Source organism: Sphingobium herbicidovorans (assembly GCF_002080435.1).
Classification (GTDB): domain Bacteria; phylum Pseudomonadota; class Alphaproteobacteria; order Sphingomonadales; family Sphingomonadaceae; genus Sphingobium; species Sphingobium herbicidovorans.
Map to the genome: position 1 here is coordinate 1,535,126 of NZ_CP020538.1, position 113,270 is coordinate 1,648,395.

A 113,270-nucleotide genomic window follows, 5' to 3' on the forward strand; every position below is an offset into this window, starting at 1 on the left:
ATTTCGATGGTCATTCCCTCTCGCGTCAGCGCCGCTCGCGGCGCTACGATGCGGAACATAGCGTCGTTCGCGCTGAAATTGCGGGTAATTTCAAGATCGGATCGTTGCATCACCGCGTGCTGATAGGCGGCGATTTCGACCAGTTCGAATATGATAATTATTTCACCCGCTTCCGTCCGCCGGCCGTCGGCACGAACCCGAGCGATCAGGCCGGCTATGTCATCGACATCGACAATCCGGTCTATGGCCGATATCCGCTGCCCGCGACGCCGGTACTGACCGATCGCCTCGATACTCAGCGCAGCTTCGGCTTCTATGTGCAGGACCAAATCAAACTGACCGAACGGCTCCAGATCCGGGTCGGCGGTCGCTACGACAATTTGACGCTGAAGGTGGACAACCGCGTCCTTGCAGCGGCAAATCGGTTTAACAGGCGAAAATATGAGCGGTTCAGCCCGCAGGCCGGCATCGTTTATGAGCTAAGTGATCCGATCACCCTCTATGCTGCTTATGGCCAGGGATATCGGGCGAATGTCGGCGCCGATTTCTTCAACAATATCTTCGATCCCGAAACCAGCGAGTCCATTGAGGCCGGGATTAAGCTGAGTACGCTGGGCGGCGCGCTGACCGGAACCTTGTCCGTCTATCAGCTGACGAAGGACAATGTGCTGGCGAGCGACAATAATAATCCGGGCTTCTCCGTCGCTATAGGCAAGGCACGCAGCCGTGGCGTGGAACTGGACGTAAACGGCCATCTGCCGGGCGATATCGATATCCTGCTAAGCTACGCCTATACCGATGCCGAAGCACGCGAAGCGGTGAACGATCCCAATTTCGCCACCCGGATTCTGCCGGGCGACAAATTGATCAACATCCCTGACCACAATCTCAACATCCAGGTCGCAAAACATTTCGAACTGGCCGGGCGCGGGGCGCAACTTGGGGCGGGTATGCAATATGTCGGCGAGCGGCTGGGTGAGACGGGGACGAACTTCACCCTGCCCTCTCACACATTGTTCCGCCTGTTCGGCAGCGTCGATGTGATCGAGGATGTCGAACTGTTCGGCACCATCAGCAACCTGTTCGACAAGCAATGGTATGCCAGCAGCTACAGTTCGGTCTGGGTGCAGCCGGGAACGCCGCGCACCGCCACCATCGGCTTGCGCGCCCGCTTCTGAGCCGGGAAGATAGAGACATGAGCAAGACGATGTCACGCCTTCTGAGCGTAGCGGCGCTGTGCGCTGCTGGCACGGCTACCGCGCAGCAACCAACCCATACGCCTCTGCCGGGGCTGCCGGCGTCGGTGTTACCGCCAGCGCTGCCCTGGTCCGGCGCGAGCGAGAAGCTGATCGTCGCTAAGGACGATCCGTGGATCACGCCCGCCGAACAGGCAGGATTTGCCACCACGCCGCGGTACGCGGAGGTCGAGGCTTGGCTGAGGCGGTTGGACGCAGCCTCTCCTCTCATCAGCCTTGAGACCTTCGGTCGGACCGGCGAAGGGCGTGACATGGTGCTGGTCCGCGCCAGCAAGGGCGGGGCAGGCAAGCCGGTCGTGCTGGTGCAGGCGGGCATCCATGCGGGAGAGATCGATGGAAAGGATGCGGGCCTGATGCTGCTGCGCGACATCGCTATGCGTGGCAAGGACAGGCTGCTCGACAAGGTCGATCTGGTGTTCGTTCCTGTCTATAATATAGATGGCCATGAGAAGATGAGCCGCTGGAATTTCCCGGCGCTGCGCGGTCCGGCGGAAAAGGGCTATGTCGGCAACAGCCGTAACATCAACCTGAACCGCGACTATGCGAAAGCGGATGCGCCTGAAAGTCGCGCCATGATCGGTCTGCTGCGTCGGCTGGACCCGATCCTCTACATCGATTGCCATGTCAGCGACGGCTTCGACATGCAATATGACATCACCTTCACCTATGCCGGCTGGGGCCGCTATGCCTATCATCGCGCGACCGCGGACTGGTTGCAGCGCCGCTTTGGGCCTAACGTGACGGCGGCGCTGGAAAAGGCGGGCCATATCCCTACCATCTATCCGAGCCCGATCGACACCCGCGAACCGGCCAAGGGCATCCGCCAAGCACCCGAGGGACCGCGCTATTCGACCGGCTACGGCGATTTCATTGGCGTGCCCACGGTGCTGGTCGAAAACCACATGATGAAGCCCTATCGCCAGCGAGTGTTGGGCACCTATGTGCTGCTTGAGGCGGCGCTTAAACTGGCTGGGCAGGATGCCGCGCAGATCGCCGGCGCGAAAGCCGGCGACCGGGCATCGCGCCCGGCCGAGATGCTGACTCGCTGGAAGCCCGCTGCGGAGCCGGTCGGCTGGGTCGCACAGTTCAAGGGCATCGCCTTCGACACCTATGTGTCGCCAGCGAGCGGGCGTGAGGAGCAGAGATGGCTGGGTCGCCCGGTCAACTGGCGGATGCCGATAATGGGCCAAGAACCGGTCGAGACGGTGCGTCTGCCCAAGGCATGGTGGATACCGGCGGAGCAAGCCGATGTGATCGATCGGCTGACGGTGCACGGCATTCGCTATGAAGTGCTCGACGCCCCGCGCACCCTGACGCTCGATCGCGTGCGCCTGGTCGATCCGAAGTCGATGCCGGTGCGGGATGCGCGCATGCCGCTAGACACGAGATTACGGCACGAGGCTGTGACTGAAACGCTGCCAACCGGTACGGTGTACGTGCCGGCGGACCAGCCCCTTGGCCTGCTGGCAGCGGCCCTTCTCGAACCCGAGAGCCAGGACAGTTTCCTCGCCTGGGGCTTTTTCCCTGAAATTCTCGCTTCGCCCCCAGGCGCGGAGGATTTCGTGCGAGCGCCAATCGCCGATGCCCTACTGGCCGGCGATCCGCAGATCCGAGCCGAATTTGAGGGCAAGCTGGCCGCCGACGCCACATTCGCGGCGGATAGCAGCGCCCGGCTTGACTGGCTTACCGAGAGATTGCCCGATCGGAGCGATTACTACCATATTTACCCGATCAGGCGAGAGCGTAACTGACTGGTACAAGCAGCAGTTTGCGACCGGAACGACGGCTTACTGTCCGAATGTTGCCCCAGCCTCTTGCCTCGGAACGGCGGCTTTGTCCCAGCGACCGTGTCCGGCTCTACACCGGAAACGGACGCCAGTGGGCTTAGATCTCGGTACTCTCGGCGAGGGCAAGAGCATCCTCCACATCGATTCCAAGGTAGCGAACCGTGTTTTCGATCTTGCTATGGCCAAGCAGGATCTGAACGGCACGAAGGTTGCCGGTGGCCCTATAGATTATCGAAGCCTTCGTTCGGCGAAGTGAGTGCGTGCCATACTCGCTTCGCATCAGACCGACACCTGTTACCCATTCGTCAACAAGCCGCGCATACTGGCGGGTGCTGAGGTGCCCCTTATGATCAACCCTGCTGGGAAAGACATAATCGTCCACCGTGCCGCCGCGCCGATCCAGCCAAGCCAGCAGGCTCGCCCGAGCGTCCGGCAGCAGTTCGAACTGGATGGGCCGTCCCGTTTTCTGCTGCATCACGATTGCCCGCGTCCGGATCTGTCCGCCGCTGACAATGTCGCCGATCTTCATCTGCACCAGGTCGCAGCCCCGAAGCTTACTATCGATCGCCAGATCGAACAGCGCCCGATCTCGCAGTCGGCGGCGCTGATTGAGGTAAAAACGGATTTCCCAGATCTGCTTTGGTTTCAGAGCCCGCTTGGCACCGACGGTCCTTCCGGCATTCCAGACCGGGCGCTTGGTGGTGGTGAGTTCGGTTTCAGGCATCTCCATGGTCGTTCTCCTATGGCCACATTGGCCATCTGCAGAACGCTTGCCGGCGAGGTCGCGGGCGAAACACTTTTGGGCTTGTGCCGACCAGACCCGGTCACTCAAATCAGCCACCAGGAACGTCTGCTCCAAACAAAAGCTGCCGATCTGTCATTTCGAAGCGAACGGTCAGCGTTGGGCCCAAAAATGTGACCGGATGCTCGCTTATGGAGAAGCGAAATGCTCTCGCGATTTCCGACCGTATGAAGCGCCCATCCATCTGGCGTAGCTGGCTTCCTTTATGTATCCGGCAGGTATGTGCCGAGATGGGCGGCGTGACCATCGTCCATGGCGTGCTGCCTCGTGATCATGTCCATATGTTCGCCGAGATATCGCCGCACGTCTCCGTCAGCGAATTCGTTCGCCGCGCCAAGGGGCGGTCATCGCGCAAAATCCAGCAAGAGTTCGAACACATCCGCAAGCGCTACTGGGGGCAACGCTTCTGGCAGCGCGGATGCTTCTCGACGACATCCGGCAACATCACCGATGACACCATCCTGCGTATCTTGACAGACATGGCCACAAAAATGGCTTCAGCCCCTCGCCATGATCCTCCCGGCGTCAGCCGGTCAGTCATTCAGCTCCCACACCCTCTTTCGTCGCACCGTGAAAGCCTCAATCAGATTGAACTGCGGCTATTAGTGGGCCTGAGCCAAAGCGGGTGATCGCATCCCGATAGAAGCCAGCTATGAAAGCGGCTTTGGCTTCAATCTGCTGAACGGTAAGGGCTGGCACCACCCCGGTTGCAGCAACCTCCAGAAGTTCTTCAGAAACAGACCACAGGAGCATCGAAGCAACGCGTCCACAGTCGACGTTTTTGATGAGCCCACGCGCTCTGAGATGTTCAAGATAGTGCCTCAGCGGAGCAAGGAGGTTTTGCTCCCTCGACCTCAACATCTCATCTCGAAACTCAGGGAACTTCCTTCCTTCCCTGACGCTGATCATGACAATGCCGACAGCATTTTCGGAACGGAAGATGTTTATGAGACGGCGGACGCGCTCCAGCAAGCCCTCATAGAGTGGTAGATCATCTTCTGCGGCCAAGCTGGCGCTGGATGAATTTTCGGACGCTCGCTGAAGAACTGCACGCAACAGGCCCGGCTTGCCACCATACTTGGCATAGATTGTCTGCTTCGAGACTCCAGCCTCCTTCGCGATCACGTTCAAAGTGGTGCGTTCGTAACCAAGCTTGATCAGCAAAGCCTCTGTGGTCGCGAGCAATGCGTCAGTCCGTTCAGCAAGCTCCTCGACCTTGGGCCGTCCAGCCCGGCTCCTCGATTTTTGTGCGGCAATCATTGCGCTCTCTTGACCAACATCCCCAAGTGATGCAATCACGAACAAAATGGAACCAGCCGTTACTGATTAAGGCCGGCAAAAGCAAAAATCGGGCAGGTGATATGAGGGAGGATGACATGAACAGCTCAAGACCGATCGTAGGACTGCGCACCATGGCGGCTATGGCAGTTGTGTTGGCAAGCGCTCCAGCGGCGGCGCAAGTGACAGCCGATCAAGGGACTGCGCAGGCGGACGAGATCATCGTCACTGCGACGCGCCAGAGCGCGAATTTGCAGGATGTGCCGATGGCCGTCGACGTTGCTACTGGTGAAAAGATCGAGCGCCTGTCGATACTGACCGTCAGCGACATCCAGCAGCTTTCACCCGGTTTGCAAATCACCAATAATACGGGCCGAAATAATACCGCGACATTGCGGGGCATCTCCTTTGACCCAGACAGCGGCGCGTTCCCGGCAGTGGAGGTGTATCTCAACGAAGTGTCGGTCAATGCGCAGCAGGTTTTTAGCGCGTTGTACGATATAGAACAGATCGAAGTGCTCCGCGGTCCCCAAGGCGCAACGCGTGGCAAGACGGCTCCGGGCGGCGCCATCACCATTCGGACCCGAAGGCCAGACCTGACCAATTCGACCGGCTACCTGCAAGGAACATTGACTGACCGGGATGCCTTCAATGTTCAGGGAGCAGTTTCTCTTCCGATCAAGGCAGATGTCCTGGCCTTGCGCGCAGCTTTGCTGGTGGATGGCAACCGGGCAAATCATGTTCGCAACATCCCGACTGGTGAGCGGTCCTATTCTCACACGATGAGCGGCCGCTTCAGCCTTGCCTATCAACCGACGCCAGACCTGCGCGCAGACCTTGCCTACCAATATCTGAACGTCGACGCGCGGCAGTTTCAGCAGGTGGCGGGTCCTGGCAATCAGCCTAGCCTGCTGGACCCGACCTTGAGCGGGCCTGCCATCGATCCTAAGGACAGATATGGAGTTACCGAAGGCCCGGCTCGCTTCCGTAACGTATCCCACTTCGTCACGCTGAACGCTGGATGGGATATGGGATCGCACCGGCTTGATTTTTCAGGCGGCTATGTCAGCAGCAGGCTGCTCGCGTCGCGAGATCTTGACGTTACAAATGCCGTGCCCGGCTTCATCCAGGCGCAGGATACCGATACGCAATATGATGGGTTCACTGGCGAACTGAGACTGAGCTCGCAATTCGACGGCTTTTTCAACTATTCGCTGAGCGCCTACAGGTCGGCGATCAAGGGACCGACGCACGTCACACAGCAAAGCGCGACATTCTTCCCCAGTACAGTCTTGGGCCTGCCTGTTCCACCGACGCCGGTGCCGGCTTCAACCGGACTTTACCTGCCGCTAAATGTGGGTATCGACGTTCCAGTCAACAATGTCACGAAGTCGATCGCGGGCAGTGTTGCGCTGCAATTTACCGACAAGCTCCGAGCAGAAGTTGCAGCGCGCTACAATTGGTTCCGGACAAACTTCCAGACCTATCTTACCGTGGCGACACCCGGGCTCCCTCTGTTCGGAGTGCCAGCCGGTGTGCTGACCGGGCCAAATTTGGCATCCAATCCGCAGACGGCCTATCACTTCAAAGCTTTAACCGGCAGCGCCAACATCGTTTACGAGGCGTCGCCCGACGTAACAGCATATTTGTCCTACGGCCGCTCTTTCCGCTTGGGACCGATCGCGGTTGGACTGACCGACCCGCTGAGCGCTGAACTCACCCAAACCAAAAACGAAACTTCTGACTCGATCGAATTGGGCGTGAAGACCCGGCTGTTCGATCGGCGCGTGACATTCAATGCGGCCATCTTCTACCAGTGGATCAACGACTACATTTCGCGTGTGCCGGGCGTCTATTACTCGGTTCCCCAGAACGGTTCCATTACGCGGTCTTTTGACTTCAACTTTAATGGCGACGTCAGGTCGAAAGGTGCGGAAGTCTCCATCTCCGCCGCGCCTACGCCCAACTGGAACCTGGATGTAGCCGCCAGCTATGTTGATGCGCGCTATCAAAACGCAGTAGCGCCCTGTAACAGTTTCGATGCCGCTGGGAGGATCATCATCCCCATCGGCCAGGAAACGGCACAGTGCCTGCGCGATGACCGCATCGCGGAGATCCCTAGATTCAGCTTGAGCGCGAATACGGAATATCGCGTCCCCATCGGCGAAGGGAATGGCTTTGTACGTGCTTTGGTCACCTATCAGCCTGGCTTCCGTTCGGAACTGGCCCAGTTTGACTATCAAAGCCTCACCAACGTCAACCTGTTCCTGGGCTTCCGAAATGGGAAAGGCTGGGAGATTTCTGGGTTCGTGAAGAACCTCTTCAACCAGGAACGTATCCGCTCGATCAGCACCGCGACCGGGCAGGTAGGCACGACCGATCCAAACGTCGTTTTCAATTCGGGCTATCGGACCGTGACACTCACGCCGCCGCGTGAGTTCGGGATCATGTCCACCTTCAGTTTCTAAATAGGGGCGAAGGCACGTGGTGCGGGGCAATCCGCATCACGTGCCTGGTCCCTGCTTCCTTCCCTCCTTATAAAACAGGTGCTCAGATGAATCGCTTACAGGATAAGATTGCTATTGTTACCGGCGCTGGCCGCGTCGGAAATATCGGCGTTGCGATTTGCGATGCCTATCTGCGCGAAGGCGCGAAGGCTGTCGTGGGTACTGATCTGCGCACAGATGAAGCGGCTCAGATCATCAGTGAGATTGAAGCGAAGCATGGTGAAGGCCGTTTTCGGCTTCTGGCGCATGATACGACCAAGGAAGAAGATTGGCGGAAGGTCATTGATACTACGATCAGTGAATTTGGTGGGATCGATATTCTGGTGAATAATGCAGGCATCTCCGTCCATGGTGGCGTTGAGAGCACGCCGCTACATGAGATGAGCAAGGTGATGGCGGTCAATCATGACGCGCTGTTCCTCGGAATGAAGCTATGCATTCCGGCCCTGTCAGAATCCGCCCACCGGTTCCCGGGCGGCGGGTCAATCATCAACACGCTGTCCATGGCCTCCTACATGCCGAGCGCCAACAACCTCAGCTACCAGGTTTCCAAGGCGGCAGGACGGATGCTGACGCTTTGCGCAGCGGTGGAACTCGGCCCCAAGCGGATCCGGGTCAATTCGGTTCATCCAGGGCTTACAGTCACGCCCCTGCTCCGCGAGGCGTTCCAGGAATATGCCGACCAGGGGCTGTGGGAATCCTACGAGGCAGCGGAAGACGCCGTCGCTGCCATGGGACCGCTCGGCATCAAGAGCTATCCGGAAGATACTGCGCACGCATTCGTCTATCTGGCATCCGATGAATCGCGCTTCGTCACTGGCGCGTCATTGTACCATGACGGCGGCATCGGTCAGCGGTTCTAGGATCGACGCTTACGAGCAGCCTACGGAGGAGAAGGCGAAATGATCCGACTGCCCGAACCAGAAGTCATTGTTGAGGGGCTTACCTTGCCGGAATGTCCCCGCTGGCACGATGGATCGCTCATCTTCTCCGACATTGCCGCCGGTCGAATCTATCGCCTCGACGACGACGACAAAGCGGAGATCATCCACCAGGAAGCAGATGATTTCGTAGGTGGTTTGGGTGTCCTCGACGGTGGCGATCTGCTTGCTGTTCTGTCCAAGCAGCGCAAGTTGCTCCGGATCAGCGAAGACGGTGTGTCGGTTCATGCCGATCTTTCGGACCTGTGCCGCTTTGTGCTAAATGACATGTCGGTTCATGCCGGTCGCGCCTATGTCAGTCAGCCTGGCTTCGACATTTGGGCTGATGACGCGCATGGCATGCCGGATCCCACCGGCCTCATTCTTGTGCAGCCGGATGGCAGCGCCAGCATCGCCGCCTCCGACATGATGTCGCCGAATGGGATGGCGATCGCCCCTGACGGGAAAACGCTCTACGTTGCTGAATGTACTGCGATGCGCATCACGTGCTTCGACATTGATGCTGTGACAGGCGCCCTGTCGAACCGTCGCCTGTTCGGCATGCTGCCCGATGGCGGGATACCTGACGGCATTTGCCTGGACGGACAGGGGGCGATCTGGAGCGCGGTTCCCGTTGCCGTGGCTGGATCGTCAATCGTCGCGGGCCCTGGCGTCATTCGCATGACTGAGGGCGGCGCAGTTTCGCATCTTGTTCCTGTTGCTGCAGGCCGCCGCGCGCTCGCCTGCTGCCTCGGCGGCCAAAATGCCGAATATCTCTATGTCTGCACAGTGCCCGATTTCGAAGGTGCCGCAGCTTTCTCTGCTTCGGAAGGTTGTCTGGAGCGCGTGACGATCGGTTGAGTTCGGCGAACGGAGGGCAAGAGCTTGATCCAGGAAGGCGGCCTTCACAAGTAATACCGGAAAGCCCGCGTCCCCCGAATGGCTGGACGCCGACGACCGCGCCGATCATGTTGCGATTGATATAGAGATTGCCCGCCTTCACCCGCTCGGTGACATAATCCATGGTCGCGTCGAGGCGGGTGTGGAGACCGAAGGTCAGCCCATATCCTGTCGCATTGATCGCTTCGATCACATGCCCAAGCCGTTCTCGGTCATAGCGGATGACATGAAGCACCGGACCGAAAACCTCACGCTCAAGATCGGCGACGCTGTCGATCTCGATGATCGTCGGTGGCACGAAGCTGCCCCGCCCGATGTCGGTCGGCATTGCATGCTGCTCGATACGCCGCCCCTTTGCGCGCATCGCATCGATATGCTTTTCGATGCTGGCCCTGGCCTCCATGGTGATGACCGGACCAATATCGACCGACAGGCGATCAGGGCGTCCGATGCTGAGTTCCTTCAGAGCCCCCTTCAACATTGAAAGGACGCCATCGGCAATCTCGTGCTGCAGGCACAGCAGGCGAAGCGCCGAACATCGCTGGCCAGCACTGTCAAAGGCCGACGCGATCACATCGGCCACCACCTGTTCGGCAAGGGCGCTGCTATCCACGATCATGGCATTTTGACCGCCCGTTTCCGCAATCAGCGGGACCGGGCGGCCACCGGGCGACAGACGCGTGGCGAGCTGTTTCTGGATCAGGCGCGCAACCTCTGTCGAGCCGGTGAAGATCACGCCCGCGATTTCCGCAGCCCCGACCAGCGCGGCCCCGATCTCGCCCGCGCCCGGCAGCAGCTGGAGCACATCGGCCGGGACGCCTGCGGCATGAAGGATGCGCACCGCCTCGGCGGCGATCAGCGGGGTTTCTTCCGCCGGTTTGGCAAGGACCGGATTGCCCGCGACCAAAGCTGCAGCGATCTGGCCCGTGAATATCGCAAGCGGGAAATTCCAGGGGCTGATGCAGACTATGGGGCCGAGCGGCTGTTGCGTTGGCCCCAAGGTCGTTCGAGCCTGCGCGGCATAGTAGCGCAGGAAATCGATCGCCTCGCGAACCTCGGCGATCGCATTTGCCGCTGACTTGCCTGCCTCGCGGATGGCCAGCCCCATGAGCTGAGGCATGTGCGCCTGCATGGCGTCGGCTGCCCGCTTCAGCATGGCGGCGCGGTCGGCAACCGGCGTAGCGGCCCAGGCTGCTGCGGCATGGGCGGCTATCCGGCAGGCGTCGCGCGCGTCCTGCTCGACGCAGAAGGCCACCGTTCCCACCACATCGGTCGCATCCGCAGGATTGCACACCGGTCGTTCGCTGCGCACGACCGGGCGCCCGTAAATTGCGGGCGCGGCATGCCATTGCCTCGTCGCACTCTCTGCCAGGGCGCGCGACAGATGCGCCAGCGCGTCCTCATCGCTCAGGTCGATGCCCGCAGAGTTGCGGCGATCAGCGTAGAGGGCGGACGGCAAGGCGATCTGGTCGTGCGGGCGTCCGGGCAAGTCCATCGCGCGGACCTGCTCGACCGGATCCATGACGAGTTCGTCGATCGCTACGCTTGCATCAGCGACCCGGTTCACGAATGACGAATTGGCCCCGTTTTCAAGCAGGCGGCGGACAAGATAGGCCAGCAGCGTTTCGTGCGTCCCGACCGGCGCATATATGCGGCACGGCCGGTCGAGCTTCCCCTTTCCGACCACCTCGCCATAAAGCGGCTCGCCCATGCCGTGCAGGCATTGAAACTCATAGTCGCCGACCGTGAAATCCGGGCCGGCGATGTGAAAAATGGTCGCCAGCGTCTGGGCGTTATGGGTCGCGAATTGCGGGAATATGGCGTCGGGCGCGGCCAGCAGCTTTTTGGCGCAGGCTATGTAGGCGACATCGGTATGAACCTTGCGCGTATAGACGGGAAAGTCGGCCAGCCCATCGACTTGCGCGCGCTTGATTTCGGTATCCCAGTAAGCGCCCTTTACGAGCCGCACCATGATCCGCCGGTTCGCGCGGCGCGCAAGATCGACGGTCCAGTCGATCACAAAGGGGCATCGCTTGCCATAGGCCTGCACCGCCAAGCCCAGGCCGTCCCAGCCCGACAGATCGGGATCGAGCGCGAGGCTTTCCAGCAGGTCCAGCGACAATTCGAGGCGGTCCGCCTCCTCCGCATCGATATTGAGGCCGATATCATGGCGTTTCGCCAGCGCGGCCAGCGCCTTGACGCGGGGCAGAAGTTCGTCGGTCACGCGACCGGCCTGGGCGCGGCTGTATCGCGGGTGAAGGGCGGAGAGCTTGATGGAGACGCCGGGGCCGACATAAATGCCGCGGCCGGCCGATGCCTTGCCTATCGCATGAATGGCCTGCTCATAATCCCGATAATAGCGGGCGGCGTCCGCGGCTGTCATCGCCGCCTCGCCCAGCATGTCGTAGCTATATGTGAAACCCTTTGCCTCCAGAGAGCGCGCGCGCTTCAGCGCCTGGCCGATCGTTTCACCGGTAACGAACTGCTCCCCCATCAATCGCATCGCGATATCGACGGCGCGCCGGATCACAGGTTCCCCCGCCCGCGCAAGCAAATGCGAAAGTGCGGCGGCCAGCCCCCGGTCATTCACGCTGTCGAGAAGCTTGCCGGTGACGACCAGCCCCCAGGACGCTGCATTGACGAACAGGGGCTTGCCGCTACCCACATGCGACATCCAGTCGCCCTTTGCGATCTTGTCACGGATCAACGCGTCGCGGGTCTGGTCATCCGGGATGCGCAACAGGGCCTCGGCCAGGCACATCAACGCCACGCCCTCCTGGCTGGACAGGGCAAATTCCTGAACCAGGGTTTCGACGCCGCTGCGGGTCCGCTTTTCCCTGATCGCCGAGACAAGCGTGAACGCGGTGTCGCGGGCGTCCGACCGGAGCTTGCGGGGCAAGGCGGCCAGATCCAGCAAGGGCTGGACACATTCTGCTTCGGGTCGGCGATAGGCCGCCGTGATCTCCTTGCGCAGCGGTGATGGCTTGCGGACCGGCGGCGCGAAAGCCGCGAAGGGAGGCGGTTGCGTCACCGCGAAAGGACCCCGCAAGGATCCGTCCACATGCCGTCAGGATGCGTGTGCATACACACATATTCTTCGACATTGCCCGGCTTCAGCGCGGGTTTGAGCCGCTCCTTTGCCTCAAGAGAGCGCAGGAATACCACCCGAAATGGCTGGATATTCATCGAGGTCGGTCCCCATTTGGCGATATCATATGCCTCCTGAAGTTCCGCATCCGTTACCACCTGGTCGGTCCAGCCATTCTGAGAACGTGCCTCTGTGAAGAGGATTTCCAGGGTTTTCTCGTCAGCAACCGTCATTGGCAGCCCTTCCGTTTGTTTGATTTCTGATTCCGGTCAGCCAAGGCCGACCATGACGTTCTTGCGATAGGCGTGCCGTTCCGCGAGACGGTCGGCCCACCTACGAAGATTGGGCTGCTCCGAATCCCTGGCGAACCCGAGAGCTATCCAGCGATAGACCATGATTCCGCAGGGAATATCGGCGAGCGAAAATGCATCGCCAGCAAGGTAGGAATTTTGTGCAAGGGCATCGTCTAGTAGCGCAAAGCAGCGCTGCGACTCCATGCGCGCCCGGTCTAAAGCCTGCAGGTCTCTCTCGGCTTCCGGAGTTTTGACGATGCCGATATAAAGCTGTGACATGAACTTGTTCAAGGCGGCAAGATGCCAGTCCATCCAGCGCTCGACCATTGCCCGGTCGATCGGGTCCTGGGGATAAAGCGAGGTGGGTCCGCGCGAATTGCACAAATAGCGGAGAATGGTGTTGGATTCCCAGATCGCGTTGCCTTCGTCTATCAACGTCGGCACGACGCCATTGGGATTCACGGCAAGATATTCCGGGTCGCGGTTCCCGCCAAATTCGCCGCCGAAATTTTCCTGGCTGAACGGTATATCCAACTCGTCCAGGAGCCAGAGGACCTTCTGGACATTGGAGGAGCTGCGCCTTCCTAAAACTCGAAGCATGACTCTCTCAACCTGCTTCCGGTATGTTCATTCCGCGTTGCACGGCGGGGCGTGCACCAACGTGATCGTACCAGCGCTTGAGATTTGGTACCTTTTCAAGATCGATGTTGTGAAGCGGGTTGCGCGCGAGCCAGGGATAGGTGGCGATATCGGCGATAGTATACCCGTCCCCCGCGATATAAGCTGAATCTTGCAGCCGCTTGTTAAGCACGCCGTAGATTCGCTCCACCTCTTTCTGGTAGCGCCCGAGCGAATATTCCTGGTCTTGAGCATATCTGCGAAAGTGATGGAGTTGCCCAAGCATCGGGCCCACGCCGCCCATCTGGAACATCAGCCATTGCAAGGTTATTGCCTGCGCGCGTGGATCGGACGGCAGTAGCTCGCTTCGGTATTTCTGTGCCAGATAAACCAGAATGGCGCCGGACTCAAAGAGCACCAGTTCCTCACCTCCGGGGCCATCGGGATCGACGATCACAGGGATCTTGTTGTTGGGGTTCTTCGCTAGAAAGTCCGGCGAGAATTGCTCATCCTTTAGGATGTTGATCGGCCGCAGTTCATAACCCAGCCCCAGCTCTTCGAGCATGATGGAAATCTTGCGCCCGTTCGGCGTCTGCCAGGTAAAAAGCTGCAAGGTCATATCAGTTCCTCCGGTCGGGGTTGCCGCGGGTCCAGCGCCACGGCAAGATCAAGATCGCACCGACAAGCCCGGCCTTTCGGTAGGGATCATTTCGGGAGAATTCCTCGACATCGTGCCGATTCGTAGCTTCAACCACGATGAGCGAGCCGACCTCCTTCTCCTCCGCCTCGTCCATCAATGGCCCGGAAAGGATGACCCGAACCGGAAGTTCGCCGCCCGACATATAAGCCACGTGGCGCTCGCGCGTTTGCGCGCGAATATCACCCGCGTCCGGGCGGTCCATCGCCTGAAGAACGAAGTACATGTGTCAAGCCACCGGGTGCAGGTTAAACCGATAGTCGAGCGTGTAGAACCTGCATTCCCCAAGTGGCGTGTCGTTTGAGGTGAAGATCGCCTGTATCCGAGCGCTAGACAAGGATTTTCTGCCGCAAGCGGCACCTGCGGTCGCGCAGACTGCTGGATCTGGACGGATCAGACCGCGAAGCCGCTGTTTCCTTGCCCAGGGGCGGCGTTTTTCAGCGCAGCGGACAGATCTGTCCAGCCGCTTTCGTTCAGTTTGAGCGTGGATCGCGATCATGCGCATAGCGGTGGCGCTCGCAATCGGCGGATAGCGGCGAGGATGGCGCGTACCATCGTGCCGGTGACAGCGACCTCGGCCAGCTGGAAGGTGATGGTGCGGGCGTGACGGACCACACGTGCCCCGATCTTGATCAGCTTCAGTTGCAGGCTGGTCAACGACCAGTCGGCCATGGCCTCGGGCAGCTCGATGCAGCGCAAGAAGGTGGCCAGGTTGTACGCCAGGGCGTGCAGTTGCAGCCGCACCTCATTGTCGCGGAACTTCCGGCACGACAGCCGCGTCCAGCGAAAGGCGTATTTGCCCTCTTTGATGTGCTGCTCGGCGGTGCCGCGCTGGTTGTAGAACCGCACCACCCAGTCCGGCTCCATCGGCAGGTTGGTGACGATGAAGCCGACACGCGGGAACAGTTCGCCCGGATGCCATTCGATCTTGGCGATCACCCGGCGTTCCTTGTCCCAGGACGCCGCCTGATACTCGAATTCCTCGAAGAACCGCTTGACCTTGGTCAGTGACGGCCGCCCGACAGGGCGCGTTAGCCGATGCGCGATCTTGTCCTTGAGGACCGCGTTTGCGGGCAGCCGGATGGCGTAGAAGAACCGCGCTTCTTCCAATCGCTCATAGATCGCCGGGATCGCGTAGGCAGCATCGGCCCGGAAGAACCTGCCACCAAGGTCGCGCTCCGCGTAGCGCGCAATGACGGGGTCGAGAACATCACGCCAGCCATCGGCGCTGTGGACGTTGCCATGGCGCAGGGCGCAGCGTTCCAGCATCCCGAACTGGTTGAACAGAAAGTTGGGGTGATAGCAGCTACAGTCGAAATGGCCATTCCAGGCGGACCCTTCCTGGTCGCCATGGGTCGGGCTGACCGAGCTGTCCATGTCCAGAACGATGTACTTCAGCCCGTTACGGTCATGGAACCGGTCGATCCATTGCCCGTTCAGGTCGGCCAGCGCGGCACGGTTCCCGGCCAGAGCCAGCGTCTCGGTCTCGAACCGTCCCATCTGCGATGCCGAGGCCGCTTGTGCATCGACCGCTCTGCCGCCGACAACTTGGCGCATGACCGGATCGCAGGCGAGACGGTTGGCGTCGTTGACATCCTCGTATCCGGCCAGCCGCCCAAAGACTGATTGCCGGAACAGGCCGTCGAGCCGATGGACCGTGTTCTTGCCAGAGCGAGTATCGCGCAGCGCCGCTGACGCCAAATCGGACAACCCGAGCGCGTCATCAAGCTCGCGCATCACCAGAAGGCCGCCGTCGGAACTGAGCTGCGTGCCGCGAAATTCCAGCCGCACGCGAGGGTCGAAATCCACCCGATCTGCCCGTTGCAAGCCCGCACCCTCTGGGTGATCCATGAAACGCGCCCCTCGCAGCCTTCAACACCATGTTTTATATAGGAAATATAATGGTCAGGACAGCGAAATCAGCGCCTTACTTGGGAAATGTGGGGTAATTGGACCTGACTGCCGGAGCGAAGACTCGCTTACTTTGACCTATCCTCGTTGAAGGGGGAGTTCGAATCGTCGATTGCTTGGCAGCATTGTCGTTGGACTGGGTAACCCAAAGCAGCCGAAGAGCCCAATGTCGGTTTTTGTCGGAGGCCGCCATTAGCGAGCCGGACGGGAGCGATTGCTTTGTCACAAGCGCCTGTGTCTGGCTCTCCACCGGAAAACGGGCGCCATCGGATTCAGATCTCGGTATTTTCGGCGGCAAGAGCATCCTCCACGTCGATTCCAAGGTAGCGGACCATATTCTCGATCTTCCTGTAGCCGAGCAGGATCTGAACGGCGCGAAGGTTGCCGGTGGCCCCATAGACAATCGATGCCTTCGTTCGGCGAGCTATGTCGCCACGACCGGAGGGATAACCGCCGAAGATGTGCGCGATCTGATGGTGGCCACGGTCGAACATCGCTTCGGCCAGGTGAATGCGTTGCTGCACGCCATCGAATGGCTGACGACAATGGCAGCTGAAGGTCCACTTTAAATGTCAATCAGCGAGACTGGTCGAGCGCTGGGTTGGTGCCCAACCCCAATCCAATTAGCCGAAGGATAAGTTCCTGTACCTCGCTTTCGGCCGTATGCCAGCGAAGACCGGCAGAATTGCGGGCGACGCCATTAAGGACGTTCAGGATCAGGCCGGGCGCGAGGGCGGCATCGAGACGTTGCTCATTCAGTGCGTTGCCAAGTGCCTGCTTATTGTGCTCCCTGCGTTGCCTTCCCTCTTCCTCAAGTTGCGCCGCCAAATTGGATCGAACGCTAGGTTCGCAGCGGGAGAGGCTTTCCCATGCTAGCCAAATCGGATCGGAATAGAGGGCCGCTAGGCTGTTGTAAAACCGGCTCAGATCACGAACAGCATTTCCTTCGTCTACGTACGTCAATTCACGGGGGCGAGAGAGAATGCCCTCTACAACGGCGTCGAAGGGCTTCGACCATCGCCGATAGAAGGTCGTCTTTGGCACGCCAGCCAGCGCGCATACGCGCTCAACGGTCAGCCCGGTGATCCCGTTCGTCGCCAGAACGTCAAGTGCGGACGAAATAAGCCTGTCCTGAAGTTCAGCCTGTCGCGGACGGCCCCGACTGCGGGCGTGCTCCATACTCGCCTCCACTATATGACCCTCCTCACGGAATATCGATACGCTACCGTTGACAAAATTACTTCCGCATAGCAACTCAAGTGAAAAGGATTTTGCATGATCGGCCTCCGCTCAAAAGGCGTGCGTCCGTAGATGGGAGTGGATTGTCTTGATGCTGCAAGAGACAGAGGCTGACGATCAAGGCGAGGTGATTTCTCGTCGAATGGTGTTGCTGGGCCTGCTGTCCACCAGCAGCTTAACCTTGGTGGGCGCTCAGCGGCCGAGGGCTGGATCGTCCGTCCGGCCTAACGTGGTCCTGATCGTTCTGGATGACGTGGGCTTTTCTGACTTTGGTTGTTTCGGCGGCGAGATACGTACGCCGTCGATTGACGCGCTGGCTGCCCGCGGTCTCCGGTATAATAGGTTCGAGACACGCGCGATCTGCTCACCCACCCGCGCGTCCTTGCTGACCGGACGCAACAGCCAGTCGATTGGTATGGCTGACATTCCCGACATCGCCGCAGGTCCGAATGCGCAGTGGGCAAAGAATAGCGGATATATCCCCGCGACGGCTGAGATGCTTCCGGCCGCTCTGAAGCGAAGTGGCTATGCCACCTGGGCAATCGGCAAATGGCACTTGTCGCCAAACACCGAGTTGGAACCCGGTGGCCCTCGCACGACTTGGCCGCGCAATCGCGGTTTTGATTATTTTTACGGCTTCATGTCCGGATGGACGGACCAATACCGCCCCAAGCTCACGGAGAACGAACAAGACGTTCCTGTGCCGCAAAAGCCCGATTATCACCTTTCATCAGACCTGGTCGATAAGTCGATCGACCTGATCAAACGTCAGCGCGCCGATGCGCCAAAGCAGCCGTTCTTTCTATACCTAGCTTTCGGAGCCGCGCATGCCCCGATCCAGGTGCCGAAATCCCACAGCGATAATTACGCCAACGTCTATGAGAAGGGGTGGGATGAGATAAGGGCTGAGCGGTTCGCGCGCATGAAGCGGATGGGCGTCATTCCAGAAAATACCATTCTGCCCCCACCTAATCCGGGCGACCGCAAGTGGGCCCAGCTCAGCCAGGACGAGCAAACGCTCTTTGCCCGGTTTATGGCCGTCTATGCAGGCTTTTTGGAGCATGCGGATGCACAGATCGGCAGGCTTATGGATGCTCTGAAGGCGGAGGGTGTTGATGAGGACACCTTGGTGGTGGTGCTGTCCGACAACGGGGCGGCGGGCGAAGGCGGTGCTACAGGATCGTTCGATGGCCTTTATCGTCCCAACAGGCTGAGCCTCAAGGATCAGCTTGCACGCATCGAGGATATTGGAACGGCAAAGACGCAAGCCGAATATCAGCGTCCATGGGCGATGGCGAGCGTGTCTCCCTTTCGGCGCTACAAGCTGTGGCCTTATCTAGGAGGTGTTCGAACGCCGTTAGTCATATCATGGCCCAGACAGATCAAAGGCAAAGGAGCGATCCGTCCGCAATTTGTCGAGGCGATCGATATCGCTCCTACTATCATCGAAGCAGCGAAGGGCAGCTTCGCGCACAAGATCAACGGCGTTCAGCAAATCCCCGTAGCTGGCAAATCCATCTTGGCATCCTTCAAGAGCGCACGCGCGCCTTCCGCTCGCACGGTCCAGTTCTTCGAACTTCGCGGAAATCGCGCGATCGTTGAAGGTGACTGGCGTGCGGTCGGTATGCACCCATGCGGCGGGTCCGAAGATCAGGATCGATGGATGCTGTTCAATGTAAGGCAGGACTTTTCTGAAAGTACTGACCTAGCTTCCAAATATCCCACCCGGCTTGAGCATATGAAGCGGCTGTGGTGGAGCGAGGCGAAGAAGTATAGCGAACCGCCCCTTACGCCAGTTTCCAAAGGCATGTGCACGTTCAGCGGCTATGGAGAGGATTTCTCCGATCGGCCTTCGGGCGCCGACCTTCAGGGCCACAGATAAACCGGACTACTGCCAGTCTAAGTTGCCGAGGATGGGGAAGCGGACCGGCCGCACCTGAGCACCTGAATTATGCTGCTCAGCGTCCGGCATCGGTCGACTGCTGCTGGGCAGCTCTCTCCAGTGGGCCAAGGCAGCTTTCCTGAGCCGACCGCTGCGAAGCTGCCATTCCGAAATCGGCCCAGCTTTCTCCTTCCCGAGAGGGAGGTTGCCGACCTTCGCATGACGGCTCGCACCAAGAAGCCGACGTTCGCCACCGCGCCCGTTAACGACGGCTTTGTCCCAGATGGCAACTTACCGCGGCGACCCAGAAGGCAAGATTCGGGAGTACTTCTCCGCTCCCTCAAAGCGACTTCTGTTCGTGCAAGCGTGGCAGCCCTCCAGAATTGTCGAGCCAAACCTGGGCAAAACACACCAAATCAAGTCGGCGGATCGGCGTAAGCCCTTAACTCACATCCCGCGCACACTGCTTGGAACCTTGCAAATCATTGACAGCTGCAGCTGCATGAACGGGAGCCCCGTTGCGTCTCTTGAACCATCGGCGAAATGATTGCGGTTCAGAAAAACCAAGGCGTTCCGAGAGCTTCGTTATGTTCATACCATCGAGTGTGAGCATTGAGGAGAGAAGATCACCGATAACATCGTCCCTCACCGATCTGAACGACGTTCCTTCCCTTGCTAGGTCTCGACGCAAGGATGCACAGCTCCTGCCAAGAACTTGGCAGGCCCGGCGCTGCCCTAGCAGCGTTCCCCGTGACATTATTTCTGCCCGCATCAACTCGCTTAGGCGTTCTCGATAGCTTTCACTGTGAGGCATACCACATGCAGAGACCTCACCCATCCTGTGCAAGATCTCGTTGCATTCCTCTTCCCTTCGCACGGTCGGCAGCGAAAGCGTCTCAATTGGCAAGGACAAGCACGAGCGTGAGCCTCCGAAGCTCATTGGATACGGAAAGAAGAACGGTAGCCACGATGGACAGCCGATCGGTTCCGCCGCAAAATGCCCGCGGGCAGCAGGCTTGGTCCGCGTGAGCCACGCAAGGGTCGCGACCATCATCGATAGCGCGTCCATTTCGTCGCTCTGGACCTCAAAGGTGCGCGGAACCTCAAAGGTGCGCGGACGCGCGGTGCTGTACCAGAAATGCACCTGGTTCCCCGATCGCTCGATCTCGAGCACCGCTCCTTGCGGGAACATGGAAGTCATGAACGACAGAAACAGTTCCAATGAATGTTCGACCGTTCTTCCCCTAGTCATTTCTCGAAGTGCAAAGAGAACGGGCGCGAGATTTACCTGCGGACTGAGTCCATAGAGCCTGTTGCGGATCGCCCAGATGAAGTCCCACCGAAGCTCCGCAAATGTCTGCATGTCGACTGACGTTTCGCTATTGTCGAGCCGCCCCCTGAGTTCCTCAGCACGGCCATGATCTGGATGCCGGTGTAGCAGCTCACGAGCCAGTTCCATCGGTGCAACGGCGCCCAAGCCGAGCGGAATAGTGGAACAAGCCTGCATGTCCATCTGGCACCCCTCCATTTAGCTCTGTGCTCTGCGCGGCACCTTCCGCAATAATAAACGTGCGGCGGCATGAAGACAAGATCGCCGTCAGCAGGGGCCTGAGCGAATTGGCTCCGGTCGTCTGAGCGAACCGGTCCTTCCTTCCATCGCCACCTGCGTTATCTCGGTGGAAATCGAACTACGGAGACGGAGAGCGTCATGATAATAGACATGGACAGTCACATGTATGAGCAGCGGGACATGTGGTCGCGCTACATGGTGAACAAGGATCGTGAGAACGCCATGGCGATTGTGGACGACGAGCTCGGCTATCCAATGCTGCGCTACAAAGGGAGGTCGCCGCGCGGAACCTATTGCTGGATGGGGAAGCCCGGATTTGACGAAAACCTTCTTAACCTGGATGCCTTCATGGGGCAGCCACAGCGCGACCAGCGCGATGGTATTCCCGCGAAAATGCGATACGAGGATCTGCCTCTATCCTACACCGATGCCGGCGCTCGCGTGGTGGAAATGGACCGTCAGGGTGTGGGCGAGTCGTTTGTCTTCCCCCAATGGGGACTTGAGACCGAAGGCACCTTTTTTCGCGATGATCTTGAAGGGTTTCGCCTCAATTTAGAGTCGTGGAATCGCTACTGCGCCGATATGGTCATCGACAGCGGCGGCCGCCTGCACCCCGTCGCACACCTGTCACTCCAAGGCGATCAATCGTGGGTGGTAGATCAGATCCGCGCAGTGGCGCGCGCTGGGATGAAGCTCGCCTTCTTCAGCGCTGACCTCATCAACGGCAAGCGCCTGTCGCATCCGGAGAACGCTCCCATTTGGCAGGCCTTCATCGAGAATGACGTAACAGCGACGTTCCACATAAACATTGGGTCCAAGTTCATCCCGTTCGCGTGGATCGACAATGATCATGAGACTTTCTCGGCGATCGGAATGTCGTGGCTCAACATGCCGCCCATGCTGGCCCTTTCAGATCTCACGCTCAACGGAACGCTGGAGGACTTCCCAGATCTGCGTGTCTGTGTAGTGGAGTTGCGCGCGCCCACTTGGCTCGGCGATTGGATGGCGGGGATGGACCGCGTCTATCGCTCGCAGCCGAAGATGGCGGGCTGGAACGTCCGGACCCTTAAGAACCTCCCAAGCGACTACATCAAACGGCAGGTCCGCTTCGGCGCGTTGGTTGAAGATCCGGTAGCGAATGCAATCACCACCTGCGGCAACCTGTTCGGCTTCGGGGGCGACTGGCCCCATCCGGAGGGGGTCGACAATCCTCTTAAGGATTTCGCCGAGATTGTGCAGTTCGGAGAGGATAGTGAAGCGGCCACTGCCTTTTGGGGCGGGAATGCAGCCTGGGCGCTAGGGCGCACGCAAGCTCATCCTTCCCAGCCCGCCGCGGCACGCCCAATGGAGCGCGTGTGATGGAAGAGTTCACCCTGACAACCATCGCCCGTTCGCGCCTGGCAGAAGAGACGGACCCCAGGCATCACGCGATGCTCGAGACGATCATACGGCACCTGACAGCTGCGTGGAACAAGGACGTCGCCGGGCGGGTCGCGACGCTGTCCGAGGACTATTCATATTTTCTGTGGGAGAACGGCATTAATCTCGGGCCGACGAGCAAGGAGGCTTGCTACCAATTCTACGAATATGTCTTCGGAACCGGCGTTACTTCCGATTACGTTCCGGATGTCTTCATCATGGCGGACAATTACATCATCTGCGAAGGAACCGAGATCGCCGAATGCGACGGTGCTGACGCGGGTCGGCTCGGCGCCGTCGGCGCCAAGGCTGGGGAGCATTGGCGCAATGCGGTGCAAGCATGCGTGCTTTGGAAGTTCGCGCCGGACGGCATGAGCCTGAAGTCAGTGTCGGCCTACATGACACCCTCGCTGTCCGATCCGGCGAATTGGAAACGGATCGCCGATGAGCCGGCAGAACCCGTGCTCGCAAGCCACTAGGGACATATCGGCTCAACGATTTCGATCCCATGGCAAGGCTTACTGTAGGAATGCGAAAGGCGAGCCTGCGCTGGCCAGCGTCGACGCGCAATCTTGAAGGACGTTAGGTTCCGTGAGTTGAGTGGCCGTCGGAATGACGAAAACACTGTGTAAGGGAGAGATTGGATGGCGATTACACGCGGGGTGCTCCTGTTGGGAACCGCTCTTGTTGCGGGGCGCGCATTTCCCACAAGTGCACATGATGCTCCTGCGCAGGCCGTAACGCCGCCGCAGGTGGCTCCGGTCGCCGCTCATGATGACAGGAGCCTAGTGTCCGACATCATCGTCACTGCGCAGCGCCGCGCTGAGCGTGCGCAGGACGTGCCAATCGTAGTCACCGCGTTTTCAGGGGAGAGGTTACGGCAGCTAAATGTCACCGAGCCGCAGAACCTTTATGGCAGTGTGCCGTCGCTCGTTTCCGGCACGCAGGGACAGGCAACCCGCGACGTCCAGTCCTACTCAATCCGCGGCCAATCGACCGGCTACCTCTCGTCGCCGGGCGTGGCTGTCTACATGAGCGAAGTGCCTCTGCCATCGGCGGTGACACTCAACCTCCAAGGCGCGCCTGGTCAATTCGTCGATCTCGAGGACGTCCAGGTTTTGTCGGGTCCGCAGGGCACCCTCTTCGGTCGGAACACAACCGGCGGCGCGGTTCTCCTTCGGCCCCGTCGACCGACGAACAATGCCGGCGGCTATGTCGAGGCTAGCATCGGAAACTACGACCTTCGCGCCGCTGAAGGTGCGGTCAACTTGCCGATTGTGGACGACAAGCTCATGGTGCGGGTCGCCGGAGCCTATCAGGACCGACGCGGCTACACCAAGGACTTGGTCTGGAACAAGTGGCGCGACGATCAGCATTGGTACACGGGCCGCATTGGGATCCTCATGCGTCCCAGCGAGCGGTTTGAGAATTATCTTCTCGCCTACGGCACCCGTTCGTCCAATAACGGCTCCGGCAACGTTCATCGCGGCTTTAACATCGCGGGCCTGCAGACGTTCGGATTCTGCGTCGAGCCTCCGTTCACACCCCCTGGTCCGTCCGGCATCGCGGTAAGCTGCGACGTCTACCGGCGGCAGACGGAGATTGCAGATCAGATCGGGCCTCGCCGGACGCGAGGAAATGTCGACAGCTATAGCGAGATTGAAAGCTGGGGGGTGATCAACACGTCCTCCTTTGAACTCACCGACGGGCTGACGCTACGCAACATCGTCAGCTACCAGAAGCTCAAGGACGATTATGGCGCGGACCTCGATGCCACGCCGATCCAGCAATTCGAAGGTGCGAACAGTGCACGGCAGCCAGACTTTCCAATCGCAGGATTCACGGATGATTTCGGACTTCCGCTGACGGGCGCGTACAGGGACGATGGCGGGTTTGATCTTCCTCAGGACTATATCAAGCAGTTCACCGAGGAGCTGCAGATGCAAGGAGTCCTCCTCGACAATGACCTCAACTTCGTCATCGGTGGCTTCTACTACGACGCTAAGCCTGCCGGCCAGTGGGGCATCAACAGCGTTGTCTTCTGCCCCGCCGCCTTCACCGGCCTTTGCGCACCGCAGGAGACCCGCAATGGCGTCAGCAACAAGTCGAAAGCGCTCTACGCCCAAGCGACGCTTGATCTCGGGGCGTTCTCGCCGGCGCTGGAAAACATCCGTCTTACGGCGGGATATCGCTACACTTGGGACACGATCGAAGGATCCAACTTGTCTTACGCCCGCAACGCCGATGGCCTCACCGCTACCTGCGTGTTCAACGGCGCACCGAGGACGGATGTGCCGATTGCCCAGATTGCGAGTTGCGGATATTCGGCGCGGCTGAAGAGTAGCGCGCCGACGTGGACATTAGGCGCCGACTATCGGCCGATTAAAGACCTTCTCGTCTATGCAAAGATCAGCCGCGGGTACAAGGCCGGCGGGTTCAACACTCAAGCGGTGCGCCCGGAAACGCGAACTTTCCTCCCCGAGAAGGTCACCGTTTATGAAGTGGGTTTCAAATCCGACTGGCGGTTTGCGGACATGCCCGTGCGGATTAACGCGGGATACTATTATTCAAGTTATTCAAATATCCAGCGTCCAGGCGGAGACGTGAACCCGGTCACCAACGTCGCAGGCGCGGCGATCTACGCGGCTGAGGCGCGGATCCAGGGCATCGAGGCGGATGTGTCGATCCGTCCAGCCCGGGGGCTCGAGATTGGCAGCACCATCAGCCACACTGATGCCAAATATAAGCGGTACATGGTTCCAGCTTTTAACGTGGCGGCCGGTTGTCAGGGGCCGGTTTTTCCGTCCGGTAATCCTGCCGCGCCGAATTTCGCCGACCTGAGCTGTGCGCCATTCCAATTCGTCACCCCTTGGATCTACAGCGTTCACGCCTCGATCGACTTGCCGATCCCGAGCAGGATGGGCGAATTGTCGCTGTATACCACCTACAATCGCGTGAGCTCACAATATACCGCGCCTGGTCCGTTCGAGCCCGGCGCGTTGCTCAAGGGATACGGGCTGCTCAACGCTTCGCTCACTTGGAGAAACATTGGCGGCGGCCTATTGGATGCAACCTTATTCGCCAACAACATCACCAATAAACTTTATCGGGTGAGCAACACAAACAGCCTGAACAGCCTGCTAGTGATCAGCAGTCTCTACGGCGAGCCGAGGATGTTGGGTTTCAGACTGCGCTATCGGTTTGGTCAATAGCCGAATGCTAGTCGACAGCCTTAAACTCCGTTTCCCTCGGGTGGACAAGTACAGGTTGAGGTCGGTCGTCTCGATGGAGACCTCAACCAGAATTTTCGATCCGTGACCATTGTTCTGAGCGCAAGGTCTCGATCAGAAGGAAAAAGGAACATGGCGCTAATCAACCCTGCGAAAAACACGGTTCCACTTATTGCACGCTTGAAGGCCGAAGATGACCCGATCCGGCGACGCAACCTGCTGAACATGATTGATCACTCCCGTGCCGAGCTCGCGCTAAACTTCGATGCCACGCTCGCAGGATTGTCTGAGAACGCCCAGCACCGCAGCTACAATTCAAACGACCCTGAGCAGAATCCCAAAGGTAAGGTCGAAATAAGACGATATTATGAGCGCTTGCGAGACCTAAACCTGCTGCGAATAGAATGCGAAACGGATCGACTGGTGGTAGACAGGCACTGCGTCTTCAGAGAGGGGCCGCTTCGTATCGCCTATCCAGGCAAGGTCCTCGCGATGATGGGCATCGCCGTCGATCAAGAGGATGCTGACTACCTGTTCGAGGCTCGCATCGCGACGCTGTGGCCCTATGACGACGACGGACTTTGCCTCGGGGAGCACAGCTACATGGCGGGCGACGGCTTTGACGCGATTGCCGATCGAAAGCTGCGTTGGGAGGATATCCTTCCCGCCGACCCCTACCTGCCCGTGACCCAGGATCTTGCGTGGGCTTATCAGTAGTCCTTCCGTACCGGGCCTTCCGGATCCCACCGACATCATTCTCGTGCAGCTGGATGGCAGCGCCAGCATTGCCGCCTCCGATATGAGGTTTCCCACTGGCATGTCGATCAGCCCTGAGATTCCGAAGTGCCGTTATATCGCCGCCGCGGGAATTCGGCGCCACGCCGCAGGTTAATTTTTAGCTGCTGCCGATCGCAACAAGCCCGCGAACTACAGGCGTGTCATTGTACCATGACCGCGGCATCGGCCGGCGGTTCTAGGGTCAACGGCGGTGTCGGACTCCTACGAGGCGACGAACGATGCCGTCACTGCCATGGGACCGCTCGGCATCAAGACTTATTCTTCCATCTGGCATCCGATGAATCGCCCTCAGTTACCAGTGGATGACGATCGGTTGAGGCCGGCGGAGGGATGGCAAGAGATTGACTAAAGAAGGCGGCCTTTACAAGTGACTTGACCTGACTCCCAGAGCGGAGACTCGCTTACTTTGATCTATCCTTGCTGAAGGGTTAGCTGGAATCGTCGACTGCTTGGCAGCGTTGTCGTTCGACTGAGTAAACTGACGCTGCCGAAGCGCCCAATGTCGGCTTTTGTCGGAGGTCGCCACTGTCGGGCTGGACAGGAGCGACTGCTTTGTCCCAGCCCCAGTCGTTCATACTCCGCCGTCCCGATGAATGGACTGCGGACAAGGGGTTTCGAACGGCTTGATCATTAAGCCATAGCCTTGCAACGATTGCGCTTGCCAAACAACGGCGAATGCCGAAAGAATCTTGGCAATGCGCACCGACATCGACCATCTTCCTGCGGCCAAGCAGCGCGAGCTTGAGCGCATTGTCGAGATCATTTTCGAGGAATTTCGTGACGCGATCGGGAATGCCACCGGGCCTCGCAAGGGCGCGCGCATCCTCAAGATCGTGCTGTTTGGCAGCCACGCGCGGGGCGACTGGGTCGATGCGCCGCTGTCGGCAAACCAGTACAAGTCCGACTACGATATCCTCATCATCGTCAGCCAGAAGGAACTGACCGAGCGGGCGGCTTACTGGGCCAAGGCCGAGGAGCGGCTGATCCGGGCCTACACGATCGAGAAGACGCTGCGCACGCCGGTCAATTTCATCGTCCATTCGCTGCACGAGGTGAATGACGGCCTCGCCCATGGCCGCGTCTTCTTCATGGAAGTCGCCAAGGATGGGATCGCGCTTTACGAGGCGGACGATCGTGAGCTGACAACGCCGAAGCCGAAAACACCGCAGCAAGCGCTACACGCCGCGAGGGAGTATTTCGAGGACTGGATGCCGCAAGCCGCCAGTGCGCAAAAGGGCTTCTTGTTTTTTCTTTCTCAACATGAGCATCGGGATGCAGCCTTCATGCTGCACCAAGCCACTGAACGTCTCTATTCTGGCTTGCTGCTCACGTTGACTTTTTACGCCCCCCACAACCACAACATCACCTTCCTGCGGTCGCTGGCCGAAGGGCTGGATCGCCGCCTCTACGGAATCTGGCCAGAAACCACGCGCCGCGAACGCGCCATGTTCCAGAAGCTGAAGGAAGCCTACACCAAGGCCCGCTATTCCCGGCACTACCGGATCAGCGCCGAAGAACTGGCGTGGCTCGGTGAACGCGTCGAGGAACTGGGCCGCGTCGTCCATCAGGTCTGTTCGGAACGGATCGCCGAACTGGAAGCTGCCGCCGGGAAATAGTGATCCCGCCTGACAGCTTGCCCGGATTCCCCATGTCTGGCATATTCGGCGGCACGGGATGGAAGAACTGGCGGCCATCCCGGGGATAACCCTGCCAGGCATCATGTAGGTCCGGCCACTCCGGTCGGGCAGTTGCTGGAAGCCGCGATGGCGGCGCACAGTGGACACCGCTTGCACCATCCGCGCCCAGACGCGCGGACCGCTGGTGTGCGAGCTGCAAATGACACCCCCTACCGACGTTTACGCGCGCGAAGTGGTGATGGCGCGCGTCAATCATCTGATCCGGCGCAAACAGAATGAGATCGAACGCATCGCGCGTATCATTCGCGCCTGCTTCGAGCCCGAGACGGTCCAGGCACCCCAACCGGGGAAGATCAGGCGGATCATCCTGATCGGTCCCTATGCGCGCCGGTCATGGTATGAGGACCGGCACACGATCCAGTTCTCCGATTATGAATTCTGGATCGTCGTCAACCATCCCGCCTTCAAGCATGAGCGCTGCTGGCAGCGGGTGCGCGATGTCATCGACAGCGAGCTAGGCAACCGGTGCGCGGTCGATATCAACATATTCTCAAAGGCCGACATCCGTATCGCCAGGATCGAGCGCGACACCTTCATCCTTGATCGCATCGAAGCCGGCATCACGCTCTATCGCGCCTCTCGCGATGCACCGTTGAAAAACCGCGAACGTCGGGAGGCACGGCGATGAGCCCCTCCCGTTCTACGGCAGCCTTCGAGGCACTTTACCGGGCAGAATATGCGCGGGTTCTGCGCTTCCTCCGAAAGCGGATGGGCGGAGACGATGCCTCCGACCTCGCGCAGGAGGTTTTCGTGAAGCTGTTCGCTGCGGGCGTTGTCGAACATATCGAAAATCCGCCGGCCTATCTCACCCGATGCGCGCGCAACCTTCTTATCAGCCGTGCGCGTCGCAGGGCGTCGGCACACATCGTCACCTGTCCCATCGACGACGGCCGGGATGCACCGGCGCCTCCCGAGCAGACGTGGGAAATCGAGGAGGGAGACGTCCGGAGAATCTATCGACGGACACTGCTGGCCATGCCCCGCAAAACCCGCCGCATCTTCCTGATGCACCGGCTGAAATGCATGACCTAGGCGGAGATTTCCGAGCAGGTCGGCATCGGCTACGCTGGCGTCGAATATCATATGACGCGCGCCCTGGCACGGTGCCGCAGGACGGCTTCTGTGCATCGATTGTAGAATGGCTTCCTAGGCTGGCTATTGAGCGCCGCCAGCGGCGCAATCTTGCCACAGTTCTTGAGGGAGAAAGAGGCTCTGCCTCTCTCTCCCTACAAGGTGCCGCTTTGGGGCCGTGGCTCGCTGTGCTGCGCCCGCACCACCCCCGGCACCGGACCTTGCCCCCCTCTCTCCGCCCCTCGCCGGGTCGGCAGGGGTCATGCGCGGCATGACCCGCTGCGCGGATTGGAAGGGAGTAACAGCAATGACCCAGAGCACCGGCAAGCAAGACCCTCACAGCTGTATCACAGACCGCATCTTGGCCGAGCTCGAACAAGGCACCCGCCCCTGGCTGAAACCGTGGAGCGGCGGCGACATGGCCACGTCCCGGCAGGCTCGCCCCTTGCGGGCCACCGGCCAGCCCTACCGTGGGATCAACGTGCTTCTTTTGTGGATCGAGGCGCAGGCATCCGGCTTTGTCAGCCCTTCGTGGATGACCTATAAGCAGGCGCAAGCCTTAGGCGCGCAGGTGCGCAAGGGGGAGCATGGTGCGACCGTGGTCTATTATGGCGACAGCACCAAGACCGTGCATGACGATACCAGTGGGGAGGATCGGGAACAGGGCTTCCGTTTTCTGAAGACCTATACCGTGTTCAACGTGGCGCAGATCGACGGCTTGCCCGAACGATTCCATATCATACCGGAGCCCGCGCCGGAGATGGAGCGCATCGAAGCCGCCGAGACATTCTTTGCCAGCATCCCCGCAACCGTGAACCATGGCGGCAACAAGGCCTATTATATCCCGTCAGCCGACCGCATCCAGCTACCGCCCTTCCCAGCCTTCCATGATGCCCACGGATATTACGCCACGAGGGGCCATGAGACCGTGCACTGGACTCGCCATGAGAGCCGCCTTGATCGCAGCTTTGGCCGCGAGAAATGGGGCGATGAAGGATATGCCCGTGAGGATTTAGTGGCGTTATCTGGACAGTCTGCACCGCATGGCACTTTGCAGTAGGATGTGGTGATGGACGCCGACGGTAGGCAGTTATCAGGCTGGCCGTAGCGCTGACCCAAGAGCTGGCGGAGGCCAGCCTGATAACTGACGGGCCATAGGGCGCAACGGTGCGAGGTCAGCTTCCGGGTGGGGGGTCCGGGGGAGGGTTTCGCGCTGATGTCGATCATCTCTGTCTGCGAGCGTCGCGAGGCCAAGGGTCTCGATGCGCATGTGCCGCTGATCTTGCGCGACGACGCGCTTTACGATCCCGATCTGGATCGCTTCTTTCTCGACCTGCCGCTGTCGGGCGTCCGCTCGCGGCACTCGCTTCGCGCCTGTGCCTACGATGTCGCGGTCTGGCTTCGCTTTCTCGATGCCTTTGGCAAGACCGTGTGGACTGCGACCCGCGACGATGTGGTCGCCTATCATCGTGAGCGACGCCGCGACGAGGCTGATAACCGGATCACGGCGGCAAGCTGGAACCGGGCCGTCGCCAGTCTCGATCGCCTCTACCGCTGGGGCGAGCAGCAAGGGCTGATCGCCGAGGCGCCGTTCAGCCGCCGTGCCGTGTGGCGACCGGCGCAGGGCGGCCGTCGCGGCATGATCGCGGCGCGCAACGACGCCTATGAACGTGTCGCGAGGCGGTCGGATGTTCGGTTCGTCCCGATGGACGACTACCGCATTTTCCGTGAGGTCGGCCTGCGCGGTCTCGCCCCTGACGGCACCGAGCGCCCTGGCGCGCGCGATCGGAACGGGCTGCGCAACGCGCTGTTCGCCGATCTTCTCGTCACCACCGGCCTGCGCCTCGAAGAGGCGTCGTGCCTGCTCGCTGCCGAGCTCACGGCGATCGACCGCGAAGACGGTGATGGACAACAACTTTGGCTGCCTCTCCCGCCGCCGCTCACCAAGGGCGACCGAGGACGCAGCGTTCTGGTCCCGCGCCGGCTGCTTCGTCAGATCGCCGCCTATGTCGCCGTCGAACGGGCCGCAGGCGTTGCCAAGTTTGCCGCGCGCGATGGCGCGGCCAGTTTTGAGCGACCGATCCCTGTCACTCGCGCCGGTCTCGACCGCATGCGGGATATCTGCACCCCGGAGGAACGATGCCGCCTGATCCTGTGTGATGAGGATGGAACGCTCCGGGAGCCGGCGGCGCTATGGCTGACCGAGGTCGGGCAACCTGTCCGTCCCAACTCGTGGGAGGTGATCTTCACTCGGGCCTGCAAGCGGTGCGCGGAGAACGGTTTTCCGCTGTCGATCAGCCCGCACCAGCTTCGCCACACCTTCGCAGTCCATATGCTCGCGTTGCTGATCCAGCAGCGACTACGCGAAGCCGCATTGCCGGCGGGGGCGGTAGAGAGCTACCGGCTGATCTTGGGCGACCCGCTGCAACAGGTGCAACGCCTGCTCGGCCACGCGAGCCTTACGACCACCTATATCTACCTCGACCATATCGCGACCCGCGCCGATACGGTCGACGCAGCCGTAGAGGAGCTACTCGCGCTGCTGCCGGGACCGCAGGGCGCATGAGCGGGCGTCCCCGCAGGGGCCGGCCTGTCGCTTTCGCTCCGATCACCCCGGAGGCTGTGCAGCCCGATCCGGTGCTCGGCCTCAAGTTCACCATCGAGGCGCGGCATGGCGGGACCGTCCTGGTCGATATGACCGGGCTCGAGCCTCGTCCGCTCGCCATTGCCTTTGCCGGCGCGCTCCATCGGTCAGCGGCACTCGGCGGATCAATCGGTGCGGCCAGCGTCATCAAGCAGTATCTCCAGGTCTATCGTCACTTCTTCGCCTGGCTTGCCGACGAAGCGCCGAAGGTGGCCGGCATCAGTGATCTCCACGCGGCCCATATCGATGGTTTTTCCTCCACGCTCGAGCGACTCGGGAAGAGCGCGATCCACCGGCACATAATCGTGGGCAAGGTGATCAACACATTGCGCATGATGGAGGCAGATCGGCCCGACCGGATCGCGCCCGACCTGCATGAGCGGCTTCGTTACACGTTGGCCACTTCGGCAGGTCGCTCGACCCCGCGCGATGCCTACAGTCCGTTCGTCGCTCGCGCACTGCGCGACGCCGCAAGGGCCGATATCGAAGCGATGTTCCGCCGTTTCGGCGCCGATGACGACCACACCGATGAGGGCGATCCGATCATCGCCAGGGCGCGCGCTGAAGTCGAAGCGGTCATCGCGCGGCAGGGCTTTATCGTCGCAGACCATCCCGCGCTGAAGAGCCTCTATTTCATGCGCGCACGGCGCGGCCTGCCGATCAGCACGCTGGTCGATGACCTGCATCGCCGCCATCATCTTCACGTCACCGATATCCCCCATTGTTCGTGCTACTTTCGCTCGATACTGGCCTGGAGCCCGAGTGCTTGAAGGCGTTGACGGTTGATTGCCTGGCCAACCCATCCGCTGGCACTGTCGAGTTGCGTTACCTGAAGCGACGCGCCCGCGCTGCCGAGCACAAGAGTATGCGCGTGCGCGACGGCGGCATCGGCACGCCAGGTGGCCTTATCCGCCGGCTGATCGAGGTCACGGCAGTTGCGCGCCAACATCTGTCCGCTGATTGTCTCTGGGTCTACCACAACGCTGGCGGGCTGCACGCCGGTATTCGTCATCCGCGCGAACGTCTCGATGCGTGGGTGGCTCGGCACCGGATTGTCGATGACGACGGCAAGCCGCTCTACCTTCTGCTTTCCCGCCTTCGCAAGACCCACAAGGCGCTGTGGTACACCAAGACCGAAGGGCATATGGCTCGGTTCGCGGTCGGGCATAGCCGTGAGGTCGCCGCGCGCCATTACGCGGATCTACCCTCGCTCCGGCCCCTGCACGAGGCCGCGGTCGCCGATGCCTTCCGCGAGGCGGTCGCCGCTGCGATGCCGACCATACTCCCGCCCACTGCGGAGCAGGCACTGCGCGAAGGGCCCGAACAGGCCGCGCCGCTGATGCCGCCAGATACGGTCGATCCGCTGCTCGACGGCGAACAGGATGTCTGGCTCGCCGCTTGTGCGGGCTTCCATCGCAGTCCCTTCGCCGAGGTTGGTTCGCCCTGTTCTCAGCCTTTCTGGGGGTGTCTCCATTGCCCCAACGCTGTCATCACCGCGCGCAAGCTGCCCGCGATCCTGGCCTTCCTCGCATTCGTCGAAGATCAACGGCAGGGCCTGCCTGGTTCTGACTGGATGGCCAAGTTCGGGCAGGTTCATGCCCGGATAGTCAACCAGATTCTGCCAGCATTTTCCGATGCGGTCGTCGCCGAAGCGCGGCTGCGCGCAACCGACGAGCATCTCTATCTCCCGCCCGAGACGCGCGCATGACGGCCCCCGCCTATGTCCCGGCGCTCGCGTTCGATGATCGGCCCGTGTTGACGATTGTGCCGCTCAAGCCGGGCCATTCCCGTGAGGCACTGTCGCGTGTCGGTGACCCGAGCTGGGATCTTGGACCCGCTGTTTTCCGCGAGAACGCCCGGCGCTGCCATGTCACCGTGCATTTCGACGTGCTTGAACATGCCGATGTGCAGGCGACGATGCGCGCCTATCTCTATGCCCGTCTCAACGTCGATCTCCCCGGCTACCGTCCGAAGCTATTGCCCGCCTGTATCCGGCAAGCGTTCAATCGGGCGCGGCGCTTCTTCGGTTTTGCGCGCGGACGACTGGGTGTGCTCGACCTTAGCCGCATCGATCCCGCGCTGATCGATGCTTATGCCCGCCATCTGCGTGATGATCCCGCAAGGAGGCCCGTCATCGTTGGCCACCTTCTCGAGGTGATCATCGATCTATACCATTACCGCGACCATCTTCCCGGTGGCGGCCTGTCGTTTGAGCCTTGGGAAGGACGGGCTCCTGCGCGCGTCGCTGGCTATCGGCATGTCCGGGAGAACCGCACACCGCGTATGCCCGAGGGGATCATCACCCCGCTGCTGGCCTGGTCGCTGCGCTATGTCACCGTCTTCGCGCAGGATATTTTCGCGGCCCGGCGTGAGCTTGATCGCCTCGAAGCCCAACGTGACCGCTGGTTTGCTGCCGAACGGGGACTGGCACACGCCGAGCGTCGTCAACGGCAGCGGATGCGATTGCAGCGCTATTTCCGGTCGCGCGCGCGGCAAGGCCGAGGCGTACCGGTCTGGGTAAGCCCACCCAACGGATCTGCCTCCATCGATCCGGCCAGCGGGACGACCATGCCAGTCGTCAACGTGCAGCTTCTCCATCTCCACGTCGGGGTCGACGCCGCCGCAGAACCGGCGATGCACCTTACTCTCGCTGGCGGTGCTTCCGATCTCATTGAAGCTGCCATCGCGGATATGGGCGTCGAACCTGGCGGTATGGATACGCCGATCTCGATTGATCCCGATCGTGGTTTACCATGGCGGCCCCGTTTCGATGCCAAGTCCCTTATCCTCGAAGAGCGCATGCTGCAGGCGGCAGCCTATGTGGTCTGCGCTTATCTGACCGGGATGCGCGATTGCGAGGTGCAGGCGATGCGTCGGGGATGCCTGACCCTCAAGCGGAGTGAGGATGGCGTCGTGTCACGGCACCGCGTGCGTTCCACCGCCTACAAGGGCAAGGGTAGCGGGGGAGCGCCGGCCGAGTGGGTGACCATTGCTCCTGTCGCTGATGCGATCAGTGTGCTCGAGCTATTGTGCAAGCGTGCGGCCGACGCTCGCGGCCTTGATACACTCTGGCCCGTGCTGTCACTGACGCGGAGCCGCAAGTCGCACGTTTCCGCGGAGATCGTCCGTCAGATCAACGCCTACCGTGACCATCTCAACACGCTGTTCGGTTCGGACGAGGCGCCCGCTATTCCGCCAGGACCGGACGGCAAGCCCTGGCGGATTACGACCCGCCAGTTTCGCCGCACCATTGCATGGCATATCGCCAACCGCCCCTTCGGAACGGTGGCTGGCATGATCCAGTACAAGCATGCCTCCGTTGCCGCCTTCGAGGGCTACGCAGGAAGCAGCGCCTCCGGGTTCCGCGCCGAGGTGGAGACGCAGCGCGGACTCGGCCAGCTCGACGACTTGCTCGATTATTTCGACAGGCGGCGAGGTGGGGCCTCCCTTTCCGGACCAGCGGGCCGGCGCATCGAGCGCGTCCTCGATGAGACGGCCACGCAACTCAGCCCATTGCCAGCGATGATCGCCGACCGGTCCCGTCTGCGCACCATGCTCGCCAGCCTTGCCCGCACCCTGCATGTCGGCACGCTGGCCGATTGCTTCTTCGATCCGGCAACAGCCTTGTGCCTCAAGCGTGCGACAGATTCCTCGGCGAACCGGCCGTTGACAGCACTTTGCGAACCGACCCGCTGTCCGAACGCCTGCATCGCCGAACGTCACCGGCCCATCTGGGAGCGGAGCGCCACCGAGGCGCGGATGTTGCTGCGCGAGAAGCGCCTGCCTGGATTGCAACGAGCAGCGCTCCAGCACGAGGTTGACCGGATCGAGGGCGTGCTGGCCCAGATCGCGCCTGAAGGCGCGACGCCGCCCTTTCGGGCGGCGGTAGAGGGAGAGGAGGGCCTGGAGATGGGGTGACGGGATGAGGAGCGGGAGAGGCCTGCTTCGCCCGTCGTGGAGATCGAACATGTCCCGCTCATCAGCGCCGGCCGAGCGCGCCGACGTTTATACCCGCATCACCACCGAGATCATTGCCGCCATCGAGGCGGGCGCGGGCACCTGGCGCATGCCCTGGCATCATGATGGCGCCGCCGTCACGCGGCCCGAGAACTTCTCATCCCATAAGCGCTACCGGGGCGTGAACGTGCTCGCGTTGTGGGCGGCCGCACAGGTGAGCGGCTATGCCAGCGGCCTGTGGGGCACCTATCGGCAGTGGCAGGCGGTCGACGCCCAGGTTCGCAAGGGCGAACGCGGCACGACAGTCGTTTTCTGGAAGCAGGCTGCGTCCAACGTCGATCAAGACCATGACGATGGCGATCAGCGGCCCGGTCGTATGTTCGCTCGCGCTTTCACCGTGTTCAACCTCGCGCAGGTCGAAGGTTATGAGCCTGCGCCGGTCACCCTATTGCCGGAGACCGAACGCCTCGCCCATGCCGAAGCATTCGTCGCGGCGCTGAACATTCCGATCACCGAAGGCGCCTACGATGCCCATTATCGCATCGATCTCGACCAGATCTTCATGCCGCCTTTCTCGGCGTTTCACGATGCAGCCGCTCACATGGGCACCCTGCTGCACGAGTCCGGCCACGCCACAGGGGCAAAGCATCGGCTCGACCGCAACTTCCAGGACCGGTTCAAGCGCGATTGGCTGCCGATCGAAGAAGCCTGCGCCGAACTCACCGCATCGTTCGTCCTGGCGGACCTCGGCATTGCCCATCATCCGCGCCCCGATCACGCCGCCTATGTGGCATCGTGGCTCAGTGCTCTGAAGAAAGATCCACGGGCGATCTTCACCGCCGCCAGCAAGGCCCAGCAAGCCGCCGACTGGATGTGGGCGCAGCAGCCCCAGCGCGAGGAGTTGGCAGCATGACCAGCACCTCCGCTCGACCCCCAAAAATTCAAATTAGGGCTGGACTGTCAGGATATGTGGCTGAACTAGGCGCCGCCTTTCTTGCGGCCGATCTTGGGCTTTGTATCGAGCCGCGCCCCGATCACGCCAGCTATATCGCAAGCTGGATCAAGGTGCTTCAAAACGACACCCGCGCCATCGTGCAAGCGGCCGCCCATGCCGAACGCGCCGTTGCCTATCTTCACCAACTGGCGGCCCCCGAAACGATCCAGCAAGCGGCGTAGACTAATTATGATGAGGCTGCCCCAAGCAGGGCGGCCCCGTCGTTTGTCGCACCCACCGGCCCCATGTGCGGGCCGCTCCCTTCGATCGCGGCTGATCCGTTTCAGGCAGCGAGCGGCGAAACCGAAGTTTGCTTTCCGCCCACACGCGGCGCGACGGAAATCTTCACCCGAACGTCCCGGTTGAGCCGGTCGAGAATCCGCAACAGCCGGTCGATGGTGAAACGCTCCAGTTTGACCTGACGGATACGCGAAAAATCGGCGGCCGATATGCCAGTGCGCGCTTCCGCATCGCGCACCGTCAGCCGCTCGGCATCAAGCGTTTTAACGATTTCAGCAGCAAGGATCGCACGGAACTGGCGAATGCTGGCATCGGGCTGATCGAAGTCGGCAAAGACATTGCCAGAACCACGGATCAGTTCGAAATCGTTATCTTGGTCAGCCATCGAGCATCTCCTTCAGCCGCTTGATCCGCTCGCGCACGAGATCGATCTCGTGGCGTGGCGTCGCAATTCCCTTGGTCGATTTCTTCTGGAAGGCATGAACCACCCAGATGTCATCGCCCAGTTGCAGCGCATAGACGACCCGATAGGCGTCGCCGCGCTCCTTGATCGCCAGTTCCCACACACCGGCACCCAGCCCGGCAAGCGGCTTGGCAATGTCCGGCGTTCCGCCATCGGCGACCACGGTCAGGGCATCCAATGCCCGATCCATGGCACGCGCAGGGAACGCCTCGAAATCCTTACGCGCCGCCTTGATCCAAGAGACAGTGCGGAGCGTGTTACGTGATTTCATCATATGTAGTCAAATTTGCCAACGATGTCAATCCGCTTGCAGCATCATGCCGCCGCTGCAAATGGCGAGGTGCTGACCAGCACTTCCACGGCTTTCAGCTTATGCTCGGGCGCGAGATGGGCATAGCGCAGCGTCATCGCATAATCGCTATGCCCAAGCAGTTCGCGCACGGTGTTGAGATCGACCCCGCCCATTACCAGCCGCGAGGCGAAATGGTGGCGCATGTCATGCCAGCGGAACGCGGTGATGCCCGCATCCTTGAGCAAATGCCGCCACGAGAAATTGACGCGATCAAACCGCTGGCCCGCGTCGTTCACAAAAACCAGCCCATCGGTGCTTTCCGCTTGCGCCCGCCAGCCCTGCAAAACGAACATGGCCTCCCGGTTGAGCGGGATATGGCGCGTTCGCCGCGACTTCGCGGTCGCACCCGTCACGGTCAGAATACGCCGGTCGAGATCGACATTCGACCAGGTGAGATCGAAAAGTTCACCGCGACGGCAGCCCGTGTTGATCGAGAGCAGGATTAGCGGCTTTACATGGTCGGTAAAGGCCAACTGCCGCAGGCTCGGCAGCAATTCATACCCGCGTTCGCTCCGCCAACGGTTAGCCGAATCGCGCTCGGCGCGGCGGCGCTCCTCGCGAACATCGAGCGCCGCCCGCAAGCGGGCCTCTTCGTCGTAGGAGAGATAGCGAACTTTGGGGCAATTGTCGGTACGCGATTTCTTGACCTTGGCGAGAGGATTGGTCCCGAGCAATTCCCATTCCACCGCGCGGTTGAATGTGGCCTTGATTGAGGAAATATCCCGGTTGATGGTTTCGAGGCTCAGCCCGCGTTCGACCTCGCCTGCACGCCAGCGTTCGACATCTAGAGCCGTGATTGCATCGAGGCGCTTATCCAACAGCACTTTGAACGCGGTCGCCAGCCGGTTGAGGTTTTGCTTATGCGCTTTTTGATTGGCCTTGGCCCAAAGCCCATAGTCGCCATCGAGAAAGGCGCGGAAGGTCGGCACCTCCCGCTTGGGCTTGCGCGCTTCGATGGGATCAATGCCGCGATAGACTTCGGAAAGAATGACGCGGGCGCTCTCGCGCGCCTCGGACAAACCCACCGCATCAGCCCTGCCCAGCCACACCCGCTTGCCCCGCGCATATTCGCAATAGAAGGACTTCACCCCGGCGGGCGTTATGCGCAGGATCAAGCCTTTCAGTCGGGCATCCCTATAATCTTTGACTTTAACCGATATGGGAAACTTATCGACCATGGATTGTGTCAAAGCAGTCCGCATTATTCCGGCCTCGCATGCCAAAATCAAATCCCGAATCGCATCGTTCTGGTGGTGCGCTGGTGGTGCAACCTGCTGCAACAGAGCGGAACATAACGGGACAATCTGCACCACCAGACATGTCGGCAGACTGGCAGAAAAGACCATATTTTTCAAGGTTTATCGTTTAACTTCGGTGCATTAGGAGCCATCAAAAAGGCGGGCTGGGGGTGTGGGGGTCGGAGGTTCGAATCCTCTCGTCCCGACCAAAATTCATGAATGAAGTGGTGAAATAAACGCGGTTTCGCGAGCGCCCTTCCTGGCTGACCAAAATCCTATTTTTCCTATTTTGGCGCAAGGCGGCGATTTTCGCTGTCCTACAGCGAACCATATGGGATAAATGCTTCGCCTCATTCGGATAGAGGAGGCGGTTTCATGGATGTTGCGGCGCTGATTGATGAAGTGATCGCGCGCGAGGGGGGCTATAGCAACCATCCCGCGGATCGGGGCGGCCCCACCAATTTCGGCATTACCCAGGCAGTGGCGCGGGCCAATGGCTATGCTGGCGACATGCGGCAGTTGCCACGCAGGATGGCCGAAGCAATTTACCGGCGGCTTTACTGGGAACGGCCAGGCTATGCCTTCGTCGCGCAGGCCGCGCCGCACATAGCGGCGGAACTGTTCGACAGCGCCGTCAACATGGGTCCGGGAACCGCGACAGGGTTCCTGCAAAGAGCGCTCAACGCCCTCAATCGCAACCAGAAGGATTATCCCGACCTGAAGGTCGATCGCGCGATCGGGGCGAAGACGCTGGCGGCGCTGCGCGCCTTCATGATGCTGCGCGGCAAGGCCGGGGAGAAGGTGCTGCTCAAGGCGATCGAGGCGTTGCAGGGCGAACGCTATGTAGCGCTGGCCGAGAGCAGGCCCGCCAATGAGGCGTTTCTCTACGGCTGGCTTGCAAACCGGATCGGCAATTGATGAGCGTGTCCCGCGCCAGGCGGACACCGGCGGATCCCTGGACGGTGCGCGCGAGACCCGCGTTCCTCTACGTCATGTACGGGCTGCTGTTATGGTCCGTACCGCTGGGGCTGGTCGGAGGCGCGCGGCCGGAGATGGCCGAAGCGATCATCCGGACGATGCGCGCCTATTTCGAAGCGCTGCCCGAACCGCTCTATGCGCTGTTTGGAACAGGCTATCTCGGCTACACGGCAGCGCGCACATGGGGAAAGGTGAAAGGCGCTGAACGGTAGCAACGCGCGCCCCGCTTTTCGCCAACCATAATGAGAGGGGCCGCTGGGCAGATAAATCCCAGCGGCCCATCATTGACATGGTCAGCGGCCGGAAGCGCCGCCCAAGGGAAACGTGGATCGCGCTATCTTCGCAAGCGGAGGACCATCACGCCACGGATCGCGGCGCAGATGCCTCAAAATGCTCTTGAAAATCGACGCCGACGGCGTCGCTCAGCGGCGCGTTTCCCGAAGGGACTTGACCGACCTCACTGCTGAACCATGAGACATCGGATCACCTCCTTTCGCTTGTTGAAGCCCGGCGTGGCCTGCCTTGGAAATCATCTCGTGCTTGGCCACGAACCGGACTGTGAATCAGACGGAAGACATGATCAAGACTTGTAATATTCTTTTTTCGAATCATACTTGCGCGTCCGCTTGAAAAGCCGATCTGGTGCGTCACGAGGCAACCGGCCCACAAGATATGGCGAAATTCGTGCCGACAGCAGCGCGGTTAGCGGCGGCAATCCTCGATCACGCGTCCCACCTCTGCCCAGGCGGGAACGATCAGCGTTTCCAATCCCTGGACTTCCACCGCGAACCGGCCCCGGCTGTAGGCAATCTGGTCAAGCGTCGCGTCGCTGGCGGCGCGGATGGCGAGCGTGCCCGTAGTGGCGGCCGTAGCAGGCCAGCTGACCGCACCATAGGTCGTGCGCAGCGTCATCGACCCCTGCCCCGCTCCCGCGCGCAGAAAGCTGATCCGGCCCGCCGCAGGATCGCAGCGCACTGTCAGCATAGCGCCGGCGCCGGGCGTGGAGAAGGCAGCCATCGACCCCGCGCCTTCGGCACGATACGCCCAGTTGCCGGGCGTGGCGGGGCGATATTGCCAGTCCAGCGGCGCCGGAACGGGCGCAGGCGCCGGGGCTGGCGCGGGAGGCGGCGATGACGGCCGGGGCGCTGGCGCTGGCGCCCGCTCCGGCGCGCCCACGCAGGAGGGTAAAAGGAACAGCATGGGCGCGAGCGCGACGGAGATGGGATAAAGACGCATGCCGCTTCATGCCCGAGGCAGGGGGAAGGCTTCAACCGGAAAAGGGCCGGGCAGCCCGAAAGGCGAGCCAGCGGACCGGCGCGCCCGCCATGGCCTGTCCCTCAACAATGCGCGCGCGTGGCCGCAGGCAGGCGGAAAGGCCCCTCAACGCCAGCTGCCGATTGACAGTTTCCCGCCGAATCGCTAGGGGCTGGCTCATCCCGGACATGCTGGTGAGCGGCAGTGCATGGCACTGGCCGTCTTTTTTGCGTCCCGGGGGCTATCGAATCGGCTGAAGTCCTTCTAGGGCTTTGGCCCGGACGCTTTGAGATGGGATGGCGCCAACCGTCCCGTGGAGCAGGAGTACAGATTACCATGGCACGTATTGCGGGTGTTAACATCCCGACCAACAAGCGCGTAATCATCGCGCTCACCTACATCCACGGCATCGGCCGCAAGACCGCCGTCGACATCGCCACGAAGCTGGGCATCGACCAGAGCCGCCGCGTTCAGGACCTGTCGGACGCCGAAGTCCTGCAGATCCGCGAAGCCATCGACGCCGACCTCACCGTTGAAGGTGACCTGCGCCGTGAAACCGCGATGAACATCAAGCGCCTGATGGATCTGGCCTGCTATCGCGGCCTGCGTCATCGCAAGGGCCTGCCGGTCCGCGGTCAGCGCACGCATACCAATGCGCGCACCCGCAAGGGCAAGGCCAAGCCGATCGCCGGCAAGAAGAAGTAAGAAACAGTCCGGGGGACTATTTCGTCTTCTTCTCCGCCGGAGGCAGTTCTCCCCAAAGCGAGACGCCTCCAGCAACACAAGTTTCGAGTAGGATTTGAGCAACATGGCACGCGAACCCCAGCGCATCAAGCGGCGCGAGCGCAAGAACATCTCGGCCGGCGTCGCGCACGTCAACGCCAGCTTCAACAACACCATGGTCACCATCACCGACGCCCAGGGCAATGCGATCAGCTGGTCCTCGGCAGGCATGATGGGCTTCAAGGGCAGCCGCAAATCGACCCCGTACGCCGCGCAGGTTTGCGCCGAGGACGCGGGCCGCAAAGCCGCCGAGCATGGCGTGCGCACGCTGGAAGTCGAAGTGAAGGGCCCCGGTTCGGGCCGTGAATCGGCCCTGCGCGCTCTGCAGGCCGTCGGCTTCCACATCACTTCTATCCGCGACGTGACGCCGATCCCGCACAATGGCGTGCGTCCTTCCAAGCGTCGCCGCGTCTAACAGCGGCACAAGGCTTGCCGGGCGGCGGACGCGTCGCCCGTTTACCCATCTGCATCGCCGCAACGTCCTGCCGGGTTCAGGATTTCAGCGTTCCGGCCTTATCCCCAGGGGAAATACATGACTGTCAACATGAAGAACTGGCAGGAATTGAAGAAGCCCAACAGCCTTGAGATCAAGGCCGCGGGCGACGGCAAGCGCAAGGCGACCTTCGTCGCCGAGCCGCTGGAGCGCGGCTTTGGCCTGACGCTTGGCAACGCGCTGCGCCGGGTTCTTCTGTCCTCGCTCCAGGGCGCGGCGGTCACCTCGATCAAGATCGAGAACGTCCTGCATGAATTCTCGTCGCTGGCCGGCGTGCGTGAAGATGTCACGGACATCGTCCTCAACATCAAGCAGGTCGCGCTGCGCATGGAAGGCGACGGACCCCGCCGCCTGCAACTGTCCGCGACCGGGCCCGGCGAAGTCCGCGCTGGCGACATCACGACCGTTGGCGACATCGAAGTGATGAACCCCGAACTGGTGATCTGTCACCTGGACCAGGGCGCGACGCTGAACATGGAACTGACCGCTGACGTCGGCAAGGGCTATGTCCCCGCCGTCGCCAACCGTCCGGCCGATGCGCCGATCGGCCTGATCCCGATCGACGCGCTTTACTCGCCGGTCCGTCAGGTCGCCTACAAGGTGGACAACACCCGCGTCGGCCAGGAACTGGACTATGACAAGCTGTCGCTGACCGTCGAAACCGACGGCACCGTCACGCCGGAAGACGCGGTGGCCTATGCCGCCCGTATCCTGCAGGACCAGCTCCAGCTGTTCGTCCACTTCGAAGACGCGCTGCCCGTCGCCGCTCCGGCCGCTGGCGCATCTGCCTCGGCCGCTTCGGAAGGCGAAAGCGACACCAACCAGATCAACCGCTACCTGCTCAAGAAGGTGGACGAACTGGAACTGTCGGTCCGCAGCGCAAACTGCCTCAAGAACGACAACATCATCTATATCGGCGATCTGGTCCAGAAGACCGAAGCCGAGATGCTGCGCACCCCCAATTTCGGTCGCAAGTCGCTGAACGAAATCAAGGAAGTGCTGTCGTCCATGGGCCTGCGCCTGGGCATGGACATCCCCGGCTGGCCGCCGGAAAATATCGAGGAAATGGCCAAGAAGCTCGAACAGGAGCTGCTGGGCTGATCCAGTCCCGTCACTCCGGCGCCTGCCGGGGTTTCAGGCCCCAAGGGCAACCTTGGGGCACGAGATCCCAGCTTCCGCTGGGATGACGACATCAAGGTGATAGGCACGACCTCAACTGTGCCGGGTCTGGGCTACCTCACACGGGCCCTTAACGAACGAAGGAAGATATCATGCGTCACAAGATCGGTCATCGTAAGCTGCAGCGCAGCACCGGGCATCGTAACTCGCTGCTCCGCAACCTCGCAGCCTCGCTCATCAAGCATGAGCAGATCCAGACCACCACGCCCAAGGCGAAGGAACTGCGTCCCTACGTCGAAAAGCTGATCACCCTCGCCAAGAAGGGTGGCCTGTCGAACCGTCGTCTGGCCCATGCCCGTCTTCAGGACGACACGCAGCTGACCAAGCTGTTCGAAGTTCTGGCCGAGCGTTACAAGGATCGCAACGGCGGCTACACCCGCGTCATCAAGGCCGGTTTCCGCGCTTCGGACGCAGCGCCGATCGCGATCATCGAACTGGTCGATCGCGACGTCGATGCGAAGGGCCAGGATTCGGGCCCGGTGCAGAACGCCGATGCGGACGAGCTGGAAGCAGCCTGATCGGGCAAACCGCTTTTACAAAGGCGGATCAGTAGATTAGAAACAGGCCATGGCTCAACCGAGCCATGGCCTGTTTCATTTTTAGCGGTACGAACAGGAGAGGATGCGCGCTTTTCAGCTGTTATTGGCGGCGCTGATCCTGCTGGCGGCGACGCCCGCCGCCCTGGCCGGACCCGATGCGGGCGGCATTCGCCATGACGCCCCCGCCGCGCTGCGCTATCCCGACGCCAGGCGGCTCGACCTGATCGACGAGCGTTTCGGCATCAAGGTGGCCGACCCCTATCGCTGGCTGGAAAATGACATTCGCACGGACTCGAATGTGCGCGATTGGGTGGACAGGCAGAACGCCCTCACCCGCCGCACCATCGATCGCCTGCCCGGGCGCACCATCCTGCGCAAACGGATGGAAGCGCTGCTTGGCCAGGGCCGCTTCACGCTGCCGCGCAAAGCCGGGAACCGCTATTTCTACGGCTATAACAGCGGGCTTGAACGGCACACCCCGCTCTATGTCCGGGAGGGGTTGAGCGGGACGCAGCGGCTGCTGCTGGACCCCAACAGCTGGGCCGAGGATGGCGGCGTGGCGCTGGCCGAATGGGCGCCCTCCCCCGACGGCCGACGGCTGCTCTATGCGGTTCAGGTGGCGGGCAGCGACTGGCGCACGCTGAAGATACTGGACGTCGATAGCGGCCGGGTGCTGGACGACCGGGTCGATTGGGTGAAATTCTCCCAGCTGGCGTGGGACGGGCGAGGCGAGGGATTTTTCTACGCGCGTTTTCCAGACCCGCAGGATGGGGAAGCCTTCCGCTCCGCGACGCTGGGGCAGCAGATATTCTATCACCGGCTGGGCCAGCATCAGGCGCAGGATCAGTTGGTCCATGCGACGCCCAAGCGCCCCAGGCTGGGCCATATGGCGCAGGTGACGAGCGATGGCCGCTGGCTGCTGGTCAGTTCCTTTGAGGGCGCCGACCCGCGCCGCGAGCTGCGCGTGGCGGAGTTGACAGGCGGGCGGCTGAAGCTGCGCATGCTGGTGCGCGGGATCAGCAATGACTGGCGACTGATCGGCAGCCGGGGGTCGATGCTTTATTTCATCACCGACCTTGGCGCGCCCAACCTGCGCGTGGTGGCGATCGATGCGCGCAACCGGCGGCGGGGCGTGCAGCAGGTGGTGGCGGAACGCACGGACAGCCTGGCGGGCGGATCGCTCATCGGCAGCCGCCTGATCCTCGCCTATGCCGCCGGTGCGCAGACGGTCGCGGAGCTGGTCGAACTGGACGGACGGCGGGTGGGCGACGTGCCGCTGCCGGGCGTCGGCGCTGCGGCGGGCTTTTCGGGGCGGGACGGCGATCCGGAAACTTTCTTCAGCTTTTCCGGCTTCACCAATCCGCCCAGCATCTACCGCTTCGACACGGCGACGCTGCGTTTCGACCTGTTCGCCCGGCCCGACCTGTCATTTGACCCGGATCAGTTCGGGATCGAGCAGGTCAGCTATCCGTCGAAGGACGGCACGCTGATCCCGATGACGGTCATCCGCAAGAAGGCGCTGGCGGCCAGCGGAAAGCCCGCGCCCACGATCCTCTATGGCTATGGCGGGTTCAACATATCCCTGACGCCGGGCTATTCGGCCACGCGGCTCGCATGGCTGGAACAGGGCGGGGTCTATGCCGTCGCCAACCTGCGCGGCGGCGGCGAATATGGCCGCGCCTGGTATGATGCCGGGCGGGCGGCGAACAAGCAGAATGTGTTCGACGACTTCATCGCGGCGGGCGAATGGCTGAAAGCGCAGGGCTATACCACGAAGGACGGGCTGGCGATCGAGGGGCGATCCAACGGAGGACTGCTGGTGGGCGCGGTCGTCAACCAGCGGCCCGACCTGTTCGCCGCAGCACTGCCGGCCGTGGGCGTGATGGACATGCTGCGTTTCGACCGCTTCACCGCCGGGCGCTACTGGATCAAGGATTATGGTTCGCCGGACAGGGAAGAAGATTTCCGGCTGCTCCATTCCTATTCGCCCTATCATAATATCCGGGTGGGACGGGATTACCCCGCAATCCTGGTGAAGACCGCCGACACCGACGACCGCGTGGTGCCCGCGCACAGCTTCAAATATGCCGCAGCGTTGCAGGCGGCGGACCTAGGCCCCAGGCCGCGCCTGCTGCGCGTCGATACCCGCGCGGGGCATGGGTCGGGAAAGCCTGTCGACAAGCTGATCGACGAATATGCCGACAGCTATGCCTTTGCCGCTTATTATACGGGGCTGAGCATCCGCGACGAACCGTGACGCGTGTTCAGCCGTGCGACAGCCGATTGGGTCTAGAGCGCCGCCGGTCTGAAGGAGCGATGGCGATGATCGGCAAGGCAGGTTGGATAACAGGATCGGCATTTGGCGCGGCTTTGCTGGTGACCGGCGCGGCAATGGCCCAGACGCAGCCCGATTATGACTATCCCGGCCCCAATGATCGGCAGGCGCAGGAAGAGAGCGCCGCCGATGAATATAGCTATAGCGACGAGGATGATGTGGCGCAGGGCCGGCAGGAGCCAGCGGACGAAGAAGATTTCTCCGATGTGGTCGGATCCGGGCAGGCGCAGCCGCCTTCCGCCCGCCCCGATGAAAACAGCCGCCGCTTCGGATCGCGCGACGACCAATATGCGCCCGGTGCGCAGGACGCCGACGAGCGGGAGGAAAGCGCGATGACCAATGCCTGCGCGCTGGCTGCGCGGGATGAGGCGGAGCGCGACGGCGGTTATGCCGAAGTCCGTCAGATGGAGGCCCCGCGCGACAGCCGCGACGGCTTCAGCATAGATGGCGACGTCGAGATACGCAGCGGATGGCGTGCGCAGGACGGACGCCTGCGCCATTTCACCTGCACGATCGCGAACGGGCGCATCCGGGATGTCTATTTCCCGCGGGATCGGGCCGCCCGCTAGGCGGTATCGGCATTCAGCCCCGGCGGCCTGCAAACGGCGATTTTGGCGCATCCCGACCGCGCCCTTTCGAATGGCCGCTTCCGCTTTCTCGCCGGTCCGGCAATCGGCTGTTTCCAGAGAGCGCGCAAATGCTCTAGGCGACCGGCATGCGTCCCCCGTCCTCCCCCCATCGCACAGGCGCAATCGCGTTCATCCTGGTGACGGCGCTGCTCGACGTCATGTCGATGGGGATCATCATCCCGGTGCTGCCGCAACTGATAGAGCAGCTGTCGGGGTCCACCAGCGCCGCTGGCCTGTGGAACGGTCTGTTCGTGGCGCTGTGGGCGGCCATGCAATTTCTCTGCTCGCCAGTGATCGGGTCCCTTTCCGACCGTTTCGGACGGCGGCCGGTGATCCTGGTGTCGGTGGCGGGACTGGCGCTGGATTTCATGCTGATGGCTTTGGCCCCCAACCTCTGGTGGCTGGCGCTGGGGCGGATATTGGCGGGCGTCACATCGTCCAGCTTTACATCGACCTTTGCCTATATGGCCGACATCACGCCGCCGGACAAAAGGGCGCGTGGCTATGGGCTGATCGGTGCGGCGTTCAGCGGCGGCTTTGTCGCGGGACCTCTGCTCGGCGGGGTGCTGGGCGAAATTTCGTTGCGGGCGCCCTTCTGGGCGGCGGCGGCGCTTTCCGCCCTCGCTTTCGTCTACGGCCTGTTCGTGCTGCCTGAATCGCTGCCGGTGGAACGGCGCATGGCCTTTTCCTGGCGGCGGGCCAACCCCTTTGGCGCGTTGAAGCTGCTGCGGTCGCACCCCGAATTGTCGAGCCTGGCCATCGTCAATTTTCTGCTTTATTTCGCGCACCACCTCTTTTCGGCGGTGTTCGTCCTCTATGCGGGCGACCGCTATGGCTGGGGCGCGTGGCAGGTAGGGACGCTGCTGGCGCTGGTGGGCGTGATGGACATGGGCGTGCAGGGGCTGCTCGTGGGGCCTGTGGTCAAGCGGCTGGGCGATCGCACGACGATGGTGACCGGCCTGGCGTTCGGCGCGGTCGGCATCATGGCGATGGGACTGGCGCCCACCGGCTGGCTGTTCGTCGCGGCGATGCTGCCCAACGCGCTATGGGGTCTGGCGATGCCCACCATCCAGTCGCTGATGACGCAGCGGGTGTCGGAATCGGAACAGGGGCAGTTGCAGGGCGCCAACAACAGCGTCGGATCGATCGCGGGGATATTGTCGCCCATCTTCTTCGGCGGCATCTATTCGCTGTCGGTGGGCGCGAAACCGATGCTGCCCTTCATCGGCAGCGCCTTCCTGATCGCAGCGGCCGTTCTGGGCGCCGCGGCTCTGCTGGGATGGGCGGCGGGACGGCAGGGGCAGGCTGAAGCGCTGTCCTAGACCTGCGCAGGGAAGCGGGAGTAAACTGGACATATCGAAGCGGGCGGACTAACCGCGCCCCATCCCTCTTCTTCTGGCTGACAAAGGCGATTCGATGACGCTGCCCCTTCAGGATTCCATCCTTATCGTGGACTTCGGCAGCCAAGTGACGCAGCTGATCGCGCGGCGCGTACGCGAGGCGGGCGTCTATTCCGAAATCGCGCCCTTCAACAGCGCCGCCGAAGCGTTCAAGCGGCTCCAGCCAAAGGGCATCATCCTGTCGGGCGGCCCATCGTCCGTCATGTGGGAGGACAGCCCACGCGCGCCGCAGGCCTTCTTTGACGCGGGCATCCCGATCCTGGGCATCTGCTATGGCCAGCAGACGATGATGCAGCAAATGGGCGGCAATGTCGAAGGCGGCGAAAGCGGCGAGTTCGGCCGCGCCTTCATCGAGGTGAAGAAGCGGTGCGCCCTGTTCGACGGCCTGTGGGCCGAAGGCGAGCGGCATCAGGTGTGGATGAGCCACGGCGACAAGGTGACGAAGCTCGCCCCCGGTTTCGAAGTGGTCGCGGTGAGCGAGGGCGCGCCCTTCGCCATGACCGCGAATGAAGAAAAGCGTTTCTACGCCACGCAATTCCACCCCGAGGTGGTGCATACGCCGGACGGCGGCAAGCTGATCGCCAATTTCGCGCGGCATGTCTGCGGCCTGAAGGGCGACTGGACCATGGCCGAGTTCCGCGCGACCAAGATCGCGGAAATCCGTGAGCAGGTGGGCGACGGCAAGGTGATCTGCGGCCTGTCGGGCGGGGTCGATAGCGCGGTCGCCGCCGTACTGATCCACGAGGCGATCGGCGACCAGCTGACCTGCGTGTTCGTCGATCATGGCCTGATGCGCAGCGGCGAGGCGGAGCAGGTGGTGAGCCTGTTCCGGGGCAGCTACAATATTCCGCTGGTGCATGTGAACGCCGAAACGCTGTTCATGAAGGGGCTGGAGGGCGTCACCGACCCCGAAGCCAAGCGCAAGTTCATCGGCAAGACCTTCATCGACGTGTTCGAGGATGAGGCGAAGAAGATCGGTGGCGCGGCGTTCCTGGCGCAGGGCACGCTGTATCCCGATGTGATCGAGAGCGTCAGCTTCACCGGCGGGCCTTCGGTGACGATCAAGAGCCATCATAATGTGGGCGGCCTGCCCGAGCGCATGAACATGAAGCTGGTCGAGCCGCTGCGCGAACTGTTCAAGGACGAAGTGCGCGAACTGGGCCGCGAACTGGGCCTGCCGGACGTGTTCGTGGGCCGCCACCCCTTCCCCGGTCCCGGCCTTGCCATCCGCATTCCGGGCGAAGTGAACAAGGAACGCTGCGACATACTGCGCAAGGCGGACCTGATCTATCTGGAGGAAATCCGCAACGCAGGGCTATACGACGCGATCTGGCAAGCCTTCGCCGTCCTGCTGCCGGTGCGCACCGTAGGCGTGATGGGCGACCACCGCACCTATGACAATGTGTGCGCCTTGCGGGCCGTCACATCGACCGACGGGATGACGGCGGACATATACCCCTTCGACGCATCCTTCCTCAGCCGGGTGGCCACGCGGATCATCAATGAGGTCAAGGGCATCAACCGGGTCTGCTACGACTTCACGTCCAAGCCCCCCGGCACGATCGAGTGGGAATGATTTTGTCCCCTGCCAGCATGGCGGTCATGCACCGAATGGGATGTTGGCGACAGGCTGACTGAAACCGCCTGCGGTCACCCTATCGTCATCAGGCTCGCATTCCCCCCGGCTGCTGTCGTGTTGATCGAAATCGACACCTCTTCGAGCAGCCATTCGAGCGGGTAGGGCTGGCCAGCGATACAGCGAGCAGAGGATGCGGCATGGACCGGCACAATGGGTCCGGGCCGGTTCGCCATCGCTTCCGACAGGCTGATGATGTCGGCATCGTCGCCTTCGACAAGAACCCCCGCAAGGACGCCGTCGGTGTCATGCGAAAGTCTCGCCGCGACGCTGGCGGGCAAGTCCGAAGGAAGTTTCGCTGCATCGATAACGCCTTCACAGCCTGTTGCGAGCACCGCCGCGATTTGCGTCAACAGGCCGGGTTCGGTTTTCGCATGCAGCCATATGCGGCCGCGTGGGCGGATCGTGTAGAGATTGCGCTCACCGACCGGCCCCGGCAGCTCTGTCGTCTGGCCGAGCCTGGATTGCGCCGCGCAGGTCCGGGCCGACGCGAGCACCGCTGTTTCGCCGCGCTGCGCCAGCCATTGGATGAATACCGCCAGCGCCTCGTCAACAGGCGTCGCCGTGCCCCGGCTGGCCGCTGGCGGTTCCCGGACCAGACGGGCGAGATAGAGAGGCCCGCCTGCCTTGGGGCCCGTACCGGAAAGCCCGCGTCCCCCGAATGGCTGGACGCCGACGACCGCGCCGATCATGTTGCGATTGATATAGAGATTGCCCGCCTTCACCCGCTCGGTGACATAATCCATGGTCGCGTCGAGGCGGGTGTGGAGACCGAAGGTCAGCCCATATCCTGTCGCATTGATCGCTTCGATCACATGCCCAAGCCGTTCTCGGTCATAGCGGATGACATGAAGCACCGGACCGAAAACCTCACGCTCAAGATCGGCGACGCTGTCGATCTCGATGATCGTCGGTGGCACGAAGCTGCCCCGCCCGATGTCGGTCGGCATTGCATGCTGCTCGATACGCCGCCCCTTTGCGCGCATCGCATCGATATGCTTTTCGATGCTGGCCCTGGCCTCCATGGTGATGACCGGACCAATATCGACCGACAGGCGATCAGGGCGTCCGATGCTGAGTTCCTTCAGAGCCCCCTTCAACATTGAAAGGACGCCATCGGCAATCTCGTGCTGCAGGCACAGCAGGCGAAGCGCCGAACATCGCTGGCCAGCACTGTCAAAGGCCGACGCGATCACATCGGCCACCACCTGTTCGGCAAGGGCGCTGCTATCCACGATCATGGCATTTTGACCGCCCGTTTCCGCAATCAGCGGGACCGGGCGGCCACCGGGCGACAGACGCGTGGCGAGCTGTTTCTGGATCAGGCGCGCAACCTCTGTCGAGCCGGTGAAGATCACGCCCGCGATTTCCGCAGCCCCGACCAGCGCGGCCCCGATCTCGCCCGCGCCCGGCAGCAGCTGGAGCACATCGGCCGGGACGCCTGCGGCATGAAGGATGCGCACCGCCTCGGCGGCGATCAGCGGGGTTTCTTCCGCCGGTTTGGCAAGGACCGGATTGCCCGCGACCAAAGCTGCAGCGATCTGGCCCGTGAATATCGCAAGCGGGAAATTCCAGGGGCTGATGCAGACTATGGGGCCGAGCGGCTGTTGCGTTGGCCCCAAGGTCGTTCGAGCCTGCGCGGCATAGTAGCGCAGGAAATCGATCGCCTCGCGAACCTCGGCGATCGCATTTGCCGCTGACTTGCCTGCCTCGCGGATGGCCAGCCCCATGAGCTGAGGCATGTGCGCCTGCATGGCGTCGGCTGCCCGCTTCAGCATGGCGGCGCGGTCGGCAACCGGCGTAGCGGCCCAGGCTGCTGCGGCATGGGCGGCTATCCGGCAGGCGTCGCGCGCGTCCTGCTCGACGCAGAAGGCCACCGTTCCCACCACATCGGTCGCATCCGCAGGATTGCACACCGGTCGTTCGCTGCGCACGACCGGGCGCCCGTAAATTGCGGGCGCGGCATGCCATTGCCTCGTCGCACTCTCTGCCAGGGCGCGCGACAGATGCGCCAGCGCGTCCTCATCGCTCAGGTCGATGCCCGCAGAGTTGCGGCGATCAGCGTAGAGGGCGGACGGCAAGGCGATCTGGTCGTGCGGGCGTCCGGGCAAGTCCATCGCGCGGACCTGCTCGACCGGATCCATGACGAGTTCGTCGATCGCTACGCTTGCATCAGCGACCCGGTTCACGAATGACGAATTGGCCCCGTTTTCAAGCAGGCGGCGGACAAGATAGGCCAGCAGCGTTTCGTGCGTCCCGACCGGCGCATATATGCGGCACGGCCGGTCGAGCTTCCCCTTTCCGACCACCTCGCCATAAAGCGGCTCGCCCATGCCGTGCAGGCATTGAAACTCATAGTCGCCGACCGTGAAATCCGGGCCGGCGATGTGAAAAATGGTCGCCAGCGTCTGGGCGTTATGGGTCGCGAATTGCGGGAATATGGCGTCGGGCGCGGCCAGCAGCTTTTTGGCGCAGGCTATGTAGGCGACATCGGTATGAACCTTGCGCGTATAGACGGGAAAGTCGGCCAGCCCATCGACTTGCGCGCGCTTGATTTCGGTATCCCAGTAAGCGCCCTTTACGAGCCGCACCATGATCCGCCGGTTCGCGCGGCGCGCAAGATCGACGGTCCAGTCGATCACAAAGGGGCATCGCTTGCCATAGGCCTGCACCGCCAAGCCCAGGCCGTCCCAGCCCGACAGATCGGGATCGAGCGCGAGGCTTTCCAGCAGGTCCAGCGACAATTCGAGGCGGTCCGCCTCCTCCGCATCGATATTGAGGCCGATATCATGGCGTTTCGCCAGCGCGGCCAGCGCCTTGACGCGGGGCAGAAGTTCGTCGGTCACGCGACCGGCCTGGGCGCGGCTGTATCGCGGGTGAAGGGCGGAGAGCTTGATGGAGACGCCGGGGCCGACATAAATGCCGCGGCCGGCCGATGCCTTGCCTATCGCATGAATGGCCTGCTCATAATCCCGATAATAGCGGGCGGCGTCCGCGGCTGTCATCGCCGCCTCGCCCAGCATGTCGTAGCTATATGTGAAACCCTTTGCCTCCAGAGAGCGCGCGCGCTTCAGCGCCTGGCCGATCGTTTCACCGGTAACGAACTGCTCCCCCATCAATCGCATCGCGATATCGACGGCGCGCCGGATCACAGGTTCCCCCGCCCGCGCAAGCAAATGCGAAAGTGCGGCGGCCAGCCCCCGGTCATTCACGCTGTCGAGAAGCTTGCCGGTGACGACCAGCCCCCAGGACGCTGCATTGACGAACAGGGGCTTGCCGCTACCCACATGCGACATCCAGTCGCCCTTTGCGATCTTGTCACGGATCAACGCGTCGCGGGTCTGGTCATCCGGGATGCGCAACAGGGCCTCGGCCAGGCACATCAACGCCACGCCCTCCTGGCTGGACAGGGCAAATTCCTGAACCAGGGTTTCGACGCCGCTGCGGGTCCGCTTTTCCCTGATCGCCGAGACAAGCGTGAACGCGGTGTCGCGGGCGTCCGACCGGAGCTTGCGGGGCAAGGCGGCCAGATCCAGCAAGGGCTGGACACATTCTGCTTCGGGTCGGCGATAGGCCGCCGTGATCTCCTTGCGCAGCGGTGATGGCTTGCGGACCGGCGGCGCGAAAGCCGCGAAGGGAGGCGGTTGCGTCACCGCGAAAGGACCCCGCAAGGATCCGTCCACATGCCGTCAGGATGCGTGTGCATACACACATATTCTTCGACATTGCCCGGCTTCAGCGCGGGTTTGAGCCGCTCCTTTGCCTCAAGAGAGCGCAGGAATACCACCCGAAATGGCTGGATATTCATCGAGGTCGGTCCCCATTTGGCGATATCATATGCCTCCTGAAGTTCCGCATCCGTTACCACCTGGTCGGTCCAGCCATTCTGAGAACGTGCCTCTGTGAAGAGGATTTCCAGGGTTTTCTCGTCAGCAACCGTCATTGGCAGCCCTTCCGTTTGTTTGATTTCTGATTCCGGTCAGCCAAGGCCGACCATGACGTTCTTGCGATAGGCGTGCCGTTCCGCGAGACGGTCGGCCCACCTACGAAGATTGGGCTGCTCCGAATCCCTGGCGAACCCGAGAGCTATCCAGCGATAGACCATGATTCCGCAGGGAATATCGGCGAGCGAAAATGCATCGCCAGCAAGGTAGGAATTTTGTGCAAGGGCATCGTCTAGTAGCGCAAAGCAGCGCTGCGACTCCATGCGCGCCCGGTCTAAAGCCTGCAGGTCTCTCTCGGCTTCCGGAGTTTTGACGATGCCGATATAAAGCTGTGACATGAACTTGTTCAAGGCGGCAAGATGCCAGTCCATCCAGCGCTCGACCATTGCCCGGTCGATCGGGTCCTGGGGATAAAGCGAGGTGGGTCCGCGCGAATTGCACAAATAGCGGAGAATGGTGTTGGATTCCCAGATCGCGTTGCCTTCGTCTATCAACGTCGGCACGACGCCATTGGGATTCACGGCAAGATATTCCGGGTCGCGGTTCCCGCCAAATTCGCCGCCGAAATTTTCCTGGCTGAACGGTATATCCAACTCGTCCAGGAGCCAGAGGACCTTCTGGACATTGGAGGAGCTGCGCCTTCCTAAAACTCGAAGCATGACTCTCTCAACCTGCTTCCGGTATGTTCATTCCGCGTTGCACGGCGGGGCGTGCACCAACGTGATCGTACCAGCGCTTGAGATTTGGTACCTTTTCAAGATCGATGTTGTGAAGCGGGTTGCGCGCGAGCCAGGGATAGGTGGCGATATCGGCGATAGTATACCCGTCCCCCGCGATATAAGCTGAATCTTGCAGCCGCTTGTTAAGCACGCCGTAGATTCGCTCCACCTCTTTCTGGTAGCGCCCGAGCGAATATTCCTGGTCTTGAGCATATCTGCGAAAGTGATGGAGTTGCCCAAGCATCGGGCCCACGCCGCCCATCTGGAACATCAGCCATTGCAAGGTTATTGCCTGCGCGCGTGGATCGGACGGCAGTAGCTCGCTTCGGTATTTCTGTGCCAGATAAACCAGAATGGCGCCGGACTCAAAGAGCACCAGTTCCTCACCTCCGGGGCCATCGGGATCGACGATCACAGGGATCTTGTTGTTGGGGTTCTTCGCTAGAAAGTCCGGCGAGAATTGCTCATCCTTTAGGATGTTGATCGGCCGCAGTTCATAACCCAGCCCCAGCTCTTCGAGCATGATGGAAATCTTGCGCCCGTTCGGCGTCTGCCAGGTAAAAAGCTGCAAGGTCATATCAGTTCCTCCGGTCGGGGTTGCCGCGGGTCCAGCGCCACGGCAAGATCAAGATCGCACCGACAAGCCCGGCCTTTCGGTAGGGATCATTTCGGGAGAATTCCTCGACATCGTGCCGATTCGTAGCTTCAACCACGATGAGCGAGCCGACCTCCTTCTCCTCCGCCTCGTCCATCAATGGCCCGGAAAGGATGACCCGAACCGGAAGTTCGCCGCCCGACATATAAGCCACGTGGCGCTCGCGCGTTTGCGCGCGAATATCACCCGCGTCCGGGCGGTCCATCGCCTGAAGAACGAAGTACATGTGTCAAGCCACCGGGTGCAGGTTAAACCGATAGTCGAGCGTGTAGAACCTGCATTCCCCAAGTGGCGTGTCGTTTGAGGTGAAGATCGCCTGTATCCGAGCGCTAGACAAGGATTTTCTGCCGCAAGCGGCACCTGCGGTCGCGCAGACTGCTGGATCTGGACGGATCAGACCGCGAAGCCGCTGTTTCCTTGCCCAGGGGCGGCGTTTTTCAGCGCAGCGGACAGATCTGTCCAGCCGCTTTCGTTCAGTTTGAGCGTGGATCGCGATCATGCGCATAGCGGTGGCGCTCGCAATCGGCGGATAGCGGCGAGGATGGCGCGTACCATCGTGCCGGTGACAGCGACCTCGGCCAGCTGGAAGGTGATGGTGCGGGCGTGACGGACCACACGTGCCCCGATCTTGATCAGCTTCAGTTGCAGGCTGGTCAACGACCAGTCGGCCATGGCCTCGGGCAGCTCGATGCAGCGCAAGAAGGTGGCCAGGTTGTACGCCAGGGCGTGCAGTTGCAGCCGCACCTCATTGTCGCGGAACTTCCGGCACGACAGCCGCGTCCAGCGAAAGGCGTATTTGCCCTCTTTGATGTGCTGCTCGGCGGTGCCGCGCTGGTTGTAGAACCGCACCACCCAGTCCGGCTCCATCGGCAGGTTGGTGACGATGAAGCCGACACGCGGGAACAGTTCGCCCGGATGCCATTCGATCTTGGCGATCACCCGGCGTTCCTTGTCCCAGGACGCCGCCTGATACTCGAATTCCTCGAAGAACCGCTTGACCTTGGTCAGTGACGGCCGCCCGACAGGGCGCGTTAGCCGATGCGCGATCTTGTCCTTGAGGACCGCGTTTGCGGGCAGCCGGATGGCGTAGAAGAACCGCGCTTCTTCCAATCGCTCATAGATCGCCGGGATCGCGTAGGCAGCATCGGCCCGGAAGAACCTGCCACCAAGGTCGCGCTCCGCGTAGCGCGCAATGACGGGGTCGAGAACATCACGCCAGCCATCGGCGCTGTGGACGTTGCCATGGCGCAGGGCGCAGCGTTCCAGCATCCCGAACTGGTTGAACAGAAAGTTGGGGTGATAGCAGCTACAGTCGAAATGGCCATTCCAGGCGGACCCTTCCTGGTCGCCATGGGTCGGGCTGACCGAGCTGTCCATGTCCAGAACGATGTACTTCAGCCCGTTACGGTCATGGAACCGGTCGATCCATTGCCCGTTCAGGTCGGCCAGCGCGGCACGGTTCCCGGCCAGAGCCAGCGTCTCGGTCTCGAACCGTCCCATCTGCGATGCCGAGGCCGCTTGTGCATCGACCGCTCTGCCGCCGACAACTTGGCGCATGACCGGATCGCAGGCGAGACGGTTGGCGTCGTTGACATCCTCGTATCCGGCCAGCCGCCCAAAGACTGATTGCCGGAACAGGCCGTCGAGCCGATGGACCGTGTTCTTGCCAGAGCGAGTATCGCGCAGCGCCGCTGACGCCAAATCGGACAACCCGAGCGCGTCATCAAGCTCGCGCATCACCAGAAGGCCGCCGTCGGAACTGAGCTGCGTGCCGCGAAATTCCAGCCGCACGCGAGGGTCGAAATCCACCCGATCTGCCCGTTGCAAGCCCGCACCCTCTGGGTGATCCATGAAACGCGCCCCTCGCAGCCTTCAACACCATGTTTTATATAGGAAATATAATGGTCAGGACAGCGAAATCAGCGCCTTACTTGGGAAATGTGGGATTCTTATTCATCGCGGCTCAGACAAGTGCGATCATCGGTTCGGGCTTCGCAAGGCGGGCCCCGGCAAGGTCGCTATACTCGCCGCGCAACAGGCTTTATCCCGGTCGCCATGACCATCAGGCTACCGCTCGGCCATCCCGTTTACCGGGACATGCCCGCCACCATCTTTGAGAAAATGTCCGCCCGCGCGCGGGAAACGGGCGCGATCAATCTCGGCCAGGGCTTTCCCGATGCGCAGGGACCCGACGACATTCTCCGCGCGGCGGCCGAGGCGTTGCTCCACCGGTCGAACCAGTATCCGCCAAGCGGAGGCCTGCCCGAACTGCGGCAGGCGGTAGCCGCGCATTATGAGCGGCATCAGGGGCTGGACCTGCGCGCGGAAGAAGTAATCGTCACTTCGGGCGCGACCGAAGCGATCGCGGCGAGCCTGTTCGCGCTGATCCAGCCGGGCGATGAAGTGCTGCTGCTCGCGCCGCTATATGACGCCTATCTGCCGCTGGTCGAACGGGCTGGCGGGGTTGCCCGCATCGCAAGACTGACGCCGCCCGACTGGCGGATCACGCGCGAAGCGCTTGACACGATGATCGGGCCGCGCACGCGCCTGCTGATCCTCAACAACCCGCTCAATCCCAGCGGCAGCGTGATGGCGCGGGAGGATCTGGCGATGCTGGCGTCCTTCTGCTTGGATCACGACCTGATCGCGATCTGCGACGAGGTATGGGAGCATGTGACCTTTGACGGCGTCCGTCACCAGCCGCTGATGGCTTTTCCCGGCATGCGGGACCGGACGGTGAAGATCGGGTCGGCGGGCAAGATATTCTCGCTGACCGGCTGGAAGCTGGGCTGGATGTGCGCGGCCCCGCCAATCGCGACGCTGCTTGGGCGGGCGCACCAGTTCCTGACCTTCACCAGTCCGCCCAACCTGCAATGGGCCGTCGCCGAAGGGCTGGGGAAACCGGACGACTGGTTCACGGCGATGCGTGCGGGCTACCAGGCTTCGCGTGACCGGCTGGTGCGTGGGCTGGGTGATGCGGGATATGCGGTTCAGCAGAGCGCGGGCACATGGTTCGTGACCGTTGACCTGGCCGCATCGGGCATGGCGCTGAACGATGTGGACTTTTGCGAGCGGATCATCGGCGAGGCGGGCGTTGCCGCCATCCCGATATCCGCATTCTATCCCGACGCGGCCGTCACGCATCTGGTGCGTCTCTGCTTTTCCAAGAGCGACGCGGTGATCGACGAAGCCGTCGCGCGGCTGGGCGCATTTCGCGCGTCGCTCGGCTGAACGCAACGAGGGTTGCCGGGACCGGGCCGGGCCGCTAGGTTCCCCTTTCGTTCCATAAGGGGGATCATCATGGACAGCCTGGCCGTCATCTTAAGCCTTATCGCCCTGGTTGCGGGGTTGGGGCTTGGCTGGCTGCTGCGCGGCAAGGCGGCAGCGTCGCTGGCCGCGGAAAAGGCGGAGCTTGCGGCAAGGCTGGATCAGGCGGAGGCGCAGCGTAACGGCGCGCTACGGGAACTGGTCGTGGCGCAGGATCGCGCGGTCCAGGCCGGTGAGCTTGCGCGGCGGCTGGAGGAAGAGCGTAACGCGCGCGGTCTGGTCGAGCAGGAGATCGCCGCGCTGCGATCCGACACACAGGCGCGGGCCGAGGCTTTCGAGGCGCAGATCGCGGCGCTGAAGGACGCCAAGGAGCAGTTGTCGGCGCAGTTCAGCGAGATTGGCGGCAAGCTGCTGCATCAGGCGCAGAGCCATTTCCTGGAGCGGGCGGACCAGCGGCTGGCGCAGGCGCATGAAAAGAGCGAGGCGCAGCTGAAGCAACTGCTGCACCCGGTCAACGAGACGATCCAGCGCTACGACCAGAAGATCAGCCAGATCGAACAGCAGCGCACGGAAGCCTATGGCATCCTGCGCGGTGAAATAGAATCGATGAAGTCGGGACAGGAAGCCGTGCGGGCCGAAGCGCAGCGGCTGGTCGATTCGCTGCGCCATGCGCCCAAGGCGCGCGGGCGCTGGGGCGAACAGCAGCTGCGCAATGTGCTGGAGACATGCGGGCTTTCCGAACATGTCGATTTCCGCACCGAGGTAAGCGTCGAGGGCGAGGATGGCCGGTTGCGTCCCGACGCCATCTTGCGCGTGCCGGGCGGACGAGCGCTGGTGATCGACGCGAAAGTGTCGCTCAATAGCTATCAGGACGCCTATGGCGCGGATGGCGAGGATGAACGCAAGCGCCTGCTCTCGGCTCATGCGGCGGCGATGCGGGCGCATGTCGATGCGCTGGGGCGGAAAAGCTATGCCGACCAGTTCGAGGAAGCGCCCGATTATGTCATCATGTTCGTGCCGGGCGAGCATTTCCTGTCCGCCGCGCTGGAGCACGATCCACAGCTATGGGACCATGCGTTCGGCAAGCGCGTGCTGCTGGCGACGCCGACCAACCTCATCGCTATCGCCCGGACCGTCGCGGCGGTGTGGCGGCAGGAGAAGATGGCGGACGAAGCCAAGCGGATCGGCGCGCTGGGCAAGGAGCTTTATGAACGGCTGGCCGGGGCGGCGGGATCGCTCAAGAAGCTGGGCAACCGGCTGACCGGCGCGGTAAGCGATTATAACAGCTTCGTGGGCAGCTTCGAAGGACGGGTGCTGGTGACGGGGCGCAAGCTGCGCGACCTCAATATCGAAACGGGCGGGCGTGAACTGGACACGCTGGAGCCGGTGGACGCACTGGTGCGCGAGCCGGTTTCGGCCGAGGCCGTGCGCGCATTGCCAGAGGCAGTGGCCGACGCGGCGGAGTGAAGGGCGGGTCCGGCATGGCCCACCCTTGCATCGTCCGCGCGCCACGTTCGTCGCAGCGGGGCGGTTACCCAATTGCCTCCGCGCGCAATATTCCCTAAACGCGCCCGGTCATCTGGGGAGTAGCCAGCCATTCGCGCGATCGAATGGGCCGTATGTCAACATATTTGGCCGAGAGGTCATGGCATGCGGGATGCGGGGAAGTCGGGCAAGCGCCCGGACCACCGCATCGGGCGAGACCAATGGCATCGGCTGTTCCCTGTCCGGCCGGGCGGGAGGAGGCGATGGCATTGCGTCTTCAACCCTTCGCCCGGCCCCGGATATTATCTATGGACGCTCTTCTCACCTCCACCGCGCTGGTCGCCTTCGCCGAGATGGGCGACAAGACCCAGTTGCTCGCCATGCTGCTCGCCACCCGCTTTCGAAAGCCGGTGCCGATCGTCATGGGCATATTGTTCGCCACGCTGGCCAATCATTTCCTCGCCGCGCTGGTCGGTCATTCGATCGCAGGCATCCTGACGCAGGACTGGTTCCGCTACGCCGTGGCCGCCAGCTTCATCGCCATGGCCGCCTGGACACTGATCCCCGACAAGATTGACGAGGATGAGCCGCTGAAGGCGCCGTCGAAGGCGGGCGTATTCCTGACCACGCTGATCGCCTTTTTCCTGGTAGAGATGGGGGACAAGACGCAGGTCGCGACCGTGGCGCTCGGCGCGCAGTTCGAGAATGTCTTTGCGGTGACGGCGGGCACCACGCTGGGCATGATGATCGCGAATGTTCCGGCGGTGATATTTGGCGAGGCGCTGGCGAAGAAAGTGCCGATGCGCGCGCTGCAGGTCGGCGCGGCGCTGTTGTTCCTGGTCCTGGGCCTGTGGATGATCGCGGACCTTCTGGGCTGGATCGGCTAAAAAAGGAACCTGCGCCCTCGCCCGCCTGTTGTCAGCGGGCGGCGGCTGTTGCAAGGGAAACGCTTGCAGTCATTTCCCCAAGCAGGACAGGCATGGAACGCGTGATGAAGGACAGTCTGGTTACGGTGTTCGGCGGCGGCGGCTTCCTCGGCCGGCAGGTAGCGCAAGCGCTGATGGAACGCGGCGCGCGGGTTCGCGTGGCGCAGCGGGACCTGGCGAGCGCGCTGCGCGTGAAGCCGCTCGGCGGGCTGGGCCAGACCCAGTTCGTCGCAGCAGACATCCGCAAGCCGCAAAGCGTAGCGCGCGCCATTGCGGGCAGCGACGTCGTCATCAATCTGGTCGGCGTGCTGAGCGGCGATATGGAAGGATCGCATCATGACGGCGCGGCCAATGTCGCAAAGGCGGCCGCGCAAGCGGGCGTACAGGCGCTGGTCCATGTGTCGGCGATCGGCGCGGACCCGAAAAGCCCGTCCGCCTATGGCCGGTCAAAGGCGGCAGGCGAGGCGGCGGTGAAGGCCGCTTTCCCCCACGCAACCATCATCCGTCCGTCGATCATCTTCGGTCCCGAGGATCAGTTCCTCAACCGCTTTGCCGAGCTGATCAGCCGGCTGCCGGTTGTTCCGGTCATTGGCGCCGATACGAAGTTCCAGCCGGTTTATGTCGCCGATGTCGCGCAGGCGATTGCCAACGCGGCGGCTGACCCCGATCGTCACGGCGGCAAGACGTTCGAACTGGGCGGACCCAGCCAGATCAGCATGATCGACCTCAACCGCTGGATCGCCAAGGCCATTGGCCGTGAACGCAGCCTGGTTCCGGTGCCCCCTTCGATCGCGTCGGCAATCGCAAGCCTTGGCTGGTTGCCGGGCGCACCGATCACGCGGGACCAATATGCGATGCTGCAGAAGGACAATATCGTGTCGCCCGGCGCTGCTGGTCTCGTGGAACTGGGCGTGTCGCCCACCCCGATGGAGGCCGTCGCGGACAAGTGGCTGGTCCGCTATCGACGCCACGGCCGCTTCGCCGGTCGCGCAAAGGCTTGAACGAGCGCGCCGACCGGCTGACTTGACGAGTCTCGGCGGAACGCCCGGATGGCGCGGTCGGACAACAGGCGCGGCATTGCGCGCGCCCTTCGCTTCTGCACAATAGGCTCTCCAACGCCGCGCCCGACCCGTCCGGGCCGGTTTTCCTTCTCTGTTCGAGGACCTTGGCCGCCTGATGGATCTGCATTATCTGACGGTCATCCTGCTGGGCATAGTCGAGGGCCTGACCGAATTTCTGCCGGTATCATCGACCGGTCACCTCATTCTGGCGAGCGAACTGCTGGGATATGACGCGTCGGTCTGGGCGATGTTCAATGTGGTCATCCAACTGGGAGCGATCCTGGCGGTGGTCGTCCTCTACTGGCGCACTTTCTGGGCGGTGGGCATGGGGCTACTGCGCCGCGATGCCACCAGCTGGCGCTTCCTGCGCAATCTGGTGATCGCTTTCATCCCGTCGGCCATTATCGGCCTGGCGCTGCACGATTATATCGAAATACTGCTGGGCGCGCCGCATGTGGTGGCATGGGCGCTGATCGCGGGCGGCGTGGCGATCCTGCTGATTGAGCGGACGATCAAGGCTGGCCGTTTTCACGGCATCGCCGACATTCCCATGGTGCGCGTGGTGGGCATCGGCCTGATCCAGTGCATTTCGATGATTCCGGGCGTCAGCCGATCTGGCGCGACGATCATGGGCGCGCTGGCCCTGGGGGTCGAGCGGCGGACCGCCGCCGAGTTCAGCTTTTTCCTCGCCATTCCCACCATGCTGGGGGCCACCACCCTGGAGTTGCTGAAAAAGGGCGATCAGATCACGTCGTCCGCGGTTGGATGGGACAGTATTTTCCTGGGCTTTGCGGTCTCGTTCGTTGTCGCTGTGCTGGTGATCCGCTGGTTTGTCGGCCTGGTATCGCGTCACGGCTTCGCGCCATTTGCCTGGTATCGCATCCTCGCCGGAGTCGGTGCGCTGGCATGGCTATGGGCACGTTAGGTCCGAATAGGGACTAAATTGAGCCAAAGCCATTGGTTCAACGACGAAGCGGGCGGGAAATCCTGTATAATTAGGTCACATTAGCTGTCTTAAATGTCAGAATCCACGTGACTCTGCGGGTTTTTCTGCTATGTGAGCCCTGAATTCATTTTAGGGACTCATCATGGCTGACAATCCGATGCTGAAATTCGTGGGAACGGGCCAGGCCTATCCCGAGAAGCGTTCGGCGGATGATCGCGCGGACGATTTCATGGAAATCAGCCGCAGCTTCCTGCTGGAACGAGCGGAAGAACAGTCTGCGCGCTGTTCGCAGTGCGGCGTCCCCTATTGTTCAACGCATTGCCCGCTGCACAACCATATTCCCGACTGGCTGCGCCTGACGGCGGAGGGGCGGTTGCGCGAAGCCTATGAGCTGTCGAACCTGACCAGCACCATGCCGGAAATCTGCGGTCGCATCTGCCCGCAGGATCGCCTGTGCGAAGGCAATTGCGTCATCGAATTTTCCGGCCACGGAGCCGTCACCATCGGCAGCGTGGAAAAGTTCATCACCGACACCGCCTGGAAGGAAGGCTGGGTCGAGCCGCTGGTTCCCGGCAAGCCGATCGGTCAGTCGGTCGGCGTCATCGGCGCGGGTCCGGCGGGGTTGACCACCGCGGAATATCTGCGCGTCGCAGGCTATGAAGTGCATATCTATGACCGGCATGACCGCGCGGGCGGGCTGCTTACCTATGGCATCCCCGGCTTCAAGCTGGAAAAGGACGTGGTCATGCGTCGCGTCCAGCGCCTGAAGGATGGCGGCATCGTCTTCCATGAAGGGTTCGAGGTCGGGCGCGACGCTTCGCTCGAAGAGTTGCGGACCCGCCATGACGCGATCCTGATCGCGACCGGCGTGTACAAGCCGCGCGACATCAAGGCGCCCGGCGTCGGCGCTGCCGGTGTCGTCAAGGCGCTCGATTTCCTGACCGCGTCGAACAAGGCCGGATTTGGCGACGCAGTGCCCGAACATGATGACGGCACGCTGCACGCGAACGGCAAGAAGGTCGTCGTGATCGGCGGCGGCGACACGGCGATGGACTGCGTCCGCACCGCCATTCGCCAGGGCGCGACTTCGGTGAAGTGCCTCTATCGCCGCGACCGCGACAATATGCCCGGTTCGCAGCGCGAAGTGCAGAATGCGGAAGAAGAAGGCGTCGAGTTCGTCTGGCTCTCCGCCCCCATCGCGTTCGAAGGCACGGAACATGTGTCGGGCGTGAAGGTGACGAAGATGCGGCTGGGCCAGCCCGACGCGTCCGGCCGCCGCGCGCCTGAAGCCGATCCGGGCACCGAATATACGCTGGAAGCAGACATGGTCATCAAGGCGCTGGGCTATGACCCCGAAGAACTGCCCAGGATGTTCGGCGCGGAAGACCTGTCGGTCACGCGCTGGGGCACGCTGCGCGTCGATCACAAGACGATGATGACGTCGATGGACGGCGTGTTCGCCGCTGGCGACATCGTGCGCGGCGCGTCGCTGGTCGTGTGGGCGATCCGCGACGGACGCGACGTGACCGAGCATATGCACCGCTATCTGCGCGCGAAGGCGAAGGCGGCGGCGGGTCAGAAAGTCGCGGCCTAAAAACGACCCATTCAGCCCGTTCGGTTCGAGCTTGTCGAGAACGTGGCACAGCAAATCGAGACAGGCTCGAACCGACGGATTTGACGAGGAGGCATTCATGGCCAACACCCCCTATATGGCGAGCGCCGAAGAGCGCGCGCGCCTTGCCGCCGAGGGCATGTATCATCCCGAAATGGAAGGCGACGCCTGTGGCGTGGGCCTGGTCGCCGCGACGGATGGCCGCCCGAGCCGCCGTGTCGTCGCCAGCGCCATCGATGCGCTGAAGGCGGTATGGCACCGTGGCGCGGTCGATGCCGATGGCAAGACGGGCGACGGCGCGGGCATCCATGTCGACCTGCCGGTGCGTTTCTTTGACGACGCGATTGCCGATTCGGGCCACAAGCCCCTGCCCAACCGCCTTGCCGTCGGCATGATCTTCCTGCCGCGCACGGACCTGTCGGCGCAGGAGAATTGCCGCACCATCGTCGAAAGCGAGATCATCGACGCGGGCTACACCATCTATGGCTGGCGTCAGGTGCCCGTCGATGTCTCCGTCATCGGCGAGAAGGCGCAGCGCACCCGTCCCGAGATCGAACAGATCATGATCGCCGGGCCGATGCCCGAAGAACGCGACATCGCCGAGTTCGAAAAGGACCTGTACCTCATCCGCCGCCGGATCGAGAAGAAGGTCATCGCAGCGCAGATCCAGGATTTCTACATCTGTTCACTGAGCTGCCGGTCGATCATCTACAAGGGCCTGTTCCTCGCAGAGTCGCTGTCGGTCTTTTACCCCGATCTTCAGGACGATCGGTTCGAAAGCCGCGTGGCGATATTCCACCAGCGTTATTCGACCAACACCTTCCCGCAATGGTGGCTGGCCCAGCCGTTCCGTACGCTGGCGCATAATGGTGAGATCAACACGATCCGCGGCAATAAGAACTGGATGAAGAGCCACGAGATCAAGATGGCCAGCCTCGCGTTCGGCGAGCAGTCGGAAGATATCAAGCCCGTCATCCCCGCCGGTGCGTCCGACACCGCCGCGCTGGACGCCGTGTTCGAGGCCATCTGCCGCTCGGGCCGCGACGCGCCTACGGCAAAGCTGATGCTGGTGCCTGAGGCATGGCAGGCGGCGGCGAATGAAACGCCGCAGTCGCATGTCGACATGTACGAATATCTCGCGTCCGTGATGGAGCCGTGGGACGGCCCCGCCGCGCTGGCGATGACTGATGGCCGCTGGGTGGTTGCTGGCGTCGACCGTAACGCGCTGCGTCCGCTGCGCTACACGTTGACGGGCGACAATCTGCTGATCGTGGGTTCGGAAACCGGCATGGTCGTCGTGCCCGAAACCACCATCGTCAAGAAGGGCCGCATGGGCCCCGGCCAGATGATCGCCATCGATTTGCAGGAAGGCGAAATCTATGATGACCGCGCGATCAAGGATCAGATTGCGGGTGAGCGGCCCTATGCCGAACTGATCAAGGACTTCATGACGGTCGGCGACCTTCCGCAGGCGGATAGCGCCCTGCCCGCATGGGACAAGGCGGAACTGACGCGCCGTCAGGTCGCGGCGAACCTGACGCTGGAGGACATGGAACTGATCCTCGCCCCCATGGTCGAGGATGCCAAGGAAGCCATCGGATCGATGGGCGACGACACGCCGCTGGCCGTCATTTCCGACAAGCCGCGCACGGTCAGCCACTTCTTCCGCCAGAATTTCAGCCAGGTCACCAACCCGCCGATCGACAGCTTGCGCGAACGGCATGTGATGAGCCTGCGCACACGGTTTTCGAACCTGCACAACATCCTGGAACAGGATACGCAGAACAGCCATGTGCTGGTGCTGAGCTCTCCGGTGCTCATATCGTCCGAATGGGCGCGGCTGAAGGCGCATTTCGGCCCGGCAGTGGCCGAGATCGACTGCACATTCCCGGCAGAGGGCGGGCAGGAGCAATTGCGCGCGGCAATCGCCCGCATTCGCGAGGAAGCCGAGCAGGCCGTGCGCGAAGGGCGGACCGAAATCTTCCTGACCGACGAGCATGTCGATGCCGACCGGATCGCCATTGCAGGCGTGCTGGCGGCGGCGGCGGTGCATACGCATCTCGTCCGCAAGGGGCTGCGCAGCTATGCGTCGATCAACGTGCGCTGCGCCGAAGCGCTGGACACCCATTATTTCGCGGTGCTGATCGGCGTGGGCGCAACCACGGTCAACGCCTATCTCGCCGAAGCAAGCATCGCGGACCGCCATGCGCGCGGTCTGTTCGGCGATCTGTCGCTGGACGAGTGTTTCGAACGGTTCCGCATCGCCATCAACGAAGGCCTGCTGAAGATCATGTCCAAGATGGGCATTGCGGTCATCAGCAGCTATCGCGGCGGTTACAATTTCGAAGCCGTCGGCCTGTCCCGCGCACTCGTCAACGATCTCTTCCCCGGCATGCCCGCGAAGATTTCGGGCGAAGGCTATGCGTCACTCCACTACAGCGCGAAGCTGCGCCATGAGGCGGCTTATGACAGCGCGGCCGTGCGTTTGCCGATCGGCGGCTTTTATCGCCAGCGCAATGGCGGGGAAAGCCACGCCTATTCCGCGCAGCTGATGCACCTTCTCCAAACGGCGGTGGGCACGGACAGCTATTCGACCTATCTGCAATTCGCGCGCGGCGTGCGCGATTTGCCGCCGGTCTATCTGCGCGACCTGCTGGAGTTCAACTTCGCCCGCGAAGCGGTGCCGATCGACGAGGTCGAAGCCACGACCGAAATCCGCAAGCGTTTCGTGACGCCGGGCATGTCGCTGGGCGCGCTGTCGCCCGAAGCGCATGAGACGCTGGCGATTGCGATGAACCGCATCGGCGCGAAGGCCGTGTCGGGTGAGGGCGGCGAGGATGCTAACCGCTTCAAGCCGTATGAAAATGGCGACAATGCCAACAGCGTGATCAAGCAGATCGCGTCCGGCCGCTTTGGCGTTCATGCCGAATATCTGGGCAGCGCCGAGGAAATCGAGATCAAGGTCGCGCAGGGCGCAAAGCCCGGCGAAGGCGGCCAGCTGCCCGGTTTCAAGGTGACAGAGTTCATCGCCAAGCTGCGCCATTCGACGCCCGGCGTGACGCTGATCTCGCCGCCCCCGCACCATGACATCTATTCGATCGAGGATCTCGCGCAGCTCATCTACGACTGCAAGATGATCAACCCGCGTGCGCGCGTCTGCGTAAAGCTCGTCAGCCAGGCGGGCATCGGCACAGTCGCGGCGGGCGTGGCGAAGGCGCATGCCGACGTCATCCTGATCGCGGGCCATGTCGGCGGCACTGGCGCGTCGCCGCAGACGTCGATCAAATATGCCGGCACGCCATGGGAAATGGGCCTGTCCGAAGCCAATCAGGTGCTGACCCTCAACGGCCTGCGCCATCGGGTGAAGCTGCGCACCGATGGCGGCCTCAAGACCGGGCGCGACATCGTGATCGCCGCGATCCTGGGTGCGGAGGAATATGGCATCGGCACGCTGTCGCTGGTGGCCATGGGCTGCATCATGGTGCGCCAGTGCCACAGCAACACCTGCCCGGTCGGCGTCTGCGTGCAGGATGAAAAGCTGCGCCAGAAGTTCACCGGCACGCCGGAAAAGGTCATCAACCTGATGACCTTCATCGCCGAGGAAGTCCGCGAAATCCTGGCACGGCTGGGCTATCGCAGCCTGGACGAGGTGATCGGGCGCACCGAACTGCTCAAGCAGGTCAATCGCGGCGCGGAACATCTGGACGATCTCGACCTCAACCCCATCCTGGCCAAGGTCGATGCGCCCGACGATCAGCGCCGCTTCTCCTTGACCGAATGGCGCAACGAGGTGCCCGACAGCCTGGACGCGCAGATGATGCGCGACGCCAAGGCGGTGTTCGAACGTGGCGAGAAGATGCAGCTGACCTATACGGTGCGCAACACGCATCGCGCGGTCGGCACCCGGCTGTCCGCCGCCGTGACCGAACGGTTCGGCATGTCCACGCTGGCGGACGGGCATCTGACCGTGCGTCTGCGGGGCAGTGCTGGCCAGTCGCTGGGCGCGTTCCTGTGCAAGGGCATCACGCTGGAAGTCTTTGGCGATGCCAACGACTATGTGGGCAAGGGCCTGTCGGGCGGCACCATCGTCGTGCGTACGACCGTGTCATCGCCGCTGTCGAGCAAGGACAACACGATCATCGGCAACACCGTCCTGTACGGCGCAACGGCGGGCAAGCTGTTCGCGGCGGGTCAGGCCGGGGAGCGCTTCGCCGTCCGCAATTCGGGCGCGCAGGTGGTCGTGGAGGGCTGCGGCGCGAATGGCTGCGAATATATGACCGGCGGCACGGCAGTCATCCTGGGCAAGACTGGCGCCAACTTCGGCGCGGGCATGACCGGCGGCATGGCCTTCATCCTGGACGAGGATGGCAGCTTTGAACGGCGCGCGAACCCGGAAAGCATCGTCTGGCAGCGGCTGGAAAGCGCCCATTGGGAAGCCCAGCTCAGGGCCCTGATCGCCGAACATGCGGTGACGACCGACAGCAAGTGGTCGAACACCATCCTGGACGATTGGGATCGCTGGCGCCGTTACTTCTGGCAGGTCTGCCCGAAGGAAATGATCAACCGCCTGGCCCACCCGCTAAGCGATGCGGCTGCGGAAGTCGTTGCGGCGGAATAAGATGTCAGGATGGGAGCGGGGCAGATGGCTCGCTCCCATTTTGCCATGGGGTTGACGAGACCGCTTTCCGATAGCCGCTCCCTACAGCGTCAGTAAGGCCCGCCGTTGAGCGGCGCTGCATGTTCGGCAAGGCTGTGCTGAACCATCTGCACCGGCACGTGCACCTCGCCAGCTGCGAAGCGTTCGATATTGGGCGGCAACTGCCGAACGGGCGTGGGCCGCGCTTCCTCGGCCACAACCGGCGCGACTTCGCTTATTGCATAATCCTGCGCCATATAGTCGCGCACGACAGGATCGTCATAACCGCTCCACCCACCGCCCGTCATCGCCGCCATCTGCCGATCCGCCAGCGTGGGGCCACAGCCTTTGCATGTGATTTCGACGGGACCGTTCAAAGCGGCCGGTTCAGGTTCCTCCACCACATTCTCCTGATAGTCGGAATAGGACGTGGCGGCGTCGGTAAACGCGACACGGGGCGGAGTCGTCGCGTACAGGCCAAGCCCCAGCCCGCCTGCCAGGGCGGCCCCTGCACTTGCCATGCTGAACAACCAGAAACGGGGAGACATGCGACCTGCTCCTTCTTTCACGCGCCCTGTTGATTTTCGTCCTCGGCAAAAGAAACGCGCATGAAGATCGGTTGTTGCATGGGTCCGAACCCTTTGCTAAGGGCCGGCTCCTACCAAGGCACCGGCCCCGCCGGTTCCCGGAAATGTGCGGTCGTGGCGGAATTGGTAGACGCGCAACGTTGAGGTCGTTGTGGGCGAAAGCCCGTGGAAGTTCGAGTCTTCTCGACCGCACCAAATCCTTTGAAAATAAGGATAATCTCGGGGGTCTGGCACGCTGCCAACCCTCAACTATGCTGTGAGCGGTGCAAGAATCCCCCGTCAGGCGGAAGCAACACTCACGCGGACATCCATATCGATAAAATCTTCGGCCGCACCGATAAAGCCGCCCGCGACCGGCATGATCTGCTTGTTGCACCGGCCGGCCGCCACGGCGATGAGGTTGGCCGAACCAACGCGCCGGTGCGTCGGATCAAACGCGATCCAGCCCGCCGAAGGAAGATAGACCTCCGCCCAAGCATGGGTCGATCCCGGATCGGACGCGGGCTGATCGGGATCATATAGATAGCCCGACACCGCGCGGGCGCCAAAGCCCAGATGACGAACCGCATCGATGAACAGGGCCGCCATGTCCCTGCATGAGCCGCTCCCAAGGGACAGGGTTTCCAGTGGCGCCTGCGTTCCGGCCTCGTCCCGAACCCGGTAGGCGATAGCATCCCCTATCCCTGTGTTGACGTCCTTGAGCAGAGACAGGGTGTCGGTGCCCGTCCCGTACACAAAGCCCTGGACCCATTGATCGAATTTCCCGCCGTCGTCGGGATAGTGGGTTTTCATGTGCGCGCCGAGATCGGCGATTTCTTCGTCCGAATATCGGAATGGATAGGAATGAGCGACCGGGGCGATCCGGAATACTGGCCAGGCCGGCGCATGTTGCTCGACCAGGATATCGGTGGAAATGCAAAGCTGGCTCGTACGCTCCGAAAAGTGGGCGGAGGCGACCAGATTGCCGAAAACGTCCTGCGTCCATTCCACCTCTGCATGCGGGGCGATACGAACCGAGTTCGACAAAATCCGCAGATCATGGGAATTGCGCGGCATGAGCATGAGCCGATGCGTTTCCAGTTCAACCGGGTTCCGGTAGCGATAAGTCGTGTCATGACGGATGCGAAGTTTCATGACCGCCTAACGCACCATCACGGCGGGCGGGGGCAATGTTGGTCGTATCGCATGATAATCGGCTGCGCGGTGGCCCGGCGGTTTAAACCCCCACAGTCAAATCTTGCCCAGTTCATTGCGCAGGAACAGCCGCTCGACACTCTCGCGCCGGGGCAGGCCCGCGCCTGCCATGGGGCCTGCCCTGCCCTGCCGTCGCGCCGCGCGTCTCGCTGAAAGATAACAGGGGTCCAGCAACGACAGCAGCGTCAGAAATGGCGCCATTCCCGGCCATCTCAGCTGGATCAGCCGCCGTCGATATTGCAGCCGTGGCCGGACGCCGCGCGTCATCGTTCGGGGCACGGTCATGCCCAGCAATCTGGATGCCGTCAGCAGTTGGGTGCGCATCGCGTTGCGCGCATAGGCCGATGCGAACAGGCGGTTGAGTTCCGCCCAGTCCGCTTCCCCAAAGCCGGCGGCGAACGATTTGATGTCGACAAGATGGCGCAGGTCGATCCGGCCCCGCAGATAATCACGGCCCTTGAGCTGGTCATGGAGCAGCAGGATCGCGGTGCAAGCGACCGGAGACGGCAGCAAGACCCTGCTGCCGGGCAGTGCCACTTCGGTCGCGCTCTCCGCCAGGTCATCGAAAAGATAGAATAGCGTGCTGACGCTGCCATATTCGCAATGAAGGTCGATCGTCGCCGCATCCTGCGGTCGCGACAGGACTGCCGGAACGCCCGGCTGAACGACTGGCGCTTCAAGGCGATAGCCTATGCTGCACAACTGGTCGATCACATCGCCGAAGCGGTCGGCCGCGACCATCAGGTCGATGTCGGCCAGCATCCGCGCCGATCGATCCTGCGGCGGCGCATGGGCGAGCCATGCCGTGCCCTTCAACAATAACGGACGAACGTCATGGGCGTTCATGACGCCCGCCGCCTCATCGAGCTGGCTCAGCAGGCGCTCGTTACGCTCGGCATTGCGCCTTTCCATCTCGGTGAGGAATATGCGGACGTCGGCGGGCAGTTCGGCCAGCCGCCCGGCATTGTTCAACCGGGCAGAGACAGTGGGGCTGCACAGCGACTTGTTGGCCAGTCCGATGATGGCCGACCAATCAGCGGCAGCAGGCAAGTCTCCGCGCAGGCAGGCGAGCAGGCCATGAAGAGGATCAAGCCGGGCCACAAAATGTACCCAGCAACGCCGCCGCCTCGTCCAGATCGTCATAATGCAGTTCGCAGCTTCGCGCCGCGCTGACGGCGCCCATCAACGCGTCCAGCGCCGAGCGATCCGCCTCGCCGCTGGCCGACGCCGCTTCGGACAGAAGATGCCTGATAATCGCCATCGGTTGCTGGGCCGTCAGTTGCGCGCGCGCGCCCTTCCTCCGCCGCAGCTTGACGATCCAGCCGACCGGCAGCGGCCTCTGGTCCACGGGGGTCGACAAGCCAAGGTAGCGCACCCGCCGACCGTCGGGACGCCAATGGATCATGGGTTGAAGACGCCCCGGATAGCGCGATGCCATCATCGGCCACGCGCCCGACTTCACCGTGGGCAGGAAGGGCAGGCCCTGGACCCGGCCGTCGCGGTCCAGCATGGCGATGTCGTCGCCATGATAGACGAAATCGCCTTTCAGCAGCCAGGATGTCAGCGTCGTCTTGCCCGCGCCCGGATGGCCCGTCAGCAGCAGCATTTGGCCGTTGCGGCTCACGCAGCCCGCATGAAGCGCCAGGCTCCAGCGCCTGTCCTGGATGACGTCCTGGATGATCTGCGCCTTGACGATCGTTCCGGCCTGGTTGAGTTGCAGCACGGACGCATGGCCTGCATCGCGGCTGAACAGGCACAGGCCGTGGGTGGACCAGAGATGATAGACATTATCGACCGGCTCATGCGGCCGCTCCGCTTGCAGATGCGTGAAAAGCGGGGCGACATGATCGACCAACGCCTGATCATGGTAGCGCAGCGCGACGCTCCGCCCACCGATTGACACGGACTGGAGCAGGATAGGATCGGAGGCAGGCGGCCGGTCGGTGGCATGCACCAGTCCCGATTGGGACCAGTCCGCCAATACAGCCTGGAGCATCGCCGAGGCGGGGGTGAAACCGCGCTCGACAACCTCCTGCGCAAGCTGGGGCAGGCTGACGCCATCTTCCAGGCGGCATCCGATATAGCCGGCGATCTGGTTCAACTCGAAAAGGGCATGACGGGACCGGGAGATGATCACCGGCTGATCGTCGATGAACGTCATCGAGGTGCCAGGCGTCAGACGCAACATCGGACAAGCCCCGTTACGAGAGCCGCGCACGCTTCCGCTTCGCCGTTGAAGCCCAGCTTAGTTCACCCGCCCTTGTTGCCGGGACTGCCGGGGCCAGTGCCGGGTCCGTCATTGATCGGGGGGTTGCCGGGAGGCTGCGGGTCCAGCCCGTTGCCTACCCCGTTATTGCCCTTGGGCCCGCCGCCACCGCCGCCGGCCGACGCCGCGATCGCTGCGGAGGACAGGGACGTGGACAGCATGATCGTCATCGCGGGCGGAACAGTCGCAGCGAAACGGCCGCAGCTTTTCAGGAAGCGACGCCGGTCTTCGACCGCGGACAGAATGGCAGGTTCCTCAGACAAGGGTAGCCTCCTCTTTTCAGGGTTGGCTCAAGCTACCACCGACTCCGCTACCAGCGCATTGCTATGGGGGAGTATATCACAAGGTATAAGAGGGAAACGGGCCAGCATCAGCGTCACCGCCGCGCCGGCCCGTCGCCTTGTCAGCGGTCAATCATGCTCACGGTCGCCAGCGCCCATGTAAAGTTCGCTGCCCGTCTGGCGGAAGATTTCGCTCATCTGCGCCATCCCCTTTTCCGCATCCTCCGCCGCGATGAAGCTGTCGGCTGGCTGGTTCTGCTTGGCGGCAAAATCGCGCACTTCCTGCGTGATCTTCATCGAGCAGAATTTGGGCCCGCACATGGAGCAGAAATGCGCCGACTTCGCCCCTTCCGCAGGCAGCGTCTGGTCGTGATATTTCTCCGCCGTGTCGGGATCGAGCGACAGGTTGAACTGGTCGCGCCAACGGAATTCGAAGCGCGCGCGGCTCAATGCATCGTCGCGAACCTTCGCCGCCGGATGCCCCTTGGCAAGGTCGGCGGCATGGGCGGCGAGCTTGTAGGTGACGACGCCGACCTTCACATCGTCGCGATCGGGCAGGCCCAGATGCTCCTTGGGCGTGACGTAGCAAAGCATCGCCGTGCCGTACCAGCCGATCATCGCCGCGCCGATCCCGCTGGTGATATGGTCATAGCCCGGCGCGATGTCGGTGGTGAGCGGCCCAAGCGTATAGAAGGGCGCCTCGCCGCAGGCCTCAAGCTGCTTGTCCATATTCTGCTTGATCTTGTGCATGGGCACATGGCCCGGCCCTTCGATCATCACCTGCACATCCTGTTCCCAGGCGCGCTTGGTCAGTTCGCCCAGCGTGTAGAGTTCGGCGAACTGCGCTTCGTCATTGGCGTCCGCGATCGATCCGGGACGCAGGCCGTCGCCCAGAGAATAGGCGATGTCATAGGCCTTCATGATCTCGGTAATCTCGTCGAAATGTTCGTAGAGGAACGATTCCTTATGATGGGCGAGGCACCATTTCGCCATGATCGACCCGCCGCGCGAGACGATGCCGGTGACGCGTTTGGCGGTCATCGGAATATAGGGCAGGCGCACGCCCGCATGGATGGTGAAATAATCGACGCCCTGTTCGGCCTGTTCGATCAGCGTGTCGCGGAAAATGTCCCAGGTCAGTTCCTCGGCGATGCCGCCGACCTTTTCCAGCGCCTGATAGATGGGCACGGTGCCGATCGGGACCGGCGAGTTGCGCATGATCCATTCGCGGGTGTCATGGATGTTGCGGCCCGTCGACAGGTCCATCACCGTGTCCGCGCCCCAGCGGATCGACCAGACCAGCTTGTCCACTTCGCTCGCCACATCGGAGGCGACGGCGCTGTTGCCGATATTGGCGTTGATCTTCACCAGGAAATTGCGGCCGATCGCCATCGGCTCGGATTCGGGGTGGTTGATGTTGGACGGGATGATGGCGCGGCCACGGGCGACCTCGTCACGGACGAATTCCGGCGTCACATAATCGGGGATCGACGCCCCCCAGTCCTGCCCATCGCGGACATATTCGGCGAGGCGGGCGCGGCCGAGATTCTCGCGCTCGGCGACATATTCCATCTCGGGCGTGATGATGCCGCGGCGGGCGTAGTGCATCTGGGACACGTTCATGCCCGGCTTGGCGCGCAGGGGACGCTGGACGGTATGAGGAAAGGGCTGGACGCCGCCGCTGCGATCCGGGCCTTTGAGGCCGTTATCCTCAGGCTTCGTCGCCCGTGCGTCATATTCCTCCACATCGCCCCGGCCTATGATCCAGTCGCGACGCAGCGTGGGCAGCCCGGCCATGATGTCGATGCGGGCGTCTGGATCGGTATAGGGGCCGGACGTGTCATAAACGCGGACCGGCGCTTCGCCGCTGCCCGGTTCCAGGTCGATCTCGCGCATGGCGACCTTCAACGGACCGACATGGATCTTGCGCGATCCGCGAATGGGACCAGTGGTGACGCGCATTTCGGTGCGGGCTGGCCGCTGGTTTCCATCGGAAGCCAGTTCAATCTTCGAATCAACGTCGGCCATGGGTGTTCCTTTCAGGCAATGACGGTCGCGCGGCCCGTAAGACCGGCGAGAAACAGGAGGATGCCGAGCAGGATCGAAACGATCGCCCATGCACGGGTGAATGACAGCGACCAGTGGCCGATCCTGATGAGCGGACCGGGAACCGCCAACAGCAGCGCGCCCTTGGCCAGCGCGACATAACCGATCAACGTCACGACGATGGCAAGCGGGTCGGTCCAGATATCGTGGACAAGCACCAACGCCGCGCCGACCGCAAACAGCGGGAAGGCCAGCGCCATCACGATTCCCGGCGATCGCTCCAGATCGTCCATCATGGCGCGCCAGCGCTGCGGCGCGGCAAGGCCGCCCACGCCCACCACGATCATGTAAAGGCCGATTGCTTCGGCGAGACGCAGGGTAAGGACGGAAATCGTTTCCATCGGCAGTTCCGTCCTCCTCTTCATCGCACGTGGCGCGGGATAGTCGGACTGCCTCTGACAAGCCGTCCCTCCCTACGCCGGTTTTAGCCGGATCAGGTTCAGCGGGTCGCAGCCACATCAGCCGCCTCTCAACCGCCTGTGCGCGGTCCCCCGGGGATGCCACTCGATAGCCCAAATGCGAAGGCCGCGCCACCCCGTTGTGGCGCTGGACAGGCAAGGCGCTTTTCCGCTTTATGGCGGCGATGAAGCATCATGACCTGTCCACGAAAGAGGGGCGCAAGGCGCATCGCCACGAAATGCGCATGGTCGCGGTACGTCCCCGCCGCTGGGGGCTGTGGCTGTTGACGGCAGGATTCCTGCTGCTGCTGACGCCATCGGCGCTGGATGTGCACAGCCTGTTTGGATTGTGGCCTCCGATGCTGGGCGCGCTGTGCATCATGGTTGGCGCGCCGCTGCTGGTCGCGAGCGTGGTGCTGAAGCGCCGCTACCTCCAACAACGGATGGCCGGACAGCAGTTGGTAGACCGCATCAGGGGCTAACACGATCCGGTCCCGCCGGTTCAGCACCGGTCGCGCGCCGTCATGCGATATGCTATTTTCCCCGCCGCGAACGGCCCGTCATGGAGTCGGGCGTCTGACGAGAGGAGCGCAGCCATGTCCGCACCGATCGACGAAGTAAAACTGCACCTGTTTGTGGGAAAGATGCTGGGCGACCTTGGGGGCGCGATGAGCGTGCCCACCGTAAGACTGGGCGTCAGGCTGGGGCTGTTCGATGCGCTGGCGAATGCACCGGCCACCGCAGCCGATCTGGCGCAGCGCGCCGGCGGCCTGCATGAACGCTATGTGCGGGAATGGGCGCTGGCGCAGGCGGCGAACGGCTATATCGATTTCGACCCCGCCGCCGACCGGTTCAGCCTCTCGCCCGAACAGGCCATGGTGTTCCACAATGCGGATAGCCCGGTCTATCTGGTCGCGGCCTTTGAAATGGTGGCGGCGATGATCGAAGCCGAAGCCAAGGTCGAGGAATGTTTTCGCCATGGAACGGGCGTGCGCTGGGGGGATCATGCGGGTTGCCTGTTCTGCGCGACGGGGGCCTTCTTCCGCCCCGGCTATGTCAATAACATCGTCCAGAACTGGATCCCGGCGCTGGAAGGCGTGGAGGCGAAGCTTCGGTCGGGCGCGGAGGTTGCCGACATAGGGTGCGGCGTCGGTTTTTCGACCCTGCTGATGGCCGAGGCTTATCCGGCAAGCCGGTTCACCGGCTACGACTTCCACGAGCCGTCGATCGAGGAAGCGAGGCGTCATGCCCGGGCGCATGGACTTGAAGATCGGCTTCAGTTCGAAGTGGCGACCGCAAAGGAAGTTCCGGGCCGGAATTTCGACCTGGTCACCATGTATGACTGCTTGCACGACATGGGCGATCCGCGCGGATGCGCCAGGCATATGCGGGAGATCCTGGCGCCCGGCGGGTCCTGGATGATCGTCGAACCGATCGCCGGAAACAGGCCGGAGGAAAATTTCAATCCCGTCGGACGGCTCTATTACAACGCATCGACGATGATCTGCGTGCCCACTTCGCTGGATCAGGAAGTAGGCGAAGGGCTAGGCGCGCAGGCTGGCGAAGAGAAGCTGACCGCCGTGGTGCTCGACGGCGGGTTCGATCGCGTGAGACGCGCGGCGGAAGGGCCTTTCAACATGGTGCTGGAGGCGCGCTAGATTCCTCGAACATCAGCTTCATGCCCGTCCTCGGCCGGATCGTCAGGCGGCTGATCGGTTCCGGCTTGAACCCGTCAGGCACGGACAGCCGGTAGCGGCGCACCACGCTTGCGATCACCGTCATCACCTCCTGCTGGGCAAAGCCCGCGCCCACGCAGACGCGCGGGCCCCGACCGAAGGGAAACCAGGCCTGCTTCACCATCTCCGCATTGGCGGGGTCATCGAAGCGGTCCGGGTCGAAGCTGTGCGGGCACGCCCAATTATCCTTGTTCCGCTGCGTCAGCCAGGGCGCAACCACCAGCATCGCGCCTTCTTCGAGATTCTTGTCGCGCATCGGCATCGGGCAGGTGACTTCGCGCGGGAAGAAGGCGACGGGCGGATAGAGGCGCAACGTCTCGCGGAAGATGTTGCGGATCGCTCCCATGTCCTTGAGCATCGACGCCGCAAGCGGGGCGTCACCCGCAATCCCGGCAACTTCGGCGCGGGCGGCGGTCTGGATGTGGGGGCATTCCGCCAGCATGTAGAGCGCCCAGGTCATCGTGCTGGCGGACGTTTCATGGCCCGCGAGGAATATGGTCGAAACCTGATCCATCACCTGTTGCAGGGTGAAGGGTTCGCCGCTGTCGGGATGCTTCGCCTCGATGAGCGACTGGAGGATGTCGCGATGGGGCGCTTCGCCGCGCGCGTGATATCCTTCGTAGCGGGCCTCCACGATGGGACGGAACACATCATGGATCGCCTTTGCGGGTTTCAGCGACCGCGCTTCGAACCAGCGCGCCGGCGCGCCATAGAGGCGCAGCATGGAGGCGCTGTGGGCGAAGCGCTGGAACTTGCCGAATGCATTGTGGATGATGTTGGAGCGGCGCTCGTCCAGCGCTTCGGAGAAGAGCGTGCGGAATATGATGTCGGCCGCGACATGGGTCATCATCGGGTCGATATCGACCGGTTTGCGGCGATCCGCAGCGTCGATGCGGGCGAGCAGGTCGTCCGCCGCCGCGACCATCAGCGGCATGGAACGACTGAGCGCCGTATGCGCAAATGCGGGGTTCACCATCGCGCGCTGGCTTTCCCAATCCTCGCCATTGGCGGAAAAGACGCTGTTGCCGATCAGGGGCGAGAGGTTGCGGACCAGTTCGCGGTGCTTGGGGTACGCCGTGCCGCCGCGCAAAATCCTGTCCACCAGCGGCAGTTCGTTGGCGATATACATGATCTGGCCGGGCATGCGGATTTCGCCCAGCTTCATCGTGTAGCTTTTTTCAAACAGCACATGGATCCAGCTGTGCCAGCCGCGCAGAAAGCGTTTCATCAGGCCGCGCTTGGTGCGGGGCGGCTGGGGATAGGGCGGAGTGAAGGGTTCGGTCACGCTATGGCCCTGAACTGCGCCAAGGCTTCATCGATCGTGCGGCGGCCAGCGGTCAGGCTGACATAGTCCACAGGCGACAGGCGGTCACCCACCCGCAGATAATCGAAATGCGCCTCATATTTGTTCGACCAGCCGCTATTATAATTTTCCGGGTCGTAAAAGACGTGGAAGCGTGGCGAAAGCAGATCGACCCGCGCCACGCAATGGTCTGAAACCAGCCGTACCGGATGCACGCCATGATAGGCCGCGCCATCGGCGGGAGCGGAAAAGTCGATCAAGCGAAACGCCTTGTCGTCCAGCGCCTTCAAATCCTCATGATACCAGCGGGCGTCCTTGCGCAACGCGATGACGGGCACGACCTGCCCCAGCGTCAGCACGATGAACCTGTCGGGCAGGGGAGCTCCCCCACGCAACGCGAACAGGCGGCGCAGCACGCTCATCGCATAGATGGTGCCGTTGCTGTGGGACGCAAAGACGACTTCGTCATAGGGGCCGTCCATCTCTTCGGCGATGCGGGCGGCGAACTGGTCGAGCCGGGCATCCATTTCCGCGCCCGGCCCGCGCGCCGCGACGCTATGATTATAATACATGAAGCGCAGCAGCCAGGGCACGATCAGCTTGTTGAGCAGACGGCCGGAAAACAACGCGCTGACCCCGATGCCAACGAGCGCGGCAATCCAGACGGGCAGCAGCAGCGACAGCAGCAGCGCCGGAAACAGCGCCAACGCCAGCGGGATCAGCACGGCCAGCAGCGGCGGGTAAAGGATGGTGATGACCGGCCCCGGCCGCAGCTTGCGCATCCGCAGGAACTGCATGTGCCGCGCGTGAGCGGTGTAGGTGGCGATGGAGCGCCATGCGAGCGCCAGCGGATTGCGAATCCACACCTTGCCGACCAGATCCTCCCAGCGGAGGAATTCATAATCCGTTTCGACCCCGGCGCTGTGGTTGGCGACGGTCCAGCACGCGGACGAGGCAGGGCCGGAACGGCGCGCGCTCACCTCGACCTGCTCACCCGAAAGGCGCGCATATTTCTCCGCCTGCTCCCGGTACAGCTGGTGGTAGAAACGCACCCCGCGCGGATCGAAACCGCCAAGGTAGAAGACTTTACGCTTGAACTTTTCCATGGCCCCTGTCCACATCGGGCCATGACGACACCCGAACGCGATTACTGCTATTTCATAGACCACCGCAAATACAACCGAAACATCGGCTGTCGGCGCCATGACAATGCCTATGGCATCAATGGCGGCGGCAGCGAGCGGGATCGGTGGCGGGCGGACTTCGCCTTTTACCGGCACATGCGGGACAATGGCGATCCGATGGCGTTGCCCTCGCTGCTCGCCTGCCTGGCCTTTGGCTGGTTCTGCTGGAACTATCACCCCGGCAAGGGGCTGTGGCGCGGGCAACTCTTGCGCCGTTTTGCAAAAGCGCCGAAGTGAGCGCGATGAGCAAACATGTTTCCATCGGCCCGGTCACGATCGGCAACGATCTGCCCTTCGTCCTGATTTCCGGCCCCTGCCAGATCGAAAGCCGCGATCATGTGATGAGGATGGCGGAAAATCTGTCTGACGCCGCCGCAGAGGCTGGCGTGCCTTTCATCTTCAAATCCTCGTTCGACAAGGCGAACCGGACGTCCGTTTCGGGGCAGCGGGGCGTCGGCATTGATGCGGGGCTGGCGATCCTGGCTGAGGTGAAGGCGCAGTTCGGCTGTCCGGTACTGACCGACGTGCATGAGGCCGGGCAGGTCGAGGCCGCGGCAGAGGCGGTCGATATCCTCCAGATCCCGGCCTTTCTCTGCCGCCAGACCGACCTGCTGCTCGCAGCCGGGCGAACGGGCGCGGTCATCAATGTGAAGAAGGGCCAGTTCCTCGCACCCTGGGACATGGCGGCGGTTGCGCAGAAGGTCGCCTCCACCGGGAACGAGCGCATTTTGCTCACCGAACGCGGCGCGAGTTTCGGCTACAACACGCTGGTCAGCGACATGCGTTCGCTGCCGGTGATGGCGCAAACCGGTTATCCGGTCGTGTTCGACGCCACCCATTCGGTGCAGCAGCCAGGCGGGCTGGGATCGGCGTCGGGCGGCCAGCGCGAATTTGCCCCCGTCCTCGCCCGTAGCGCCGTGGCCGCCGGGGTCGCTGCCATCTTCGCCGAAGCGCATGACGATCCCGACCTTGCCCCGTCGGACGGCCCGGTCATGCTTCCCATCGAATGGGTCGGGCCGATGCTGAACAAGCTGAAGGCGATTGATGCGGCGGTGAAGCGCTGACTTCCGGCCCATTCGGGCTGAAAGCCTTGCCGAAGGCTTCCGGTCGCTCAGCCGCGCCCTTCGACAAGCTCAGGGCGAACGGAGTATATGTTCCCGACAACCAGAGTGAGCTTACCCGAGGACAAACCGCTAACAGACCGCAAATCCCCTCCGCGCCCCCGCGCCTCCGCGTGAACCAGATGTCCCCGACCTTAGGGCCGCGTCTGCCCCGTCCCGCGCACCAGCCATTTATAGGTCGTCAGCCCCTCAAGAGCCACCGGTCCGCGCGCATGCAGACGGCCTGTCGAAATGCCGATTTCCGCGCCCAGCCCGAATTCGCCGCCATCGGCAAACTGGGTCGATGCGTTCCACATCACGATTGCGCTATCCACCGCGTTCAGGAAGCGCTCGGCCTTGCCCGCATCTTCCGTAATGATCGCATCGGTATGATGGCTGGCATGGGCCGCGATATGGTCCAGCGCCTCGTCCATCCCGTCGACGATACGAACCGACACGATAGCGTCGAGATATTCGGTATCCCAATCCTCGTCCGCAGCGGCCGTCACGCGGCTGTCCATCGCCTGCACGGCTTCGTCGCCGCGCACTTCGCATTTGGCGTCGAGCAACGCCTTCACGATGGCGGGCGCCTGAGGATAAGCCTTGTCGATCAGCACCGTCTCGGTCGCGCCGCAAATGCCGGTGCGGCGCATCTTGGCGTTGACCACCAGCTTGACCGCCATGTCGGGGTCGGCCGCGCCATCGACATAGCTGTGGTTGATGCCGTCGAGATGCGCGAGCACCGGCACGCGCGCCTCTTCCTGCACGCGAGCGACCAGGCTCTTGCCCCCGCGCGGCACGATCAGGTCGATGAACTCGGCGGCTTTCAGCAGCGCGCCCACCGCCGCACGGTCGGTCGTAGGGACCAGCTGCACCGCGTCTGCGGGCAGGCCAGCGGCGGCGATGCCCTCCGCCATGGCGGCGTGGATCGCCCGGTTGCTTTCCTTCGCTTCGCTTCCGCCGCGCAGGATCACCGCGTTGCCCGCGCGCAGGCAGAGCGCAGCGGCATCGGCGGTCACATTGGGGCGGCTTTCATAAATGATGCCGATCACGCCCAGAGGCACGCGGACCCGGCTCAATTCCATGCCATTGGGACGTACCTGCGTGTCGATCACGCTGCCCAGCGGATTGACGAGGCTGGCCACCTGATCGACGCCAGCAGCCGTCGCCAGAACCCTGTCCTCGTCCAGACGCAACCGGTCCAGCAGCGCTGGCGACAGCCCGTTGGCGACCGCATTGTCCATGTCACGCGCATTGGCGGCGATGATCTGCGGCGCCTGATCGCGCAGCGCTTGAGCGGCACGGCGCAGTGCATCGATCTTCTGCGCGTCGCTCGCGCTGACCAGCGTCGCGGCGGCGGCGCGGGCGCGCGCGCCCATGGTCGCAATCAGCATTTCGGGAGTCTGGGTGAGGTCGTTCATGATAGTCAGGCCTTTCGCCCGCGCCCTTAGCATGAAAGCCGGGCCATGCGAACCCGTGCGGGCGACAGGATCACGGGCCTGCCGCCACGCCGATCACGCCGCCTGGGCGAGGCTTTCCGACTTCATCGCCCTGAACATGCGGCAGGGCGGGATGTTGCGCCATTCAACCCGCTCGACAACCTCGCTGAACTGCCCTGTGAGCAGCCGCCGAACATAGGCCGAATATTGATAGACCAGAAACTCACCCCCCGGCCGGATCGCGCGCTGCGTCTCTGCGCAGATAAATTCCCCCACCCCGTCCGGCAGGGTGGAGAAGGGAATGCCCGACAGGATGTAATCGGCCTGCAGATGCCCGGATTCGGCGATGAAGCGGCGCACATCGGCTGCCGACCCATTGACGACGCGCAGCCGGGGGTCGTCGATCTGCGCCTCCAGCCAGGCGACGAAATCCAGGTTGAGGTCTATGGCCAGCAGCGTCGCATCGGGATGCATCCGTTCCAGGATCGGCCGGGTGAATGTGCCCACGCCCGGGCCATATTCAACAAACAGCCGCGTTCGCTGCCAATCGACGCGATCCAGCATGCTGTTCACCAGCGCTGGCGAAGAGGGAATGACCGAACCGATCATGCCGGGATGCTTCACGAACTGGCGGAAGAACATGCTCCACTGACCCAGGAACGATGCGGGATCTGCTTTTTTCTTCAGGGGAATGGAGGCCATCAATACTCGCCTGTTTGCCATCTCGTCAGGGCGTTGCAAATATCGGCAGGTCTTGCAAGCCGCTTTGCACGCAGGCCGGGCACCCGCCCGGCCTGGGGTAACGAACGCGCGGATATGCAGACCGGTTCAATCCGCAATCCACTAGCCCTTGTTAAGATGGCCGTTCCCGTGATCGCAGCATGTCCGGAGACACGAAACCGATAGGTTCGACACGCATCGCGCTCTGCTTCAGCTGGGTCTTGATCTGCTCATATTCCCGCTCCATTTCCGGCGTAACGGACGCACGGGTTTCCTCCATCGCGGCTTCGAAATGCGCATGCTCGACCTTCTCGACCGATAGCGATTGGCGCAGCGCGACCAGACCGGCGCGACGCACCAGATCTTCCAGGTCAGCGCCGGTGAACCGTTCCGTCCGCTCGGCCAGATCGTCCAGATCGACATCATCGGCCAGCGGCATCTTGCCGGTATGGATCGCCAATATGCGCCTGCGCCCCGCCTTGTCCGGCACGGGGACGTAGATCAGCTCATCGAAGCGCCCCGGCCGCAACAGCGCCGGGTCGATCAGGGTCGGCCGGTTGGTCGCGCCGATGACGACCACCGACTGCAACTCTTCCAGGCCATCCATTTCCGCAAGGATGGTGTTCACCACCCGCTCCGTCACGGCCGGTTCACCCAGTCCACCGCCACGCACGGGGACCAGACTGTCCAGTTCGTCGATGAAGAGGACCGTTGGCGCAACCTGCCGCGCGCGGGCGAACAGGCGGGCGATCTGCTGCTCGCTCTCGCCATACCATTTGGACAGCAGGTCGCTCGACTTGGTCGCGATGAAATTGGCCTGCGCCTCGCGCGCGACCGCCTTGGCCAGCAGCGTCTTGCCGGTGCCGGGCGGGCCATAGAGCAGGACACCCTTGGCCGGGCGAATGCCCAGCCGGCGAAAGGCGTCCGGATCCTTCAGCGGCAGCTCGACGCCTTCCTTCAGGCGCATCTGCGCATCGTCCAGACCGCCAATGTCGGCCCAGCCGATGTTGGGCGCCTGCACCATGACCTCGCGCATTGCGGACGGCTGCACCCGCTTGATCGCGGCCATGAAATCGTCGCGCGTGACGGACAATTCCTCCAGCACATCGGGCGGGATCGTCCCTTCCTCAAGGTTCAGGCGCGGCATGAAGCGGCGCACCGTTTCGATCGCCGCCTCGCGGGTCAGCGCAGCCAGGTCGGCGCCGACAAAACCATAGGTCATCCGCGCCAGTTCACCCAGGTCGACGCGCTCGTCCAGCGGCATGCCGCGCGTATGGATGCCCATGATCTCCCGCCGCCCGCGCTCGTCCGGCACGCCGACGATGATCTCACGGTCGAAACGGCCCGGCCGCCGCAGCGCCTCGTCTATGGCTTCAGGCCGGTTCGTGGCGGCGATGACGACCAGATTGGTGCGCGGCTCCAGCCCGTCCATCAGGGTCAGCAATTGCGCGACCAGCCGTTTTTCCGTCTCGCCGGTCACATTGCCGCGCTTGGGCGCGATGGAATCGATCTCGTCGATGAACAGGATCGAGGGCGAGGATTTCGCCGCCGCCTCGAATATCTCGCGCAGTTGCTTTTCGGACTCGCCATAGGCCGAACCCATGATTTCGGGCCCGTTGATCAGGAAAAATTCCGCCTCCGACTCATTGGCGACCGCGCGCGCCAGCCGCGTCTTGCCGGTTCCCGGCGGGCCATGGAGCAGCACGCCCTTGGGCGGATCGACGCCCAGCCGCTCGAACAGTTCAGGATAGCGCAACGGCAATTCCACCATCTCGCGCAACTGGTCGATCGCCTCGGCCATGCCGCCGACATCGTCATAGGTGACGTCGGCCCGCCGAAGCTCGCGCGGCTCCTCATATTCGGCGCGCAGCTCGATTTCGGTGTCCGCGTCGATCTGAACCACGCCCTTGGGCAAGGTGGACACAACGACCAGCCGGATTTCCTGAAGCGCATAGGCGGGCGCCGCCAGCATCTGGCGCAACTGGGGCGGCATGTCGCCCGGCGGCACTTGCTGCTGCCCGGCGGTCGCGACGATGTCGCCCGCCGCCAGGGGCCGCTGGAAAAAGACGCGTTTGAGCGCATCGGGATTGCCCTGGAGCCGCAGATTATTTTGTGCAGGTGCGAATACAACGCGCTGGGCGGGCCGCGGTTCGACCTTGCTCACATGGACGAAGTCGCCCGATCCGACACCGGCATTGGCGCGCTGCAGGCCGTCGAGGCGCAGCACATCCAGCCCTTCATCTTCCTTGTAGGGGCGCACCACGCGCGCGGACGTTGACCGTTTGCCGACGATCTCGATCACGTCGCCTTCGGCCAGCTGGAGTTCCGCCATCACCGCCAGCGGAATGCGCGCAAGCCCACGTCCCGCGTCCTCTGGCCTCGCGTTGGCGACCTGAATCCTGCGTTCCGGGCTGTCCTGTTCGGCCATTGCCATCCCCTTTCTTGTCACTGCGTAACGAGATAGGAAACGTCAGAGGCCAAGGAAAGAGCCCCACCCCTACGAAGGCCCGAACAAAAAAAGGGCCGACCCGAAGGTCAGCCCGGAAAGTTTTAGGAGAGGATGCCTGAAAGGCCTTTCCTATGTGCGCCGCAGCATGTAATTTCGCAAGTGCGAAAGAATTTTAGGAGTTGCAAATTTTGCATCTTGCCGGTTGACGCAATTTCCTGCTGGGTGGAAAGAGATGATACATGCTGGATCATGTGTCACCGTCCCCCTCCGGATGACGCGTCGCAGCAGAGTGGATGCTGGCTTTTGACATATTATGCGCAGATTACCGCCCCTCACGGCCCTTGAGGCCTTTGTTCAGGTTGCCCGCCTCGGCTCCGTAAAGGCCGCGGCGGAAGAACTTGCGCTATCGACGCCTGCGCTCAGCCGCCGCGTTCAGGCGCTGGAGCGTTTCATCGGCCGCCCGCTTTTCGACCGCAAGCATCAGGCGCTGGAAATGAACGCCGATGGGCAAAAGCTGCTGGACGACATCGCCCCGGCCCTCGATTCCCTCAGCCAGGCGCTCGAAAACATCCAGAGCGGCGGCAACCAGCTGCGCCTGCGTCTGGCGGTCATGCCGCTGTTCGCTACGCAGCGCCTTTTCCCCCATCTGGGCGCGCTGCGGCAAAAGCATCCACAGCTGCATATCGACATCGAAACCACGCCCTATGCCGTTGCGCGGCTGGGCGAAGGGCTGGACGCGGCGATCGTCCTGGCCAAGGATATCGATCCGGCGCTCTACGCCCATGAACTGGACCATGACGAAGTCTATCTGATCGGCCGCAAGGCGCTGCTGGAACCGCCCAACGCGCTGGCGTCGCCTGCCGATCTGGCGCAACACACCATTTTGCTTCACCGCGACATGACGCTGTCGTTCGACGCGTGGAAGGAAGCGGTCAAGCTGCCCGACCTTCAGCCGCTGGCCATCGACAATTATGATTCGGGACAGCTGATGCTGGAGGCCGCGGCGCAGGGCCTGGGCGTGGCGGTCATGCATGCCAGCCATTACAAGGAAGCCGGCGATTCCCGCCTGGTGCGGCTGTTTCCCGAGACGCGGGTGGAAAGCCCCTATCGCTATTATTTCGTCTGCCGCCCGCGCGCCCTGCAAACCCGCGCCGTGCGGATTTTCCGCGATTGGCTGATCGGCGCGGACATTTGAAACTGGAAAATCATCGGCTCTTCAGAGGCTTGTGATTTTCTGCCTTCGACGCCCTTAACCTTGATGGGCGCCATCCGTTATAGGGGGTTATGACTGGGGCATCATCTTCCGCAAATCCGCAACATGGCCTTGCCGATCGCCTGACGCGATGGGCACGGGGCCTTTCCGGCAAGGGCGAAGCCGAGGAGGAGGTTGATGAGACCGAACCCCAACGCGCCCGCGCGGGCAGCAGCGCGCATCGCGAAATCAACCGCCGCCGTAAACTTTATGACGAGATCGGCAATTTCCTCTTCGCGCATGATCTTGACCTGACGCCGCTGAATTTCGGCGTTGCGCACGATTATCTGACCGGCGCGCAGATTGGCGTGGAAAAGGCCATCAGGGCCGTGCTGGCCGAGCGCGGCACGATCAGCAACGGCCTGGTCGAGGAAATCGTCGCCGAACAGCGCGCCGATGAGGTGACGCCCGAGGCGCTGTCCACGATGCTGGCGAAGGTCGAGGAAAATCTGTCCGAATTCACCGGCCTGATGACTGAATCGCGCAATTCGGCCAAGGATTATGGCGCCGCCCTGCAGGAAGAGGTGAAGGGCCTTGCGGCCAGAGCCGATAATGAGCCCGTCCTTGCCCGTCTGGTCGCGCTGACCCGGTCGATGGTGGAAAAGACCCGCCAGGTCGAAGGCCAGCTGCGGCAGAATGAAAAGCAAACCCACGCCCTGCGTTCCAGCCTCGCGAACGCACGCCGCGCGGCCGAACATGATCACCTGACCGGCCTTCCCAATCGCCGTGCCTTTGAAGGCACCCTTCGCGAAGAGGTCGCGCTGGCGCAGAAGGAAGGCCAGCAGTTGGCCGTCGCCTTCTGCGACATCGATCATTTCAAGGTGATCAACGATACCCATGGCCATGACACGGGCGACCGGGTGCTGAAATTCGTCGCCGGGCTGCTGGCCAAGGCCAGCAATGACCAGTGCCATGTGGCGCGGCACGGTGGCGAGGAATTCGTCATGCTGTTCCGGGGCAAGACCGCGGCCGAAGCCTGCGAGGCGGTGGACAGGGTGCGTCAGGATCTTGCGACCCGCAGCCTCGTCAACCGCACCAATGGCGAACGGATGGAGCGGGTAAGTTTTTCAGCGGGCGTCTCCAACGTCCTCGCCTATGACGATCCGCGCGCCGCGCTGAAGGCGGCCGACCGGGCGCTGTATCTCGCCAAGGAACATGGCCGTAACCGGGTCTATCTGGCAGCGGAAGTCGACTGATCGCCTCCCCTCCCGCCAAGCGGAGGGGAGCGGCTTTCAGAAATCCGGCTTTTCATAATGGGGCGGCGGGGTGATCACCTCCATCCGTTCCGACAGCAGCGGGCGGAAGGACGGGCGCGACTTGAAGCCTGCATACCAGCGCTTCACCGTCTCATGCCCGGCCCAGTCGATGCCGCCCAGATAATCCGCGACCGACAGGTGCGCCGCTGCGGCAATGTCCGCCAGGCTCATCGTCCCCCCGGCCATCCAGCTGCGGTGGTCGAGCAGATAGTCCATATAATCCATGTGGACATTGGCGCGCTTCATCGCCTCGCGCAGCACCCGGGCATCGGGCGGCGCACGCTCGATCAGGCGCTTCTTCATCCGCTCGTGCAGCAGCGGCCCGACAACGTCGCCATAGAAATTCTGGTCGAAAAAGGCGGTCAGCCGCCGCACCTCCGCCCGGCCAGCCGCCGTCCCCGAGATCAGCGGGAATTTTTCCACCGTTTCCTCGAAATATTCGCAGATCGCCTGGCTGTCGATCAGCGTGACGCCTTTTTCCACATCCACCATGACCGGCGTGGTCCCGGCGGGGTTGAGGTCCAGGAACTCGTCACGTGCATCCCACGGGGACTCGCGCACCAGATCATAGCCGACCCCCTTTTCGCCGAGCAGCAGGCGAATCTTGCGAGAAAAGGGACAAAGCGGAAATTGGAAAAGCTGCCACATGGGATTCCTGTTAGGCGTAGCCAGCCTTTGCGAAAAGCGGCAAAATCACTCGCTGCTGCTTAATTCCGGGGCGATAATGGTGGAACCTTTAGCGGCACGTGCGCGATCCGGGCTTCCGGTGACCGGATACAGGCTCTAGAGGGTCTGGCGACCGCAATGGAAAGGATGCCTGATGTCTGACGATTTCTTCCCGGTGCCTTCGGAATGGGCCGCTTCGGCGCTGCTCGACCGGGACGGACGAAAGGCGGATTATCAGCGATCGATTCAGGAATCGGACGCCTATTGGCTGGAAAGGGCCAAGCGGCTCGACTGGCACGTCTTCCCGACCAAGACCAATGAGAGCAGCTTCAATGAGGCTGATTTCGGCGTCAAATGGTTCGCCGACGGCATGCTCAACGTCAGCGCCAACTGCATCGACCGGCACCTTGCCGAGCGCGGCGATCAGACCGCTATCATCTGGGAACCGGATTCGCCCGACGCGGAGCCGCGCCGCTACACCTATGCCCAGGTCCATGAGCAAGTCTGCCGCTTCGCCAATGTGCTGAAAAACGCTGGCGCGAGGAAGGGCGACCGCATCACCGTCTATCTGCCGATGATCCCGGAGGCCGCCTTCGCCCTGCTCGCCTGCGCCCGCATCGGTGCGATCCATTCGGTCGTCTTTGGCGGCTTCTCACCCGAAGCGCTCGCCGGCCGCATCATCGACTGCGATTCCACCCTCGTCATCACCGCCGACGAAGGCTGCCGCGCGGGCAGACAAGTCCCGCTCAAGGCCAATGTCGATGCTGCGCTCAAGGAGTGTCCCAGCGTCGACAAGGTAGTGGTCGTTCAGGCGACCGGCGGCGCCGTCACCATGCAGGAGAGCCGCGACCTCTGGCTGCATGAGGAAGCCGCCAAGGTTTCCGCCGACTGCGCGCCCGAACCGATGAATGCGGAAGATCCGCTGTTCATCCTCTACACCTCCGGTTCGACGGGCAAGCCAAAGGGCGTGCTGCACACCACCGGCGGCTACCTGCTCTGGGCCAGCCTGACGCACGAACTCTGCTTCGACTACCGCCCCGGCGACATCTATTGGTGCGCCGCCGACATCGGCTGGGTCACTGGCCACAGCTACATCGTCTATGGCCCGCTGGCGAACGGCGCGACCACGCTGATGTATGAAGGCGTGCCCAACTATCCGACCCCCAGCCGCATCTGGGAAGTGGTGGACCGTCATCAGGTGCAGACGATCTTCACCGCCCCCACGGCGCTCCGCGCGCTGATGAAGGAAGGCGACGAGTTCGTCACCAAGACCAGCCGCAAGTCGCTGCGCCTGCTGGGCACCGTGGGCGAACCGATCAATCCCGAAGCCTGGCGCTGGTATCATCATGTCGTGGGCGAGGATCGCTGCCCGATCATCGATACCTGGTGGCAGACAGAGACCGGCGCGGCGATGATCGCGCCGATGCCGGGCGCGACTGACCTCAAACCCGGCTCCGCCACACTGCCGATGCCCGGCGTCGTGCCGCAGATCGTCGACAGCGAGGGCAAGGTGCTGGACGGCGCTGCCGAAGGCAACCTTGTCATCGCGCAAAGCTGGCCCGGCCAGATGCGCACCGTCTGGGGCGATCATGAACGCTTCTTCCAGACCTATTTCACGACCTTCCCCGGCAAATATACGACCGGCGACGGCGCACGCCGCGATGCGGACGGCTATTACTGGATCACCGGCCGGGTCGATGACGTCATCAACGTCTCCGGTCACCGCATGGGCACGGCAGAGGTCGAAAGCGCGCTGGTGCTGCACGAGGCCGTGGCAGAGGCGGCGGTGGTGGGCTTCCCCCACGACATCAAGGGGCAGGGCATCTACGCCTATGTGACGCTCAACGCCCATGAAGAGCCGACCGATGAGCTGCGCAAAACGCTGGTCGCATGGGTGCGCACCGAAATCGGGCCGATCGCCACGCCCGACGTCATCCAGTTCGCGCCCGGCCTGCCCAAGACCCGGTCGGGCAAGATCATGCGCCGCATCCTGCGCAAGATCGCGGAGGGCGAGGTTTCCGCGCAGGCTCTGGGCGACACCAGCACGCTCGCCGATCCGTCCGTGGTCGATAATCTGGTGGCCAACCGTCAGGGGTGAGGGCGCCAAGGATCAGGAAACGCGCGGGTGAAACGCGACCGTCCGTCGACCGGGAGTTGCACTGAATCCTGGCGATCCTGATCCTCTTCAACCTGTGGACGGTTTCGCCCATGACTCCCTGGCGGATGATCTGAAGGCTGGACGGCAAGAATTGGTGGAAGACCGCCTGCCCTTTACGTCCGTTCGTGCTGAGCTTGTCGAAGCACGCTCGCAACGGTCCGCGTCCTTCGACAGGCTCAGGACGAACGGAGCTTGATGCCTAGCGGCACTGACGAATGTCCCAGGTTGGCCGAAACCTGTCCTTTTAAACCATCTCGCCAATCAGCAGCTTGGGCAGCGCCCCGGATTCGCCGCGCGCTTCGGCCATGAAGCGGTTCTTGAGCACCGACGTCCGCTGCACCGCCGCCAGCCCCGCGCGGCGGATCAGCGACGGAACGCGGCCCGGCACGTCGAACAGCCGGACCAGCCCGTCCATCGCCACGCTTACCGACATGGCGTCCAGTCCACGCCAGCGCTGATAACGGGCCAGCAGCTGCGCATCGCCGGGGTCCAGCCCCAGCCGCATCCCCTCGACCAGCACTTCCACCAGCGCGGCGACGTCGCGGAAGCCGAGGTTGAGGCCCTGCCCAGCGATCGGGTGGATCGCATGGGCGCTGTCGCCCACCAGCGCCAGCCGCGTGTCAGTGATCCGCGCGGCATGGTGAAAGCCCAGCGGATAGCTGGACCGCGGGCCAGCGAGCGAAATCTCGCCCAGGAACCCGCCCATCCGCTTCTGCGCCTCCGCCAGCCATGCCCGCTCGGACAGTTTCAGCATCACCGGAGCCTGCTCGGTGGGCACGGTCCACACGATGGCGGATCGGGTGCCCGGCAACATCGGCAGCAGCGCGAAGGGACCGCCGGGATAGAAAATCTCGTAAGCGGTGTTGGCATGGGGCACTTCATGGTCGATCGCCGTCACCATGGCCGTGTGCTTGTACTGCCAGCGCGTCGTGCGGATTCCGGCCGCTTCGCGCGTCGGACTGTTGCGCCCCTCCGCCGCCACCAGCAGCGCGCCGTGCAGCATCGCTCCGCTCGCCAGGGTCAGCGTCACGCCATCGGCATTGCGATCGACATGGGTTGCGCGGTCGGGCTGAAAACGGGTCAGCTTCGTCGCCTTCTCCGCCGCCTGGGCCAGGGCGATACGCAGGTCGCGATTGGGGAACATGGTCCCCATCACGCCGTCGTCAGGGTCGGGCGCAAAATCGAGTGCGCCCGGCTCCAGCCCGTCGCTCACCCAGATCCGGTCGATGGGGCAGCCCTTGCCTTCCAGAAAAGCGGTGACGCCGATCGCCGACAGCATGGCATGGCTGGTCGAACTGATGGCGGAAACCCGCCCGTCAAAGCCCGCCGCGCTGGTTTCCACCGGATCGGCCGGGTCGATGACGGCGCACCGCACGCCATGACCCGAAAGCGCGATGCCAAGGGTCAGCCCAACCAGGCCCCCGCCCAAGATGACCACATCAAAATTTTGCATGCCGCCTGTCTAGGCGTTTGAGAAGGAATTGGGAAGCGTGACCAGCCACGACATCCGTTCGCCCTGAGCTTGTCGAAGGGCCATTCTCAAAAATGGAGGGCAGGGCTTCGACAGGCTCAGCCCGAACGGGGCAGGAGACTATCCGCCCTTAAAGCTTGCGCACCCAACCCGCCGGATCGGCCACGCTTCCGCGCTGAATGCCCGTCAGCTCGGCCCGCAGCGTTTCGGTGACGATGCCGCCGTCCCCGTTACCGATGGTGAAGTCGCCCTCGGCGCTTTTCACCGTGCCGATGGCAGTGACGACCGCCGCCGTGCCGCAGGCAAAGGCCTCGCGCAGCTTGCCGCTGGCTGCGTCCGCGCGCCACTGGGCAAAGCTGTAAAGCTCCTCGCGCACCTCATGCCCCTTGGCGCGGGCGAGAGTGATGATGCTGTTGCGGGTGATGCCGGGCAGGATCGTGCCCGACAGCGGCGGGGTGACGATCGATCCGTCCTCCATGACGAAGAAGACGTTCATGCCGCCCAGCTCTTCGACCCACTTATGTTCGGCCGCGTCCAGGAAGACGACCTGGTCGCATCCATGACGGGTCGCTTCCGACTGCGCGATCAGGCTCGCCGCGTAATTGCCGCCGCACTTGGCCGCGCCCGTGCCGCCCTTGGCCGCGCGGGTATAATGTTCGGACACCCAAAGCGTGACCGCCTTCTTGCCGCCCTTGAAATAGGCGCCAGCGGGCGAAGCGATGACGCAGAAAATATACTCCGCCGCCGGGCGCACGCCCAGAAAGCTCTCGCTCGCGAACATGAAGGGGCGCAGGTACAGACTGCCCTCGCCGCCGGGAATCCAGTCGGCGTCGATCTTCACCAGTTCCTCGACCGCCTCCAGGAAAACATCCTCAGGCAGGACCGGCATCGCCATGCGCTCGGCCGATTCAGCGAAGCGGCGCGCATTCTCTTCCGGCCGGAACATGGCGATGCTGCCATCTTGCCGGCGATAGGCCTTCATGCCTTCAAAGATTTCCTGCGCATAATGCAGCACGGCGCAGGCAGGATCGAGCTGGAACGGCTCGCGCGGGCCGACGGCATGGCTGTGCCATCCCTGCCCTTCGGTATAGCGAATCGTCACCATATGATCGGTGAACAACCGCCCGAAGCCCGGATCTTCCAGCAATACCGCGCGCTGGTCAGCCGACACAGCCTTGCTGCTCGGGGTGACGGTAAAGCGCGACTTCTGCTGGACGTCCATGATCTGTGCTCCTTCGGGGTAGGACGGGGCCGCCTATGTCACAAACGGCTGTATGAGACAATGGGTCATTAATGCTGACCAATTTGTTTCATCATCGAAAGGGCCGCTGCCATTGTGCTGGCATCTTGGCGCGGGGCCGCGCGGTCTCTATCCCGCCCCCATGCATCTATTCTCCGACAATGCGACGCCGGTCTGCCCCAATGTGATGGCCGCCATCGCCGCCGCCGATCAGGCCGATCATGGCTATGACGGCGACGCATGGAGCGCGCGGCTGGACGGCGCATTTTCGGACCTGTTCGGTACGCCCGTCCGCGCCCTGTGGGTCACGACCGGGACTGCCGCGAACAGCATCGCGCTGGCCTGCCTCTGCCCGCCCTATGGCGGGATATTCTGCCACGAAGAATCGCATATCGTCGTCGATGAATGCGGTGCGCCCGGCTTTTACACCCATGGCGCGACCCTGATGGCCCTGCCCGGCGAAGGCGCGAAGCTGTCGCCCGCGACGCTGGTGGAACGGTCGAAGGCAATCCGGCCCGATGTGCACCAGGTCCCGGCCCGCGCGATCAGCATTACCCAGGCGACCGAATATGGCTTGGTCTACACGCCCGACGAGGTCGCGGCGATCGGTCGGGTCGCGCGCGACCGTGGGCTGGGACTGCACATGGATGGCGCGCGATTCGCCAATGCTGTCGCCTCTCTGGATTGCCATCCCGGCGATGTCACATGGCGCGCCGGCGTGGACATTCTCACATTCGGCTGCGTCAAGAATGGCGGCATGGCAGGTGAAGCATTGCTGTTCTTCGGGCCGCAGGCGGACGCCCGCGCGGCGGAGGCAGCCCGCTGGCGCAAGCGCGGCGGCCATTTGCTGTCCAAGGGACGCTACCTCGCCGCACAGATCCTCGCCATGCTGGAGGACGACCTCTGGCTGAACAACGCCCGCGCCGCCAACGCCGCAGCCACAGCACTGGCGCAGGCCGTCCCGACGCGCCTGCTTCATCCGGTTCAGGCGAATGAGCTGTTCATCCGCCTTTCCGCCAGCGAAGCCGCCAGCCTGCGCGCGCAAGGGTTCGACTTTTATGATTGGGGCGAAGGGGCCGCGCGCCTCGTCACCAACTGGGCACAGGACGCCGCCAGCGTCCGCCCGCTCGCCGAAGCGCTAAAGGCGCTGCCATGAACGGCCAGGATGCGAAGGGGGGCGTGGTCCTGCCCTTCCTGCTCGTGGTCGTGATCTGGAGTTCCACCTGGATCGTCATTCGCGACCAGCTTGCCGCAGTCCCGCCCAGCTGGTCGGTCTGTTATCGCTTCCTGCTGGGCGCAGCGGGCATGGCGCTATTTGCGCTTGCACGGCGCGTACCCCTGCGCCTGCCGCCCGCGGGCATTGCATTCGCCGCGCTGCTCGGCCTTGCGCAGTTCGTGCTCAACTTCAATTTCGTCTATCGCGCCGAACATTATCTGACATCGGGCATCGTCGCGACGATCTACGCATTGCTGCTGATCCCCAACAGCATCATCGCCTGGATCGCCTTTCGCCAGCCGGTCAGCCGCGCCTTCATCACCGGTTCGCTCGTGGCGACTGCGGGGATAATATTGCTGCTGCTGCGCGAATATCGCGCCGCCCCGGTATCGGCGGACGCCGTGCTGGTGGGCATTGTCCTGAGCGTCGCGGGCCTGCTCAGCGCATCGGCCGCCAATGTGATGCAGGGCATGCAGATCGCCCGCCGCCTGCCGATGGCGGCCGTACTCACCTGGGCGATGCTGATCGGCAGCATGATCGACGCGGCCTATGCCTGGGCGACCGTCGGCCCGCCCGTGATGGAATGGCGCGCGGGTTATCTGCTGGGCATTGCATGGCTGGGGATCGCCGGGTCGGTCATCACCTTCCCCCTCTATTTCCAGCTTATCCAGCGCGTAGGGCCGGGGCGTGCCGCCTATACCAGCGTGCTGATCCCGGTCATCGCGATGCTGATATCAACCGTGCTGGAGGGCTATCGCTGGACCACGCTCAGCGCAGTGGGCGCGATGCTGGCGGTAGGGGGCATGGTGATCGCGCTGCGGGCCAAGTCCGCCTAACGGCGCAGACCCGGCTCATAATGCCGCTTGGCCGCATTCACGCGGTCGATCAGACTGGCGAGCGACTGCTGCGCCGGGGCGGCGCGTTCAGGCGTCGGCAGGCGGCTCATCCGCAGGCTGAGCGCGGCGAAATTGCGGTCTATCGATTCCATGGATGACTGTCCCTGCGAAGCTGTGGGACCATCCATCGCGGGATTTGGTTAACGCGGCGTAAGCAACGCGCCGAACGGTGTCAGCCCGCCTCCGCCAGACAGGCGGCAAGTCCCTCGCGATAGGTAGGATAGCGCGGGGACCAGCCCAGCAGCCGCTTGGCCCGCCCGTTCGCCACCCGCCGGTTCTCGGCATAAAAAGACCGCGCCATCGGCGACAGCGCTGCCTGTTCCAACGTCAGCAGCGGCGGCGCTGGACGGCCCAGCATCGCACAAGCCGCTTCGATCAGGCGGTTTTGCGCGCAGGGCAGGTCGTCGGACAGGTTATAGATACCCGGCGGCCCGTCGAACGAGGCGACGATCCCCTCGCCAATGTCATCGACATGGGCGCGGCTGAACACCTGATCGGGCAGGTCGATGCGATGCGCCCGCCCCTCCCGCACCCGATCCAGCGCGCTGCGGCCCGGTCCGTAAATACCCGGCAGGCGAAACCGGCGCATGTCGGGACGCAGCGCGCCCCAATCGGCATCCGCCCGCACCCGCGCGCCACGCCTGCCGGACCCGGTGGGGCTGCCTTCATCCACCCAGGCGCCTGACGCATCGCCATAAACGCCTGTGGAGGACAGATAGCCGGTCCACAGCGCGGGCGCCGCCGCAATCGCCGCGCCATAGCGGGTCAGCACGGGATCAAACTCGCCCTCGGGCGGTACGGACGAAAGGATATGGGTGGCGCGAGCAATGGCGGCGTGAACCGCGCTCTCGTCATCAAAGGCGATGGACTGCGGATCGGCGGCGCGCCGCACGCCGGCGACTTCCCAGCCCGCCTGCCGCAGCCGGGCGGCCAGGCGGGAGGCGGTATAGCCCATGCCAAGGATCAGCATATGGGGCATAGGGCCAGCCTCCGGGACTAAACCGTGAAGCTCTCGCCGCAGCCGCAGCTGCCCTTGGCATTGGGATTATTGAAGACGAAACCAGCGGTGAAGTCATCCTCCACCCAGTCCATCGTCGATCCGACCAGATAGAGCACCGACCCACCGTCAATGTAGAAAGTGCCGCCGGGCGTTTCGATCTTTTCGTCGAACCTGGTTTCCTCGGTCACATAATCGACCGAATAGGCAAGACCCGAACAGCCACGGCGCGGCGTGGACAGCTTCACCCCGATCGCCCCTTCCGGCGCGCCTGCCATCAGTTCGGCGATACGCGCCTCCGCATTCGGCGTCAGGATGACGGCGGCGGGGCGGGCGCGGGTCTTGGTTTCAATGGTCATCAGAGCATTCCCAGTTCAAGCTTGGCCTCGTCCGACATTTTCTGCGGGTCCCATGGCGGGTCCCAGACAAGGTTCACCTGCGCGTCCCCCACGCCGGGCACCGCCCCCACGCGCAATTCGACTTCCCCCGGCATCGATTCAGCGACCGGGCAATGTGGCGTCGTCAGCGTCATGGTGACGACCGCATGGCCGTCCTCCGTCACATCGACGCCATAGACCAGGCCCAGATCATAGATGTTGACCGGGATTTCCGGGTCGTAGATTTCCTTCAGCGCGTCGATGATCGCATCATACAGGTTGCCGCCCGGCTCGCCCTTGGGCGTTTCGGTGGGACTGGCGTTCAGGAAGCCCTCCAGATAGTCGCGCTGGCGGGGAGCGGCATCGGCCACCTCTTCGACGCGCGCCTTGGGCGGCATGTCCACCGCTTCGACTTCTTCCACCAATATCTTGCGCTCTTCGTTCATCCGAAGATCTTCCTCACTCGTTCAAGCCCCAGGACCAGCGCGTCCACATCGCTGTCGTCGCTATAAATGCCGAAACTGGCCCGGGCGGTTGCTTCCACGCCCAGATGGCGCATCAGCGGTTGCGCGCAATGATGCCCGGCGCGGATCGCGACGCCCGTTTCGTCCAATATGGTGCCCACATCATGCGGATGCACCCCCTCCACCTCGAAGGAGAGGATTCCCGCGCTGTCTTCCGGCCCGAATAGGCGGACGCTGTTCAGGCTTTCCAGCGCCGCCCGCGCCTTCCCCACCAGAGCGCACTCATGGGCGTGGATCGCGTCCAGCCCGATGCCCTGCACATAGTCGATTGCGGCGGACAGCCCGACAACGCCGGTGATGTGCGGCGTCCCCGCCTCGAACCGGGTCGGCGCGGGGGCATAGGTCGTCTTTTCGAACGTCACCTTGTCGATCATCGACCCGCCCCCCTGATAGGGCGGCATGGCGTCGAGCAGTTCCTTGCGGCCCCACAGCACGCCGATGCCGGTCGGGCCATAGAGCTTGTGCGCGGAAAAGACGTAGAAATCGCAATCGAGCGCCTGCACATCGACGGCCAGGCGCGGCACCGCCTGGCAACCGTCGATCAGGATCTTGGCGCCCACCATATGCGCGATGTCGGCGGCGCGGCGTACGTCCAGCACGCTGCCAAGCACGTTGGACACATGGGCCAGCGCGACCATGCGATGCTGCGGCGTGATCATCCCGCGCATCGCGTCCAGATCGATCTTGCCGTCCGCGGTCAGCGGCACGACATCGATATGCGCGCCGATCTTTTCCGCAACGATCTGCCACGGCACGATATTGCTGTGATGCTCCAGCACCGACAGCAGGATGCGGTCCCCCGCCTTCAACTGCGTCCCCGCCCAGCTTTGCGCGACAAGGTTGATGCCTTCGGTCGCGCCCCGGACATAGACGATCTCGCCATCCGACGCCGCGCCGATGAAGTCCGCGACCTTGCGCCGCGCCGCTTCATAGGCCAGCGTCATATTCGCCGACCGCTCATAAACGCCGCGATGCACCGTCGCATAGTCCGGCCCATAGGCGCGGGCGATGGCGTCGATCACCGCATTGGGCTTCTGCGCGGTGGCGGCGCTATCCAGATAGTGCCAGTTGCCGACGCCGGGAAAATCATCCCGCAACCGCAGCCCTTGGGCCAGCTCCGTCATACCAGCGCCTCCAGCTTGGCGATCGCCGCCGCTTCCAGCCTGTCCTTCGCCGCTTCGTCGGAGACATCGTCGAACACGCCAGCGACAAATGCCTTCAGCAGCAGCGTCTTGGCCGTCGCCGGGTCCATGCCGCGCGACGCCATGTAGAACAGCGCCTGCTTGTCCAGTTCGCCAACGGTCGCGCCATGGGCGCATTTGACGTCGTCGGCGTAGATTTCCAGTTCCGGCTTGGCGTTCGCCGTCGCCGTGCGGTCCAGCAACATGGCCTTCACCGACTGGAAGGCATCCGTACGCTGCGCATTGCGCGCGACGTTGATGCTACCCAGATAGCTGCCGGTGGCCCGCTGCCCCAGGATCGACCGGATCGTCTGCCCGCTGGTCGAATCCGGTTGGGCATGCGTGACCGAGGTGATGATCTCCAGCACCTGATCCCCGCCGCCTATGATCGCCCCGTTCAGCTCGAAATGGCTACCCTTGCCCAACGTAACGGCAAAGGTCACGCGCCCCAGCTTGCCGCCGATATTGAGCACATGAAAGTCGCACCGCGCGCCGTCCGCAATGGTGATGACATAATCATGCACCGCGGCCGTCCCCTCTGCTGCATCCTGCAACAGATGATGCCGCGCGGCTTCACCGTCGGCCACATCAATCCGCACCGGCGCAGGCAAAGGCCATAGGGAGGCGACAGCCTCCAGATCGCTGTAGCGCCATTCTTCCTGACGGCGAGTCGGCACAGCAAGAGCGGTCATGCGGGAAGCTCCTCCGCGCCTCCGCGCCTCCGCGTGCACAGAATTTTCTCACGCGGAGACGCGGAGACGCGGAGGAAAAGAGAGATGCCTGCGGCGCTCATGCGGCAGCTACCTCGGCCCCGACCACCTCGGCATAGCCTTCGCGTTCCAGCTCCAGCGCCAGTTCCGGTCCGCCCGATTTCACGATCCGCCCAGCCGCCAGCACATGCACATAGTCCGGCTTCACATAGTCGAGCAGCCGCTGATAATGGGTGATCAGCAGCACCGCCTTGTCGGGCCGCCGCATGATCGCGTTGATGCCCGCGCCCACGATCTTGAGCGCGTCGATGTCGAGGCCCGAATCGGTCTCGTCCAGGATCGCCAGCTTGGGATCGAGGATGCCCATCTGCACCATTTCGGCGCGCTTCTTTTCGCCGCCGGAAAAGCCGACATTCACCGGCCGCTTGAGCATCTCCATGTCGAGACCCAACAGCGCCGCCTTTTCCTTGGCAAGGCGGATGAACTCGCCGCCGTTCAGCTCCTTCTCACCCCGCGCGCGGCGCTGGGAATTCAGGCTCTCGCGCAGGAATTGCAGGTTGGAAACGCCGGGTATCTCCACCGGGTACTGGAATCCCAGGAACAGCCCGGCGGCGGCGCGCTCATGCGGCTCCAGCGCGAACAGGTCCTGTCCATCGAAGGTCGCGCTGCCCCCCGTCACCTCATAATTGGGGCGGCCGCCCAGCGTATAGGCCAGCGTGGACTTGCCCGCGCCGTTCGGCCCCATGATGGCGTGGATCTCGCCCGGATTGATGGACAGCGACAGACCCTTCAGGATCGCCTTGCCGTCAATCTCGTTCGTCAGCTTCTCGATCGTCAGCATGCATTCAACCCTTATGCGCGCGCTGGAGCGTCCGCGCTGTCCAGAAGGCCATGTCCCGCACATCGCCCGGCGCGGGGAACAGCGTGTCGATATGCCGCTTGATCGGCATATAGGGCCACCAGTCCGCACCCGGCTCGGGCGATCCCTTTTCCAGCAATCCGGTCACGAATTCGGTCACCGGTCCCATGCGGGCGAGGTTGGGCGCCTTCGCCTTGTGAAACGCCTTGTCGGTGCGCAGCTTCTCGGTAAAGGCGACGTCGCCTGCTTCAAGCGCCGCGCGGCACTCCGCCTGATAGGCGTCGAGATCGCCGAAATCCTTGCGCGCGCGCGGCTCCAGCTCGCCCTCTTCCAGCTCATAATCCTCGGTCAGGATACGGATCGCGGCGGTCCATGACTGGCCATTGCCGACATCTTCCGCGAAATCGGCCAGGGCATCCTGAATATCGTCTTCGTCGCTCAACTTTCAGTCCTTCAAACTTTCAAATGTCCCCGTCACCCCGGATCAAGTCCGGCATGACGAGGGTAGCGGGAGTGGAGATCACCCGACGCTTCCCTCCAGCGAAATTCCCAGCAATTTCTGCGCTTCCACGGCAAATTCCATCGGCAGCTGTTGCAGCACTTCGCGCGCAAAGCCGTTCACGATCAGACCGACCGCCGCTTCCTGATCCAGCCCGCGCTGCATCGCGTAGAACAGCTGGTCGTCGCTGATCTTGCTCGTCGTCGCCTCATGCTCGATCTGCGCCGAGGGATTACGCACCTCGATATAGGGCACGGTGTGCGCGCCGCACTGGTCGCCCAGCAGCAGGCTGTCGCACTGGGTGAAGTTGCGCACGCCCTCCGCACCCGGCGCGACGCGCACCAGCCCGCGATAGGTGTTGTTGCTGCGCCCGGCGCTGATCCCCTTCGACACGATGGTCGAACGCGAGCCCTTGCCATTGTGGATCATCTTGGTGCCGGTGTCGGCCTGCTGCATGTTGTTGGTCAGCGCGACCGAGTAGAATTCGCCCACGCTATTCTCGCCGTTCAGTACGCAGCTGGGATATTTCCATGTGATCGCGGAGCCGGTTTCCACCTGCGTCCAGCTGACCTTGCTATTGCGGCCTTGACACAGCGCCCGCTTGGTCACGAAATTATAGATGCCGCCCTTGCCGTTCTCGTCGCCCGGATACCAGTTCTGGACGGTGGAATATTTGATCTCCGCATCGTCCAGCGCGACCAGCTCGACCACGGCCGCGTGCAGCTGATTCTCGTCGCGCATCGGCGCGGTGCAGCCTTCCAGATAGGACACATAGCTGCCCTCGTCCGCGACGATCAAAGTGCGTTCGAACTGGCCCGTATTTTCCGCATTGATACGGAAATAGGTCGACAACTCCATCGGGCAGCGCACGCCCTTGGGGATGTAGACGAAGGTGCCGTCGGAAAAGACCGCGCAGTTCAATGTGGCGAAATAATTGTCGTGCATCGGCACGACCTTGCCCAGCCACTTCCTGATAAGGTCGGGATATTCGCGCACCGCCTCGCTGATCGAGCGGAAGATGACCCCTGCTTCCTCCAGCTCCTTGCGGAAGGTGGTAGCGACCGACACGCTGTCGAACACCGCGTCAACGGCGACCCTGCGGCTGCCCTTCACCCCGGCCAGCACTTCCTGCTCGGCGATGGGGATGCCCAGCTTCTGATAGGTCGCCAAAATCTCCGGATCGACCTCATCCAGCGAATTCAGCTCCGCCTTCTTCTTGGGCTCGGCGTAATAATAAGCGTCCTGATAGTCTATCGGCGGGATGTTCAGCTTGGCCCAGTCCGGCGCTTCCATCGTCTGCCACAGGCGAAACGCCTTCAACCGCCATTCGAGCAGCCATTCCGGCTCCTTCTTCTTGGCGGAAATGAAACGGACCGTATCCTCGTTCAGCCCCTTGGGCGCGAAATCCTGTTCGATGGCCGATGACCAGCCATGCTCATAGGCGGATGCGCGCTCGGCGGCCTCATGCGCTTCCAGGTTGCGGATGGTGGTGGTCTCTTCGGTCATAGCGCGGTTTGTTTCTCGACTTCATCGGCCGGAAGGGACGCCTCAAGCGGCGTCGAAGGGCTCGAAACGAACGGAGGTTGGGGCATGTCTTGTGTCAGGCTGGCGATCGTCACGCCTGCCAGCGCCAATCGGATCGCGTCATTGGCGACGTTCATATGCGGCCGGACGCGGCACTCCTGCTCCAGCAAACAGTCATGCGCGCCATGTTCGGCGCAGGCGGTCATGGCGATCGGCCCTTCCACCGCTTCGACCACATCGGCCAGCGTGATGGTCGCTGGCGGTCGCGCCAGCCTTACCCCACCGCCCGTACCACGGCTCGATTCCAGCAGCCCGGCGGACGACAGCCGGCTCACCAGCTTCTGCGCGGTGGGAAGCGGGATGCCGGTTTCCGCCGCCAGCGTGGTGGCGTTCATCCGCGTCCCGCCGCAATGCCGCGCGGCGGCGGACATCAGCACCACGGCATAATCTGCGAAACTCGACAGCCTCATATCGACAAAGCGCCCTGCGTTGCGAACCATTCTCAAATCGGATCGAATCCATCCGATTGCTCATGTGGTCGCGCGGCCCTTCGGAATCAAGCCATTTTTGCGCCGATTGGCAGATCAGCTGAAGCGGTTCAGCACCGCTACGTCGCCGCCCAGCGAACGCCGCAGCAGCGTCAATTGCGCTACCGCCGTCGGCTCCGTCTGCAACTGGTGCGGGGTCAGTCCGATGAAATGCTTGATCTCCCGGATGAAATGGGACTGGTCGTAAAAACGCCCGTCCTCGCACAGTTCCTGCCAGCTATGCCCATCCAGCGCGATCCGCGCACTGCACCGCAACGCCCGATATTTCCGCGCGAGCAGCTTGGGCGGGCAGCCATAATAGCGGTTGGTCAGCCGTGCGAGTTGACGCGGCGAAAGCCCGGTCCGCTCGACCAGCGCCCCGATCCGCGGCGATCCTTCGCCCATCAACCACCCGTCCACCGCTTCCAGCAGCCGCCAGGTCGTGGTGGGCAGCGGAGCCACCCATTTGTCCAGCGCGGACCAGCAATGCTCCGCAACAGCCTCATCCTCATCGATGGTCCGCAACTGCGACAACAATGCCGCAAGCGCGCCCTCATGCTCCACGCTCAGGTCGCGTAGCCGATCCGCCAGCGCGCTGGCGTCACCCCCTTCCAGGCTCACCCAGCCCGCAGGCAGCAGCGATATGCCAACCACATGGGATGGGCCATCCAGTTCAAAACGCGTCGCGCCCAGCGTCGGACCCAACAGGCAGATTTCAGGCGTCGGCTTCGTCTTTCCATCGTGGAAATGATAATTGCCGCTGCCCTGCACCATGAAGCGCAGCTGCGGCACGTCGGCACGGGTCACATCCGAATAATGGCCGGCGCTTTCGGTGAAGATATAGAGTGATCCGAAATATGCGCGCAAATGTTCGGGAGGCGCGAAATAGCGTAGTCGTACCGGCCCCTGTGCCGCTTCTACCGTATAGGAAAGCGGCGTCTCCGTATCTTTCGGCAAACTGCTTTGCATCCCCCCGGACGCCCGATCGCGTTGTAGCCCCATACTCACCCCATTGGCCCACTATGAAGCTTATCCTCGACCACGCAAGAGCAATAGAAGGGGGAGAGCGGATTTTTCCGAATCGCTTCGTAAAAAAATGACCCGGCGGTTTTATCCGCCGGGCCAGTAAAAGGTCTCGTCAGCCAAATGGCTTAGAGCCTTCGGGTCGCGGGACTCTCATAAGTCCGAATCGGAGATGGATGATTGGATGGATCGGACATAGTTCGATCTGAATTGGAACGATTCTGCACCAATCGCGCTCAATAACCCCCTTCCTGGGCAACTGTGGCGTTCTTGCCACAACGACTCGACGGCGGCTTTGCGCGCTGGCATAGCGCGCTTCATGTCGTACAGCCTCGTCCGCCCGCTTTTCTTCGCCCTCGACGCCGAACGCGCGCATCATCTGTCGATCGCGCTGCTTCGCCTGATGCCCACGCCGGCCCCGGCCCGCCCCGATCCTGCCCTGGCGCAGACCGTAGCGGGCATCCACTTCCCCAATCCGGTCGGCCTGGCGGCGGGATATGACAAGGAAGGGCTGGTCGCCCACAAGATGCACGGGCTGGGCTTCGGCTTTACCGAACTGGGCACGCTGACGCCGATGCCCCAGCCGGGCAATCCCCAGCCGCGCCTTTTCCGACTGGTCGAGGATCGCGCGGTCATCAATCGCATGGGCTTCAACAATGGCGGCCTCGCCGCGGCGGCCGAACGCGTGGCAAAACGCCGCCGTCCGGCAGGGGATGACCCTGCGCCCGTGGTTGGCATCAATATCGGCGCGAACAAGGACGCGGCCGACCGGATCGCCGATTATGTGACGGGCGTCACCTGCATGGCGCCGCTCGCCGACTATCTGACTGTCAATATCTCCTCGCCGAACACGCCGGGCCTGCGCGCCTTGCAGGATCGCGCCGCGCTCGACCAGTTGCTGGGGGCCGTCATGGCCGCGCGGGGGGCTGACAGGACGCCCATCTTCCTGAAAGTCGCGCCCGACCTGGAGCCTGCCGATGTCGAAGATATCGCCGCCGCCTGCCTCGACCATTGGGTCGATGCGCTGATCGTGTCCAACACCACCATTTCCCGGCCATCGCTCCGGTCTGCCCATGCCGGGGAAAGCGGCGGCCTGTCCGGCGCGCCGCTCACGGACCTGTCGCTCCAGCGGCTCCGCGATTTCCGGGCGATATTGGGCGACCGCCTGCCGCTGATCGGCGTCGGCGGCATCGCGACGGCAGAGCAGGCCTACGCCCGGCTGCGCGCCGGGGCCAGCCTGATCCAGCTTTACAGCGCACTGGTCTACGAAGGGCCTTATCTGCCCAAGCGCATCAATGCGGGCCTCAAAAAGCTGATGGCGCGCGACGGCTTCACCCATATCGGCCAGGTCATCGGCATCGACGCCTGACCGAACGCACTTGCAGCATTGGGGACGAACGATAGGGTGGCGCGCATGACGCTCCGCCTTGCCACGCTGCTGGCCCCCATTGCCCTCGCTCTCCTGCCGACCGCGCCACTCGCCGCGCGGGAGCCGGTCGCGCTCAACGCCACCGTGTCCGCCGCCGACCCGCGCGCCGCCGCCGCCGGACAGGACATGCTGCGCCGGGGCGGCAGCGCCACGGATGCCGCCATCGCCATGATGCTCGCCCTCAATGTCGTCGAACCGCATAATAGCGGCATCGGCGGCGGCGGCTTCCTGATGCATCATGATGGCGAGACGGGCCTGCTCGAATCGCTCGACGGCCGCGAAACCGCTCCGGCGGCGGCGCGGCCCGATCGTTTCATCGGCCCGGATGGACAGCCGCTCTCCTTTCGCTCGGCCTGGCCCGGCGGCTATTCGGTGGGCGTACCGGGCAATGTGCGCCTTGCCTTCGAAGCGCATCGCAAATGGGGAAGGCTTCCCTGGGCCACCCTGTTCGATCCGGCGATCCGCCTTGCCGAAGAGGGTTTCGAGGTCCGCCAGCGGCTCGACACCGCGATGAAGGCGGTTGCCCCCGTCTGGGCCGACTTCCCGGAGATACAGAAATATTTCTGGATCGACGGCGCGCCCGCCCCCCTGGGTACGACGCTCAAAAATCCGCCGCTCGCCGCCCTGTTCCGCCGCATCGCCGCAGAGGGACCGGACGCCTTCTACACCGGCGAAATGGCGCGGACGATCGCCAGCACAGTCACCAACGCGCCCAAAAATCCCGTGCCGATGACGGAAGCGGACCTTGCCGCCTATCAGGTGAAGGCGCGCAAGCCCGTCTGCGGTCCTTATCGCGCCTACACCATCTGCGGCATGGGTCCGGCGTCATCGGGGGGCGTCACCGTCCTGCAGATAATGGGCATGGTCGAACGCTTTCCGCTTGGGCAATGGGGCAAGGACGATGCCCGTTCCTGGCACGTCATCGGCGAAGCCATGCGCCTCGCCTATGCCGACCGCGAAACATGGCTCGGCGATCCCGACTATGTCTCCGTGCCGATCGCGGGCCTCATCGACCCCGCCTATCTCAAGCAGCGTTCCGCCCAGATCGCGCTGGGCCGCGCCCTCAACGACTATCGCCCCGGCACGCCGCCGGGCGCCCAGCCGCGCACCAGCGCCAAGCCCCAGCCCGAAAGCGGCACCAGCCATTTCGTCGCCGTCGACCGCAATGGCGACATCGCCGCCTGGACCTCCACCATCGAAAGCTTCTTCGGCAGCCAGCTGATCGCCAACGGCGTCATCCTGAACAATGAACTGACCGATTTCAGCTTCACGCCGGAAAAGAACGGCGCGCCCGTCGCCAACCGGGTGGAGCCGGGCAAGCGCCCCCTGTCCTCCATGTCGCCGACCATCGTCTATGACGCAAAGGGCACGCCCGTCTTCACCGTCGGCGCGGCGGGCGGGCGCACCATCATCATGCAGGTCGCAAAGGCGCTGATCGCCCATTTCGACTGGGGCCTGTCCGCGCAGGATTCGATTGCGCTCGGCCTGCAATTTTTCAACGCCAACGGCCTCGTCCTCGAAAAGGGCACCGCGCTGGAATCGATGAAGGCCCCGCTCGAAGCCTGGGGCCACAAGGTGACTATCGCTCCCATGGGCCTCAAGGCCAACGCCGCTGAACGCACCCCCGACGGCCATTGGCAAGGCGCAGCCGATCCGAGGAGTCCGGGCGTTTCCCTGCAGGAATAAGGCCATCCCCCCGTCATCCCAGCGAAAGCTGGGATGACGGTCTGTCGATAATCGTCACTGCCTCAAATTCAGCCCCGCCACGTTGAACGCAAAAGGAAAAGTCTGGTCCTTCGGCCCCACGACCAGATCGACCTTCACCACCTTGTTGCCCTGCACCGCCTCATAAGCCTTGGCGGCGGGAAGCACCGCGATCCCGTCCTTGTTCTCGGTCATCCGCCCGCGCCAGTCATGGCGCTTGCCATCGTCGGTCGTCGCCGTGACCCGGCAATCGGACAGGTCGCAGCTGAAGGGCGCGCCGACCAACTTCACCGTCACTTCCCCGCCGCCCTCAGACGTCGACTGCACCAGCAGAACGGAGAATGTGTCCTCCGCGGTCATGGTCGGCACGCTGTTGGCGCTGCCGATGTAGGCGAGCTTCGCCTTCCCGCCTTCGCCGCCTTCATATTTCCACTGCTGGCCGATCTGCTCGCGCTGGGTAGGGGTTTTATCCTCGCCCGAACAGGCCGCGATCATCCCGACCGCCGCCAGCGCCATAATACCGCGCATCGCGCGTCTCCTTTGTCCGTTTCGCCTGCGTAAAGGAGAACGCGTATCGGGCAGGAGGTTTCCACCTTAGGCGGTATCGACGTTCAGATGATGGGGAGCCGAAAACGGTGGTTTTCCGTGACCCGAAGCGCAGCCTACTCATAGTAGGTGAGCATCGGAAGCGCGGAAAATCGCCGTTTGCAGGCCGCCAGGGCTGAACGTCGATACCGCCTAGCTGTAGCGGTCCGCGGTCTGGCGGATAAGCGCGATCATATTGGGGATGCCCTGTGTTCGATTGGAGCTGAGCTGATTTTTGAGGTCGAACGGCGCAAGCGCCCCTTCGATGTCGGCGGCGCTGATCGCGGCGGGCGTCTGGTCCTGCACGGTCAGCAGCACCAGAGCGATAATCCCCTTGGTGATTGCGGCATTGCTGTCCGCCAGGAAATGCAGCCGCCCATCGTCGAGCACGGTGGGATAGACCCACACCGCCGCCGAACAGCCCCGCACCAGCGTCGCGTCGGTCTTGAGCGCGTCGGGCATCGGCTCCAGCGCACGGCCCAAGTCGATCAGCAACCGATAACGGTCATCGGCGTCCAGAAATTCATATTCTTCCTGAAGATCGGCAAGGGCAGGCACATCGGTCATGCCCTCGCATATAGGCGGAAAAGCGGCGTGCGAAAGCCGCTTTTCCTCTCAAATATCCACGCCCGCCGCGATAGCCTCCAGCTTGCGGATCCGTTCCTTAAGGTCCGCCACTTCGATCCGGGCGCTGGCGGAAGGCGGCGTCTCGCCGTCCGCCCGCGCCAGCTCCGCGCGCTTCAGCTCCAGCCAGCCGCTCCAGCCCCGCAACGACGCCACGGCAATGATCGTCAGCGCCAGCAACCCGCTCAGCGCCAGGATCGTCATCGAAACAGGCTCGCTCATCCCGTCCCTCCTCAATTGCGCTCAGCGCAGGCTGTCGATTTCGTCCGCCAGACGGCGGTTGCGGCTGGTGTAGAAAGCCTCGATATCCGCCAGCCGCCGGTCGATGTCGCGGAATTTGGACCGGACATCGCGCGCGGATCGCGCGGGGTTTGACCGCACGCCCTGCCAGAATTTCTCGTCATCCCGGTCGGAATAGAGGCCTGCGGGCTTGTTCTCGGCGAAATAGGCGGCGGCGAAATAGGCGATCAGCGACCAGGGAAAGGCGCCCATCAGCGTCACCAGCACCGCGCCGACCCGCACCCACGTCACATCGACGCCGGTATAGTCGGCGATGCCGGCGCAAACGCCCATCCATTTGCCATTCTGCTTGTCGAGGTAGAATTTGGTGCGGCGGGCAGCCATGTCAGTTCCTCCCGTGGAGATTTTGGCGGTCGAAATCATAGGCGTCGTCCTGCGGCGGGCGCGACGGGCGGAAATCGGGCCGGAAATCGGGGTTGTCGGCCGCGACGATCCGCTCAACCGTCTGCAACCTGTCCTCCAGCCGCCGGGCGAGCAGGTGCAGCTCGTCCAGCAACTGCTCATCCTCATCGGTGATCTTGGGCGCCTGCCTCCATTTGGTCGTATAATGCAGGATCAGCCAGGGCATGCCGATGAACAGCATGCCGACGACGGCGATCGGGACGATGATATCTTCCATCACCTCATGCCCCCGTGCTGCTGTTCATGCTGGCCTTCAGCGCCGCCAGTTCGGCGTCCACCCTGTCTGCGGACTGAAGGTCGGCAATCTCTTCCTCCAGGCTCTTCTTGCCCTGCCCCATGCCCAAGGCGTCGGCGCGCCCTTCGGCCATGTCGACCCGGCGCTCCAGCATGTCGAACCGGGCAAAGGCCTCGTTCACCTTTTCGCCGGCATAGGCTTCGCGCATCCGCAGCCGATTGTGCGCGCTTTCCATGCGGGTGACCAGGCTGTTCTGCCGGGTCCGCGCCTCGCGCAGCTTGGCCTGCAACTTGGCGATATCCTCCTCCGAAACCTTGAGCGCCTCGTCCAGCACCTCGATCTCGTGCGACAGCTGATCGGCCATGTCGGTGGCCTTCTGCTTTTCCACCAGCGCCGCCTTGGCCAGATCCTCGCGATCCTTGCTCAGCGCCAGCTGCGCCTTTTCGGTCCAGCTTTCCTGCAATCCCCGCAGCTTGTCGATATGGCGGCGCATCTCCTTCTGGTCGGCGATGGTGCGGGCGGCGGACGCACGCACCTCGACCAGCGTTTCCTCCATCTCCAGGATGATCATGCGGATCATCTTGGCCGGGTCTTCCGCCCGGTCGAGCAGGTCGGTGACATTGGCGGCGATAATGTCGCGCGTGCGTGAAAAAATACCCATCGGAACTGCAATCCTTCCGTTCAACGGCTTCACGCCACCGCATTGCAGAAGCCGTGCCAATTGCAGCGAAGCCCGGATTTGCGCACTATTCCCTCGCCGCCCACCGATAGGACTTGCCAATATGTAGGGATTTTCACCATATATTGGGAATGGAACGCAACACCCAGTTCATCGGCCAGTCGCTCGCTTTCCTCGACGCGGTCGAGCAGGCCGGGCGCGCGGCCGAGCTCAACCGCCCGGTGCTGGTCATCGGCGAACGCGGCACGGGCAAGGAACTGATCGCCGAACGGCTCCACCGGCTGTCCCCGCGCTGGGGCGAACCGCTCATCATCATGAACTGCGCCGCGCTGCCCGAAACGCTGATCGAAGCGGAACTGTTCGGCCATGAACAGGGCGCTTTCACCGGCGCGACCCGCGCGCGGGCGGGCCGGTTCGAGGACGCGGACGGCGGCACCCTCTTCCTCGACGAACTGGCGATGCTGTCCATGGCCGCGCAGGAAAGGCTGCTGCGCGTCATCGAATATGGCGAAGTCACCCGGATCGGCTCGTCCCGCCCCATGACCATCGACGCGCGCATCGTCGCCGCCACCAATGAAGATCTGCCCGCGCTGGCGGAATCGGGCCGCTTCCGCGCCGACCTGCTCGACCGCCTGAGCTTTGAAGTCATCACCCTGCCGCCGCTGCGCGCGCGCGAAGGCGATGTGGCGGTGCTGGCCGACCATTTCGGGCGGCGCATGGCGGCAGAGCTGGGCTGGCCGCAATGGCCCGGCTTCTCCCCCGCCTGCATGGCCGATCTGGATGCGCACCCCTGGCCCGGCAATGTCCGCGAACTGCGCAATGTGGTGGAGCGCGCCGTCTATCGCTGGAACCAGCCCGCGCGCCCGGTCGCGGCTATCATATTCGACCCCTTCGCCTCGCCCTGGAAGCCTCAGGCCGCCGCGCCGCGCGCGCCGTCAGGGGACGCTGTCCCAACTCCCGCGACGATCCCCGCGCCTGTCACCGATCTGCGCGCGGCGGTCGATGCGCATGAAGCGGCCCTCGTCCAGGCCGCGCTGGAACGCCACCGCTACAACCAGCGCGCCACGGCCAGATCGCTCGGCCTCAGCTACGACCAGCTACGTCACTGCCTGAAAAAGCACGGCCTCAACCCGGCCTGACCGGTCAGCGCGTCGGCACCGGCTCCGCGCCCGAATAGTCGTAAAAGCCCTTGCCGGTCTTGCGCCCCAGCCAGCCAGCCTCGACATATTTCACCAGCAGCGGCGCCGGGCGATATTTGGAATCGCCCGTCGTTGATCGCAGCACGTTCAATATCTCCAGGCAGGTATCCAGCCCGACGAAATCCGCCAGCGTCAGTGGCCCCATCGGGTGGTTCAGCCCCAGCCGCACGCCCATGTCGATGTCGCGAATGCCCGCGACGCCCTCGCCCAGAGCGAACACCGCCTCATTGATCATCGGCAACAGGATGCGGTTCACCACGAAGCCGGGGGAATCGAACGCCTGCACGACATTCTTGCCCAGCCGCGCAATATAGGCCTCGACCGACGCCACCGTCTCGTCCGACGTGGCGAGGCCGCGGATCAGCTCGATCAGCGCCATCACCTGCACGGGGTTGAAGAAGTGGATGCCCACGAACAGCTTTGGATCGGGCACAACCTGCGCCAGCCGCGTGATCGGGATGGACGATGTGTTGGTCGCCAGGATCGTGCCGGGCGTAACCACTGCGCCGACATTGGCGAAGATGCTGCGCTTCACCTCCTCCCGCTCGGTCGCCGCCTCGATCACCAGCTGCGCCCCGGCCAGTGGCGTCAGGTCGCCGCTCGCGCGGATGCGGGCAAAGGCAGCCTCGGACTCTTGCGGGGTCAGCTTGCCCTTCTCCACCGCGCGAGCCAGCTGGCGCGAGATGCCCTGCAGCCCCTTTTGCGCACGCTCCAGATCGACATCGCACAGGATCACGTCATAACCGGCCTGCGCCGTGACCTGGGCGATGCCTGCGCCCATCTGCCCGGCGCCGATGACGCCGACTGTGCGAATGTCGGTCATGCTAATATCTCCGCGTAAATCAACTTGCCGCCCCACTAGCGGCAAGGGAGGCAAGGGACCAGAGCTTTTGCGCGCCAATCACAGCAGCGGCTGCGTTAACGGGCCATGAGCGCCGCCACCCGATGGGACGGAAGGCCCCACCCTCTCGACAGGCTGGTTTGAAATGGGTGATTTCGGCCTTTGCGTGCCGCGCGCTAGATGGTTAAAAGGCCGCGCATGTCCGTATCAGCGTCCATGCCCGTACCGGCGGCCGGAAGGTTCATCGCCGCCGTGCATCACTTTGCGCTGCGCGTTTATTTTGAGGATACGGACCTTTCCGGCATGGTCTATCACGCCAACTATCTGCGCTACATGGAACGCGCCCGATCCGACATGCTGCGCGCAGCGGGCATCGACCAGCGCGCCGCGCAGGAGGACGGGACCGGCGTCTATGCCGTCACCGACCTGAAAATCGCCTACAAGCGGCCCGCGCGGCTCGATGACGACCTGCTGGTCGAAAGCCGCGTGACCGCAATTCGCCCCGTCGCCTGCACCATTCATCAGAGAGTCAGGCGCGGCGATGAAATACTGACGGACGGCGAAGTCTGCGTCGCCTTCCTGACACGCCAGGGCCGCCCGACGCGGCAGCCGAAGCCCTGGATCGACATTTTCAGCTGCTTGATGAGAGGGGAAGACATCAACCCATGAGCCTTTCGATGCCCGACCTAGGCGCGGCGGTCGGCGCCGCCACCGACGCTGCGACCATTTCGCCGCTCGCCCTGTTCCTGCAGGCGGATATCGTCGTGAAGGTGGTGATGCTGGGCCTTGTGCTCGCCAGCATCTG

102 protein-coding genes, 1 tRNA gene, 4 pseudogenes and 2 riboswitches (2 of these 109 running past the window's edge) are annotated in these 113,270 nt (G+C 62.8%); of the genes and pseudogenes, 52 read left to right on the plus strand and 55 right to left on the minus strand.

All coding sequences use genetic code 11. From position 1 onward, the window contains the following. Both B6S01_RS07430 and B6S01_RS07435 read left to right on the plus strand, forming a co-directional pair. Window positions 1-1,178: the 3' portion of a TonB-dependent siderophore receptor gene (locus B6S01_RS07430; protein ID WP_037467529.1), read on the plus strand. 1,015 nt of this gene lie to the left of the window's left edge; 1,178 of the gene's 2,193 nt are visible here — the last part of the coding sequence; the start codon falls outside the window, past its left edge; it ends in the stop codon at window positions 1,176-1,178. A 17-nt stretch (window positions 1,179-1,195) separates the two neighbouring features. Then, window positions 1,196-3,007 (plus strand): M14 family metallopeptidase, encoded by a 1,812-nt coding sequence (locus B6S01_RS07435; protein ID WP_037467530.1) that lies wholly within the window; start codon window positions 1,196-1,198, stop codon window positions 3,005-3,007. 133 nt (window positions 3,008-3,140) lie between these two features. Here B6S01_RS07435 and B6S01_RS07440 read toward each other — a convergent pair whose 3' ends face one another. After that, entirely contained in the window at window positions 3,141-3,773 is a 633-nt protein-coding gene (locus B6S01_RS07440) for a tyrosine-type recombinase/integrase (RefSeq protein ID WP_037467531.1), read from the minus strand. Window positions 3,774-4,054: 281 nt separating this feature from the next. Here B6S01_RS07440 and tnpA point away from each other — a divergent pair. After that, a pseudogene (gene tnpA / locus B6S01_RS07445) lies at window positions 4,055-4,359 on the plus strand (IS200/IS605 family transposase); the annotation flags it as partial. A 65-nt stretch (window positions 4,360-4,424) separates the two neighbouring features. On the opposite strand, the gene B6S01_RS07450 reads toward tnpA, so the two are convergent. Continuing rightward, entirely contained in the window at window positions 4,425-5,144 is a 720-nt protein-coding gene (locus tag B6S01_RS07450; RefSeq protein ID WP_231568043.1) for a TetR/AcrR family transcriptional regulator, read from the minus strand. 77 nt (window positions 5,145-5,221) lie between these two features. Here B6S01_RS07450 and B6S01_RS07455 point away from each other — a divergent pair, with 77 nt between their 5' ends. The 3 genes and pseudogenes from B6S01_RS07455 to B6S01_RS22115 form a co-directional block, all read left to right on the plus strand. Continuing rightward, the gene (locus B6S01_RS07455) at window positions 5,222-7,591 is read left to right on the plus strand and encodes a TonB-dependent receptor (protein WP_197053226.1); all 2,370 of its coding nucleotides are present in this window, start codon (window positions 5,222-5,224) and stop codon (window positions 7,589-7,591) included. Between the two features lie 86 nt (window positions 7,592-7,677). Continuing rightward, window positions 7,678-8,493, plus strand: a complete 816-nt coding sequence (locus tag B6S01_RS07460) for an SDR family NAD(P)-dependent oxidoreductase (protein ID WP_037467537.1) — start codon at window positions 7,678-7,680, stop codon at window positions 8,491-8,493. A 39-nt stretch (window positions 8,494-8,532) separates the two neighbouring features. Continuing rightward, window positions 8,533-9,279 (plus strand): annotated as a pseudogene (locus B6S01_RS22115) (SMP-30/gluconolactonase/LRE family protein); the annotation flags it as partial. Here B6S01_RS22115 and putA (B6S01_RS07470) read toward each other — a convergent pair. The 8 genes and pseudogenes from putA (B6S01_RS07470) to B6S01_RS07505 all read right to left on the minus strand — a co-directional run bounded on the left by putA (B6S01_RS07470) (window position 9,224) and on the right by B6S01_RS07505 (window position 17,236). Then, complete coding sequence (gene putA, locus B6S01_RS07470) at window positions 9,224-12,481, minus strand: bifunctional proline dehydrogenase/L-glutamate gamma-semialdehyde dehydrogenase PutA (RefSeq protein WP_157704824.1); 3,258 nt, start codon at window positions 12,479-12,481, stop codon at window positions 9,224-9,226. The pseudogene B6S01_RS22115 and the gene putA (B6S01_RS07470) overlap by 56 nt on opposite strands. Further along, entirely contained in the window at window positions 12,478-12,771 is a 294-nt protein-coding gene (locus B6S01_RS07475) for a nitroreductase family protein (protein WP_081570334.1), read from the minus strand. Before B6S01_RS07475 ends, putA (B6S01_RS07470) begins: the two co-directional genes overlap by 4 nt. Window positions 12,772-12,807: 36 nt before the next feature. Next, a complete protein-coding gene (locus B6S01_RS07480; protein WP_037467955.1) occupies window positions 12,808-13,431 on the minus strand; it encodes a glutathione S-transferase family protein in 624 nt (207 codons plus the stop codon). Between the two features lie 7 nt (window positions 13,432-13,438). Then, on the minus strand, window positions 13,439-14,068 hold the full coding sequence (locus B6S01_RS07485; protein WP_037467957.1) for a glutathione S-transferase family protein: 630 nt from the start codon (window positions 14,066-14,068) through the stop codon (window positions 13,439-13,441). A 1-nt stretch (window position 14,069) separates the two neighbouring features. Further along, a complete protein-coding gene (locus B6S01_RS07490; RefSeq protein WP_037467959.1) occupies window positions 14,070-14,372 on the minus strand; it encodes a YciI family protein in 303 nt (100 codons plus the stop codon). 269 nt (window positions 14,373-14,641) lie between these two features. Beyond that, a complete protein-coding gene (locus tag B6S01_RS07495; RefSeq protein ID WP_006473457.1) occupies window positions 14,642-15,997 on the minus strand; it encodes an IS1380-like element IS1247 family transposase in 1,356 nt (451 codons plus the stop codon). A 332-nt stretch (window positions 15,998-16,329) separates the two neighbouring features. Further along, window positions 16,330-16,479: pseudogene (locus B6S01_RS21595) on the minus strand (integrase); the annotation flags it as partial. 154 nt (window positions 16,480-16,633) lie between these two features. Further along, on the minus strand, window positions 16,634-17,236 hold the full coding sequence (locus B6S01_RS07505; RefSeq protein WP_037467868.1) for a TetR/AcrR family transcriptional regulator: 603 nt from the start codon (window positions 17,234-17,236) through the stop codon (window positions 16,634-16,636). Between the two features lie 151 nt (window positions 17,237-17,387). On the opposite strand from B6S01_RS07505, the gene B6S01_RS07510 reads away from it, so the two are divergent. Next, window positions 17,388-19,178 carry an arylsulfatase gene (locus B6S01_RS07510; protein ID WP_081570335.1) on the plus strand — a complete coding sequence of 597 codons (1,791 nt, stop codon included), beginning with the start codon at window positions 17,388-17,390 and terminating at the stop codon, window positions 19,176-19,178. 442 nt (window positions 19,179-19,620) lie between these two features. On the opposite strand, the gene B6S01_RS07515 is transcribed toward B6S01_RS07510, so the two are convergent. Continuing rightward, window positions 19,621-20,691: a hypothetical protein gene (locus tag B6S01_RS07515; protein ID WP_156103390.1), complete on the minus strand. Its 1,071-nt coding sequence runs from the start codon at window positions 20,689-20,691 to the stop codon at window positions 19,621-19,623. Between the two features lie 195 nt (window positions 20,692-20,886). Here B6S01_RS07515 and B6S01_RS07520 point away from each other — a divergent pair, with 195 nt between their 5' ends. The 4 genes from B6S01_RS07520 (at window position 20,887) to B6S01_RS07535 (ending at window position 26,114) form a co-directional block, all read left to right on the plus strand. Then, window positions 20,887-22,107 (plus strand): amidohydrolase family protein, encoded by a 1,221-nt coding sequence (locus B6S01_RS07520; RefSeq protein ID WP_081570336.1) that lies wholly within the window; start codon window positions 20,887-20,889, stop codon window positions 22,105-22,107. Further along, on the plus strand, window positions 22,107-22,646 hold the full coding sequence (locus B6S01_RS07525) for a hypothetical protein (protein ID WP_037467864.1): 540 nt from the start codon (window positions 22,107-22,109) through the stop codon (window positions 22,644-22,646). Before B6S01_RS07520 ends, B6S01_RS07525 begins: the two co-directional genes overlap by 1 nt. 309 nt (window positions 22,647-22,955) lie before the next feature. Beyond that, complete coding sequence (locus B6S01_RS07530) at window positions 22,956-25,379, plus strand: TonB-dependent receptor (protein ID WP_051908432.1); 2,424 nt, start codon at window positions 22,956-22,958, stop codon at window positions 25,377-25,379. Between the two features lie 150 nt (window positions 25,380-25,529). Then, the gene (locus B6S01_RS07535) at window positions 25,530-26,114 is read left to right on the plus strand and encodes a hypothetical protein (protein WP_051908430.1); all 585 of its coding nucleotides are present in this window, start codon (window positions 25,530-25,532) and stop codon (window positions 26,112-26,114) included. 652 nt (window positions 26,115-26,766) lie between these two features. Here B6S01_RS07535 and B6S01_RS21310 read toward each other — a convergent pair. After that, the gene (locus tag B6S01_RS21310) at window positions 26,767-26,904 is read right to left on the minus strand and encodes a hypothetical protein (RefSeq protein ID WP_169802891.1); all 138 of its coding nucleotides are present in this window, start codon (window positions 26,902-26,904) and stop codon (window positions 26,767-26,769) included. Here B6S01_RS21310 and B6S01_RS07540 point away from each other — a divergent pair. From B6S01_RS07540 to B6S01_RS07580, 9 genes and pseudogenes are all read left to right on the plus strand, one after another. Next, window positions 26,891-27,811: a nucleotidyltransferase and HEPN domain-containing protein gene (locus B6S01_RS07540; RefSeq protein WP_037467862.1), complete on the plus strand. Its 921-nt coding sequence runs from the start codon at window positions 26,891-26,893 to the stop codon at window positions 27,809-27,811. The two genes, B6S01_RS21310 and B6S01_RS07540, sit on opposite strands and share 14 nt — an antisense overlap. A gap of 160 nt (window positions 27,812-27,971) precedes the next feature. Continuing rightward, a complete protein-coding gene (locus tag B6S01_RS07545) occupies window positions 27,972-28,520 on the plus strand; it encodes a hypothetical protein (RefSeq protein WP_231568052.1) in 549 nt (182 codons plus the stop codon). Beyond that, entirely contained in the window at window positions 28,517-28,924 is a 408-nt protein-coding gene (locus tag B6S01_RS07550; protein WP_081570337.1) for an RNA polymerase sigma factor, read from the plus strand. The genes B6S01_RS07545 and B6S01_RS07550 overlap by 4 nt, the downstream gene beginning before the upstream one ends. A 346-nt stretch (window positions 28,925-29,270) precedes the next feature. Further along, window positions 29,271-30,023: an ArdC family protein gene (locus tag B6S01_RS07555; RefSeq protein WP_081570338.1), complete on the plus strand. Its 753-nt coding sequence runs from the start codon at window positions 29,271-29,273 to the stop codon at window positions 30,021-30,023. Between the two features lie 156 nt (window positions 30,024-30,179). After that, on the plus strand, window positions 30,180-31,529 hold the full coding sequence (locus tag B6S01_RS07560; protein ID WP_015449377.1) for a tyrosine-type recombinase/integrase: 1,350 nt from the start codon (window positions 30,180-30,182) through the stop codon (window positions 31,527-31,529). Further along, window positions 31,526-33,315 (plus strand): annotated as a pseudogene (locus B6S01_RS07565) (hypothetical protein). The gene B6S01_RS07560 and the pseudogene B6S01_RS07565 overlap by 4 nt, the downstream one beginning before the upstream one ends. Next, entirely contained in the window at window positions 33,312-35,525 is a 2,214-nt protein-coding gene (locus tag B6S01_RS07570; protein ID WP_015449375.1) for a phage integrase, read from the plus strand. Before B6S01_RS07565 ends, B6S01_RS07570 begins: the two are co-directional and overlap by 4 nt. Before the next feature lie 49 nt (window positions 35,526-35,574). Further along, entirely contained in the window at window positions 35,575-36,477 is a 903-nt protein-coding gene (locus B6S01_RS07575) for an ArdC family protein (RefSeq protein ID WP_015449374.1), read from the plus strand. A 56-nt stretch (window positions 36,478-36,533) separates the two neighbouring features. After that, window positions 36,534-36,740, plus strand: a complete 207-nt coding sequence (locus tag B6S01_RS07580) for a zincin-like metallopeptidase domain-containing protein (RefSeq protein ID WP_062793230.1) — start codon at window positions 36,534-36,536, stop codon at window positions 36,738-36,740. 101 nt (window positions 36,741-36,841) lie between these two features. On the opposite strand, the gene B6S01_RS07585 is transcribed toward B6S01_RS07580, so the two are convergent. The 3 genes from B6S01_RS07585 to B6S01_RS07595 are packed head-to-tail and all read right to left on the minus strand — an operon-like array spanning window position 36,842 to window position 38,959. After that, window positions 36,842-37,183, minus strand: coding sequence for a helix-turn-helix domain-containing protein (locus B6S01_RS07585; protein WP_037467877.1), 342 nt, complete (start codon window positions 37,181-37,183; stop codon window positions 36,842-36,844). Then, on the minus strand, window positions 37,176-37,535 hold the full coding sequence (locus B6S01_RS07590; RefSeq protein ID WP_037467878.1) for a type II toxin-antitoxin system RelE/ParE family toxin: 360 nt from the start codon (window positions 37,533-37,535) through the stop codon (window positions 37,176-37,178). The genes B6S01_RS07585 and B6S01_RS07590 overlap by 8 nt, the downstream gene beginning before the upstream one ends. Before the next feature lie 41 nt (window positions 37,536-37,576). Continuing rightward, a complete protein-coding gene (locus tag B6S01_RS07595; protein ID WP_081570339.1) occupies window positions 37,577-38,959 on the minus strand; it encodes a phage integrase in 1,383 nt (460 codons plus the stop codon). Between the two features lie 267 nt (window positions 38,960-39,226). Here B6S01_RS07595 and B6S01_RS07600 point away from each other — a divergent pair, with 267 nt between their 5' ends. Together B6S01_RS07600 and B6S01_RS07605 are read left to right on the plus strand one after the other, a co-directional pair. Then, a complete protein-coding gene (locus B6S01_RS07600; protein ID WP_037467880.1) occupies window positions 39,227-39,769 on the plus strand; it encodes a glycoside hydrolase family 108 protein in 543 nt (180 codons plus the stop codon). After that, a complete protein-coding gene (locus B6S01_RS07605) occupies window positions 39,769-40,041 on the plus strand; it encodes a 3TM-type holin (protein WP_037467881.1) in 273 nt (90 codons plus the stop codon). Before B6S01_RS07600 ends, B6S01_RS07605 begins: the two co-directional genes overlap by 1 nt. 490 nt (window positions 40,042-40,531) lie before the next feature. Here B6S01_RS07605 and B6S01_RS07610 read toward each other — a convergent pair whose 3' ends face one another. Beyond that, window positions 40,532-41,065: a hypothetical protein gene (locus B6S01_RS07610; protein ID WP_037467882.1), complete on the minus strand. Its 534-nt coding sequence runs from the start codon at window positions 41,063-41,065 to the stop codon at window positions 40,532-40,534. Window positions 41,066-41,419: 354 nt separating this feature from the next. On the opposite strand from B6S01_RS07610, the gene rpsM reads away from it, so the two are divergent. From rpsM to guaA, 8 genes are all read left to right on the plus strand, one after another. Beyond that, the gene (gene rpsM, locus B6S01_RS07620) at window positions 41,420-41,788 is read left to right on the plus strand and encodes a 30S ribosomal protein S13 (RefSeq protein ID WP_037467883.1); all 369 of its coding nucleotides are present in this window, start codon (window positions 41,420-41,422) and stop codon (window positions 41,786-41,788) included. A gap of 103 nt (window positions 41,789-41,891) precedes the next feature. After that, a complete protein-coding gene (gene rpsK, locus B6S01_RS07625) occupies window positions 41,892-42,281 on the plus strand; it encodes a 30S ribosomal protein S11 (RefSeq protein ID WP_004208752.1) in 390 nt (129 codons plus the stop codon). A 117-nt stretch (window positions 42,282-42,398) separates the two neighbouring features. Next, window positions 42,399-43,460, plus strand: a complete 1,062-nt coding sequence (locus B6S01_RS07630; protein ID WP_037467885.1) for a DNA-directed RNA polymerase subunit alpha — start codon at window positions 42,399-42,401, stop codon at window positions 43,458-43,460. Window positions 43,461-43,630: 170 nt separating this feature from the next. Next, window positions 43,631-44,056: a 50S ribosomal protein L17 gene (gene rplQ / locus B6S01_RS07635; protein ID WP_037467887.1), complete on the plus strand. Its 426-nt coding sequence runs from the start codon at window positions 43,631-43,633 to the stop codon at window positions 44,054-44,056. 103 nt (window positions 44,057-44,159) lie between these two features. Then, window positions 44,160-46,334 carry a prolyl oligopeptidase family serine peptidase gene (locus B6S01_RS07640; RefSeq protein WP_037467888.1) on the plus strand — a complete coding sequence of 725 codons (2,175 nt, stop codon included), beginning with the start codon at window positions 44,160-44,162 and terminating at the stop codon, window positions 46,332-46,334. A 65-nt stretch (window positions 46,335-46,399) separates the two neighbouring features. After that, window positions 46,400-46,981: a hypothetical protein gene (locus tag B6S01_RS07645; protein WP_094182635.1), complete on the plus strand. Its 582-nt coding sequence runs from the start codon at window positions 46,400-46,402 to the stop codon at window positions 46,979-46,981. A gap of 146 nt (window positions 46,982-47,127) precedes the next feature. Continuing rightward, window positions 47,128-48,363 (plus strand): TCR/Tet family MFS transporter, encoded by a 1,236-nt coding sequence (locus tag B6S01_RS07650; protein ID WP_037467889.1) that lies wholly within the window; start codon window positions 47,128-47,130, stop codon window positions 48,361-48,363. Between the two features lie 94 nt (window positions 48,364-48,457). Beyond that, entirely contained in the window at window positions 48,458-50,017 is a 1,560-nt protein-coding gene (gene guaA / locus B6S01_RS07655) for a glutamine-hydrolyzing GMP synthase (RefSeq protein WP_081570340.1), read from the plus strand. 74 nt (window positions 50,018-50,091) lie between these two features. Here guaA and putA (B6S01_RS07660) read toward each other — a convergent pair whose 3' ends face one another. The 6 genes from putA (B6S01_RS07660) to B6S01_RS07685 form a co-directional block, all read right to left on the minus strand. Then, a complete protein-coding gene (putA, locus tag B6S01_RS07660; RefSeq protein WP_037462396.1) occupies window positions 50,092-53,730 on the minus strand; it encodes a trifunctional transcriptional regulator/proline dehydrogenase/L-glutamate gamma-semialdehyde dehydrogenase in 3,639 nt (1,212 codons plus the stop codon). After that, on the minus strand, window positions 53,727-54,020 hold the full coding sequence (locus B6S01_RS07665) for a nitroreductase family protein (RefSeq protein WP_081570334.1): 294 nt from the start codon (window positions 54,018-54,020) through the stop codon (window positions 53,727-53,729). The genes putA (B6S01_RS07660) and B6S01_RS07665 overlap by 4 nt, the downstream gene beginning before the upstream one ends. Before the next feature lie 36 nt (window positions 54,021-54,056). After that, window positions 54,057-54,680, minus strand: coding sequence for a glutathione S-transferase family protein (locus tag B6S01_RS07670; protein ID WP_037467955.1), 624 nt, complete (start codon window positions 54,678-54,680; stop codon window positions 54,057-54,059). A gap of 7 nt (window positions 54,681-54,687) precedes the next feature. Beyond that, window positions 54,688-55,317, minus strand: a complete 630-nt coding sequence (locus tag B6S01_RS07675; RefSeq protein ID WP_037467957.1) for a glutathione S-transferase family protein — start codon at window positions 55,315-55,317, stop codon at window positions 54,688-54,690. Between the two features lies 1 nt (window position 55,318). Next, window positions 55,319-55,621 carry a YciI family protein gene (locus B6S01_RS07680; RefSeq protein ID WP_037467959.1) on the minus strand — a complete coding sequence of 101 codons (303 nt, stop codon included), beginning with the start codon at window positions 55,619-55,621 and terminating at the stop codon, window positions 55,319-55,321. A gap of 269 nt (window positions 55,622-55,890) precedes the next feature. Then, complete coding sequence (locus B6S01_RS07685; RefSeq protein WP_006473457.1) at window positions 55,891-57,246, minus strand: IS1380-like element IS1247 family transposase; 1,356 nt, start codon at window positions 57,244-57,246, stop codon at window positions 55,891-55,893. A gap of 204 nt (window positions 57,247-57,450) precedes the next feature. Here B6S01_RS07685 and B6S01_RS07690 point away from each other — a divergent pair, with 204 nt between their 5' ends. The 7 genes from B6S01_RS07690 (at window position 57,451) to gltB (ending at window position 69,310) form a co-directional block, all read left to right on the plus strand. Further along, the gene (locus B6S01_RS07690; RefSeq protein ID WP_037465286.1) at window positions 57,451-58,626 is read left to right on the plus strand and encodes an aminotransferase; all 1,176 of its coding nucleotides are present in this window, start codon (window positions 57,451-57,453) and stop codon (window positions 58,624-58,626) included. Window positions 58,627-58,695: 69 nt separating this feature from the next. Then, window positions 58,696-60,129, plus strand: a complete 1,434-nt coding sequence (locus B6S01_RS07695) for a DNA recombination protein RmuC (protein ID WP_037465288.1) — start codon at window positions 58,696-58,698, stop codon at window positions 60,127-60,129. 101 nt (window positions 60,130-60,230) lie between these two features. Then, window positions 60,231-60,357, plus strand: a riboswitch (yybP-ykoY riboswitch). A 98-nt stretch (window positions 60,358-60,455) separates the two neighbouring features. Beyond that, window positions 60,456-61,034, plus strand: a complete 579-nt coding sequence (locus B6S01_RS07700) for a TMEM165/GDT1 family protein (protein ID WP_037465289.1) — start codon at window positions 60,456-60,458, stop codon at window positions 61,032-61,034. A gap of 92 nt (window positions 61,035-61,126) precedes the next feature. Then, the gene (locus tag B6S01_RS07705; protein WP_037465293.1) at window positions 61,127-62,074 is read left to right on the plus strand and encodes a complex I NDUFA9 subunit family protein; all 948 of its coding nucleotides are present in this window, start codon (window positions 61,127-61,129) and stop codon (window positions 62,072-62,074) included. Window positions 62,075-62,249: 175 nt separating this feature from the next. Beyond that, entirely contained in the window at window positions 62,250-63,059 is an 810-nt protein-coding gene (locus tag B6S01_RS07710; protein ID WP_037465296.1) for an undecaprenyl-diphosphate phosphatase, read from the plus strand. Window positions 63,060-63,222: 163 nt separating this feature from the next. Continuing rightward, window positions 63,223-64,674 (plus strand): NAD(P)-dependent oxidoreductase, encoded by a 1,452-nt coding sequence (locus tag B6S01_RS07715; protein WP_037465298.1) that lies wholly within the window; start codon window positions 63,223-63,225, stop codon window positions 64,672-64,674. Window positions 64,675-64,771: 97 nt separating this feature from the next. Beyond that, the gene (gene gltB, locus B6S01_RS07720; RefSeq protein ID WP_037465301.1) at window positions 64,772-69,310 is read left to right on the plus strand and encodes a glutamate synthase large subunit; all 4,539 of its coding nucleotides are present in this window, start codon (window positions 64,772-64,774) and stop codon (window positions 69,308-69,310) included. 89 nt (window positions 69,311-69,399) lie between these two features. On the opposite strand, the gene B6S01_RS07725 is transcribed toward gltB, so the two are convergent. Then, window positions 69,400-69,876 (minus strand): hypothetical protein, encoded by a 477-nt coding sequence (locus tag B6S01_RS07725; RefSeq protein WP_081570341.1) that lies wholly within the window; start codon window positions 69,874-69,876, stop codon window positions 69,400-69,402. 147 nt (window positions 69,877-70,023) lie between these two features. Between B6S01_RS07725 and B6S01_RS07730 the strand changes: the two genes are divergently transcribed. Continuing rightward, window positions 70,024-70,110, plus strand: a tRNA-Leu gene (locus B6S01_RS07730). Window positions 70,111-70,194: 84 nt separating this feature from the next. Here the strand turns inward: B6S01_RS07730 and B6S01_RS07735 are convergent. The 6 genes from B6S01_RS07735 to B6S01_RS07760 all read right to left on the minus strand — a co-directional run bounded on the left by B6S01_RS07735 (window position 70,195) and on the right by B6S01_RS07760 (window position 76,103). Beyond that, window positions 70,195-71,049: a transglutaminase family protein gene (locus tag B6S01_RS07735; protein ID WP_037465304.1), complete on the minus strand. Its 855-nt coding sequence runs from the start codon at window positions 71,047-71,049 to the stop codon at window positions 70,195-70,197. A 96-nt stretch (window positions 71,050-71,145) separates the two neighbouring features. Then, on the minus strand, window positions 71,146-72,210 hold the full coding sequence (locus tag B6S01_RS07740; RefSeq protein WP_051908231.1) for a nucleotidyltransferase family protein: 1,065 nt from the start codon (window positions 72,208-72,210) through the stop codon (window positions 71,146-71,148). Then, window positions 72,197-73,297 carry a phosphoenolpyruvate carboxykinase (ATP) gene (locus tag B6S01_RS07745; protein WP_037465307.1) on the minus strand — a complete coding sequence of 367 codons (1,101 nt, stop codon included), beginning with the start codon at window positions 73,295-73,297 and terminating at the stop codon, window positions 72,197-72,199. Before B6S01_RS07745 ends, B6S01_RS07740 begins: the two co-directional genes overlap by 14 nt. 62 nt (window positions 73,298-73,359) lie before the next feature. Next, window positions 73,360-73,638, minus strand: a complete 279-nt coding sequence (locus B6S01_RS07750; protein WP_051908232.1) for a hypothetical protein — start codon at window positions 73,636-73,638, stop codon at window positions 73,360-73,362. A gap of 147 nt (window positions 73,639-73,785) precedes the next feature. Beyond that, entirely contained in the window at window positions 73,786-75,684 is a 1,899-nt protein-coding gene (thiC, locus tag B6S01_RS07755; RefSeq protein ID WP_269319809.1) for a phosphomethylpyrimidine synthase ThiC, read from the minus strand. A gap of 11 nt (window positions 75,685-75,695) precedes the next feature. Further along, window positions 75,696-76,103, minus strand: a complete 408-nt coding sequence (locus B6S01_RS07760; RefSeq protein ID WP_037465439.1) for a DUF2065 family protein — start codon at window positions 76,101-76,103, stop codon at window positions 75,696-75,698. 52 nt (window positions 76,104-76,155) lie between these two features. After that, a riboswitch (TPP riboswitch) is annotated at window positions 76,156-76,266 on the minus strand. Window positions 76,267-76,345: 79 nt separating this feature from the next. Here B6S01_RS07760 and B6S01_RS07765 point away from each other — a divergent pair. Both B6S01_RS07765 and B6S01_RS07770 read left to right on the plus strand, forming a co-directional pair. Continuing rightward, window positions 76,346-76,642, plus strand: a complete 297-nt coding sequence (locus B6S01_RS07765; RefSeq protein ID WP_037465442.1) for a hypothetical protein — start codon at window positions 76,346-76,348, stop codon at window positions 76,640-76,642. A 114-nt stretch (window positions 76,643-76,756) separates the two neighbouring features. Then, window positions 76,757-77,818, plus strand: coding sequence for a class I SAM-dependent methyltransferase (locus B6S01_RS07770; RefSeq protein ID WP_037465309.1), 1,062 nt, complete (start codon window positions 76,757-76,759; stop codon window positions 77,816-77,818). Here the strand turns inward: B6S01_RS07770 and B6S01_RS07775 are convergent. Both B6S01_RS07775 and B6S01_RS07780 read right to left on the minus strand, forming a co-directional pair. After that, window positions 77,793-79,181: a cytochrome P450 gene (locus B6S01_RS07775; protein ID WP_037465311.1), complete on the minus strand. Its 1,389-nt coding sequence runs from the start codon at window positions 79,179-79,181 to the stop codon at window positions 77,793-77,795. The two genes, B6S01_RS07770 and B6S01_RS07775, sit on opposite strands and share 26 nt — an antisense overlap. Continuing rightward, window positions 79,178-80,305 (minus strand): hypothetical protein, encoded by a 1,128-nt coding sequence (locus B6S01_RS07780; RefSeq protein ID WP_037465313.1) that lies wholly within the window; start codon window positions 80,303-80,305, stop codon window positions 79,178-79,180. Before B6S01_RS07780 ends, B6S01_RS07775 begins: the two co-directional genes overlap by 4 nt. A 21-nt stretch (window positions 80,306-80,326) precedes the next feature. Between B6S01_RS07780 and B6S01_RS07785 the strand changes: the two genes are divergently transcribed. Together B6S01_RS07785 and kdsA are read left to right on the plus strand one after the other, a co-directional pair. Next, entirely contained in the window at window positions 80,327-80,620 is a 294-nt protein-coding gene (locus B6S01_RS07785; RefSeq protein WP_037465315.1) for a hypothetical protein, read from the plus strand. Window positions 80,621-80,625: 5 nt separating this feature from the next. Then, complete coding sequence (kdsA, locus tag B6S01_RS07790) at window positions 80,626-81,447, plus strand: 3-deoxy-8-phosphooctulonate synthase (RefSeq protein ID WP_037465317.1); 822 nt, start codon at window positions 80,626-80,628, stop codon at window positions 81,445-81,447. Between the two features lie 191 nt (window positions 81,448-81,638). Here the strand turns inward: kdsA and B6S01_RS07795 are convergent, their stop codons facing one another. The 3 genes from B6S01_RS07795 to B6S01_RS07805 all read right to left on the minus strand — a co-directional run bounded on the left by B6S01_RS07795 (window position 81,639) and on the right by B6S01_RS07805 (window position 86,070). After that, complete coding sequence (locus tag B6S01_RS07795; RefSeq protein WP_037465320.1) at window positions 81,639-82,904, minus strand: glutamate-5-semialdehyde dehydrogenase; 1,266 nt, start codon at window positions 82,902-82,904, stop codon at window positions 81,639-81,641. Window positions 82,905-82,997: 93 nt separating this feature from the next. Next, entirely contained in the window at window positions 82,998-83,624 is a 627-nt protein-coding gene (locus B6S01_RS07800) for a class I SAM-dependent methyltransferase (RefSeq protein ID WP_037465323.1), read from the minus strand. 151 nt (window positions 83,625-83,775) lie between these two features. Beyond that, window positions 83,776-86,070 carry a CDC48 family AAA ATPase gene (locus tag B6S01_RS07805; RefSeq protein WP_174525930.1) on the minus strand — a complete coding sequence of 765 codons (2,295 nt, stop codon included), beginning with the start codon at window positions 86,068-86,070 and terminating at the stop codon, window positions 83,776-83,778. A gap of 334 nt (window positions 86,071-86,404) precedes the next feature. On the opposite strand from B6S01_RS07805, the gene B6S01_RS07810 reads away from it, so the two are divergent. Together B6S01_RS07810 and B6S01_RS07815 are read left to right on the plus strand one after the other, a co-directional pair. After that, window positions 86,405-87,286 (plus strand): LysR substrate-binding domain-containing protein, encoded by an 882-nt coding sequence (locus B6S01_RS07810; RefSeq protein ID WP_037465326.1) that lies wholly within the window; start codon window positions 86,405-86,407, stop codon window positions 87,284-87,286. An 89-nt stretch (window positions 87,287-87,375) separates the two neighbouring features. Then, window positions 87,376-88,539, plus strand: coding sequence for a GGDEF domain-containing protein (locus B6S01_RS07815; protein WP_037465327.1), 1,164 nt, complete (start codon window positions 87,376-87,378; stop codon window positions 88,537-88,539). A gap of 36 nt (window positions 88,540-88,575) precedes the next feature. Here the strand turns inward: B6S01_RS07815 and B6S01_RS07820 are convergent, their stop codons facing one another. Then, the gene (locus B6S01_RS07820; protein ID WP_037465328.1) at window positions 88,576-89,247 is read right to left on the minus strand and encodes a glutathione S-transferase family protein; all 672 of its coding nucleotides are present in this window, start codon (window positions 89,245-89,247) and stop codon (window positions 88,576-88,578) included. 172 nt (window positions 89,248-89,419) lie between these two features. Between B6S01_RS07820 and acs the strand changes: the two genes are divergently transcribed. Next, complete coding sequence (acs, locus tag B6S01_RS07825; RefSeq protein ID WP_037465329.1) at window positions 89,420-91,363, plus strand: acetate--CoA ligase; 1,944 nt, start codon at window positions 89,420-89,422, stop codon at window positions 91,361-91,363. A 304-nt stretch (window positions 91,364-91,667) separates the two neighbouring features. On the opposite strand, the gene B6S01_RS07830 is transcribed toward acs, so the two are convergent. Beyond that, entirely contained in the window at window positions 91,668-92,876 is a 1,209-nt protein-coding gene (locus tag B6S01_RS07830) for an FAD-dependent monooxygenase (RefSeq protein WP_037465337.1), read from the minus strand. A gap of 148 nt (window positions 92,877-93,024) precedes the next feature. After that, window positions 93,025-94,116, minus strand: coding sequence for a branched-chain amino acid aminotransferase (locus B6S01_RS07835; protein ID WP_037465340.1), 1,092 nt, complete (start codon window positions 94,114-94,116; stop codon window positions 93,025-93,027). A gap of 160 nt (window positions 94,117-94,276) precedes the next feature. Here B6S01_RS07835 and B6S01_RS07840 point away from each other — a divergent pair, with 160 nt between their 5' ends. Both B6S01_RS07840 and B6S01_RS07845 read left to right on the plus strand, forming a co-directional pair. After that, window positions 94,277-95,290, plus strand: coding sequence for a threonine aldolase family protein (locus B6S01_RS07840; RefSeq protein WP_037465343.1), 1,014 nt, complete (start codon window positions 94,277-94,279; stop codon window positions 95,288-95,290). Next, complete coding sequence (locus B6S01_RS07845; RefSeq protein ID WP_037465346.1) at window positions 95,287-96,186, plus strand: DMT family transporter; 900 nt, start codon at window positions 95,287-95,289, stop codon at window positions 96,184-96,186. Before B6S01_RS07840 ends, B6S01_RS07845 begins: the two co-directional genes overlap by 4 nt. On the opposite strand, the gene B6S01_RS21315 is transcribed toward B6S01_RS07845, so the two are convergent. The 11 genes from B6S01_RS21315 to B6S01_RS07895 all read right to left on the minus strand — a co-directional run bounded on the left by B6S01_RS21315 (window position 96,183) and on the right by B6S01_RS07895 (window position 104,413). Then, the gene (locus tag B6S01_RS21315) at window positions 96,183-96,338 is read right to left on the minus strand and encodes a hypothetical protein (RefSeq protein WP_169802870.1); all 156 of its coding nucleotides are present in this window, start codon (window positions 96,336-96,338) and stop codon (window positions 96,183-96,185) included. The two genes, B6S01_RS07845 and B6S01_RS21315, sit on opposite strands and share 4 nt — an antisense overlap. Before the next feature lie 80 nt (window positions 96,339-96,418). Continuing rightward, window positions 96,419-97,225 carry a Rossmann-fold NAD(P)-binding domain-containing protein gene (locus B6S01_RS07850; RefSeq protein ID WP_037465349.1) on the minus strand — a complete coding sequence of 269 codons (807 nt, stop codon included), beginning with the start codon at window positions 97,223-97,225 and terminating at the stop codon, window positions 96,419-96,421. A 17-nt stretch (window positions 97,226-97,242) separates the two neighbouring features. After that, the gene (locus B6S01_RS07855; protein ID WP_037465351.1) at window positions 97,243-97,602 is read right to left on the minus strand and encodes a HesB/IscA family protein; all 360 of its coding nucleotides are present in this window, start codon (window positions 97,600-97,602) and stop codon (window positions 97,243-97,245) included. Then, on the minus strand, window positions 97,602-98,066 hold the full coding sequence (locus B6S01_RS07860) for an SUF system Fe-S cluster assembly protein (protein WP_037465353.1): 465 nt from the start codon (window positions 98,064-98,066) through the stop codon (window positions 97,602-97,604). Before B6S01_RS07860 ends, B6S01_RS07855 begins: the two co-directional genes overlap by 1 nt. Next, window positions 98,063-99,268 (minus strand): aminotransferase class V-fold PLP-dependent enzyme, encoded by a 1,206-nt coding sequence (locus tag B6S01_RS07865; RefSeq protein ID WP_037465356.1) that lies wholly within the window; start codon window positions 99,266-99,268, stop codon window positions 98,063-98,065. The genes B6S01_RS07860 and B6S01_RS07865 overlap by 4 nt, the downstream gene beginning before the upstream one ends. Next, window positions 99,265-100,017 (minus strand): SufD family Fe-S cluster assembly protein, encoded by a 753-nt coding sequence (locus tag B6S01_RS07870; RefSeq protein ID WP_037465358.1) that lies wholly within the window; start codon window positions 100,015-100,017, stop codon window positions 99,265-99,267. Before B6S01_RS07870 ends, B6S01_RS07865 begins: the two co-directional genes overlap by 4 nt. 97 nt (window positions 100,018-100,114) lie before the next feature. Then, window positions 100,115-100,876 carry a Fe-S cluster assembly ATPase SufC gene (gene sufC, locus B6S01_RS07875; RefSeq protein ID WP_037465360.1) on the minus strand — a complete coding sequence of 254 codons (762 nt, stop codon included), beginning with the start codon at window positions 100,874-100,876 and terminating at the stop codon, window positions 100,115-100,117. A gap of 4 nt (window positions 100,877-100,880) precedes the next feature. Next, window positions 100,881-101,336: a hypothetical protein gene (locus B6S01_RS07880; RefSeq protein ID WP_037465363.1), complete on the minus strand. Its 456-nt coding sequence runs from the start codon at window positions 101,334-101,336 to the stop codon at window positions 100,881-100,883. A gap of 78 nt (window positions 101,337-101,414) precedes the next feature. After that, on the minus strand, window positions 101,415-102,899 hold the full coding sequence (gene sufB, locus B6S01_RS07885; protein ID WP_037465364.1) for a Fe-S cluster assembly protein SufB: 1,485 nt from the start codon (window positions 102,897-102,899) through the stop codon (window positions 101,415-101,417). Further along, window positions 102,896-103,387 (minus strand): RrF2 family transcriptional regulator, encoded by a 492-nt coding sequence (locus tag B6S01_RS07890; RefSeq protein WP_051908233.1) that lies wholly within the window; start codon window positions 103,385-103,387, stop codon window positions 102,896-102,898. The genes sufB and B6S01_RS07890 overlap by 4 nt, the downstream gene beginning before the upstream one ends. A gap of 114 nt (window positions 103,388-103,501) precedes the next feature. Continuing rightward, window positions 103,502-104,413, minus strand: a complete 912-nt coding sequence (locus B6S01_RS07895) for a helix-turn-helix domain-containing protein (RefSeq protein WP_231567987.1) — start codon at window positions 104,411-104,413, stop codon at window positions 103,502-103,504. A 373-nt stretch (window positions 104,414-104,786) separates the two neighbouring features. On the opposite strand from B6S01_RS07895, the gene B6S01_RS07900 reads away from it, so the two are divergent. After that, a complete protein-coding gene (locus B6S01_RS07900) occupies window positions 104,787-105,836 on the plus strand; it encodes a quinone-dependent dihydroorotate dehydrogenase (RefSeq protein WP_037465446.1) in 1,050 nt (349 codons plus the stop codon). A 45-nt stretch (window positions 105,837-105,881) separates the two neighbouring features. Continuing rightward, window positions 105,882-107,582 carry a gamma-glutamyltransferase gene (ggt, locus tag B6S01_RS07905; RefSeq protein ID WP_037465368.1) on the plus strand — a complete coding sequence of 567 codons (1,701 nt, stop codon included), beginning with the start codon at window positions 105,882-105,884 and terminating at the stop codon, window positions 107,580-107,582. A 54-nt stretch (window positions 107,583-107,636) separates the two neighbouring features. Here ggt and B6S01_RS07910 read toward each other — a convergent pair whose 3' ends face one another. From B6S01_RS07910 to pspA, 6 genes are all read right to left on the minus strand, one after another. After that, on the minus strand, window positions 107,637-108,128 hold the full coding sequence (locus tag B6S01_RS07910; RefSeq protein ID WP_037465371.1) for a hypothetical protein: 492 nt from the start codon (window positions 108,126-108,128) through the stop codon (window positions 107,637-107,639). Window positions 108,129-108,338: 210 nt separating this feature from the next. After that, complete coding sequence (locus tag B6S01_RS07915) at window positions 108,339-108,752, minus strand: SufE family protein (RefSeq protein ID WP_037465373.1); 414 nt, start codon at window positions 108,750-108,752, stop codon at window positions 108,339-108,341. 48 nt (window positions 108,753-108,800) lie between these two features. After that, window positions 108,801-109,031: a hypothetical protein gene (locus B6S01_RS07920; protein ID WP_037465378.1), complete on the minus strand. Its 231-nt coding sequence runs from the start codon at window positions 109,029-109,031 to the stop codon at window positions 108,801-108,803. Between the two features lie 21 nt (window positions 109,032-109,052). Beyond that, window positions 109,053-109,433 (minus strand): envelope stress response membrane protein PspC, encoded by a 381-nt coding sequence (pspC, locus tag B6S01_RS07925; RefSeq protein ID WP_037465381.1) that lies wholly within the window; start codon window positions 109,431-109,433, stop codon window positions 109,053-109,055. 1 nt (window position 109,434) lies between these two features. Further along, window positions 109,435-109,728 carry an envelope stress response membrane protein PspB gene (pspB, locus tag B6S01_RS07930; RefSeq protein WP_037465384.1) on the minus strand — a complete coding sequence of 98 codons (294 nt, stop codon included), beginning with the start codon at window positions 109,726-109,728 and terminating at the stop codon, window positions 109,435-109,437. Window positions 109,729-109,732: 4 nt separating this feature from the next. Next, on the minus strand, window positions 109,733-110,407 hold the full coding sequence (gene pspA / locus B6S01_RS07935) for a phage shock protein PspA (RefSeq protein ID WP_037465388.1): 675 nt from the start codon (window positions 110,405-110,407) through the stop codon (window positions 109,733-109,735). Between the two features lie 149 nt (window positions 110,408-110,556). Here pspA and pspF point away from each other — a divergent pair, with 149 nt between their 5' ends. Continuing rightward, window positions 110,557-111,564 carry a phage shock protein operon transcriptional activator gene (gene pspF / locus B6S01_RS07940; RefSeq protein WP_037465391.1) on the plus strand — a complete coding sequence of 336 codons (1,008 nt, stop codon included), beginning with the start codon at window positions 110,557-110,559 and terminating at the stop codon, window positions 111,562-111,564. 4 nt (window positions 111,565-111,568) lie between these two features. Here the strand turns inward: pspF and B6S01_RS07945 are convergent, their stop codons facing one another. Next, complete coding sequence (locus B6S01_RS07945; protein ID WP_037465393.1) at window positions 111,569-112,447, minus strand: 3-hydroxyacyl-CoA dehydrogenase NAD-binding domain-containing protein; 879 nt, start codon at window positions 112,445-112,447, stop codon at window positions 111,569-111,571. Window positions 112,448-112,663: 216 nt separating this feature from the next. On the opposite strand from B6S01_RS07945, the gene ybgC reads away from it, so the two are divergent. Together ybgC and tolQ are read left to right on the plus strand one after the other, a co-directional pair. Next, the gene (ybgC, locus tag B6S01_RS07950; protein ID WP_037465397.1) at window positions 112,664-113,134 is read left to right on the plus strand and encodes a tol-pal system-associated acyl-CoA thioesterase; all 471 of its coding nucleotides are present in this window, start codon (window positions 112,664-112,666) and stop codon (window positions 113,132-113,134) included. Then, window positions 113,131-113,270 carry the 5' portion of a protein TolQ gene (tolQ, locus tag B6S01_RS07955; protein WP_037465401.1) on the plus strand. 580 nt of this gene lie beyond the right edge of the window, so 140 of the gene's 720 nt are visible here — the first part of the coding sequence; its start codon is at window positions 113,131-113,133; its stop codon lies off the right edge, out of view. The genes ybgC and tolQ overlap by 4 nt, the downstream gene beginning before the upstream one ends.

What these genes read in the sequence shown, in the direction of transcription:
- B6S01_RS07435 (WP_037467530.1), top strand. Translation starts at nt 1,196, where the DNA reads ATGAGCAAGACGATGTCACGCCTTCTGAGCGTAGCGGCGCTGTGCGCT.
- B6S01_RS07440 (WP_037467531.1), bottom strand. Translation starts at nt 3,773, where the DNA reads ATGGAGATGCCTGAAACCGAACTCACCACCACCAAGCGCCCGGTCTGG.
- B6S01_RS07455 (WP_197053226.1), top strand. Translation starts at nt 5,222, where the DNA reads ATGAACAGCTCAAGACCGATCGTAGGACTGCGCACCATGGCGGCTATG.
- B6S01_RS07460 (WP_037467537.1), top strand. Translation starts at nt 7,678, where the DNA reads ATGAATCGCTTACAGGATAAGATTGCTATTGTTACCGGCGCTGGCCGC.
- B6S01_RS07475 (WP_081570334.1), bottom strand. Translation starts at nt 12,771, where the DNA reads ATGACGGTTGCTGACGAGAAAACCCTGGAAATCCTCTTCACAGAGGCA.
- B6S01_RS07480 (WP_037467955.1), bottom strand. Translation starts at nt 13,431, where the DNA reads ATGCTTCGAGTTTTAGGAAGGCGCAGCTCCTCCAATGTCCAGAAGGTC.
- B6S01_RS07485 (WP_037467957.1), bottom strand. Translation starts at nt 14,068, where the DNA reads ATGACCTTGCAGCTTTTTACCTGGCAGACGCCGAACGGGCGCAAGATT.
- B6S01_RS07490 (WP_037467959.1), bottom strand. Translation starts at nt 14,372, where the DNA reads ATGTACTTCGTTCTTCAGGCGATGGACCGCCCGGACGCGGGTGATATT.
- B6S01_RS07495 (WP_006473457.1), bottom strand. Translation starts at nt 15,997, where the DNA reads ATGGATCACCCAGAGGGTGCGGGCTTGCAACGGGCAGATCGGGTGGAT.
- B6S01_RS07505 (WP_037467868.1), bottom strand. Translation starts at nt 17,236, where the DNA reads ATGGAGCACGCCCGCAGTCGGGGCCGTCCGCGACAGGCTGAACTTCAG.
- B6S01_RS07510 (WP_081570335.1), top strand. Translation starts at nt 17,388, where the DNA reads ATGCTGCAAGAGACAGAGGCTGACGATCAAGGCGAGGTGATTTCTCGT.
- B6S01_RS07515 (WP_156103390.1), bottom strand. Translation starts at nt 20,691, where the DNA reads ATGGACATGCAGGCTTGTTCCACTATTCCGCTCGGCTTGGGCGCCGTT.
- B6S01_RS07520 (WP_081570336.1), top strand. Translation starts at nt 20,887, where the DNA reads ATGATAATAGACATGGACAGTCACATGTATGAGCAGCGGGACATGTGG.
- B6S01_RS07525 (WP_037467864.1), top strand. Translation starts at nt 22,107, where the DNA reads ATGGAAGAGTTCACCCTGACAACCATCGCCCGTTCGCGCCTGGCAGAA.
- B6S01_RS07535 (WP_051908430.1), top strand. Translation starts at nt 25,530, where the DNA reads ATGGCGCTAATCAACCCTGCGAAAAACACGGTTCCACTTATTGCACGC.
- B6S01_RS07540 (WP_037467862.1), top strand. Translation starts at nt 26,891, where the DNA reads ATGCGCACCGACATCGACCATCTTCCTGCGGCCAAGCAGCGCGAGCTT.
- B6S01_RS21310 (WP_169802891.1), bottom strand. Translation starts at nt 26,904, where the DNA reads ATGTCGGTGCGCATTGCCAAGATTCTTTCGGCATTCGCCGTTGTTTGG.
- B6S01_RS07550 (WP_081570337.1), top strand. Translation starts at nt 28,517, where the DNA reads ATGAGCCCCTCCCGTTCTACGGCAGCCTTCGAGGCACTTTACCGGGCA.
- B6S01_RS07555 (WP_081570338.1), top strand. Translation starts at nt 29,271, where the DNA reads ATGACCCAGAGCACCGGCAAGCAAGACCCTCACAGCTGTATCACAGAC.
- B6S01_RS07560 (WP_015449377.1), top strand. Translation starts at nt 30,180, where the DNA reads ATGTCGATCATCTCTGTCTGCGAGCGTCGCGAGGCCAAGGGTCTCGAT.
- B6S01_RS07570 (WP_015449375.1), top strand. Translation starts at nt 33,312, where the DNA reads ATGACGGCCCCCGCCTATGTCCCGGCGCTCGCGTTCGATGATCGGCCC.
- B6S01_RS07575 (WP_015449374.1), top strand. Translation starts at nt 35,575, where the DNA reads ATGTCCCGCTCATCAGCGCCGGCCGAGCGCGCCGACGTTTATACCCGC.
- B6S01_RS07585 (WP_037467877.1), bottom strand. Translation starts at nt 37,183, where the DNA reads ATGGCTGACCAAGATAACGATTTCGAACTGATCCGTGGTTCTGGCAAT.
- B6S01_RS07590 (WP_037467878.1), bottom strand. Translation starts at nt 37,535, where the DNA reads ATGATGAAATCACGTAACACGCTCCGCACTGTCTCTTGGATCAAGGCG.
- B6S01_RS07595 (WP_081570339.1), bottom strand. Translation starts at nt 38,959, where the DNA reads ATGGTCTTTTCTGCCAGTCTGCCGACATGTCTGGTGGTGCAGATTGTC.
- B6S01_RS07600 (WP_037467880.1), top strand. Translation starts at nt 39,227, where the DNA reads ATGGATGTTGCGGCGCTGATTGATGAAGTGATCGCGCGCGAGGGGGGC.
- B6S01_RS07605 (WP_037467881.1), top strand. Translation starts at nt 39,769, where the DNA reads ATGAGCGTGTCCCGCGCCAGGCGGACACCGGCGGATCCCTGGACGGTG.
- B6S01_RS07610 (WP_037467882.1), bottom strand. Translation starts at nt 41,065, where the DNA reads ATGCGTCTTTATCCCATCTCCGTCGCGCTCGCGCCCATGCTGTTCCTT.
- rpsM (WP_037467883.1), top strand. Translation starts at nt 41,420, where the DNA reads ATGGCACGTATTGCGGGTGTTAACATCCCGACCAACAAGCGCGTAATC.
- rpsK (WP_004208752.1), top strand. Translation starts at nt 41,892, where the DNA reads ATGGCACGCGAACCCCAGCGCATCAAGCGGCGCGAGCGCAAGAACATC.
- B6S01_RS07630 (WP_037467885.1), top strand. Translation starts at nt 42,399, where the DNA reads ATGACTGTCAACATGAAGAACTGGCAGGAATTGAAGAAGCCCAACAGC.
- rplQ (WP_037467887.1), top strand. Translation starts at nt 43,631, where the DNA reads ATGCGTCACAAGATCGGTCATCGTAAGCTGCAGCGCAGCACCGGGCAT.
- B6S01_RS07640 (WP_037467888.1), top strand. Translation starts at nt 44,160, where the DNA reads ATGCGCGCTTTTCAGCTGTTATTGGCGGCGCTGATCCTGCTGGCGGCG.
- B6S01_RS07645 (WP_094182635.1), top strand. Translation starts at nt 46,400, where the DNA reads ATGATCGGCAAGGCAGGTTGGATAACAGGATCGGCATTTGGCGCGGCT.
- B6S01_RS07650 (WP_037467889.1), top strand. Translation starts at nt 47,128, where the DNA reads ATGCGTCCCCCGTCCTCCCCCCATCGCACAGGCGCAATCGCGTTCATC.
- guaA (WP_081570340.1), top strand. Translation starts at nt 48,458, where the DNA reads ATGACGCTGCCCCTTCAGGATTCCATCCTTATCGTGGACTTCGGCAGC.
- B6S01_RS07665 (WP_081570334.1), bottom strand. Translation starts at nt 54,020, where the DNA reads ATGACGGTTGCTGACGAGAAAACCCTGGAAATCCTCTTCACAGAGGCA.
- B6S01_RS07670 (WP_037467955.1), bottom strand. Translation starts at nt 54,680, where the DNA reads ATGCTTCGAGTTTTAGGAAGGCGCAGCTCCTCCAATGTCCAGAAGGTC.
- B6S01_RS07675 (WP_037467957.1), bottom strand. Translation starts at nt 55,317, where the DNA reads ATGACCTTGCAGCTTTTTACCTGGCAGACGCCGAACGGGCGCAAGATT.
- B6S01_RS07680 (WP_037467959.1), bottom strand. Translation starts at nt 55,621, where the DNA reads ATGTACTTCGTTCTTCAGGCGATGGACCGCCCGGACGCGGGTGATATT.
- B6S01_RS07685 (WP_006473457.1), bottom strand. Translation starts at nt 57,246, where the DNA reads ATGGATCACCCAGAGGGTGCGGGCTTGCAACGGGCAGATCGGGTGGAT.
- B6S01_RS07690 (WP_037465286.1), top strand. Translation starts at nt 57,451, where the DNA reads ATGACCATCAGGCTACCGCTCGGCCATCCCGTTTACCGGGACATGCCC.
- B6S01_RS07695 (WP_037465288.1), top strand. Translation starts at nt 58,696, where the DNA reads ATGGACAGCCTGGCCGTCATCTTAAGCCTTATCGCCCTGGTTGCGGGG.
- B6S01_RS07700 (WP_037465289.1), top strand. Translation starts at nt 60,456, where the DNA reads ATGGACGCTCTTCTCACCTCCACCGCGCTGGTCGCCTTCGCCGAGATG.
- B6S01_RS07705 (WP_037465293.1), top strand. Translation starts at nt 61,127, where the DNA reads ATGGAACGCGTGATGAAGGACAGTCTGGTTACGGTGTTCGGCGGCGGC.
- B6S01_RS07710 (WP_037465296.1), top strand. Translation starts at nt 62,250, where the DNA reads ATGGATCTGCATTATCTGACGGTCATCCTGCTGGGCATAGTCGAGGGC.
- B6S01_RS07715 (WP_037465298.1), top strand. Translation starts at nt 63,223, where the DNA reads ATGGCTGACAATCCGATGCTGAAATTCGTGGGAACGGGCCAGGCCTAT.
- gltB (WP_037465301.1), top strand. Translation starts at nt 64,772, where the DNA reads ATGGCCAACACCCCCTATATGGCGAGCGCCGAAGAGCGCGCGCGCCTT.
- B6S01_RS07725 (WP_081570341.1), bottom strand. Translation starts at nt 69,876, where the DNA reads ATGTCTCCCCGTTTCTGGTTGTTCAGCATGGCAAGTGCAGGGGCCGCC.
- B6S01_RS07735 (WP_037465304.1), bottom strand. Translation starts at nt 71,049, where the DNA reads ATGAAACTTCGCATCCGTCATGACACGACTTATCGCTACCGGAACCCG.
- B6S01_RS07745 (WP_037465307.1), bottom strand. Translation starts at nt 73,297, where the DNA reads ATGTTGCGTCTGACGCCTGGCACCTCGATGACGTTCATCGACGATCAG.
- thiC (WP_269319809.1), bottom strand. Translation starts at nt 75,684, where the DNA reads ATGGCCGACGTTGATTCGAAGATTGAACTGGCTTCCGATGGAAACCAG.
- B6S01_RS07760 (WP_037465439.1), bottom strand. Translation starts at nt 76,103, where the DNA reads ATGGAAACGATTTCCGTCCTTACCCTGCGTCTCGCCGAAGCAATCGGC.
- B6S01_RS07765 (WP_037465442.1), top strand. Translation starts at nt 76,346, where the DNA reads ATGAAGCATCATGACCTGTCCACGAAAGAGGGGCGCAAGGCGCATCGC.
- B6S01_RS07770 (WP_037465309.1), top strand. Translation starts at nt 76,757, where the DNA reads ATGTCCGCACCGATCGACGAAGTAAAACTGCACCTGTTTGTGGGAAAG.
- B6S01_RS07780 (WP_037465313.1), bottom strand. Translation starts at nt 80,305, where the DNA reads ATGGAAAAGTTCAAGCGTAAAGTCTTCTACCTTGGCGGTTTCGATCCG.
- B6S01_RS07785 (WP_037465315.1), top strand. Translation starts at nt 80,327, where the DNA reads ATGACGACACCCGAACGCGATTACTGCTATTTCATAGACCACCGCAAA.
- kdsA (WP_037465317.1), top strand. Translation starts at nt 80,626, where the DNA reads ATGAGCAAACATGTTTCCATCGGCCCGGTCACGATCGGCAACGATCTG.
- B6S01_RS07795 (WP_037465320.1), bottom strand. Translation starts at nt 82,904, where the DNA reads ATGAACGACCTCACCCAGACTCCCGAAATGCTGATTGCGACCATGGGC.
- B6S01_RS07800 (WP_037465323.1), bottom strand. Translation starts at nt 83,624, where the DNA reads ATGGCCTCCATTCCCCTGAAGAAAAAAGCAGATCCCGCATCGTTCCTG.
- B6S01_RS07805 (WP_174525930.1), bottom strand. Translation starts at nt 86,070, where the DNA reads ATGGCCGAACAGGACAGCCCGGAACGCAGGATTCAGGTCGCCAACGCG.
- B6S01_RS07810 (WP_037465326.1), top strand. Translation starts at nt 86,405, where the DNA reads ATGCGCAGATTACCGCCCCTCACGGCCCTTGAGGCCTTTGTTCAGGTT.
- B6S01_RS07815 (WP_037465327.1), top strand. Translation starts at nt 87,376, where the DNA reads ATGACTGGGGCATCATCTTCCGCAAATCCGCAACATGGCCTTGCCGAT.
- B6S01_RS07820 (WP_037465328.1), bottom strand. Translation starts at nt 89,247, where the DNA reads ATGTGGCAGCTTTTCCAATTTCCGCTTTGTCCCTTTTCTCGCAAGATT.
- acs (WP_037465329.1), top strand. Translation starts at nt 89,420, where the DNA reads ATGTCTGACGATTTCTTCCCGGTGCCTTCGGAATGGGCCGCTTCGGCG.
- B6S01_RS07830 (WP_037465337.1), bottom strand. Translation starts at nt 92,876, where the DNA reads ATGCAAAATTTTGATGTGGTCATCTTGGGCGGGGGCCTGGTTGGGCTG.
- B6S01_RS07835 (WP_037465340.1), bottom strand. Translation starts at nt 94,116, where the DNA reads ATGGACGTCCAGCAGAAGTCGCGCTTTACCGTCACCCCGAGCAGCAAG.
- B6S01_RS07840 (WP_037465343.1), top strand. Translation starts at nt 94,277, where the DNA reads ATGCATCTATTCTCCGACAATGCGACGCCGGTCTGCCCCAATGTGATG.
- B6S01_RS07845 (WP_037465346.1), top strand. Translation starts at nt 95,287, where the DNA reads ATGAACGGCCAGGATGCGAAGGGGGGCGTGGTCCTGCCCTTCCTGCTC.
- B6S01_RS21315 (WP_169802870.1), bottom strand. Translation starts at nt 96,338, where the DNA reads ATGGAATCGATAGACCGCAATTTCGCCGCGCTCAGCCTGCGGATGAGC.
- B6S01_RS07850 (WP_037465349.1), bottom strand. Translation starts at nt 97,225, where the DNA reads ATGCCCCATATGCTGATCCTTGGCATGGGCTATACCGCCTCCCGCCTG.
- B6S01_RS07855 (WP_037465351.1), bottom strand. Translation starts at nt 97,602, where the DNA reads ATGACCATTGAAACCAAGACCCGCGCCCGCCCCGCCGCCGTCATCCTG.
- B6S01_RS07860 (WP_037465353.1), bottom strand. Translation starts at nt 98,066, where the DNA reads ATGAACGAAGAGCGCAAGATATTGGTGGAAGAAGTCGAAGCGGTGGAC.
- B6S01_RS07865 (WP_037465356.1), bottom strand. Translation starts at nt 99,268, where the DNA reads ATGACGGAGCTGGCCCAAGGGCTGCGGTTGCGGGATGATTTTCCCGGC.
- B6S01_RS07870 (WP_037465358.1), bottom strand. Translation starts at nt 100,017, where the DNA reads ATGACCGCTCTTGCTGTGCCGACTCGCCGTCAGGAAGAATGGCGCTAC.
- sufC (WP_037465360.1), bottom strand. Translation starts at nt 100,876, where the DNA reads ATGCTGACGATCGAGAAGCTGACGAACGAGATTGACGGCAAGGCGATC.
- sufB (WP_037465364.1), bottom strand. Translation starts at nt 102,899, where the DNA reads ATGACCGAAGAGACCACCACCATCCGCAACCTGGAAGCGCATGAGGCC.
- B6S01_RS07890 (WP_051908233.1), bottom strand. Translation starts at nt 103,387, where the DNA reads ATGAGGCTGTCGAGTTTCGCAGATTATGCCGTGGTGCTGATGTCCGCC.
- B6S01_RS07895 (WP_231567987.1), bottom strand. Translation starts at nt 104,413, where the DNA reads ATGCAAAGCAGTTTGCCGAAAGATACGGAGACGCCGCTTTCCTATACG.
- B6S01_RS07900 (WP_037465446.1), top strand. Translation starts at nt 104,787, where the DNA reads ATGTCGTACAGCCTCGTCCGCCCGCTTTTCTTCGCCCTCGACGCCGAA.
- ggt (WP_037465368.1), top strand. Translation starts at nt 105,882, where the DNA reads ATGACGCTCCGCCTTGCCACGCTGCTGGCCCCCATTGCCCTCGCTCTC.
- B6S01_RS07910 (WP_037465371.1), bottom strand. Translation starts at nt 108,128, where the DNA reads ATGCGCGGTATTATGGCGCTGGCGGCGGTCGGGATGATCGCGGCCTGT.
- B6S01_RS07915 (WP_037465373.1), bottom strand. Translation starts at nt 108,752, where the DNA reads ATGACCGATGTGCCTGCCCTTGCCGATCTTCAGGAAGAATATGAATTT.
- B6S01_RS07920 (WP_037465378.1), bottom strand. Translation starts at nt 109,031, where the DNA reads ATGAGCGAGCCTGTTTCGATGACGATCCTGGCGCTGAGCGGGTTGCTG.
- pspC (WP_037465381.1), bottom strand. Translation starts at nt 109,433, where the DNA reads ATGGCTGCCCGCCGCACCAAATTCTACCTCGACAAGCAGAATGGCAAA.
- pspB (WP_037465384.1), bottom strand. Translation starts at nt 109,728, where the DNA reads ATGGAAGATATCATCGTCCCGATCGCCGTCGTCGGCATGCTGTTCATC.
- pspA (WP_037465388.1), bottom strand. Translation starts at nt 110,407, where the DNA reads ATGGGTATTTTTTCACGCACGCGCGACATTATCGCCGCCAATGTCACC.
- pspF (WP_037465391.1), top strand. Translation starts at nt 110,557, where the DNA reads ATGGAACGCAACACCCAGTTCATCGGCCAGTCGCTCGCTTTCCTCGAC.
- B6S01_RS07945 (WP_037465393.1), bottom strand. Translation starts at nt 112,447, where the DNA reads ATGACCGACATTCGCACAGTCGGCGTCATCGGCGCCGGGCAGATGGGC.
- ybgC (WP_037465397.1), top strand. Translation starts at nt 112,664, where the DNA reads ATGTCCGTATCAGCGTCCATGCCCGTACCGGCGGCCGGAAGGTTCATC.